The organism is Salmonella sp. 32020114201800008SM (assembly GCF_017572025.1).
Taxonomy (GTDB): Bacteria; Pseudomonadota; Gammaproteobacteria; order Enterobacterales; family Enterobacteriaceae; genus Salmonella; species Salmonella enterica.
Map to the genome: position 1 here is coordinate 172856 of NZ_JAGEQM010000003.1, position 115343 is coordinate 288198.

A 115343-nucleotide genomic window follows, 5' to 3' on the forward strand; every position below is an offset into this window, starting at 1 on the left:
ATGGATTGATACTGAGTTTTGAATCAGAAATATCAACATCAGAATGATCTCGCTTTATTCTAATTCTAACGTTATGATCGACAACTTGTTTTACACAAACTAAAGCTTTCATTGGTGACTCCTTCATATATTTACTAAATGCTATGAGCCAAAATCCTTTTTGCTTTCTCCAGTAACGGTTTATCCACCATTTGCCCTTCATGACTGAACGCTCCATGGGGATATTGAGCCAGTCGCATAATCTGGGGAACCCACTCGATTTCTTGTTTTAAATAGCTGAATGCTCTGTTTACATGTGAAATTTGTGGAGGGTGAATACATACCTTGCCACTGAACCCCATTTTACAGGAGTGAATAGCATTTTGTATTGTCAACTCGTTTTTCATAAATTCAGTTGTGATACCGTCAACAGAAGGATATGATCCAGCCAGGCGTGAAGTTATTACAATTTTTGCACGTACAGCAATCAGTACTTTTTCATCATTACTCATGAAATTCAGAGCATTTTCTCTGGCAATTATTTTTTTCTCAGATGACACCGCATTTTCTAAATCAAGGATTACGCTATCAGCACAACTGCTATTTGCTTTTTCAAATCGTTCAGGTTGGTCCCCCGTAACGAAAAGAAAAAACCGTTCTAACGTTTGCATTCTCGTCTCTCATTTGAATGGAGCATCTGATAATTCAATATATCTTAAAAAAATAATTTTCTGAATTAGCTTTTATCTAACCCCCCATTAAAATTGGTTCAGGTTCGCTGATAACAGAAAGAAACATGTAATTTATTGTTACAATAACAAAGATAAAAATAAAATTTAATTATTTGATATAAATAACGTTTCAGAATAGTAAACGGCCGACATTCCGTACCTGTTTCAGGAGTGAATTCGACTATACCGTTCCCTAAGAACATCAACGATTGTCTGGTGAACCGAATTTAGTCACCTTTGGCGGAAAACAGGCTGGCATATAGGAGAGCATGACAACCCGGGTCATTCCCTCCGTGATTTTTTAGTAACACGCTGAAAAAGTATCTGAAACTTCATTCTGCAAGTGAGACTTTCCCCGAAGTCGATCGATACGTTTTATCTTGTGCCTGACCGATGCTACTCCTGACAAATCACGCCCAATACTGAATAAGTGTAAGAGATGCACCGTTAATCACTACACTGGTAGCCTCAATCAGAGATTGACGGCGGTAAAGGTGCAAAGGCTCCAGTATATTTTTAAAGGATTTTTGGCATAATGAACGAGCAGGCATAGTGATGATTTCCTTGAAAGTGTTAGCGCAATCAATTAGATCACATAACACTATGCCTGTCCTGGTTTGCTGGGGATTCCTCAGGAGTCGCCTCCCCCTTATTCAGACCTGTGTAAGCGGTGAATGTGCTTTCAGACTCTGAATACTCAGCGTCAAAGTTGTCAGACAGTTTTCAAGTTTATCTGCGTTGACGGCAATAAAGGTCGGACAATCATGGTGTCCGCTCATTAAACAAACGGCGGCGGCTGCAAGCGCGCCTTCGGCACGGCGCAGCGCGTTCCACTCTTCCTGATCGAGATGCAGTCCCTGCCGTAAGGATTGATCGTGGAGCTCGCGATTCAGTTCAAAAAAATTGTCACGCAGAGAGTCACTTTCGCTGACTGACATATACCCCTTCGCTTTTCGCAATTGCAGATAAGCGGCAAGATCGATACGCGCGTTTATCAGCTTGTTGAGAAGATCGGTTCTCAGTCTGTCAACGACCATACCTTTTTTCCTCCTCTTTTCTACCAGGGTTCAACTTAATAGTATGGTCGTTTTTTAGACAAAGGGGTGTCAGAGATCAAGAATTTTCTTAGAATTGCCCTTTTTCACCTTTTGCTGATAACCACAACGGTTGATGCCGCCGCTCCCGATGAGATTGCGATACAATTTTTGTTCGGATATCTGTAGAATCCCTGCCCTGACCATTCCAATAAATGAACACTTTTTAAGCTATGAGTAATGTAACCCACCAGCCAAAGATCGGCTTCGTTTCCCTGGGCTGTCCGAAAAACCTCGTTGATTCGGAACGCATCCTGACTGAGCTGCGTACCGAAGGCTATGACGTTGTGCCACGCTATGACGATGCGGATATGGTTATCGTTAATACCTGTGGCTTTATTGACAGCGCGGTACAAGAGTCGCTGGAAGCCATTGGCGAAGCGCTGAACGAAAACGGTAAGGTAATCGTCACCGGCTGCCTGGGCGCAAAAGAAGATCAGATCCGCGAAGTGCATCCGAAAGTACTGGAAATCACCGGGCCGCATAGCTATGAGCAAGTTCTGCAGCACGTACATCATTACGTACCGAAGCCGAAGCACAATCCATTTTTAAGCCTCGTACCAGAACAGGGTGTAAAACTGACGCCGCGCCATTATGCGTATCTGAAAATTTCTGAAGGCTGTAATCACCGCTGCACGTTCTGCATCATCCCGTCGATGCGCGGGGATCTGGTCAGCCGTCCGATTGGCGACGTATTAAGCGAAGCGAAACGTCTGGTTGATGCCGGGGTCAAAGAGATTCTGGTGATTTCGCAAGATACCTCCGCCTACGGCGTAGATGTGAAGCACCGCACCGGATTCCATAATGGCGAACCGGTGAAAACCAGTATGGTGAGCCTGTGCGAGCAGTTATCAAAACTGGACGTCTGGACACGTCTGCACTACGTCTACCCCTACCCACACGTTGATGATGTGATTCCGCTAATGGCGGAAGGCAAAATCCTGCCCTATCTGGACATTCCGCTGCAACATGCCAGCCCGCGGATTCTTAAACTGATGAAACGTCCCGGTTCCGTTGACCGCCAGCTGGCGCGCATTAAGCAGTGGCGCGAAATCTGCCCGGAACTGACCCTACGCTCCACCTTTATTGTCGGCTTCCCCGGCGAAACGGAAGAAGACTTCCAGATGCTGCTCGACTTCCTGAAAGAGGCGCGCCTCGATCGTGTAGGCTGCTTCAAGTACAGCCCGGTGGAAGGCGCAGGCGCGAATGAGCTGCCGGATCAGGTGCCGGAAGAGGTGAAAGAAGAGCGCTGGAACCGCTTTATGCAACTGCAACAGCAAATCTCCGCTGAGCGCTTGCAGGAAAAAGTGGGCCGCGAAATTCTGGTGATCGTTGATGAGGTTGACGAAGAAGGCGCTATCGGGCGTAGCATGGCGGATGCGCCGGAAATTGACGGCGCGGTCTATTTGAACGGCGAAACCAACGTCAAGCCGGGCGATATCGTGCGCGTGAAAGTGGAAAACGCCGACGAATATGATTTGTGGGGCAGTCGGGTTTAACGCCACCTCCCCCGGCGCGGGTGCCGGATGTGTTATCCCGCCTGGCGAGACCGTTCCAGGCCCGCCAGGCGTCAACGCCACCGGGCTGGCTTACCCCTTAATCTTCGGGTCCAGCGCATCGCGCAACCCGTCGCCTAACAGGTTAAACGCCAGCACAGTCAGGAAAATCGCCACCGCCGGGAAGAGCGCTACGTGCGGCGCGATGACCATATCCGCCCGCGCTTCATTGAGCATCGCTCCCCACTCCGGCGTTGGCGGCTGCGCGCCTAATCCGAGAAATGACAGGCTTGCCGCGGAAATAATTGACGTACCGATACGCATCGTAAAGAAAACCACAATTGACGAGACCGTTCCCGGCAATATATGGCTAAACAAAATCGTCGTGTCGCTGGCGCCGATACTGCGGGCAGACTCAATAAACGTCTGCTGTTTTAAGACCAGGGTATTTCCGCGCACCAGACGAGCAAACGCCGGAATAGAGAAAATCGCCACCGCAACGATCACATTAGCAATACCGCTGCCTAACACCGCCACAACGGCAATCGCCAGCAAAATGCCGGGGAAGGCGAACAGCACATCGCAAATGCGCATAATAAAACGATCCCACCAGCCTTCATAATATCCCGCCAGCAATCCCAACACCGTACCAATTATCGCGCCGATAAATACCGCGAACACGCCCGCCGCCAGTGAGATCTGCGCCCCAACGAGAACCCGGCTAAAGATGTCTCTTCCCAGCGAGTCAACGCCAAACCAGTGCTGCAAAGAGGGGCCATTGTTCAGGCTATCGTAGTCAAAATAGTTTTCCGCATCGTAGGGCGTCAGCCAACGGGCAAAAATCGCCACCAGAATTAACGCCAGTACGAATCCCCCGGCGACCAACGCGACATGCTGGCGGCGAAAACGACGCCAGAACTCCCGCCACGGCGTGCGTATCTGGTCGGGTTTTACCACCGGCATAGCATGTAAAATCGCCTGACGGCGCCAGTTAAATAATCGCATCCTTACTTATACCTGATAGCCGGATTAATGGCGGCATAGAGGACATCCACCACTAAGTTGATAAGAATAAATTCCAGAGAAAACAGCAGCACTTCCGCCTGAATCACGGGGTAGTCGCGCATGTCGACGGAGTCGACCAGTAACCGCCCAAGCCCCGGCCAGTTAAACACTTTTTCGACGACGATCGATCCGCCAAGCAGAAAGCCAAATTGCAGTCCCATCATGGTGACGACCGGGATCATTGCATTGCGCAGGCCATGTTTTAACACCACCCACGTTTCACTGACGCCTTTCGCCCGCGCAGTCCTCATGTAATCCTCGCTCAGGACATCGACAAACGAGGAGCGCGTAAAACGCGCCATGACGGATGCCACCGCCGCGCCAAGCGTCAGGGAGGGTAAAATATAATGTTGCCAGCTATCCGCCCCCACGGTCGGTAGCCAGCCCAGATCCACGGAAAAAATCTGCATTAACAACATTCCCAGCGCAAAAGCCGGAAAAGAAATGCCGGTCACGGCAAGCGTCATTCCTAACCGGTCAGGCCAGCGATTACGCCACACGGCGGCGGCGATGCCGATCGCCATGCCAAACAGCACCGCCCATATCATACTGGTTATCGTCAGCCACAGCGTCGGCAAAAAGCGGCTGGCGATCTCCTCAGAAACCGGGCGGCGGGAAACCATTGACGTCCCGAAATCGCCTTGTAAAACATGGGTGATGTAACGCCAAAACTGGACATGAAGCGGCTGATCAAGTCCCAGCTGCTGACGAACCAGCGCGATCACCTGCGCGTCGGCTTCCGGTCCGGCTATCAGCCGCGCCGGGTCGCCGGGCAACAAATGAACAAATAAAAACACCAGCACTGCCACAATCAACAGCGTAGGAATTAATCCCAGCAGGCGCTTGAGAACATAGTTAAGCATCACACGAACCTTTTACCGGATGGCGGACAACGCGCGCGCCATCCAGCCCCATCGCATTACTTACTTCAAATCCGCATCGTCAAAGCTGAAACCGGTATCCGGCATAATCCAGAAACCGGTCAAATTTTTACTGTGCGCAGAAACCAATTTCTCCACCACCAACGGTATCCAGGGCGACTCTTTCCAGATAATATCCTGCGCCTCTTTGTACAATCGTGTTTTCTCCTGCGGATCGTTGGTCTTTAAGGCCGCCGCCAAATCGCTGTCGACCTGCTTGTTGCTGTAAAAAGCGGTATTAAACTGCGTCGGCGGCCAGTTTTGTGATGCGAAGAGCGGCGATAACGCCCAGTCAGCTTCGCCCGTCGACGCCGACCAGCCGGTATAGAACATTCGCACGCCGCTCTCTTTTTGCCCTTTGCCCTCGACTTCCGCGGCGCGCTGGCCGGCGTCCATCGCGGTTATCCGGGCTTTAATGCCAATCTGCGCCAGTTGCTGTTGGGTAAACTGCAACACTTTTTGCGCGGTGCTATGGTTGTGCGATGACCACAGCGTGGTACTGAAACCGTCTGGATACCCCGCCTCTTTCAACAGTTCGCGCGCTTTAGCCGGATCATAGGGCCATGGCTGATAGCTTTGCGCATAGGCTATCGACGGCGGCACCACGCCCGTCGCCGGCGTGGCGTATCCGGCAAACGCCACTTTAACCAGCGCCTGACGATTGATAGCGTAATTCAACGCCTCACGCACCTTAGGATTATCAAACGGCTTCTGCGTCACATTCATACTGATATAACGCTGCATAATGGACGGGCTGGCGACCAGTTCGAGGTTTTTATTTTTCGCCAATAACGCGGCCTGCTCATAAGGGATAGGAAAAGCAAATTGCGCTTCGCCGGTTTGCAGCATCGCCGCGCGGGTATTGTTGTCAGTAACCGGACGCCAGGTAATAGAATCCAGCTTGGGTAAGCCCTGCTGCCAGTAACCGGCGAACTTCTTCACTTTGACAAAGTCGGTCTGATTCCAGGTTTCAAGCTGGTATGGACCGGTACCGACCGGATGAAAACCAATATCCTTGCCATATTTTTCCAGCGCTTGCGGCGAGATCATCGCCGTCGCCGGGTGCGCCAGAATATTAATGAAAGCGGAGAACGGCTGTTTCAGGGTAATTTTTACCGTTGCCGGATCGACGACCTCCGTTTTTGCGATATTTTTATACAGGTTATAACGCTTGAGGTGGTTATCCGGATTGCTGGCGCGATCGAGATTCGCTTTCACCGCCGCCGCATCAAAATCCGCGCCGTCCTGAAATTTCACCCCCTGCCGTAGGGTAATGGTGTAGGTCAGACCGTCATCAGAAACGGTATAGCCTTTCGCCAGGACGTTTTTTACCTTCATGTCTTTATCCAGGCCAAACAGCCCCTGATAAAATGACTTCGCCACCGCCTGCGAGAGCGTATCGTTGGCGTCATACGGATCGAGCGTGGTGAAATTAGACCCTACCGCCACCACCACATCTTTGGCCGCCAGGGCCGGAAAAACCGCAATGGATGAGGCCAGTCCCAGCGCCGCCAGCCATTTATGCGTAATAAATTGCGTCATGTTGTTCTCCTGAAACCCTGCCTGTCTGAATGTTATAAGCGCGAGAGCGCATTATCCTGCAGCGGCCGCGCAACATAATGTCCCGGCCCGACCAACTGTAATGAAACGGCGGGCGTCTCTTCGCCACGTTTATGAATATTGCTGGGTATATCATCTGATAGCAGAACGCGCCGCGGCCGGTGTCTGGAGGGATCGGCAACCGGCACCGCCGCCATCAATTTACGCGTATAAGGATGCTGCGGATTTTCAAAAACGGCGCGCCGCGGCCCCATCTCAACAATTTGACCAAGATACATCACCGCCACGCGATGGCTAATTCGCTCCACGACCGCCATATCATGCGAAATAAACAGGTAGGCGATCCCCATTTCCCGTTGTAAATCGAGCAGTAAATTAATGATCTGCCCGCGAACGGAAACATCCAGCGCGGAGACCGCCTCATCGGCAATAATCACTTTAGGATTCAATGCCAGCGCGCGAGCTATGCAGATGCGCTGACGTTGACCGCCGGAAAACTCATGCGGATAACGCCAGGCATGTTCAGGACGTAATCCGACACGCTCAAGCAACCAGGCCACGCGCTTTGCCGCAGCGTCCCCCCGCCCCAGGCCATGAATCCGTAAAGGTTCCATAATGGAATACCCCACGGTCTGGCGCGGGTCGAGCGAGGCGTAAGGGTCCTGGAAAATACACTGAATATCGCGGCGCAACGGCTGGAGTTTACCCGCAGACAGCGTGTCAATGCGCTGTCCGTTAAAGATAATCTCCCCCTGCCGGGATTCAACCAACCGCAGCAGCGCGCGTCCGGTCGTCGATTTTCCGCTACCGGACTCGCCCACCAGCGATAGCGTTTCGCCGGGCCAGAGATCGAAACTGATATTCTCAACGGCATGAACTTCACACGTAACGCGGTTAAAGAGACCGCTACGCAGCGGGAATCGCGTCACCAGCCCCCGAACCTGGAGAATAGGCTCGCCTTCCACCACCGTGTCTTGCTCAATCTGCGATTCATAAAGGGCCGGTTCGTCAGCGGAAATCAACGGGAAACGGCGTGGCAGCGAGTGGCCGCGCATCGCGCCAAGCTGAGGGACGGCCGCCAGTAACGTTTGGGTATAAGGATGCGTCGGCGCATGGAAAATCTGCTCTACGCTGCCGGTTTCCACGGCCTCGCCCTGATACATCACCAGTACGCGATCGGCGATATCCGCCACGACGCCCATGTCGTGGGTGATAAAAATCACGCCCATCGACATCTCTTGCTGCAACACTTTGATAAGTTGCAGAATTTGCGCCTGGATAGTGACATCCAGCGCCGTGGTGGGTTCATCGGCAATCAATACCGCCGGACGGCAGGATAGCGCCATCGCGATCATGACTCGCTGGCGCATCCCGCCGGAAAGCTGATGCGGATAACGCGATAAAATCGCCTGCGACTCCGGGATCCGTACCTGATCGAGCATACGTTTCGCTTCCGCCAGCGCCTCTTCGTGGCTGGCGCCCTGATGCAAACGAATAGATTCGGCAATTTGCTCGCCAACGGTAAATACCGGGTTGAGCGAGGTCATTGGCTCCTGGAAAATCATGGCGATATCCGCGCCGCGCACACGCCGCATCTGCGCGTCACTCTGCTCAGACAGCTCAATCACCTGGCGATTACGCCGACGCAACAGCATTTCGCCGCAGCGCACGTTCGCGCCCGACTGCTCAATCAGCCGCATTAACGCCAGCGCCGTCACCGATTTTCCCGAGCCCGACTCGCCGACAATCGCCAGAGTCTCTCCACGCTTCAGGCGTAATGACACATTACGCACGGCGTCTACCTGTTGCCCTTCGTGGTGAAACGCGATATTCAGGCCACTGACGGACAGAACATCGCGGCTATCCAGTTCATCGCTGTGCGGCACCTGCGGCTCCTTATTCCCGGTAAATTCCTGTGGTCGGCGTATCCCCGGCATATCCCCAGGCGCGATACATCCCTTCGCTGTTAAACGGCAACGCGACATTACCTTCGTGATCAACGGCGATTAATCCACCGCTGCCGCCCAGCGCCGGTAATTTTTCCATCACCACGCGCTCACAGGCGTCGGCAAGGCTGAGTCCGCCATATTCCATCAATGCGGCGATATCGTAAGCCGCGAGCGTGCGAATAAAGACCTCTCCCGTTCCGGTACAGGAAACGGCGACGCTGGCGTTGTTGGCATAACACCCGGCGCCGACCAGCGGGCTGTCGCCGACGCGCCCGGGCAATTTATTGGTCATCCCGCCGGTAGACGTTGCCGCCGCCAGATTGCCGAATTTATCCCGCGCCACCGCGCCGACTGTACCCATTTTTTTCGTTTCGTCCAGCGGCGCGCCGCTGTGATCGAGCGCCATTTCACCCGCCGCACGCGCCGCCAGCAATTGCTCGTAACGCGCCGGGGTGGAAAAGATATCCGGCGAAACGCGCGCCATCCCCTGTGAAAAGGCAAAGTTTTCCGCCCCTTCCCCCACCATGAGTACATGCGGGCTGCGCTCCATCACCAGCCTGGCAGCGAGCACAGGATGGCGAACATGACTCACGCCCGCGACGGCTCCGGCTTTCAGGGTATTGCCGTCCATCACGCAGGCATCCAGTTCATGAGTCCCGTCTCGGGTATAGACCGCGCCGATACCCGCATTGAAGAGCGGACACGCTTCCAGCAGGCGCACCGCTTCCGTCACTACATCAAGCGCGCTGTCACCCGCTTCCAGCATCTTTTGCCCGCTTTCAACAATCTCTGACAACGCCTGGATATAGCGTAGCTCCTGCTCATGGCTCATTTGCGCGCGAGCAATCGCGCCTGCGCCGCCGTGAATCGCAATCACTGCTTTATTCATTTTTAGGGTCCATTACGGTGGCACACAACTTTTACTATAACTATCAGAATTGTTGTGAGTTATTCATTCGATTTTTGAATATAGAAAGATGCGTAAGGTATGTAAAGGCGCAAGGCCGTCTCTAAGACCGAGGTAGCATACTGCCCGCCACTGTTTTCTGACATAATAGCCGGATTCGATTTTGCCTCGCAGGAGTATGTTCATGGAATTTTCCGCCGGATTGATGCCGCTTGAAACGGCGCTGACCCAGATGCTTTCACGTATTACCCCTCTCACCGCCGTAGAAACGTTGCCGCTGGTGAACTGCTTTGGCCGCATCCTGGCGACCGATATCGTATCTCCCCTTGATGTCCCCGGCTTTGATAATTCAGCTATGGATGGTTATGCGGTACGTGTGGCGGATTTGTCCGCCGATAAGCCGCTGCCCGTCGCCGGCAAAGCATTTGCCGGTCAGCCCTACCAGGGAGAGTGGCCTGCGGGAACCTGCATTCGCATTATGACCGGCGCCCCGGTACCGGCAGGTTGCGAGGCGGTAGTCATGCAAGAGCAGACGGAACAAACCGATGACGGCGTGCGTTTTACCGCCGATGTTCGTTGCGGACAAAACATCCGCCGCCGCGGCGAGGATATTCGCCAGGATGCGGTGGTCTTTCCGGCCGGTACGCGCCTGACTACTGCCGAACTGCCAGTGCTGGCGTCGCTGGGAATTGCCGATGCGCAGGTTGTACGTAAAGTGCGCGTAGCGCTGTTCTCGACCGGCGACGAGCTCCAGCTTCCGGGCCAGCCGCTGGAGGCGGGACAAATTTATGACACTAACCGTCTAACTATACATTTGATGCTGCAACAGCTTGGCTGCGAAGTGATCAATTTAGGCATTATTCCTGACGATCCCGGTAAGCTTCGCGCCGCGTTTATCGACGCCGACAGCCAGGCCGATGTAGTGATAAGCTCCGGCGGCGTCTCGGTTGGTGAAGCGGACTATACCAAAACCATCCTTGAGGAGCTGGGCGAAATCGCCTTCTGGAAGCTGGCTATCAAGCCAGGCAAACCGTTTGCCTTCGGCAAGCTCAGTAATAGCTGGTTCTGTGGCCTGCCGGGGAATCCAGTCTCTGCGGCGCTCACGTTTTATCAACTGGTTCAGCCCTTACTGGCGAAGCTTGGCGGCAACACGGCAAGCGCAGTGCCGCCGCGCCAGCGTGTACGCACAGCATCTCGCCTGAAGAAAACGCCGGGGCGTCTCGATTTCCAGCGCGGCATTCTGCAACGTAGCGCCAACGGCGAACTGGAGGTCACGACCACCGGACACCAGGGTTCACATATTTTCAGCTCGTTTAGTCTGGGCAACTGCTTTATTGTGCTGGAGCGTGAACGCGGCAATGTTGAGCCGGGAGAATGGGTGGAAGTCGAGCCGTTTAATGCTCTGTTCGGAGGCCTGTAATGGCGGAACTTAGCGACCAGGAGATGCTGCGCTATAACCGACAAATTATTCTGCGCGGCTTCGATTTTGAAGGGCAGGAAGCGTTAAAAGATGCGCGGGTATTAGTGGTCGGGCTGGGCGGACTCGGCTGCGCGGCAACGCAGTATCTGGCCGGCGCTGGCGTCGGGCAACTGACGCTACTCGATTTTGATACCGTTTCCGTTTCCAATCTCCAGCGTCAAACCTTGCACAGCGACGCCACGGTCGGGCAGCCAAAGGTTGAGTCCGCCCGCGACGCGCTGGCGCGAATCAACCCGCATATTACCATTACGCCCGTTAACGCGCGGCTGGACGACGACGCTATGACCAGCCTGATTGCCGGGCATTCGCTGGTACTGGACTGTACTGATAACGTTAGCGTACGTAATCAACTTAACGCCGGGTGCTATACCGCGAAAGTGCCGCTAATCTCCGGCGCGGCAATTCGTATGGAAGGACAAGTTACCGTCTTTACGTATCGGGAAAACGAACCCTGTTACCGCTGCCTGAGCCGTCTGTTTGGCGAAAACGCTCTGACCTGCGTAGAGGCAGGGGTGATGGCGCCACTGATTGGCGTGATCGGTTCGCTACAGGCAATGGAGGCCATTAAGCTGCTGGCGCATTACGGTCAGCCTGCCAGCGGAAAAATCGTCATGTACGATGCGATGACCTGTCAGTTCCGCGAAATGAAGTTAATGCGCAACCCCGGCTGTGAAGTCTGCGGACAGTAGCCACTTTACGGATAAACATACCGAAGCACGGTTTATGGCCGTGCTGTATCAACAGATAATTACTGTCATCAGACGCAAAGCCAGCTTACCCAAGCTCCGACTGACGATCGGCTCAAGCAGCGCGGCATCATCTTAAACGCCATACCACAACCTCAAACCGTGATGTTGTACCTCATTTAACGCCTCTTTGTCAGAACCTCTCCATTCGTTGACGCACATCAAGATAACTTTCATTCGAAAGTAATTTAATCTTTATATGAAACAAGAGAGGCCGTTTATGATCTTCAATATTCAGCGCTATTCTACCCACGATGGCCCCGGTATCCGTACCGTAGTATTTCTCAAAGGCTGTTCGTTGGGCTGTCGCTGGTGCCAGAACCCGGAAAGCCGCGCCCGCGCTCAGGATCTGTTATACGACGCGCGACTGTGTCTCGAAGGATGCGACCTGTGCGCACAAGCCGCGCCGGACGTCATTGAGCGCGCGCTAAACGGCCTGCTCATCCATCGCGAGAAACTGACCGACGCCCATTTTTCCATCCTGGCGCATTGCTGCCCCACACAGGCGTTAACCGTGTGCGGCGAAATAAAAAGCGTGGATGAGATCATGGCGACGGTACTGCGCGATAAACCTTTTTACGATCGCAGCGGCGGCGGTCTTACGCTTTCCGGCGGCGAACCGTTTATGCAGCCGGAACTGACGGCAGAGCTGTTTAAAGCCAGCCATGACGCCGGTATTCATACAGCGGTTGAGACCTGTCTGCATGTTCCATGGAAATACATTGCGCCCTCACTGCCTTATATCGATCTGTTTCTGGCTGATTTGAAACATGTCGCCGACGGGCCGTTTAAGCAGTGGACCGATGGCAGCGCCTCGCGGGTGCTGGAAAATCTCAGGAAACTCGCCGCCGCGGGCAAAAAAATGGTGATTCGCGTCCCGCTGATTCAGGGATTTAATGCCGATGAGGAGACCATTAAAGCCATTACCGACTTTGCCGCCGACGAACTGCACGTCGGGGAAATTCATTTTCTGCCCTACCACACGCTGGGCATCAATAAATACCACTTACTCAGTCAGCCCTATCATGCCCCGGATAAACCACTGGATGCACCGGCGTTACTTGATTTTGCCCAGAAGTACGCCTGCCAAAAAGGTTTAACCGCGACCCTACGAGGATAATTATCATGACCCAACTGAAACTGGACACGCTCAGTGACCGCATTAAGGCGCACAAAACCGCGCTGGTACATATCGTGAAACCGCCGGTCTGTACCGAGCGCGCGCAGCATTATACCAAAATGTATCAGCAGCATCTGGATAAACCGATTCCGGTACGCCGCGCGCTGGCGCTGGCCCATCACCTGGCGGAACGCACTATCTGGATAAAACACGATGAACTGATCGTCGGCAACCAGGCAAGTGAAGTCCGCGCCGCGCCGATTTTCCCGGAATATACCGTCTCGTGGATTGAAAAAGAGATCGACGACCTGGCAGACCGGCCCGGCGCAGGTTTTTCCGTAAGTGAAGAAAACAAACGTATTCTGCACGACGTCTGTCCGTGGTGGCGCGGTCAAACCGTCCAGGATCGCTGCTACGGCATGTTTACCGATGAACAAAAAGGGCTTCTGGCGACTGGCATTATCAAAGCCGAAGGTAATATGACTTCCGGTGACGCGCACCTGGCGGTGAACTTCCCGCTGCTGCTGGAAAAAGGGCTTGATGGCCTGCGCGATAAAGTCGCCGAGCGCCGCTCACGCATCAACCTTACCGTGCTGGAAGATCTGCATGGCGAGCAGTTCCTGAAGGCGATTGATATTGTGCTGGATGCGGTAAGCCAGCACATCACGCGCTTTGCCGCGCTGGCGCGCCAGATGGCAGGCGAAGAGTCCCGTGAAAGCCGTCGTAAAGAGCTACTTACCATCGCCGAAAACTGCGAGGTGATCGCCCACCAACCGCCGCAGACCTTCTGGCAAGCACTGCAATTGTGCTACTTCATCCAGCTGATTCTACAAATTGAGTCTAACGGTCACTCGGTGTCATTTGGTCGTATGGACCAGTATCTTTACCCCTATTATCGTCGCGATGTCGAACTAAACCAGACGCTGGATCGTGAGCACGCCATTGAACTGCTGCACAGCTGCTGGCTGAAACTGCTGGAAGTAAACAAGATCCGCTCCGGTTCGCACTCTAAAGCCTCCGCGGGCAGCCCGCTGTATCAAAACGTCACCATTGGCGGTCAGAATCTCATCAACGGTCAGCCAATGGACGCAGTGAATCCACTGTCTTACGCCATTCTGGAGTCCTGCGGACGTCTGCGTTCTACCCAGCCCAACCTCAGTGTGCGTTATCACGCCGGAATGAGTAACGATTTCCTTGACGCCTGCGTCCAGGTCATCCGCTGCGGCTTTGGGATGCCGGCGTTTAACAATGATGAAATCGTCATCCCGGAATTTATCAAGTTGGGGATCGAACCACAGGACGCTTACGATTACGCGGCGATCGGCTGTATCGAAACCGCCGTCGGCGGGAAATGGGGTTATCGCTGCACCGGCATGAGCTTTATTAACTTCGCCCGCGTCATGCTGGCGGCGCTGGAAGGCGGTCGCGACGCCACCAGCGGCAAGGTATTTCTGCCGCAGGAAAAGGCGCTCTCCGCAGGCAACTTTAACAATTTTGACGAAGTGATGGCCGCCTGGGATACCCAAATTCGCTACTACACGCGCAAATCGATCGAAATTGAGTATGTGGTCGACACCATGTTGGAAGAGAACGTCCACGATATTCTGTGCTCAGCGCTGGTAGACGACTGTATTGAACGCGCGAAGAGTATCAAGCAAGGCGGCGCTAAATATGACTGGGTATCCGGTCTTCAGGTCGGTATCGCCAACCTGGGCAACAGCCTCGCCGCCGTGAAAAAACTGGTCTTCGAACAGGGCGTTATCGGTCAACAGCAGCTTGCCGCCGCGCTGGCCGATGACTTTGACGGGCTGACCCATGAGCAGCTGCGCCAGCGTCTGATTAACGGCGCGCCGAAGTACGGTAACGACGATGACAGTGTCGATACCCTGCTGGCGCGCGCTTATCAGACCTATATTGATGAGCTGAAGCAATACCATAACCCGCGCTATGGTCGTGGCCCTGTGGGCGGCAACTATTACGCCGGTACGTCCTCTATCTCAGCAAACGTGCCATTTGGCGCCGCGACTATGGCTACCCCGGATGGTCGCAAAGCGCATACGCCGCTGGCGGAAGGCGCAAGCCCTGCATCGGGTACGGATCATCTCGGCCCGACGGCGGTGATTGGTTCCGTAGGCAAATTACCTACCGGTTCCATTCTCGGCGGCGTGCTGCTCAACCAGAAACTGAACCCAACGACGCTGGAAAACGAATCCGACAAACAGAAACTGATGGTTCTGCTACGGACGTTCTTTGAGGTGCATAAAGGCTGGCATATTCAGTACAACATCGTGTCACGCGAAACGCTGCTGGATGCGAAAAAACATCCGGACCAGTACCGCGATCTGGTCGTGCGTGTGGCAGGCTACTCCGCCTTCTTCACCGCGCTGTCGCCGGATGCGCAGGACGATATCATCGCCCGTACCGAACATATGCTGTAATTTGCCCAGGCGCCATCGGCAATATGTCCGAACTGCCTGATGGCGCTACGTTTAACAGGCCTGCGCAGGCCTGTTAATCAGAAGGGATCGGTGCCGTCAAGCACGGCCTGAATGACGTTGAGCGCGCCTTGATGGTTATTATCATCAGTGTGATAACGTGAAAGCGCTTTGATATTGTCTGCGGCATTGCCCATGGCAAAAGAGTAATGCGCCATTTTCAACATTTCCGCATCATTACCGCTGTCGCCAATGGCGACGACATTCTGTGGCGACCTGTTCCAGCGCTTTAACAGACGACTGATGCCATTCGCTTTATGCAGTCCCGGGATAATCAGGTCGATAAAACCGAAGCCACTGGTGACGGGCTTCATGATGCCATCCAAAGATACGTGCAGTTTGTCGATAACCAGCGGAATTTGTTCATCGGGCAAATTCAGGGAGAACTTAAACAGGATATCGTCAATGTCGTGATAATCGTTTACCGGCTGCAGGCGGTGATAATGTTTGGCCATCAGCGCCACGAAAGTCTCGGGAGCGTTTTTGCTGACATAAGCGCTTTTCAGACCGCAGGCGACGAAGTTAAGCTGCTTATCCTTCAGCAGTTCGCCAATCACAATCCGCGATTCATGCCGGGTTAGCTCCCCGTGAAACAACTGCTTGCCATGTTCATACACCAGCGCGCCATTTTCTGCGACAAAGGAAATTTCGTCTTTCAGCTCGGGGAAGAAGGAGATCAACTGGTAGTACTGATTACCGCTGGCGACCACAAATTCGATATTACGTTTTTTCAGTTCCTGGTATTGCGCCATGAAGCGTACACGATCGTACTGCTTGGCATCGTCGAGAAAAGTGCCGTCCATATCTGTAACGACAACGTTAACGGTCATACTTAAGCTCCTGGCTGTAACTGCGACCAGAAACATTTTAATAACAATGTGAGCAGAACCACAAATTTATTTCGAATGAAAAGTGGCTGAACGAAAGGAATAGCCGCATAAGACATTAAGGCGTCCTGGCCACCTTACGTTTTCCTCTCGCTTCCCTCTTTGTGCGCTCCTGCAATATTTTAAACTTGCATTAACCTTATTTTAACTTAAAGTATCAGATGTAACTAATTTTACTTTCGAACGAAAGATGGTGAGGTTGATATGACAACTCCTTTTACCCACGAAACGCTACCCGCCGACCCAAAAGCGGCCATTCGTCAGATGAAGCAGGCGCTACGCGCGCAAATCGGCGACGTACAGGCGGTGTTCGACCGTTTGAGCGCCACCATAGCAGCCCGGGTGGCGGAAATTAACGATCTGAAGGCGCAGGGACAGCCGGTATGGCCAATTATCCCTTTTAGCGAACTGGCGATGGGCAACATTAGCGATGCCACCCGCGCCGAGGTTAAGCGCCGCGGGTGCGCGGTGATTAAAGGTCATTTTCCACGCGAACAGGCGCTGGCATGGGACCAGTCGATGCTCGACTATCTGGACAAGAACCATTTTGACGAGGTGTATAAAGGACCGGGGGATAATTTTTTCGGTACGCTGAGCGCCTCCCGACCTGAAATCTATCCTGTCTACTGGTCGCAGGCGCAAATGCAGGCCCGCCAAAGTGAAGAGATGGCGCTGGCGCAGTCGTTCCTCAACCGTCTATGGCAGGTAGAGCGCGACGGCAAGCGATGGTTTAATCCGGATATCAGCATCATTTACCCGGATCGCATCCGTCGCCGCCCGCCGGGCACCACATCCAAAGGACTGGGAGCGCATACCGACTCCGGCGCGCTGGAGCGCTGGCTGCTACCAGCCTATCAGCAGGTATTCGCCAGCGTGTTTAACGGCAACGTCGAGCAGTACGATCCGTGGAATGCGGCGCACCGTACCGAAGTTGAAGAGTATACGGTGGATAATACCACCAAATGCTCGGTATTTCGCACCTTCCAGGGCTGGACCGCGCTCTCCGATATGCTGCCCGGCCAGGGGTTGCTTCATGTCGTCCCTATCCCGGAGGCGATGGCGTATATTCTGCTGCGCCCGCTGCTGGATGATGTCCCGGAAGATGAATTATGCGGCGTCGCGCCGGGCAGGGTGCTGCCGGTTTCTGAACAGTGGCATCCTTTACTGATGGCGGCGTTAACCAGCATTCCGCCGCTGGAAGCCGGGGATTCCGTGTGGTGGCATTGCGATGTCATCCACTCCGTCGCCCCCGTCGAAAATCAGCAGGGCTGGGGCAATGTGATGTACATTCCTGCCGCGCCAATGTGTGAGAAGAATCTGGCCTATGCGCGTAAGGTGAAAGCGGCGCTGGAGACAGGCGCATCACCGGGCGATTTCCCGCGCGAGGACTATGAAACCACCTGGGAAGGGCGTTTCACGCTGCGCGATCTGAATATTCACGGCAAGCGGGCATTAGGTATGGACGTTTGACGGTCGTACCGCCCTTCCCGCTCACCTGCGGTGTGCCCTTTGCCTGGGCGCACCCGTCTTACCGAACCTACGCGCCAGGATACGTAGGCCCGGTAAGCACAGCGCCACCGGGCGTCAGTGTTTAGCTTTCAATCCCTTTACTACGCAAATAATCGTCGTAGTTGCCGCTGAAGTCCACCACGCGCTCCGGCGTAATTTCAGGAACTGAAAAAGCGCGGCATTGAGTTCGTTGTCGCCAGCGGTAATCAGTATTACCAGCTTATTTCGTTCTTTCCTGAGCTAAAGGATGAGATCTCTTTTGTCGCGGAAAACGGCGCACTGGTTTACGAACATGGCAAGCAACTGTTCCACGGCGAACTGACCCGGCATGAATCGCGTATTGTGATTGGCGAGTTGCTGAAAGATAAGCAACTTAATTTTGTCGCCTGCGGTCTGCAAAGTGCATATGTCAGCGAAAATGCGCCAGAAGCATTCGTTACCCTGATGGCAAAACACTACCATCGCCTGAAACCTGTAAAAGATTATCAGGAGATTGATGACGTACAGTTCAAGTTTTCGCTCAACCTACCGGATGAACAAATCCCGTTAGTGATCGACAAACTACACGTTACGCTCGATGGCATTATGAAGCCCGTCACAAGTGGTTTTGGCTTTATCGATCTGATTATTCCCGGCCTGCATAAAGCAAACGGTATTTCGCGGTTACTCAAACGCTGGGATCTGTCGCCACAAAATATGGTAGCGATTGGCGACAGCGGCAATGACGCAGAGATGCTAAAAATGGCGCATTATTCCTTTGCGATGGACAATGCCGCAGAAAACATTAAATAAATCGCCCGTTACGCTACCGATAATAATAATCATGAAGGCGCACTGAATGTGATTCGGGCTGTGCTGGAAAATAAAGTGCCGTTTACACTTTAACGAGAGTCGGGGCAATCGCCCCGATTTCTCAATGAGCATTACACTCATCTTCTTCAATCAGTTCAACCACTAATGTGGTTCCAGGCCCCTGTAAGTAATATTCATCGTCAAGGGGATCGCGCAGTTTCATAAATGTCGTTTTACCGACTTGCATGGTATGCCCGGCAGCCATTTCTGCTCCACTTTCAAGCAGGTAACGCAGAACATTATTGAAAATATCAGAATATTTTTGCCCTTCGTGATGACCTTGTGCGTGTGCTGCGAAATCTGGTAGCCCAAAGCAATCAGCACCATAGGTACGCATCCATACGCCTTCGATATCCTCAACTTCATATTTCACAAATCCACAAAATAGAGAGGTCAGCGGGAAACCTTCACGCAACATTTCCAGACTATGCTTACCCAACTCCTGAGACTTAAATACCCCCGCAGGTAATGAAGTGTGAGCCGATTCATTTAATACAGCGACAGCCCCCATGCTACTTAATGCACCTGCAACCACAGCCAACGCAACATATTGCTCTAAAGGTGAAGTATCATACCCCTTATAATATAAAATAATATTTGCACTGGTTGCCCGTACTTGCTCTTTTACTTCCTGGGGATAATGAGCTGGCGCGACGCATTGTTCGATTGATTCCTGAGGGTAAGGCGTTTTAAATCCAACCATCGATATTACATGCTTACCCCATCCTGCTAAACCAAAAAAATCCAGTTCAGGGACAAGTTCACACGTTGCCTGTTTCATACTGGAATGATAATTACGCAACAAGCGGGTGAGTTCTTTTGAATTATTTTCCGGGAGAGTATCAAATACAACAACTAAACTTAGTGGGTTATCAATTTCAGCATTCGCTACTAAAACACCTTGTATATTAGATGAGTTTTTTTCTTTACGGCCAAAAAAGCGTTCCAAAATGCTCATATTTATTCCTTTTGTTGAACAATAAAGGAATATAAAATAGCACTTGAATTCTTATAAAGAAAATAACATTACAATATGTTTACCACAAAATATATTCGCAATTTTTATGATAGATCCTCTTCTTTCATTTAATTTTAAAATAGAATATTAAGAGCCTATCCCACCAGGAGTTATTGGCGCAGCCAGTTTGGACACGGACAGCGCGCAAAAACCGGAGCGTACACGTAGTACGTGAGGTTTGACTCGCTACGCTCGCCCTTCGGGCCGCCGCTAGCGGCGTTCAAAACGCTAACGCGTTTTGGCGAGCACTGCCCAGGTCCAAAATGGCAAGTAAAATAGCCCTAATGGGATAGGCTCTAAGAGTATATATAATTTTCACATTGCATTCGGAAAAAATAAAAATTACCTTGTTAACATTCTGTAACCCCGACGCTATCGGGGTTACAGACAATAACTTACTCGATCCCTTTACTACGCAAATAATCGTCGTAGTTGCCGCTGAAGTCCACCACGCGCTCCGGCGTAATTTCAATGACGCGGGTTGCCAGCGAGCTGACGAACTCACGGTCGTGCGAAACAAAGATCAGCGTGCCCTGATACAGCTCCAGCGCCATATTCAGCGATTCGATCGACTCCATATCCAGGTGGTTAGTCGGTTCGTCCATGATCAGGATATTCGGCTTTTGCATCATCAGTTTGCCGAACAGCATACGGCCCTTCTCGCCACCGGAGAGGACTTTGGCAGGCTTTTTGATATCATCCTGGCTAAATAGCAGGCGGCCCAGAATACTGCGCACTGCCTGCTCGTCGTCGCCTTCCTGTTTCCACTGACTCATCCATTCAAACACCGTCAGGTCATTTTCGAATTCATATTCGTGGTCCTGCGCGTAGTAACCAATACGCGCGTTTTCCGACCATTTAACGGTGCCGTGATCGGCGTCCAGATCGCCAACCAGCGTCTTCAGCAGCGTAGATTTACCCACGCCATTGGTGCCGAGTACCGCCAGCTTCTCGCCGACTTCGAGCAGCAAATTGACATTTTTAAACAGCGGACCGTTATCAAAACCTTTCGTCAGCGCCTCCACTTCCAGAGCGTTACGGAACAGTTTTTTATCCTGCTCAAAACGGATGAACGGGTTCTGACGGCTGGAGGCTTTCACCTCTTCCAGCTTGATTTTATCAATCTGCCGCGCGCGCGACGTTGCCTGACGCGATTTAGAGGCATTGGCGCTAAAACGGCTAACAAAAGATTGCAGCTCGGCAATTTGCGCTTTTTTCTTCGCATTATCGGCCAACAGACGTTCACGCGCCTGGGTCGCCGCCGTCATATACTCATCATAGTTACCCGGATAGACGCGCAAGTCGCCGTAATCCAGATCCGCCATATGCGTACAAACCATGTTCAGGAAGTGACGGTCGTGCGAAATGATGATCATCGTGCTATCGCGCTCGTTCAGCACCTGCTCCAGCCAACGGATAGTATCAATATCCAGGTTGTTGGTCGGTTCGTCGAGCAACAGGATGTCCGGATTAGAGAATAACGCCTGCGCCAGCAGCACACGCAATTTCCAGCCTGGCGCGACTTCACTCATCAGACCGTAATGCTGCTCCAGCGGGATGCCCACCCCCAACAGCAGTTCGCCCGCGCGCGCCTCAGCGGAATAACCGTCCATCTCGCCGTATTTTACTTCCAGATCGGCGACTTTATAGCCGTCTTCTTCGCTCATTTCCGGCAAGGCGTAGATACGGTCGCGCTCCTGCTTGACTTCCCACAGTTCGCCATGCCCCATAATGACAGTATCAAGTACGGTGAATGTTTCAAAAGCGAACTGGTCCTGACGCAGCTTACCGATGCGCTCATTAGGATCGAGGGAAACATTGCCCAGCGTCGGCTCCAGGTCGCCGCCGAGGATTTTCATAAAAGTGGACTTTCCGCTACCGTTGGCGCCAATCAGGCCGTAACGGTTGCCGCCGCCAAATTTGACGGAAATGTTTTCGAACAGCGGCTTACTGCCGAACTGCATGGTAACGTTGCTGGAAACTAACACAGGCTTATCCTGAAAAAAGATGTGACAAACCGCTTATTATGCCACAAGTCTGAAATAAGATCGCGCCCTGTACAAAGGGCTACACTGAACCGTAAGGGAAAAAAACGTGATTTCGTACACATCTGAATTCCCTGTTTACTGGAATGCACCTATAATGCGCTCCCAACATGACAGAATTCTCAACCTACTAGCCTGCTTGGCACAGAATCTCGCATAACATGAATATGAAATTAACAACGCTTTTCGCGGCGGCTTTCGCTGTAGTTGGTTTTTGTAAAACAGCCTCAGCAGTCACTTACCCGCTGCCTACCGATGGTAGCCGTTTAATTGGGCAAAATCAGGTCATCACCGTTCCGGAGGGCAATACCCAGCCGCTGGAGTATTTTGCCGCGGAGTACCAGATGGGGCTCTCCAACATGCTGGAAGCCAACCCGGGCGTGGATACCTTCCTGCCGAAGGGCGGTACCGTGCTGAATATTCCGCAGCAGCTGATCCTGCCGGATACCGTACACGAAGGCATTATCATCAATAGCGCGGAAATGCGCCTCTATTACTACCCGAAAGGCACAAACACCGTTATCGTCCTGCCGATTGGGATCGGTCAGTTAGGTAAAGACACGCCTATCAACTGGACGACCAAAGTTGAACGTAAAAAAGCCGGTCCGACCTGGACGCCTACGGCAAAAATGCACGCTGAATATCGCGCCGCCGGCGAGCCGCTGCCTGCGGTCGTGCCTGCGGGCCCGGATAACCCGATGGGCCTGTACGCGCTGTACATCGGTCGCCTGTATGCTATTCACGGCACCAACGCCAACTTCGGCATCGGGCTTCGCGTGAGCCACGGCTGCGTACGTCTGCGCAACGACGATATCAAATTCCTGTTTGAAAATGTGCCGGTCGGTACCCGCGTGCAGTTTATCGATGAACCGGTAAAAGCCACCACCGAGCCGGACGGTAGCCGTTACATTGAGGTGCATAACCCGCTGTCAACGACGGAAGCGCAGTTTGAAGGTAAGGAAGCGGTGCCGATCACGCTTAATAAGAGTATCCTGGCCGTCACCAACGAGCCTGACGTTGATCAGACCGTCGTACAACAGGCAGTTCAGGATCGTTCCGGGATGCCGGTTCGTCTGAACTGACAGACTCTGCCTGCGAAGCCCGATAGATACTATCGGGCTTCTCTTACGGCACCAGTTGCAATAATCCATATCCCACCAGCGCCGCCCATGCCAGCATCGGCAACGAATAGAAATGAAATCGCCACCAGATTCGGCGATCGTTCGCCATCCGTAAAGCAATAAGATTTGCCAGCGACCCCGGCAGCAGACCAAACCCGCCGATATTCACCGCCCACGCCAGCAGCGTCGAGGCCGGTACATAGTTCAGCAGGAGAATGGTACTGGGCACATTACTGATAACCTGAGACAAGCCGATAGCGGTTAGCCAAAGTCCCAGGTGAGACAGTGCGCCAACCTGGTTGAAAACGCCCTGCAACGCCGGCAATTGCGTTAGCAGATGGACATCAATAAACATCGCCATAAATACCAGCAGCAGCGTCCAGTCCACGCTGACTATCACCCTGCGCGCCAGCACAATAAACCCAGCCGCCACCAACACCAGTCCCCATAACTCTTGCCTGAGCTCCAGCGCGGTAAGAAAAACGACATATAATGCCAGGCAACTCCACACCAGACGGGGCTGCCACTGCGGCGAACGCGTACCGGTATGATACTGTAACGCCCTACCCGGAAAACAAAACCAGCACAGGAGCAGTAACGTCAGCATCATCATGACGGCAAGCGGCGCCATTTGCCCGCTAAATTCAGCAAAGGTTAAGCCGGAGCGTCCCCACAACAGAATATTTTGCGGATTACCGACAGGCGTCAGCAGCGAACCAGCGTTCACCGCCAACGCTTCAAAAATAATCAATCGGTTGACCGGAATCGCGCACAGTTTTTTTAACGTTATCGTCAGCGGCACAACGATAAACAGCGCGACATCGTTTGTCAGAAAGGTCGACAGCGCCGCCGCAGCCAGCACCAGGAACATCGCCAGTTGCCGCTCGGTATGAAATCGGCGCGTCATCTTGCGTCCCAGCACATCAAAATAGCCGCTCAGCTCAACGCCTTTAGTGAGCAACATTAACCCACTGAGGGTAATAATGGTGTGCCAGTCAATCGCGCCAGGCCAGGCGCGGGGCGCAAAAGGAACAAACAGGCTTAACGCCATCCCCACAATGATCAACAACTGAAAAAAACGGTCACGCCGCAGCGCCCGTAAAAAGGCCAGACTCATTCTGCAGATGTTCCATGCTGTTGCGTGAAGGCCAAAAAGGCATCCAATGTCTCCTGGCTGACATGGTGTTCCATCCCTTCCGCATCACGACGCGCGATCTCCGGACTTACGCCTAATACCAGTAAAAAATTTTCGACAATTTGGTGCCGCTCGCGGCTTTCCTGCGCCAGCTTCTCCCCTTCCGGCGTCAGAAAAACGCCGCGCCAGGGGATCATTTGAATAAATCCTAACGATGCCAGGCGCTTAAGCATTTTGGCCACAGTCGGCTGGGAGACGCCGAGCCGCGCCGCCATATCCACCTGACGCGCTTCCCCTACCTCAATAATTAAATCGGAAATCAGCTCAACGTAGTCGTCTATCAACTCACGGCGATGCGCCTCTCTGACCTGACGAAATCCTTCAACGTGTTCTTCTACGTTCACCAATTGCGTCACTTTTTTTGTTGTTGGCGTACCTGCGCGACGACCCATTTTGCTTCCTCGTTTCTGTGACGCGTTAACGCGTCAGCTGACAGAGCGCTCATTGTAAACCAGAGTTGTCCGGGCACAAAAAATTAACGTTTTAGCAATAGCTATAAAACATAGCCTGTGCTATATCTGTATGTAATGCAGACATCCCTCACGGATCGATGGGATAGAAACATCAGGAGGTTTATATGAACGAATTTAAGAGGTGTATACGCGTGTTCAGTCACTCTCCCTTTAAAGTCCGGTTAATGCTGCTCTCTATGTTGTGCGATATGATCAACGGCAAACCGGAGCAGGATAACCCTTCCACGAAATAACGCGGCGGTGCGGTACGCCGCTTTATTTTGCATCCTCAACGGAAATGGCGCCCATTTCCCCTGTTTTTTTGTGGTTTTGCTATTCTCTTCGCAAAACATTTTCTTTCCGGCGGTTGACCTTCTTACCCGCACGCTCTATCTTCTGGCAGCCCTGAATATTTTGCGACTCGCCGTTGCGAACCCAATACCTTTTTTACGCATAATCAGGCAGGTAATGACCCTTCGCGCCAGGGTTAGCACATGGCGTTTTTGCAATAGTGGCATATGAATTCAACCCTTATCGATTCACTTCTGGCCCGTCGTCGGGCTGTAAGCCCGTGGGCGGGCCTCTACTTTTTACAGTCGCTGCTGATTAACCTCGCGCTCGGCTACCCCTTTAGCCTGCTTTATACCGCGGCGTTTACCTGCCTGTTGCTGTTGCTCTGGCGCTACCTGCCCCGCGGACAAAAAGCGCTGCTCGGCATCTGTTCGCTGGTAGCCGCTTGCTATTTTCCCTTTGGCCAGGCTTACGGCGCGCCGAACTTTAATACGCTGCTGGCGCTGCACTCCACCAATATGGAAGAGTCGAGCGAAATCCTGACCATCTTCCCGTGGTATAGCTACCTGACCGGACTTTTTATTTTTGCGCTGGGTATTATTGCGCTTCGCCGCCGAAAAGAAGAGGTCAGGCCGCGCTGGAATAGCCTCGACAGCCTGTGCCTGCTGATCAGCGTAGCGGCATTTTTCGTCGCGCCGGTACAAAATCTGGCCTGGGGCGGCGTTTTTAAGGTTATTGATACCGGCTATCCGGTTTTTCGCTTCGCCAAAGACGTTATCGTCAATAACAACGAAGTCATTGAAGAGCAGCACCGTATGGCGCAGCTATCCGGCATAAAAGATAGCTGGACGGTTACTGCGGTGAAACCCAGATATCACATCTATGTCGTGGTGATTGGTGAAAGCGCGCGACGGGATGCCATGGGCGCTTTCGGCGGCCACTGGGATAATACCCCCTTCGCCAGCCATGTGAATGGCGACTTCTTTATGGATTACATCGCCGCCAGCGGCTCAACGCAAAAATCGCTCGGTTTAACGCTCAATCGCGTGGTGGATAACAAACCGCAGTATCAGGATAATTTCGTCACGCTGGCTAACCGCGCCGGTTTTCAGACATGGTGGTTTTCCAATCAGGGGCAAATCGGCGAATACGACACGGCCATCGCCAGTATCGCCAAACGCGCCGATGAAGCGCATTTCCTGAAAAACGGCGATTTTGAAGCGGATAAAAATACTCGCGACGAAGCGCTGTTAACCATGACGGCGCAGGTATTGGCGACAGAACGCACGCAACCGCAGTTGATTGTGTTGCATTTAATGGGGTCGCATCCCCAGGCCTGCGACCGTACTCAGGGAAAATACGCGACGTTTGTCCAGTCGAAAGAGACGTCTTGTTATTTATACACCATGACGCAAACCGACAATTTGCTCCGTCAGCTCTATACTCAGCTTCGTCATAGCGGCGACAGTTTTTCGCTCGTCTATTTCTCCGATCACGGGCTGGCGTTTAAAGAGCGCGGCAAAGCGGTACAGTACCTGGCGCATGACGACAAATTCCAGCAAAACTTCCAGGTGCCGTTTATGGTGCTATCCAGCGACAGTAAAGCGCATCGGATCATTAAAGCTCGCCGTTCCGCGAACGATTTCCTGAGTTTTTTCTCGCAATGGACAGGAATTAGCGCTAAAGAGATCAAAAATCGCTATCGATTTATTTCGGAGCAGAAAGCCGGGCCCGTTTATATCACCAATTTCAAATTACAAAAAGTGGACTATAACCATCTGGGCAGCGATATTTTTTCACTAAAATAATGCACGTTTCAGGCAAAAAAAATCCGCCCCGAAAGGCGGATTTTTCATTTTCACCGACGTGATTAGAAGCGGTAACCTACGCCAGCAATCCAGGTGCCAACGTCAACGCTACGAATACGGCTCTGCTCGTAAGAGAAGTCCAGAGCAACATTTTCCATCGGGTTGAATTGCAGACCAGCGCCATAGGAGAAGCCATAATCGCTGGTGTCATGTTTATAGGTTGGGTAATCGGTCGTCTGGAATTTACCGTAACCCACACCGACTACACCGTAGATGCTCGCCCAATCGTTCAGACGGTAAGCCGGGCCGGCAGTGATGCCGTAGTACTGACCTTTGTTGTAATCGCCCGCACCGTTAGTACGATCTTTTTCGGTGTAGGTGAAGGAACCGATTACGCCCAGCGGGTTGTCGTCCTGCTCGTAACGATACTTCAGGTTGAAACCGCTCATTTTATTCGCTACGCCCTGCGCGTCGCTCTGAGCGTAACCACCGGTAACGGTAGAAGTAGCAGCTACTGCAGTACCTGCGGAAAAAGCCAGAACAGCGGCCAGTGCTGAAAGACATGCAATTTTTTTCATAACCACCTCAAATGTGCTTCAAGTAAGTCCTAAGTTTTAAATATATCAAAAATTAATGGGAAACTCTTTGCGATTCACGGTGTCTAAGGGCGCCTTTCATGTAACAGAACGTTTCCATATCGCGCTATCTTATTCAATTAACATCACTTTTCCGGCTGATTGCACCAATAATGCGCGTGCGACGCGATACATTCATCCAGATTATTCCTAAACTAACAGTCTATTTATCCATCAATTTAAGTTCATTTTATGGAATCCTGGAAATTTTTTTTCAACAAATCCTCAACCGCCGCGGGGAATTTCCATTACACTGCCACCTTTACTCGTACTGACATTTTTTGACAGGAGAAAGGATGCCGGGGTCAACACGTAAACTACCAGTCTGGTTGCCCATTTTGGTTTTGCTCATTGCCATGTCCTCTATTCAGAGTGGCGCTTCACTGGCAAAATCGTTATTTCCTCTTGTCGGCGCGCCGGGTGTAACGGCGCTTCGTCTGGCGTTGGGAACGCTTATCCTTATCGCCTTTTTCAAACCCTGGCGTTTGCGTTTTGCCAAAGAGCAGCGGCTGCCTTTACTGTTTTATGGTCTGTCGCTGGGCGGGATGAACTATCTATTTTATCTGTCGATTCAAACGGTGCCGTTGGGTATTGCGGTCGCGCTGGAATTTACCGGTCCTCTGGCGGTCGCGCTGTTTTCATCCCGGCGGCCGGTAGATTTTATTTGGGTCGTACTGGCTGTGCTTGGACTCTGGTTCCTGCTGCCATTAGGACAAGATATGTCTCACGTCGATCTTACCGGGGCCGCGTTAGCGCTCGGCGCTGGCGCCTGTTGGGCTGTCTATATTCTTACCGGCCAGCGAGCAGGCGCGGAACATGGTCCGGCCACGGTGGCGGTAGGCTCGCTGATTGCCGCCATCATTTTCGTGCCGATTGGCGCAGTTCAGGCTGGCGATGCGCTATGGCACTGGTCGATTCTTCCCTTAGGGTTAGCGGTCGCTGTGCTTTCTACGGCGCTGCCTTATTCACTGGAAATGATTGCGCTGACGCGCCTGCCAACCCGCACCTTCGGTACGCTGATGAGCATGGAACCCGCGCTGGCCGCCGTTTCCGGGATGATTTTTCTGGGCGAAACGCTTACGGGCATACAAATCATGGCCCTGTGCGCCATCATTGCCGCCTCAATGGGTTCTACCCTAACGATTCGACGCGAACCGCAAATTAAACAAGTTGACGTAAAATAGTTTCTTATTCTGCATGATGTGCATAATCATGCAGAATATCACCTCGTTATTCACCTTTTATTATTGCGCTATTACTTCGTCATTTTTTGTCATATTTTTTCTCATTTTTTACATTAAAATGAGAATTATTACCCACCAAACAGCAAACTCGTCTAACCAGTTGATTTTTAATCAAAATAAATATTAAATCTTGTCTGTACTATTAAAGTGATAGGTAAATTCAAAAAAGCAAAGTTAAAAACCGGTGCTATACTTATTTTCGTTAATTACCTGGGACACAAACATCAAGAGGATATGAGATTATGAGTACCGCTAAACTGGTAAAAACAAAAGCGTCTAATCTGCTTTATACCCGTAACGATGTATCAGAGAGCGATAAAAAAGCGACGGTTGAGTTGCTTAATCGTCAGGTGATCCAGTTCATTGACCTGTCGCTGATCACGAAACAGGCCCACTGGAACATGCGCGGTGCTAACTTTATTGCCGTTCATGAGATGCTGGATGGCTTCCGTACCGCACTGACCGATCATCTGGATACTATGGCCGAGCGCGCCGTACAGCTTGGCGGTGTGGCGTTAGGCACCACGCAAGTTATCAACAGCAAAACTCCACTGAAAAGCTATCCGCTCGACATCCATAACGTGCAGGATCACTTAAAAGAACTGGCCGATCGCTACGCTGTTGTCGCTAATGATGTTCGCAAAGCTATCGGTGAAGCCAAAGATGAAGACACTGCCGATATCTTTACCGCCGCATCACGCGACCTCGATAAATTCCTGTGGTTTATCGAATCCAACATCGAATAAATCTATCTCTACCCTGAATACTTCGAGTTGCAGGAAGGTACAAACGCAGCGAATCCGCAGAAGCCTGACTTCCGTCGGTAACTGAAGCGAACGCACCTGCAACTTGATGTACACAGGTATATAAGTCATCCCTATACCCCTGCCTGGCACAGGGGTTTTGCACTTAAATAGTGCACACGTCTTGTACTCCCCTCCGATAAAAGTGAATTATTTGTAATAATTACATCACACAATCGTTAATTAAAGATTGTTTTAACAACAATTTTTACGCTAAATAGACCCTGTATCTCTACTTTGTTATTCATGCACTAAATCAGTGCCCCAAAACAGTGCGGCATACTGGTTTTGCCCGACTTATTGTGCACAGGAATGATTGACGCTTCTGTTAAAACAATGAGTTACATAATTGGCATGATTTTTTCATTACGCTACATGTTCTCGCAGGGGATCGCCCCGTGGATAGAAAAGGAAATGCTATGAAGTCTCTATTAAAAGTTTCACTGGCTGCACTTACCCTGGCTTTTGCGGTGTCTTCGCACGCTGCGGATAAGAAACTCGTGGTGGCAACCGATACGGCGTTCGTTCCGTTTGAATTTAAACAGGGCGACAAATACGTCGGTTTTGATGTTGATCTGTGGGACGCTATCGCGAAAGAACTGAAGCTGGACTACACCCTGAAACCGATGGATTTCAGCGGCATTATTCCGGCATTACAAACCAAAAATATCGATCTGGCGCTGGCGGGTATTACGATTACGGACGAGCGTAAAAAAGCGATCGACTTTTCCGATGGCTATTACAAAAGCGGTCTGCTCGTGATGGTGAAAGCCAACAATAACGACATTAAAAGCGTTAAAGACCTCGATGGCAAAGTCGTTGCCGTGAAGAGCGGAACCGGGTCGGTGGATTACGCGAAAGCGAATATCAAAACCAAAGACCTGCGTCAGTTCCCGAACATTGATAACGCGTACATGGAATTAGGCACCAACCGCGCAGACGCCGTTCTGCATGATACGCCGAACATCCTGTACTTTATCAAAACCGCAGGCAACGGCCAGTTCAAGGCGGTAGGCGAATCGCTGGAAGCACAGCAATACGGAGTTGCCTTCCCGAAAGGCAGCGATGAACTGCGCGAGAAAGTCAACGGCGCGCTGAAAACGCTGCGTGAGAATGGCACCTATAACGAAATCTACAAAAAATGGTTCGGTACAGAACCTAAATAAAACGACCTGATGTTGGCTTGTGGCCCGGTAGTGAGGACGCTCACCGGGCCTACAGCTCTTTCCGTGACGGATAAGACACTTTCCGCCATTTCCGCGCCGGATAGAGCATTTGACTATTTACACCACGGTAACAGGAACGACATATGCAGTTTGACTGGAGCGCCATCTGGCCCGCCATTCCGCTTTTGCTTGAGGGCGCTAAAATGACCCTGTGGATCTCGGTCCTCGGTCTGGCTGGCGGCCTGGTTATTGGACTGGCGGCAGGTTTTGCCCGTACGTTTGGCGGCTGGTTCGCTAACCACATCGCCCTGGTTTTCATTGAAATTATTCGCGGCACGCCCATCGTTGTCCAGGTCATGTTTATCTACTTTGCCCTGCCGATGGCATTTAATGATTTGCGTATTGATCCGTTCAGCGCAGCGGTCGTGACAATTATGATTAACTCCGGCGCTTATATCGCGGAAATTACTCGCGGCGCAGTACTATCCATTCACAAAGGTTTTCGCGAAGCGGGTCTGGCGCTGGGCCTTTCTCGCCGGGAAACCATCCGCCATGTTATTTTACCGCTTGCTCTGCGCCGTATGCTGCCGCCGCTGGGCAATCAGTGGATCATTAGCATCAAAGACACCTCGTTGTTTATTGTTATCGGCGTAGCCGAGCTGACCCGTCAGGGCCAGGAAATTATTGCCGGTAACTTTCGCGCCCTGGAAATCTGGAGCGCCGTGGCCGTCTTCTATTTGATCATTACGCTGGTGCTGAGCTTTATTTTGCGTCGTCTTGAAAGAAGGATGAAAATCCTGTGATTGAATTTAAAAACGTCTCCAAGCACTTTGGCCCCACCCAGGTGCTACATAACATTGATTTAAACATCCGTCAGGGCGAAGTGGTTGTGATTATCGGCCCTTCCGGTTCGGGTAAATCCACGTTATTACGCTGTATCAATAAACTGGAAGAGATCACCTCCGGCGATCTGATTGTCGATGGTCTGAAAGTCAACGATCCTAAAGTAGACGAACGGCTGATTCGCCAGGAAGCCGGCATGGTGTTTCAACAGTTTTATCTGTTCCCGCATCTGACCGCGCTCGAAAACGTGATGTTCGGTCCTCTGCGCGTGCGCGGCGTAAAGAAAGAAGAAGCGGAAAAACAGGCGAAAGCTCTGTTAGCGAAAGTTGGACTGGCGGAACGGGCGCACCACTACCCCTCCGAGCTTTCCGGCGGTCAACAACAGCGCGTCGCCATTGCCCGAGCGCTGGCAGTGAAGCCGAAAATGATGCTCTTTGACGAGCCAACCTCCGCTCTGGACCCTGAACTACGCCATGAAGTGCTGAAAGTCATGCAGGATCTGGCGGAAGAAGGCATGACCATGGTCATTGTCACTCACGAAATCGGCTTTGCCGAAAAAGTCGCCTCACGGCTGATTTTTATCGATAAAGGCCGTATTGCCGAAGATGGCAGTCCGCAGGCGTTGATCGAAAACCCGCCAAGCCCACGTTTACAGGAATTTTTACAGCACGTCTCCTGAGATATCGCCCTTCCTGCCCTGCGGCAGGGAGGGCATCATAGAATAGTCCCATTTCATTTTCCCTCCCCTGCGCCATCTATACTTAGTGTTTTGCGTCTCTTTTCTCACTGGAGGAGTCATGCGGTGGACCCTGTTCATCCTTTTTTGTCTACTGGGCGCGCCTGCCCATGCGGTCGCCATACCCGGCGTGACCACGGGGACATCAACCAGCCAGCAAGCAGCGCCAGAGCCCAGTTCTGAACAAAAAAAAGCGGCCTATGCGGCCCTGGCTGACGTACTGGAGAACGAGGCTTCACGTAACGAATTGATAGCGCAACTCCGCGAAGCCTCAACCACGCCGCCGACCGAGCCGGCGCCAGCGCTTGTGCCGCCTGCGGCCAAAGATGAGAAAACGGTACTGGAGAACGTCACCACCGTTACCCGTCAGTACGGCGATGCTTTCGCTACCCGTTTCGCCCAGCTTTATCGCAACATCACCGATGCGCCGCACAAGCCATTTAACTCGCAAACCTTCACCAACGCGTTAACCCACTTTTTATTTCTGGCCGCCGCGGTATTTGGTTTTTATAGCGTGATACGGCTTTGCGCCCTGCCGTTATATCGAAAAATGGGCCTGTGGGCGCGCAAGAAAAACCGTGAACGCAGCAACTGGTTACAGCTCCCGGCGATGATCGCCGGCGCGTTTATTATCGACCTGCTGCTACTGGCGCTCACCTTATTTATCGGTCAGATGCTCAGTGATAATTTCCATGCCGGAAGTCGAACTATCGCTTTTCAGCAAAGCCTGTTCCTGAATGCCTTCGCGCTGATAGAGTTCTTTAAAGCGATTCTGCGGCTTATTTTTTGCCCTAATGTACCGGAATTACGCCCATTCGCGATTCAGGATGCGACAGCGCGTTACTGGAATCGCCGTATGAGTTCCCTTAGCAGTTTGATTGGCTACGGGCTAATTGTTGCCGTTCCGATTATTTCCAACCAGGTGAATGTTCAGGTTGGCGCGATGGCGAACGTGGCGATCATGCTCTGCATCACCATCTGGGCGCTGTACCTGATCTTTAAAAACAAAGCGGAGATTACGCAACATTTATTAAGCCTGGCGGAACGATCATTAGCCTTTTTTAGCCTGTTTATCCGCGCCTTTGCGCTGGTGTGGCACTGGCTGGCCAGCGCTTACTTTATCGTGCTGTTTTTCTTCTCGTTATTCGACCCAGGCAATAGCCTGAAGTTTATGATGGGCGCGACTGTGCGCAGTCTGGCGATTATTGGCATCGCGGCGTTTATCTCCGGTATGTTTACCCGCTGGATAGCGAAAACCATCACCCTGTCGCCCCATACGCAGCGCAATTACCCGGAATTACAAAAGCGGCTTAACGGCTGGCTCTCCTCGGCGCTAAAAGTCGCACGCTTTTTGACCGTCTGCGTCGCCGTTATGCTGTTGCTCAACGCCTGGGGATTATTCGATTTCTGGCACTGGCTACATTATGGCGCGGGGGAAAAGATGGTCGATATCCTCATCCGTATCGCGTTAATCTTATTCTTCTCCGCCGTGGGATGGACGATTCTCGCCAGTCTGATTGAGAATCGCCTGGCCTCCGATATTCATGGTCGCCCGCTACCCAGCGCCCGCACGCGCACGCTGCTGACGCTGTTCCGCAATGCGCTGGCAGTGATTATCAGTACCATAACCATCATGATCGTGTTATCGGAAATCGGCGTCAATATCGCGCCATTGCTGGCTGGCGCGGGGGCGTTAGGTCTGGCTATCTCTTTCGGTTCGCAAACCCTGGTGAAAGATATTATCACCGGCGTCTTTATTCAGTTTGAAAACGGGATGAATACCGGCGACTTAGTCACCATAGGCCCGCTGACGGGGACGGTCGAAAGAATGTCGATTCGTTCCGTCGGCGTGCGGCAGGATACCGGGGCATACCATATTATCCCGTGGTCCTCGATCACCACTTTCGCCAACTTTGTGCGCGGTATCGGCTCAGTTGTCGCCAACTATGACGTGGATCGCCATGAGGATGCGGATAAAGCGAATCAGGCGCTGAAAGACGCGGTAACGGCGCTGATGGAGACGGAGGATATTCGCGGGCTGATTATCGGCGAACCCACGTTCGCCGGTATTGTCGGTTTAACGAACACGGCGTTTACTTTACGCGTATCGTTCACCACCCTACCGCTCAAGCAGTGGACGGTGCGTTTTGCCCTTGATAGCCAGGTGAAAAAGCATTTTGATCTGGCCAATGTGCGCGCGCCGGTGCAAACGTACCAGGTTCTGCCCGCCCCCGCCGGCGGCCCGTCGCCTGATTCACTGCCGCCGCGCGAACCGACGATTTAGCGTTTACGGGTGATAAAACGGCGACGCTGGTCGTCACCCATAAAGGTCCAGGCAATAAAGCGGCTTTGCTTTTGCCCCTGGGCCATCTCTTTTTTCACCACTTTCACCGCGCCAGCCTCCGTCAACGCCCGGTAAAGCGGCGGTAAATTCTCGCCGCGCGACACCAACGTCGTAAACCACAACACCTGACGGCGGAAGGTTTGGCTTTCAGCAATCATTTTTTTAATAAAGGCGACTTCGCCGCCTTCACACCATAGCTCCTGCTGTTGACCGCCAAAGTTCAGCGCATCATCTTTATTCTGCCCCAAATTGCGGCGCTTACGCTCGCTGCCCGCGCGGGCTGCGGCGGCGGAGTCGTGAAAAGGCGGGTTACAAAGCGTTGCGTCATAAAATTCATTTTTATGAATAATACCGGTAAAAATGGCCGCCGGATCTTTTTGCCGACGCAGACGAATGGCGCGGCTTAACCCCGTATTAGCCTGAATGATAGCCTGCGCGCTGGACATCGCTGCGTCGCTGACTTCACTACCGGTAAATCGCCAGCCATATTCATGGACGCCGATAAGCGGATAAATACAATTGGCGCCCACGCCCACGTCCAGAATAGTTGCCTGCGCCGGAATACTCCCTGTCGTTTCGCCAAGCAGATCCGCCAGATGATGGATATAATCCGCACGACCAGGCACCGGCGGACATAAAAACCCTGGCGGAATGTCCCAGTGTGTGACGGCATAAAAATGCGCCAGCAATGCCTTATTGAGCGCTTTTACCGCTTGCGGATTAGCAAAATCAACGCTCTGTTCACCGGCGGGCGTGCGGATAAGAAAGGACGTCAATTCCGGCGTGGTCTGACACAGTGCGGCGAGATCATAACGGTGTTGATGGCGGTTGCGCGGGTGTAACCCCGGTTTCTGGGCGGACATGGCATTCTCCTTTTAGCAGCGGCGTAAGATACCCGTATAACGCCACGGGGTAAATATACCACCGCGAATTCCCTGCCTCGCTCGTTTGATCGGCTCTCTGAATGACATTGGCTCTGCTCATGGTCTGAAAAGGCCGCGCGATGCGATTTTTTCGCCTGACGGCGCTACACTTAACCTCAGGTACCCTAAAATCAGGAGAGCGTGATGGCATCCGGCTGGGCAAATGACGACGCAGTGAATGAACAAATCAACAATACCATTGAAGATGCCGTTGCCCGCGCTCGCGGCGAACTTCCCCACGGCGAAAGTCGCGATGAATGCGAATCTTGCGGCGATCCTATCCCTGAAGCGCGGCGTAAAGCCGTGCCGGGCGTTCGGTTATGCATAGCCTGCCAACAGGAGAAAGATTTACATAACGCAACATTTTCAGGATATAATCGTAGAGGTTCAAAAGACAGCCAGTTACGCTGACTTTTCTTTACCGAAACCGCCAGTATTATCCATTCCTTTACGCTCATGCTTTTTAGCGTTCTGCGTCGCAGAATGTGCCGTTAACCTCGACTCTGTAAAGCCAGATGACAAGAAAGGTAAATTCAACCGTTGAATTAATTAATAATCAATAGGTTATTTGTCATTCAAAAATTTTGAGCAAGGCAGTCAATTCTATTCGATTTTATCTTTCGCAAAAAACCGTGATACTCATCACATCGACGGAACATCGTCCCATAAACAGAATAACCTGCGAGAGATTAATCATGAAAACCATTAAATATGCTGTTGCAGCCATCGCGCTTTCCACCCTTTCTTTTGGCGCTTTTGCCGCAGAACCGGTTAGCGCGTCTCAGACGCAAAACCTGCATAAAATCGGCGTAGTATCTGCCGATGGCGCCACCACGCTGGATGGCCTGGAAGCTAAACTGGCTGAAAAAGCCGCCGCTGCTGGCGCAAGCGCTTATAACATCACCTCCGCCGTAGGTAATGACAAAATGAGCGGCACTGCGGTGATTTATAAATAATTTACCTGCCCGCCAGATTTCAGGCTGTAACATCGCTGTTGTTTGAATTCTGACGGGTATTACCCTCGTCTGTTTGCCAACAGACCCACTGCTCCAACCCTCATTAACCCTGTTTGTTACCCTTATTTGCCCGTCCGCCACTGGACGGGCTTTTTTTATTCGCTAAAAGCCTGTTCGACGCGCGCAAGCCCGTCTTCTAACGTCGCCGCCTCTCCCGTCGCAACCAGACAACAGGCCATTTGCGTTTTTAATGATTGCGGCACCGGCTCGTGGCCGGCAAGGCAGCGCTCAATCCAGCGCGCGGTGATTTCAGGATCTTTAGTCGCAGGCAGTGAAAGCGGCTCGTCGTACGTGTCGCTCTGGCGCTCATGCAGTACCTGCACGCCGCGGCTATCAATCAGGCTGATTTGCGGACAGCGTTGCGGGTTGGCATAGACTTCGCCTTCGGTACCATGCATCAGCAAAGCCCGCCCGCCAATGCGGCTAAAAAAGGTCGCCACACGCGGAACATATTCAGGATGAGAAACGCTTGATAAACGCAGCGCGGCATCCTCAGCAAATGGCGTCGCCAGCTTGGCCAGTGAATGCGCGCTGTTACGCACGCCCATCCGCCAGCGCATCGCCAGCTGTTTTTCCAGCGGCGGGCAGAGCGCGCTCACCGGGATAAACACCGGCTGGCGCCCGTCCAGTTTGGCCTGCGCTTGTCCACCGTGTAGGGTGGGGATAATCCCCATCAGCTCAAATATAGTTTCCGTCAGTACGCGGGTCGGATCTTCACTGACGCCGTGTACTACGACTGGGAAGCCCAATTTATGCAGCAGGATAGCCAGCAGCGGCGTTAAATTCGCCTGTTTACGCGCGCCGTTATAGCTGGGAATAACGACCGGCAACGGCCTATCTGCGGGCGGTGTCAGTTTGATGGTATGATTCTGCATGGCCTCATAAAAGCCCAGCATTTCGGCTTCGCCTTCGCCTTTAATACGCAGCGCCATCAATATACTGCCCATTTCCAGGTCGGGGATGTCGCCATTCAGCATTCGGGTATACAAACCGCGCGCGGTATCCAGATCCAGATCGCGGGCGTGATTTTTACCTCGCCCGATCTCTTTGATGATCTTGCGATAATCCATTGAAAGCTCCTTGAAGTGTGCTCACAGCATTAACGCCGTCGGCGGCGTGCAGGTTTTGCTTTTGGTTTTACTATAACGTCTGGCACGGCAGGCTGCTCTATCGGAAAAACAGGTAAGGCATTCAGTAAACGCTGTCCGTAGTTTTTGGTCAACAACCGCTTATCATAAATGACCACTTCTCCCCGACAGGCATGGCTACGGATCAATCGCCCTACCTGCTGAATTAAATTAAAAGACGCGCTTGGTAAGCTTTGTACCTCAAACGGATAACGATTCAGGCTTTTTAGCCATTCGCCTTCGGTGATCACGACCGGGCTGTCGATCGGCGGGAAGGCAATTTTATGGATATGGACCTGCGTCAGCAGCTCGCCTTTAAGATCCAGCCCTTCGGCAAAAGACTGAAGCCCAACCAGCACGCTGCGTTCGCCGCTCTCCACCCGTTTACGGTGCAGCTCTACCAGCCGGTAACGCGGCTGGTCGCCCTGGACCAGGAGGAGTAAGCGCACATCAGCGACATGCTCCAGAAAACGCTGCATCGCCCGCCCGCTGGCGAACAGTACCAGCATACCATGATGTTTTTTGCTCTCCAGTTGCTCACGAAAATAGGCTGCCATTTCGGCAATATGCTGCTCTTCGTTATCAATGGTGGGTTCGTAGCGCATTTGAGGAATCACCAGTTTCCCCTGTTCCACATGATTAAACGGCGAATCCAGCGCCACAAAGCGGTCGCCGGCTTTTTCTTTTAAGCCGCTCATTTCCTGCAGGCGCGAAAAGCTATTGAGCGAGCGCAGTGTCGCCGAGGTGACAATAATGTGCGGTACGCTGCGCCATAACAATCTTTCCAGCTGATCGCTGACGCGGATACCGACACAATGGAACCAGACGTGGAGTTGCCCTTCGCGTATTTCACGCGTCGCCCATTTGGACACCGGCGCGCCTGAAGACTGCGCCATCGAAGCCAGCCGCCATAATTTACTTTGCGCCTCGAACATTCCCAGCGCCCGGTTCATCTGTAAAATCACCCGATGCAAACGCACAATATCGTGCGACCCGGTTTTTTCGCTGAGATCGTTGAGAAAGGATTCCGCCAGCCCACGCAGCGTCTCGGTCAGCTTCGCCAGTCGCTGGCAGATTTCCATGACCTCATCAGGCAACTCACCCATTGCAAAACGGTGCTCCGCCTCCTGCGCTGCGGGCATATACAGATTAAGAATGGCATTGAGCGAGGCGATCAGTTCGTACACCTCCTCGCAATGGGCGTTAAGTCGCTCAGGGTTCGCTAACGGCGGCGTGGTTTTAGGGCGAAATTGCTCCATGCAGGTCGCCACCAGTTTGCTGAACAGATCCAGTTGCAAGCGATACCAGGAGGCGGTAATTTCCGCGCTCATCTCCAGCGCATCGCGAGCGACATCGGGCAGATGATGACCTTCATCCAGTACCAACAGCAGATGCTTTGGTTCCGGCAGTACGGCTTCACTTTCCATCGCCGCCATTACCAGCGCGTGATTCGCCACCACGACTTCCGCTTCCTGTATTTCACGTCGGGCGACAAAGAATGGACATTCGCGGTAATAGTGACAGTTGCGGTTCAGACAACTGGCTTTATCGGTACTTAATCGCCGCCACAGATCGTCGTCAATAGCAATGTCGGTATGATCCCGCAGACCATCCCATTTGTAACCGTCAAGATCCCCTTTCAGCCTGGCGCAGCGCTTTTGCTCTTCCTGGTTGTTAGGCGTCAGTTCATCATCAAGAAAGGCGAGCAGATCCTGCTGCGTAGGCTCGCTACTGGCGAGCGCCGCCAGGTTTCGCGGACACACGTAACGCCCGCGGCCAAAGGCGGCGGTAAAGCGCAGATCGGGGATGATTTTTCGTAGCAGCGGCAAATCCTTGCTAAAGATCTGATCCTGTAACGCCACGTTAGCGGTACTGACCACCAGTGTTTTTTGCTCTTCCCGAGCAATGGCGATACCGGGAATAAGATAGGAGAGGGTTTTCCCGACGCCGGTCGGCGCTTCAATAGCCAGATGTCTCCCTTCTTCCCCGGCCAGCGTTCTGGCGACGTCAGCAATCATCTGCCGCTGCGGCGCACGGGGAATAAAGTCGGGAATCTGGTCCTGAAGCGCCTTATACCAGGCGGCGATTTGCGCTTTCAGCGCAGCGGTCAATGCCATGAGAAAACCTGAAGTACTGTATAAACAGCCACTATTGTGTCACATTTCAGGGGCGGGAAGTACCTTTTTTACCGGTTCTGGAAGGCGGCTCGCAACGCGATGTGTATTTTGCCGGATGACGGTGCAAGCACCTTACCCGGCCTACGTATTTGCATAGTCCGTAGGCCCGGTAAGCGTCGCACTACCGGGCATGTTGCCGGATAAAATTTACTGGGCAGGCGTGATTCTGCGCGGGCGACGCGGCGGACGTGCTTTGTCGCCAGCGGGTTTCCCCTCGCCTGTGCGCGGTTTTGATTTCGCCTTCGCTGCCCCACTATCCTGACGTCGCGGCTGCTGACTGCGCCCCGCACCCCCCTGATTTTGTCCGCGTCCACGACCGCCGCCGCCGCCGCGCTGCTGACGGCCATTCTGAATCGGCTCCGCTTTAATCGACGGGTCCGGCTCATAGCCCGGCGTCGTAATGCGTGGGATCTCTTTTTTCAGCAATTTTTCGATATCACGCAACAGTTTATGCTCGTCAACACAGACCAGCGACAGCGCCTCGCCAGTTGCCGCCGCGCGACCGGTACGGCCAATACGGTGTACATAATCTTCCGGCACGTTCGGCAGTTCATAGTTGACCACGTGCGGCAGCTCTTCAATATCCAGACCACGCGCCGCAATATCCGTCGCCACCAGCACGCGAATATCGCCGGATTTAAAATCGGCCAGCGCGCGGGTACGTGCGCCCTGCGATTTATTACCGTGGATCGCCGCGCTGCGAATACCGTCTTTATTAAGCTGTTCCGCCAGATGGTTCGCGCCATGCTTGGTGCGGGTGAAGACCAACACCTGCTGCCAGTTGCCCTGGCCAATCATCTGCGACAACAGTTCACGTTTGCGTTTTTTATCGACAAAGTGCACGTGCTGCGTCACCTGCTCTGAGGCCGTGTTGCGGCGCGCCACTTCGATTTCCAGCGGGTTGCGCAACAGCTTTTCGGCGAGCGCTTTGATGTCGTCGGAGAACGTGGCGGAGAACAGCAGATTCTGACGCTTCGCCGGCAGTTTCGCCAACACGCGACGGATGTCGTGAATAAAGCCCATATCCAGCATACGGTCGGCTTCATCCAGTACCAGAATCTCAATCTGATCCAGCTTCACGGCATTTTGATGTTCCAGGTCGAGCAGACGTCCCGGCGTCGCCACCAGCACATCCACGCCGCCGCGCAGTTTCATCATCTGCGGATTGATGCTTACGCCGCCAAATACCACCAGCGAGCGAATATTGAGATATTTACTGTAATCTCTGACGTTTTCGCCAATTTGCGCCGCCAGCTCGCGGGTTGGCGTGAGGATCAACGCACGCACCGGGCGACGACCTTTAGCGTGCGGCTGATGGGTAATCAGATGCTGCAACAATGGCAGGGTAAAACCCGCCGTTTTACCGGTTCCGGTCTGGGCGCTGGCCATCAGATCGCGGCCTTCCAGCACGGCGGGAATCGCCTGTTGCTGAATAGGGGTAGGTTCACGGTAACCCTGCTCGGCAATGGCGCGCAGGATATCAGGGTTTAATCCCAGGGAATCAAAAGACATAACTACTCCGGACCGCCCCGACCGTTGCCGGTGTAGTTTTCAGGGAGATGCTCAAATTTGGAATGACAAAAACCACAATGTCATGAAGGGGCGGAGTGTAGCAGTTTTTGTGATGCGGCGCATAAATTATCCCGAAAGGTGGCAAAGACAAATTAATCGACCACACTGGACAAGTGCCATTATGAGTCATAATCTTAATCAATCGATTGATTAATAATTAGGGCGTGTGATGAATATCCCCACCACGACCACCAAGGGCGAGCAGGCGAAAAGTCAGCTCATTGCCGCCGCGCTGGCGCAGTTTGGCGAGTATGGCCTCCATGCCACCACGCGCGATATCGCCGCGCTGGCGGGGCAAAATATTGCCGCCATTACTTACTATTTCGGCTCAAAAGAGGATTTATACCTCGCCTGCGCCCAGTGGATTGCCGATTTTCTTGGCGAAAAATTTCGCCCCCATGCTGAAAAAGCGGAACGTCTGTTTAGCCAGCCTGCCCCTGACCGGGACGCCATACGCGAGCTCATTCTGCTCGCCTGCAAGAACATGATTATGCTGCTGACGCAGGAAGACACCGTTAACCTGAGCAAATTTATTTCACGCGAGCAGCTCTCTCCCACGTCGGCCTATCAATTGGTCCATGAACAGGTTATCGATCCGTTGCACACCCATCTGACAAGATTGGTTGCCGCTTATACCGGCTGCGACGCCAATGATACGCGCATGATTTTGCATACCCATGCCTTACTGGGAGAAGTACTGGCGTTTCGTCTCGGCAAAGAAACTATTCTGTTACGTACCGGCTGGCCGCAGTTTGATGAAGAAAAAGCGGAGCTGATTTACCAGACGGTAACCTGCCACATCGATCTTATTCTGCACGGTTTAACGCAAAGGAGTCTGGACTGATGAAAAAACCTGTCGTTATCGGACTGGCAATCGCAGCGATCGTCGCTGTGATTGCCGGTGGAACCTGGTGGTATCAAAGTCGGCAGGACGATGGGCTGACGCTATACGGTAATGTCGATATCCGTACCGTCAATATCAGCTTTCGCGTCGGCGGCAGGCTGGCGTCGCTGAATGTTGATGAAGGCGATGCCATCAAAGCCGGACAGGTGCTCGGCGAACTGGATCACGCGCCATACGAAAACGCGCTAATGCAGGCGAAAGCTGGCGTGTCGGTCGCGCAGGCGCAATATGATTTGATGCTGGCAGGCTATCGCGATGAAGAGATAGCCCAGGCCGCCGCCGCCGTCAGACAGGCGCAAGCCGCCTATGACTACGCGCAAAACTTTTATAACCGTCAGCAAGGATTGTGGAAAAGCCGCACCATTTCCGCTAACGATCTGGAAAACGCCCGCTCATCGCGCGATCAGGCGCAGGCGACGCTGAAGTCCGCGCAGGATAAACTGAGCCAGTACCGTACCGGTAATCGTGAACAGGATATCGCCCAGGCGAAAGCCAGCCTGGAACAGGCAAAGGCCCAACTGGCGCAGGCGCAGCTTGATTTGCAGGACACCACGCTTATCGCGCCTGCCAACGGAACCTTGCTCACCCGCGCGGTCGAGCCTGGCAGTATGCTGAACGCCGGCAGCACGGTATTAACGCTCTCGCTGACCCGCCCCGTCTGGGTGCGCGCCTATGTCGATGAACGCAACCTCAGTCAGACGCAACCGGGGCGCGACATTCTGTTGTATACCGACGGTCGTCCTGACAAACCTTACCACGGCAAGATTGGTTTCGTTTCGCCCACCGCGGAATTTACGCCGAAAACCGTCGAAACGCCGGATCTGCGTACCGATCTCGTCTATCGCCTGCGCATTATCGTCACCGATGCGGACGATGCGTTACGCCAGGGGATGCCAGTCACGGTGAAATTTAATGACGAGGCACGGCATGAGTGAGGCCGTTATTACGCTGCACGGTCTGACGAAGCGCTTTGCGGGAATGGATAAACCCGCCGTCGCGCCGCTCGACTGTACCATTCATTCCGGTTATGTCACCGGGCTGGTAGGGCCGGACGGCGCAGGAAAAACCACGCTGATGCGTATGCTGGCGGGCCTGCTCAAAGCCGATGGCGGCAACGCGTCAGTATTGGGCTTCGACCCGATACAAAACGACAGCGAGCTGCACGCGGTTCTGGGCTATATGCCGCAGAAATTCGGTCTGTATGAAGATCTTACCGTCATGGAGAACCTTAATCTCTATGCCGATTTACGCAGCGTTACCGGCGAGATACGGGAAAAGACCTTTGCCCGTTTGTTGGAGTTTACCGCCCTCGGCCCTTTCACTGGCCGTCTGGCAGGAAAATTGTCCGGCGGGATGAAGCAAAAACTGGGGCTGGCCTGTACGCTGGTCGGCGAACCGAAAGTGCTGCTGTTGGATGAACCGGGCGTTGGCGTTGACCCGATTTCACGGCGCGAGTTGTGGCAGATGGTCCACGAGCTGGCGGGCGACGGGATGCTAATCCTCTGGAGCACCTCCTACCTCGACGAAGCCGAACAGTGCCGCGATGTGCTGCTGATGAATGAAGGCGAGCTGCTCTATCAGGGCGAACCTAAAGCGCTGACGCAAACGATGGCCGGTCGTAGCTTTCTGATGAGCAGTCCACAGGAAAACAACCGTAAGTTGCTACAGAGAGCGCTCAGACTGCCGCAGGTGAGCGACGGCATGATTCAGGGACGTTCGGTACGCCTGATCCTGAAAAAAGAGGCGACCGCAGCAGATATTCGTCAGGCCGAAGGAATGCCGGAAATCACCCTCAATGAGACCGCGCCGCGCTTCGAAGATGCGTTTATCGATCTGCTTGGCGGAGCGGGAACCTCGGAGTCTCCGCTGGGTTCAATCCTGCATACGGTTGAAGGCACTGCCGGCGAAACGGTGATTGAAGCGCAGGAACTGACGAAAAAATTTGGCGATTTCGCGGCCACGGACCATGTTAATTTCGTCGTACAGCGCGGCGAGATTTTTGGCCTGCTCGGCCCGAACGGCGCGGGTAAATCAACCACCTTTAAAATGATGTGCGGCCTGCTGGTGCCGACGTCCGGCAAGGCGCTGGTGCTGGATATGGACCTGAAAGTCAGCTCCGGCAAAGCCCGTCAGCATCTGGGCTATATGGCGCAAAAATTTTCGCTTTACGGCAACCTGACGGTTGAGCAGAACCTGCGTTTTTTCTCCGGCGTCTACGGTTTGCGGGGCCGCGCGCAAAATGAAAAAATTCAGCGCATGAGTGAAGCGTTTGGTCTGAAAAGCATCGCGTCGCATCCCACCGATGCGCTACCGCTGGGCTTTAAACAGCGACTGGCGCTGGCCTGCTCGCTGATGCACGAACCGGATATTTTATTCCTTGATGAACCAACGTCCGGGGTTGATCCCCTCACCCGCCGTGAATTTTGGCTGCATATTAATAGCATGGTGGAAAAAGGGGTCACGGTAATGGTGACGACCCACTTTATGGATGAGGCGGAATATTGCGATCGCATCGGACTGGTTTATCGCGGGAAGCTTATCGCCAGCGGTACGCCGGACGATCTCAAAGCGCAGGCCGCCGATGAGCAACAGGCCGATCCAACGATGGAGCAGGCCTTTATCACTCTCATCAATGACTGGGATAAGGAGCATACGCATGAGTAAGTCTCTCTCCTGGCGCCGCGTGCGTGCGTTGTGCGTCAAAGAGACGCGCCAGATCGTGCGCGATCCCAGTAGCTGGCTGATTGCGGTGGTGATCCCGCTGCTGTTGCTGTTTATTTTTGGTTACGGTATTAACCTCGACTCCAGCAAGCTGCGGGTGGGGATTCTGCTTGAACAACAAAGCCAGGAGGCGCTGGATTTCACTCATGCGATGACCGGTTCACCCTATATCGACGCGACCATTAGCGATAACCGCCATGAATTAATTGAAAAAATGCAGGCCGGACGCATTCGCGGACTGGTGGTGATTCCGGTGGATTTCGCGCAGCAAATGGCGCGCGACGGTGACAGCGCGCCGATTCAGGTGATTACCGACGGCAGCGAGCCAAACACCGCCAACTTCGTTCAGGGTTATGTGGAAGGCATCTGGCAAATCTGGCAACAGCAGCGGGCGGAAGATCGCGGCGACACCTTTGAACCGCTCATCGACGTCCAGACGCGCTACTGGTTTAACCCGGCGGCGATCAGTCAGCATTTTATCATTCCCGGGGCGGTGACCATTATCATGACGGTAATTGGCGCAATCCTCACCTCGCTGGTCGTTGCCCGCGAATGGGAGCGCGGCACGATGGAGGCACTGCTCTCAACCGAAGTGACGCGTGTTGAACTGCTGCTGTGTAAGCTTATTCCCTATTACTTTCTCGGTATGCTGGCGATGCTGCTCTGTATGCTGGTATCGGTGTTTATTCTCGGCGTGCCGTATCGCGGTTCGCTGGTGATTCTGTTTATCATCACCAGTCTGTTTTTACTGAGTACGCTGGGGATGGGGCTGTTGATTTCCACCATCACTCGCAACCAGTTTAACGCCGCGCAGGTGGCGCTGAACGCCGCGTTTTTGCCTTCGATTATGCTGTCCGGATTTATCTTCCAGATAGACAGTATGCCTGCGGTGATCCGCGCGGTGACCTATATTATTCCGGCGCGCTATTTTGTTAGCACCCTGCAAAGTCTGTTTCTGGCCGGCAATATTCCGGTCGTGTTAGGCGTTAACGTACTGTTTTTAATCGCCTCGGCGGTGATGTTTATTGGCCTGACGTGGCTAAAAACCAAACGACGGCTGGATTAAATATGTGTATGGATAATTGTCGTCGTAGGCCGGATAAGGCGCTCACGCCGCCATCCGGCATTATGCCTGATGCGCTTTGCTTATCAGGCCTACAAACTGGACTGAGAGGACGGGCATGTTTCATCGTTTATGGACGTTAATTCGCAAAGAACTGCAATCGCTTTTACGCGAACCGCAAACGCGCGCGATCCTTATTCTGCCGGTGCTGATTCAGGTCATCCTGTTTCCGTTCGCCGCGACGCTTGAAGTCACTAACGCGACTATCGCCATCTATAACGAAGATAACGGCAAACATTCGGTAGAACTTACCCAGCGCTTTGCCCGCGCGAAAGCGTTTACCCATGTGCTATTGCTGAACAGTCCGCAGGAGATCCAGCCGACTATCGATACGCAAAAAGCGCTGCTGCTGGTACGCTTCCCGGCGGATTTCTCGCGGAATCTGGATACCTTCCAGCCTGCGCCGATGCAACTCATTCTTGATGGACGTAACTCCAACAGCGCGCAAATCGCCGCCAATTATCTGCAACAGATCGTCAAGGAGTATCAGCAGACATTGATGGACGGCAAGCCAAAGCCCAACAATAGCGAACTGGTGGTACGCAACTGGTATAACCCGAATCTGGACTACAAGTGGTTTGTAGTGCCCTCGCTGATCGCCATGATCACCACTATTGGCGTGATGATCGTCACTTCGCTGTCCGTCGCCCGCGAGCGTGAACAAGGCACTCTGGATCAGCTGCTGGTCTCTCCGCTCACCACCTGGCAGATTTTCGTTGGTAAAGCGGTGCCGGCGCTGATTGTCGCGACCTTCCAGGCCACGATCGTGCTGGCTATCGGCATTTGGGCATACCAAATTCCCTTCGCCGGTTCGTTAGCGCTGTTTTATTTCACGATGGTGATTTACGGGCTGTCGCTGGTAGGCTTTGGCTTGCTGATATCATCGCTTTGCGCCACGCAACAGCAGGCGTTTATCGGCGTCTTTGTCTTTATGATGCCGGCGATTTTGCTCTCGGGTTATGTCTCGCCGGTGGAAAATATGCCGGTCTGGCTGCAAAACCTGACGTGGATAAACCCTATCCGCCACTTTACTGATATTACTAAGCAAATTTATCTTAAGGATGCGAGTCTGGGAATTGTCTGGGGAAGTTTGTGGCCGCTACTGGTGATAGCGGCCACCACGGGGTCAGCGGCGTATGCGATGTTTAGACGCAAAGTGATGTAGCTTTTTATCTTTCGCCAGTAGCGAGACCACGGCGGGCCCGGCCAGGATAGCCAGCCCCGCCAGCGCCAGCAAGACATTGTTTTGCAATACGCGGGATAGCAGCCAGAGGACAATCAGCGCGGTGCCGAAGTACCAGGTGGTAGTCAGCTCTTCCAGCACATCCGCCACATCGCGCCAGCGTTGCTCATGATGGCGCTGCAACGCCAGCATCAGCAGTACCGTCACGCCATAAAGCACGCATAATCCCAGGCCGACGCGCACTAATGTGCCGCTCATCCAGCCTATTACCAGCATCGCCACTACCAGTAAATGCAACATAATCTGCCAACAACCGAGGCCGGTTGCGACACGAACGCGTTGTTGCCACTTCATGGCTTTTCTCCTGAAGCATTTTTCTCTCATTATTCAGAGTACCGAACTTTACGGAAAATTCCGTAAGACCGCATCTTTTTGTGACGACGACTACACTATTTCAATCAGGATAGTGACGCGGACAGGAAGAAAATGACTCAACACACGCGAAATTTTTCATTCAAAGTGCTCACAATTAATACGCACAAAGGTTTTACCGCCTTTAATAAACGCTTCATCCTGCCGGAGCTGCGCGACGCCGTCAGAACGGTCGGCGCCGATATCGTCTGTCTGCAAGAAGTGATGGGCGCGCACGAAGTGCATCCGCTGCATATCGAAAACTGGCCGGACACTACCCACTATGAATTTTTGGCCGACACCATGTGGAGCGATTTCGCCTATGGCCGCAATGCGGTCTATCCGGAAGGCCACCACGGTAACGCGGTTCTTTCTCGCTATCCCATTGAACATTATGAAAATCGCGACGTCTCGGTCGGCGGTAGCGAAAAACGCGGCGTGCTCTATTGCCGCATTACGCCGCCCATGCTCAACCGCCCTATCCACGTCATGTGCGTACATCTCGGCCTGCGGGAGAGTCACCGCCAGGCACAGCTAACCATGCTGGCGGGATGGGTGAATGCCTTGCCGGAATCAGAACCGGTGCTGGTGGCCGGAGACTTTAATGACTGGCGGCAAAAGGCCGGCCCGCCGTTAAACGCGGCCGGGCTGGAGGAGATATTCACCCGTGCCCATGGCCGACCGGCGCGCACATTCCCGGTGAGTATGCCGCTGCTGCGACTCGATCGTATTTACGTCAAGAATGCGAACGCCAGTTCTCCTACGGCGCTACCGCTGCGGAACTGGCGACATTTATCAGACCATGCCCCCCTTAGCGCGGAGATCCATCTATGAAATGCGGCTGGCGTGAAGGTAATCAAATTCAGCTACTGGAAAACGGCGACCAGTTCTATCCTGCCGTGTTTGAAGCCATCGCTCAGGCACAGCAAAAAATCATTCTGGAAACCTTTATCTTATTTGAAGATGAGGTGGGTAAAAAACTCCATGCCGCTCTGCTAAAAGCCGCACAGCGCGGCGTAAAAGCCGAAGTATTACTCGACGGCTACGGCTCTCCCGATCTCAGCGACGCGTTTGTCGGCGAATTGACCTCAGCGGGCGTGATTTTTCGCTATTACGACCCCCGCCCGCGTCTACTGGGGTTGCGAACCAATATCTTCCGCCGAATGCACCGCAAAATTGTGGTGATTGATGATCGTATTGCCTTTGTCGGCGGCATTAACTACTCCGCCGAACATATGTCGGATTACGGCCCGCAGGCGAAACAAGACTACGCGGTACGGGTCGAAGGGCCTGTAGTGGCCGATATCCTGCAATTCGAAGTCGAGAATCTGCCGGGGCAAAGCCCCGCGCGCCGCTGGTGGAAGCGCCATCATCAGGCCGAAGAAAACCGCCACCCCGGCGAAGCGCAGGCGCTGTTTGTCTGGCGAGATAACGAAGAGCACCGCGACGATATCGAACGTCATTATCTGAAAATGCTGACCCAGGCAAAGCGTGAGGTGATTATCGCTAACGCCTATTTTTTCCCCGGCTATCGCTTGCTCCACGCAATGCGTAAAGCCGCCCGCCGTGGCGTGAGCGTAAAACTGATTGTCCAGGGGGAACCAGACATGCCGATAGTCAAAGTCGGCGCGCGGTTGCTCTATAACTATCTGGTGAAGGGCGGCGTGCAGGTTTATGAATACCGACGACGTCCGCTGCATGGCAAAGTGGCGCTGATGGACGATCACTGGGCCACGGTAGGGTCGAGTAATCTCGATCCGCTCAGCCTGTCGCTTAACCTTGAAGCTAACCTGATCATTCACGATCGTACTTTTAACCAGACCCTGCGCGATAATTTACAAGGCATCATCGTGAATGATTGTAAGCAGGTCGATGAGTCTATGCTGCCGAAACGCACCTGGTGGAACCTGACCAAAAGCGTGCTGGCGTTCCACTTTTTACGTCATTTCCCGGCGCTGGTCGGCTGGCTACCGGCGCATACCCCGCATCTGGCGCAGGTTCCCCCGCCTGCCCAGCCAGAAATGGAAACCCAGGATCGCGTTGATCCAGAAAATACAGGAGTGAAGCCCTAATGGCTAAATCGCATCCGCGCTGGCGGCTGGCTAAAAAAGTGCTGACCTGGCTGTTTTTTATTGCGGTCGTCGTTCTGCTGGTGGTTTATGCTAAAAAGGTCGACTGGGGCGATGTCTGGACCGTCATCCGTGACTATAACCGCACGGCGCTTTTAAGCGCTGTAGGACTGGTGATCGTTAGCTATCTTCTGTACGGCTGCTACGACCTGCTTGGACGGCTTTATTGCGGCCATAAGCTGGCGAAGCGACAGGTGATGTTGGTATCGTTCGTCTGCTATGCCTTTAACCTGACGCTCAGCACCTGGGTCGGCGGGATCGGGATGCGTTACCGACTATACTCTCGCCTCGGGTTGCCCGGCAGTACTATCACGCGCATTTTCTCACTCAGCATTACCACTAACTGGCTGGGCTATATTCTGCTTGGCGGCATCATTTTTACCTTCGGCATTGTCCAGCTTCCCGACCACTGGTATATCGATGAAGGCACACTACGTATTCTCGGTATCGTTTTATTGTTGATTATCGCGGTCTATCTGTGGTTTTGCGCCTTTGCGAAGCGGCGGCATATGACGATTAAAGGACAGAAACTGGTGCTGCCGTCATGGAAATTCGCGCTGGCGCAGATGGCGATCTCCAGCGCGAACTGGATGGCGATGGGCGCCATCATCTGGCTGCTGATGGGTCAGGATGTGAACTATTTCTTTGTGCTGGGCGTACTGCTGGTGAGCAGTATCGCGGGCGTCATCGTGCATATTCCGGCAGGCATCGGCGTGCTGGAGGCCGTATTCCTCGCGTTGCTGGCGGGCGAACATACGTCGCAAGGCACGATTATCGCCGCCCTGCTCGCGTACCGTGTGCTTTACTATTTTATTCCCCTGTTGCTGGCGCTGGTGTGCTATCTGATCCTGGAGAGCCGGGCGAAGAAGTTGCGGGCGAAAAACGAGCGGGCGATGGCGAAATGAATTTAAGCAGACGCGTTTTCGCTTTCCAGCACAACGCGTTTTATCCGGTAAAAATAAACATATGCTGAGAAAAAAGACGTATTCATCTGTAAGCGGGAAAAAAGCAGCAATGACCAGCTAAACAGCAGCAGGAGCACTTCGTGAAACTCGCCCATGAATACTGATGACAGGGTACAGAACGTTGCCAACGTAACGGAAATAATGGCCAGCAATAGCGCATAGCGGTAAATAATGACCCCGCTCATTCTTCCTTTAAGCAGGAGCTGATTTGACGGGGTAAGAAAAGCGATATAGCCCACGGCCAGGAAGAAGACCAGCTCCAGATGCTTTTTATTGTGCAGCTCAAACTGCGCAATAACCATGTTTATACTGACGATCCATGTCATGGTCATCATAATCGCCGTAAGCCCAATAACGCCTCCGTGAGGAATACCTTGTTCATACCAGTTTTTTTTGTAGTGGCTGGCCGGATACACAGGTAACTTAATTTCTGGCGGGATCAACTGCCCTTTTTTCACCAGCTCCGCCAGTGTTTTTCCTGTTAGCCACGTCATCAGGTTCATGGGCTTATCATTTCCTTGTCTGTGAGGTGAGATATTTTTGTAATGCGACTCGCACTAATCGACGCCCCAGGCAGAAACGAATCATCATCGTAAACGTTTCGCCATTCATCACCCAGCGGCAAAGCACAACCATAATAATCGCGATAACCAGATCACTCTTTAGTTCGCTATTTTGATGGCACAACACGTCAAATAATCCAGTACCGCAGAGCATAATATTTAATAAAAACAGTAAAACGCAGAGGCGCAACCCCAGGATAAAACCTTTGGCAATAAGCCATACCTCAGCCATAACACATAGCATCATACCTATAGCACTGCCAAAATAAATAATTATATTTAGTGGCCAATACAGGATAAACTTATCAAAAACAAAATGCGCACTACACACACCTCCCACAAGAAGCATAAAACTAAACGCGCAAACAGGCGCAGGATTGGGTAATGAATGTTCCCATGACAATCCGGTAATGAAATGAGAAATCAGCGCTGGCGGGCATTTCTTATTAAAATCCTCGCCGCCATTTTTAATGGCGCGAGTGACGTCTTTAGCTTCACAAAACGCTAACCAAAATTGTTTGCCACATAATTTACTCATTATACCCATCATCACCAACCTGAATAAAAAACCTGCAACGCCTACGGCCTGAAAGATAATAGTATTTCCAGAATCATCAAAATGATATAACGACACAGCGTAACCACAGCATTAATAATGCCAAGGTAAAGCGTCAGCGCGCCAAATAAAGCGCAACGAGGCAGGGATGAAAACTCGCTGTGGTATAACATGCGGGCATAACCATGAAGTGTCGATTTTTCTAGTGCTGTAATCAATGTCCATACCAATACCGTCAGCACACTGACTATCCAGACCAGAGTGCTACTGGCCACCAGGCTATTGACAACTATCGCAGCGATGATCCCGCTTACCGCCATAAAAATTAACGGCCTGAATAGACCAGAACTGATATTCAGGTAGAAAATAAATAAGGCATTAAGACTAAACATGATTCCAACAATCACGAAAATGGTCGCGCCACCTGAGAAAAGGTAAGCTAATGACACGCCGGTAAGCGTAATGATGGCAATATATATCAACGTTACGGCAACAGTGCCAAAGCGGGAAAGATGGGTAACGGCCCCATACCCCAGGCCAAGCAAAAGTGCTGATACCCACAAAACAACAACAGGATGAACGTGGGTTATAAAAAAATGAGTATACAACGTTAGCCATATAATGCCGGCGGTACACCATAGTCCCAGCGCAGTATACCAATAGGTAAGGGATAACATTGTCGCGGGAATAAATGCTATTTGCCGTATACGTATTGCAGCCAGAGGTCCCACTTGTCATTTATCACTCTTCTCATGATCACGGTGATAAGAATGGCAAGCGCAGGAAAATATTTCTAAGATGTTTATGCTGTTTCGCCCTAAATAAAGTCCTAAAAAAAATCCTGGCGCAGGGCCAGGATTTTAAGAGATCGCTATAATTAGCGGCGATTACCAAAAATACGCAGTAACATCAGGAACAGGTTGATAAAGTCCAGGTACAGCGTTAACGCGCCGAGAATCGAATATTTACGCAGATTAGCGCTATCGCGGGTATCTATTTGCTCGCCGATATTTTTCAGTTTCTGCGTGTCATAGGCGGTCAGACCGACAAACACCACCACCCCGATATAGGTTACCGCCCACATCAGCGCTTCACTCTTCAGCCAGAAATTGACCAGCGACGCCAGAACGATACCAATAAGCGCCATAAACAGCATATTGCCGAAACCGCTAAGATCGCGTTTAGTGGTGTACCCGTACAGGCTCATGGCGCCAAACATTCCCCCCGTCACCACAAACGTGCTGGCGATAGAGGAGTAGGTGTAAACGATAAAAATACTGGATAACGTCAATCCGGTTAGCGCCGAATAGAGCATAAACAGCGTCGTCGCCATTCCGGCGCTAAGTTTATGCACCAGTCCCGACAGAACAAACACCAGCGCAAGCTGGGCAATAATTAAGCCAAAGAAGGTGATCTTACTGGAAAAGACAAACATCATGACGGCTGGCGTATTAGCCGCATACCACGCGATAAACGCGGTCAGTAACAGTCCGACCGTCATCCAGCCATACACTTGCGCCATATAGGTCTGCAGGCCGGACCGCGCCTGCACTATTGAATCAGATCGTGGAAATCTGTCCATGATGAACTCCTGTGTGGAAATGATACCCTAAAGCGTATCACATTCTGCTACCAACGTTTCGCCAACTGCTGGTCGCTGTCGCGCGCTTCGACCCAGCGATCGCCTTCCGGCGTGGCTTCACGCTTCCAGAACGGCGCACGGGTTTTCAGATAATCCATAATGAACTGACCGGCGTCGAACGCGCTACTGCGGTGCGCGCTGGTGACGCCGACAAACACAATCTCATCGCCCGGCCATAATTCGCCAACGCGATGAATCACCGTGACCCGCCCCAGCGGCCAGCGGGAACGCGCCTTCGCGACGATCTCCGCCAGAGCTTTCTCAGTCATGCCGGGATAATGCTCCAGCGTCAGCGCCTTAACGCTATCGCCCAGGTTATGATTGCGCACTTTTCCGGTAAAGGTGACGACCGCGCCGTCTTCGTCGCGCGCCGCCAGCCAGGAATATTCCTCCCCGACGCTAAACGGCGCAGGGCCGACTACAATTCGCGTTTCGCGCATGTTAGCCCCCCGTGACTGGCGGGAAAAACGCCACTTCATCGCCCGCCGTCAGCGGATGGTCAAAACTTACCAGCGTCTGGTTGACCGCCGCCAACAGCTTGCCGTCTTCCAACGCCAGCGCCCAACGATCGCTCTTTGTCGTCAGATGCTGTCGCAGCGACTCAACGGTGGAAAAATCTGCTGGAAGATCCAGCGCGTCAGTTCCTGTAAGCTCGCGAACCTGGGCGAAGAAAAGCACCTTAATCATGCGCATCCACCTTAAAATCCCCCGATTTGCCGCCGCTTTTCGCCAGCAGGCGCACCGGACCAATTACCATATCTTTTTGTACCGCTTTACACATGTCGTAGATGGTTAACGCCGCGACGGACGCCGCAGTTAACGCTTCCATTTCGACGCCGGTTTTACCGGTCAGACGGCACAGAGACTCAATACGTACGCGGTTATGCTCCGGCTCGGCCTGAAGCTGAATCTCCACTTTACTTAGCAGTAGCGGGTGGCACAGCGGGATCAGCTCCCAGGTGCGTTTGGCGGCCTGAATACCGGCAATTCGGGCGGTGGCGAAAACATCGCCCTTGTGGTGTTTGCCATCAACAATCATCGCCAGCGTTTCACTACGCATGGTAACGAATGCTTCCGCCCGCGCTTCACGAACGGTTTCCGCTTTCGCGGAAACGTCCACCATGTGCGCTTCGCCTGCGGCGTTTATATGGGTTAATTGCGACATCGTTATTTCTTTAAATGAGGGTGAAAATTACATGGGCGTGTACGGGCATCCAGCTGCGGCGCAATGATATTCTCCCATGCGGTTCTGCACGCTTTTGTTGAGCCCGGCATGGCGAAAATCAAGGTGTTATTCGCCACGCCAGCTACCGCGCGCGACTGCAGAGTTGCGGTGCCGATCTCTTCAAACGAGAGCATGCGAAACACTTCGCCAAATCCTTCCACTTCACGATCGAACAGCGGCAACAGCGCTTCCGGCGCCTGATCGCCTTCGGTCAAACCGGTCCCGCCAGTTATCAATACGACCTGCACCTCATCACTGGCGATCCAGGCGGAAACCTGGGCGCGAATCGCGTAACGGTTCTCTTTAACGATGGCTTTCGCCACCACTTCATGCCCGGCCTCCTGCGCCGAATCACGCAGATAATGACCGGAGGTATCGTCTTCTTCGCCGCGTCGGCTGGAAACAGTAAGAATAGCGATGCGGGTCGGGATAAATTCAGCGCTGACCTGACTCATCTGAAATCTCCTTATTAAGGATTAACCGCCAATGTAAGATAAATTTTGCGTAATACCAGTATTGCTCTGGTGAAGGAAATGGGTCTGCTTTTTCTCCCGCAACGCGTCGGAAATACGTTCCTCAAGCGCGTATTGCTGCGCATCATCCTGTAACAGGTCGCGTAAACTCACGCCGCCGTCGCCAAACAGACATAAATGCAGCTTCCCGACAGACGAAACACGCAGGCGGTTACAGGTGGCGCAGAAATCTTTTTCATACGGCATAATGAGGCCGATCTCACCGACGTAATCGGGATGACAAAAAACCTGCGCCGGACCATCGCTACGCTGGCGGAGCTGGTGGATCCAGCCGCGCTTAATCAGCTCGTCGCGTAATACCTGACCCGAAATATGATGTTTGCGGAAGAGATCGCTCCCCTCGCCCGTCTCCATAAGTTCAATGAAGCGTAACTGAATGGGGCGAGGCTGAATCCAGGCAAGGAAGGTATCCAACTGATGGTGATTCACGTCGCGCATCAGCACGGTGTTGACTTTCACCTTTTTGAAACCGGCGTCAAAGGCGGCATCGATGCCCGCCATCACCTGGCGGAATTTGTCCTGACCGGTAATCGCATGGAACTGACGCGCATCCAGGCTATCCACGCTAACATTGACGCCCGTCAGCCCCGCTTCGCGCCAGCTCGCGGCATCGCGCGCCAGTCGATAACCGTTAGTGGTCACCGCGATCTGGCGAATAGCATCATTTTCACCCACGGCGGCAATGATGTCGGTAAAATCGCGGCGTAATGAAGGCTCGCCGCCGGTAAGACGCACCTTCTCCGTGCCAAGACTGGCAAAAGCGCGCGTAACGCGACGAATTTCATCGACGGTAAGGAAACCGTTGTTAGTGACGCCGCCAGGTTTGTAGCCATCCGGCAGGCAGTAGGTGCAACGAAAGTTACACACATCGGTAATCGACAAACGCAAGTAGTAAAACTTACGCGCGAAAGCATCGGTAAGTTGTGAAGCCATGTACACCTTTCCAAATACGGGAGGCGGAGTCATTTCTTCCTGCGCCCTGGTGGCAAACGTTAAACGTTGTCACGGCCAAAGCACCGTATCAAAAATGACCCAGGTGCAGAGGCTAGAGTGTTTACTGTGGTTACGCCGATACTAGCGTGTAAATGACAATTTCGCCATCACGCTTTCGCTATATAAACATATACATAGCGATATGATCGTGCTATTTAGCGACAGAATACGTGAAAATCACACTTTTACATTGATATATATCATTTAGCCGTGGTAACGCCCTCGCTATAAAGGGGTAGTCGGGAATAATTAATTGTCTTTTAGCCGGTCGGCTAATTGCTGAAAACCCGCGACTTGCGCTACTGTAGCGCTGCTTATTTGACTTCAGGAATTTTTATGCGCAATCGTACGCTGGCTGACCTTGATCGTGTCGTTGCCCTCGGCGGAGGGCATGGATTAGGACGCGTCCTCTCCTCGCTTTCTTCATTAGGTTCGCGCCTGACCGGCATTGTGACTACCACAGATAACGGGGGGTCAACTGGCCGTATTCGCCGCTCGGAAGGCGGGATCGCCTGGGGCGATATGCGCAACTGTCTGAATCAGTTAATTACCGAACCCAGCGTCGCATCCGCTATGTTTGAGTACCGTTTTGGCGGTAATGGCGAACTTTCTGGTCATAACCTCGGAAATTTGATGTTAAAGGCGTTAGATCACCTGAGCGTGCGGCCTCTGGAAGCGATTAATTTAATTCGTAATCTGCTTAAAGTGGACGCGCAGCTGATCCCGATGTCGGAGCTACCGGTAGATCTGATGGCGATTGACGATCAGGGGCATGAGATTTATGGCGAGGTGAATATCGATCAGTTAGCGACGCCGCCGCAGGAGATCATGTTAACGCCAAACGTTCCGGCGACGCGGGAAGCGGTACAGGCCATTAATGACGCGGATCTGATTCTGATTGGCCCTGGCAGTTTTTATACCAGCCTGATGCCTTGCCTGCTACTGGATGAACTGGCGCAGGCGCTGCGGCGCACCCCAGCGCCAATGGTGTATATCGGCAATCTGGGTCGCGAACTGAGTCTGCCCGCCGCCAGTTTAACGCTGGTCGATAAGCTGGCGATGATGGAGCAATATATTGGCAAAAAAGTCATTGACGCAGTAGTGGTTGGGCCGCGAGTTGACGTCAGTGCGGTGAACGATCGGCTGGTGATTCAGGAAGTGCTGGAGGCCAGCGATATCCCCTATCGCCACGATCGTCAGTTATTACACAATGCGCTGGAAAAAGCGCTACAGGCGTTGGGTTAAGCCCGTTTACCGACGACGCTGCGCTTATCAGAAGCCTGTTTACACCGAAGGGTAAACAGGCTCTCTCCCTCTTCTGATAAACTGCGTTCAGCTATCACCAGTAGGCGCTCATGAGCGAGCTCACCTCTTTTTTCAGCAATATATTCTCCATGATCTCAGTAAAGAGGGTCTGATTGATCTCTTCCATTATCCGCATTCCAGCCATGCGCTCTGCGTCAGGATCACCTGCTATTCCTAACGCTTCCAGTTCAGCATTGACCCGGCTCTGATACTCATCCGTTTCAATACACTCAGCCCTTTTGGCCATCATTTCACGCCACTCTTCTGGCGCTATACGCTCCAGCACTTTATGCCACGGCCCCCACAGCGCAAACCATTTGTGAAAATCCCTATTTTCAGCAATTTTTATCCTTATTTCCGCCTCGTCCAGGTCAGACTCAGTGATACCAGAAACGTTATAAAATCGCATATCCTGGGTCATTGTTGTCAGCGACAGCGACTCTCGTAACTGATTCTGAAAACCCAGAAATACTTCGACTTCGTCAATAAAAAACAGCCGTTTTACCTTTTCTCTGGCGAGCGATTCTATTTGCTCCAGCCGAAAGATTTCACGCCCCGCCATAATCAGTTCCGCTAAGTGGCTATCAAAGGCGCCTCTTTCAGCATCATGAACCAACGTCGCTTCCTGCATTTGGTGGTATGCCAGTGTGACCCGATCTTCACAGCTTATCGTTGCACCCATCGCTATAATAAATGCGGTTTCTCTTAGTGCGCTATCTTCAGCCAGGCGCATTAGCCAGGCGGAGACTTGTTCCTTAAAATCCGGGTGTCGGGTGTTCTGCGTATCGCTAAGACGATCCAGAAACATGCTGAAGGCTGCCGCGTTTACTTCCGTCTCAAACGCCCGCCATTGGTTGACGTCTTCCTCCTCGAGATTGGTTAGCCACCCCTGGACAGCTTGATGCAGTGGTCGAGTTACCCGAACAATTGAAAAGTCGCCCATGGCAAACAATACCCGGGGTCCCTGATAATCTACAGATGACATTAGCCGCTGCATATTCTGTATTGTTCGTTCTGAAAAAGGATTATATTCTACGATTATTCTTGTAGGTTGAGGTCCTTCACCACGAAAATGGGGTAACGACTCCGGGAGACGGACCAGGTTATTGCGAGAGGCCTGCATTATTTGTAATGCCGCCGGGAGGTTTTCCGGTAGATTAGTCAATGCGTTACGGGAAACATCCAGCGTTGTTATCGTGGGAGGTAGTGTTTCAGGCAGAACCGTAATCTGATTTTTACTTACATCCAGGACCTGTAATTCTGGTGGTAACGATGCGGGCAGACTGGTTAAGGCATTTTCGCCGGCCTCCAGAGTCTTCAGGCCCGGCGGCAATGTTTCAGGCAAAGCGGTTAACGAATTACTCTGCACATTCAAATGGGTAATCCCTGACGGAAGATGTGCTGGCAGTGTCCTTATGCTGTTATCATAAACGCTCAGGTACCGAAGTTCCTCAGGTAGATTTTCAGGTAAACAACTAATTTTATTATGGAAAAGATCCAGCGATTGAAGCGCTGAAGGCAAACGTTCCGGCAATTCAGTAATACGGTTAATGCTCAGCTCCATTTCCTGTATGGTATCCGGTAACGTGGCAGGGATACTGGTTAGCTGATTACTGTTGGCATACAGGGTCTTTATATTTCCCTGTAAATTTTCCGGCAAACTTTTCAGTTCATTGTTATCGAGTATCAGAGTAGTTATCTGCTCAGGAATACAGGCAGGTATAGTGGTAAGTCCTAATATTTTCAGACGAAGTTCCGTCTTATTATTTTTCAGGCAGTCACGCATCCGTTGTACGGCTTCTTCACGATTTGCTGCCTCTTTCGCTGGCGCCTCTTTTACCCACTCAGACCAGATTAACTCATAATTCACAGCATCTTTGGAGCCGGAAGCGCTACTCGCCTGCTCGCTTTCTGTCACACGGGTATAGGTGACTGACTTTCCCCCTCCCTCAACGGTATAGCCCTCTGTATTAAAAACTATAGACAGAATTTCCTGACTATTTTCACTCAAAATACAGTATTGGTCTGCCCCTCCTCTACTATACTGAATATTATCCGCATACGCCGGGAAAGCTAACATCCTTAAACATTCAAACTTGCTTTTGATCTCTTCTGGCGAGGCGGTTTCAGGTGGATGACAAAGATAAGCGATGCAGTTTTGTGCTTCAACCTGATGTTCTGAAGAGAAAAAGGCACTTATTTTATTCCATATCTCTTCTTTTAAAGGCACCTCTGTTGAGGCCTCATTGCTAATACTTTGATGCCTTGCCGTAGATTGTATATTAGTAATATTAAACATATTTTCCCTACCTGATCTGAACGTAACCTAAAGTAACAGATAAGGATATTCTCAACTTTAAATAAGAGGTCACAGTCGTCATTATTTCGGACAAATCATTCAGTATTTGCAGCGCTTGACTTATAGATGCTCGCGCTTCCATCACCTCTTTTTTAAGTAGAATGATGTAATCTGTTGCCATGACACGCTTTCAACGAACTCATATAAGATTAAAATGACGATCATAAGGATAGCTATACCGATAATACGGGGCGTTTTTTTTCATAGCCGAGGAGAGAGGGAAAATTAGCGTTGGGTTCAGCCTCAACGCTAATTTTCTTCAGTTGTGATTAAACTAGCTACCCCATTGATGTTTTGAGTTTTTCGACAATCCCGTTAGTCAAAGCCTGTCACTGTTTTTCATTCCTGACTGACTTAGCCCTTACTATTGCACTGAAATTCTCAAAAGCGAGCCATGGTAACGATGACTCGCTGGCGATCGACACATTGTCAGGACGCCGCGATAAACAACTCGCGTAACTGGTGCAACTGGTCGCGAATTTGCGCGGCTTCTTCAAACTCCAGATTTTGCGCGTGCTGCATCATTTGCCCTTCCAGTTCATGAATTTTCTGCTGCAACGCTTTCGGCGTCATATCCAGTTCGACAATTCCGGCTTTTGCCGTAGAACGGCCCTTGCCTTTCCCCTTCGCTTTGGTTTTCGCAATGTTCTGCCCCAGCGCCAGGATGTCGACCACTTTTTTGTTCAGCCCCTGCGGAGTGATACCGTGCTCTTCGTTGTACTTCTGCTGCTTCTCGCGACGTCGCTCGGTTTCGCCAATCGCCTTCGCCATCGACGGCGTGATTTTATCGCCATACAGAATCGCTTTACCGTTAACGTTGCGCGCCGCGCGCCCTATGGTCTGAATCAGGGAGCGCTCGGAGCGCAGGAAGCCCTCTTTATCGGCGTCCAGAATCGCCACCAGCGAGACTTCCGGCATATCCAGCCCTTCGCGCAGCAGGTTAATCCCCACCAGAACGTCAAACTCGCCCAGACGCAAATCGCGGATGATTTCCATGCGCTCCACGGTATCAATATCTGAGTGCAGGTAACGCACGCGCTCGCCGTGTTCTTCCAGATATTCGGTCAAATCTTCCGCCATCCGTTTGGTAAGCGTAGTGACAAGGACACGCTCATTAATGGCCGCACGCTGACGAATTTCGGACAGCAGATCGTCCACCTGGGTCGCCACCGGACGCACTTCAATAATCGGGTCCAGCAGCCCGGTCGGTCGCACGACCTGATCCACCACCTCATCACCAGATTTTTCCAGCTCATAGTTGCCGGGCGTGGCGGAAACATAGATAGTTTGCGGCGCTAAGGCTTCAAACTCCTCAAACTTCAGCGGACGGTTATCCATCGCCGAAGGCAGACGGAAGCCATACTCGACCAGCGTCTCTTTGCGCGCCCGGTCGCCGCGGTACATGCCGCCTATCTGCGGGATGGTGACATGAGACTCATCCACCACCAGCAGTCCGTCGGCGGGCAGATAATCGAACAAGGTTGGCGGCGGTTCGCCCGGCCCGCGGCCCGACAGAAAGCGGGAATAGTTTTCAATGCCTGAGCAGTAGCCCAGCTCGTTCATCATCTCTAAATCGAACTGCGTGCGCTGGCTTAATCGCTGCTCTTCAAGCAGCTTATTATTTGCCAGCAAGACCTTACGCCTGTCCGCCAGCTCATCTTTTATCTCTTCCATCGCCTGCAGAATACGCTCGCGCGGCGTTACGTAGTGCGTTTTGGGATAGATAGTATAACGTGGCACCGTTGACTCTACCTGCCCGGTTAACGGGTCGAACAGCGACAGGCGTTCCACTTCTTCATCAAACAGCTCAACGCGTAGCGCGATGTCGTCAGATTCAGCCGGGAAGATGTCGATCACTTCGCCGCGCACGCGAAAGGTACCACGCTGAAAAGCTTGATCGTTACGGGTGTATTGCAATTCCGCCAGCCGACGCAAAATCGCGCGCTGGTCAATCAGCATTCCCACCGTCAGATGCAGCATCATTTTCAGGTAGAGATCCGGATCGCCCAGACCGTAAATCGCGGACACGGAAGCCACCACCACGACATCGCGTCGCTCAAGCAACGCTTTCGTTGCCGACAACCGCATTTGCTCAATATGTTCGTTTACCGAAGCGTCTTTTTCGATAAACGTATCCGAACTTGGCACATACGCTTCCGGCTGATAGTAGTCATAGTAGGAGACGAAATACTCCACCGCGTTTTCCGGGAAAAACTCTTTCATTTCGCCGTAGAGCTGCGCCGCCAGGGTTTTATTGGGCGCAAGCACCATCGTTGGCCGCTGCAAGTCCGCAATGACGTTGGCAATGGTGAATGTCTTCCCGGAGCCGGTCACGCCCAATAACGTCTGATGCGCCAGCCCGTCCTCCAGCCCCTCTTCCAGACGACGTATAGCGTCCGGCTGATCGCCAGAAGGTTTAAAAGCGGAATTCAGTTTGAACGGTTTACTCATGAGCGGCTACCTGAAGGAGTGAGCGGGCAGGGGTGTAATTTTACTCTCGACGGTGAATATTGCCAATAAAAAACACTGGATGAAAAAACAGTAACGCTCCAGTGTATAATGGCTATCGGCAGATACCCCACGCTATTTAGAGGTAAAACATAGACAGTCGCGGGGTAAAATTCCAGCAGTGTGCTGGTTATCCCCAGACCAGAGTCTTTTTTAACATTTGTCAAGTCGGATGATGAAAGTTTTATGTCAACGTATCCCCCTTCCTTTACAACCATTGATTTTATATAACTTGCTGTCTGAAAAGGGATATTTTCTCAAGCCGTCTTTCGCGCCAATTTAGTCGCAGGCCGCGTCGCCTCTCGCTTACGTTGTGTTTTCTAACTCTAATACACAAGGTTATCCACAGGAATAGTGGATAACTGCTTCCAGCCCGTATCCCCTGCCGCCTGGCAAAATCAGCCCCTGACGTTTTCGCCGGGCGATAAAAAAAAATTATCGCTATTTTTGGCAGATTATTGGCTAACGAGAAGGGAAAAATTGAGGCGTAGACGCTCACATTTTGCACATTTTTAGCCTGGCGACGTCAGGAGGGTCTGGCGAAAGAACAGCAGGATCGTCAGATCCTGCAAGAAGGCGGTTTTTAAGCGCGGTCAGGCGCGTTCCAGGGGGCTGAGGTCCAGATACTGTCCTGTCGCCGCCTGCGATGGAGAAATGCCCAGCCACGGGATTTCCCCTAACAGCGGGGCCGGTATGATGCGGCGAAGCGTCGCGAGATATTCACCATGACGCGCGCCCGGCGGCTGTATGTCGTTGGCTATCCATCCGACAAGTGGTAATCCGGCCTGTTCTACCGCCAGCGCCGTCAGCATGGCGTGATTAATACAGCCCAGCTTGACGCCAACAACCAGAATCACCGGCAGCTGCTCCGTCTGTACCCAGTCGGCAAACGTCAGCGTGGCAGAGAGCGGTGTAAACCAGCCGCCCGCCCCTTCTGTCAACACCCAGTCTGCCTGCGCCTCCAGCGTTCGCAATCCGCGTGATAACACCGCCGCGTCTATCGCCCGGCCTTCGTCGGCGCTAACGATGTGGGGAGAGGTAGGCTCGGCAAAAGTATAAGGATTGATAGCGGAATAAGGTTGCGGCAGGCTGCTGTTACGCTGCAAGGCCAGGGCATCGCTATTGCGTAGCCCGTCGGTTGTCATTTCGCTGCCGGAAGCGACGGGCTTATAGCCTACGGTTTGATAACCTAACTGCGTTGCGGCCTGCAATAAGGCGCAACTGGCAACCGTTTTACCGACTTCAGTATCAGTACCGGTCACAAAATAGCGTTTAGTCACGTTCAATCACTCCCATAAAAAGGTGGTACGTCAGCGGATATTTCCCCTGCCGCTGCGGCCATGCCAGTTGAATCTGTCTAAGCCGGGCGCGGGTTAATACATCCGTCTCCCGCCCTTCATGAAGATGGGTGGCGCCAATGCCTTTAAGCGAGCGCATTGCGCTCAGGGCATCCTCAAACCACAATGTCATCGCCTGAGTATGACGAAACGCCCGCCAGCCGCGCAGCGCGTGGTCAATGGCCTCTTCCGGCAAAAAGCTATTCGCGTGAGCGCGATTATCGACGGCCTGCCATGCCTGACGCAGCTCCGGCAACGACCCCTGGCACAAGGTGGTAAACGCCACCACGCCGCCGGGCCGTACAACCCGATACAACTCGCTCAACGCATCGCGTAAATCGCCGCACCACTGGACCGCCAGGTTGCTCCAGGCCAGGTCAAAAACTTCGGCGTCATGGGGAATCGCTTCGATATCCGCCAGCAAATAGTGATGCGCCGCCTGACGATCGCGAGCCTGTTGCAGCATCGGCAGCGAAAGATCCAGGGCGGTCACTTCGCTCCCCCGCTCTCGCCAGTAACGACTCATACGTCCGGGGCCGCAGCCTGCGTCCAACACACTGGCAAACTGGCGGCCTGTCAACAGCGTCAGCAGCGCATCCGCGCTGTGTTGCTGCAAAGAGGCGTGCTGTTCATATTGCGATGCGGCCCGGCCAAACGCCGCCGCAATAGCCTGCTTATTCACCTGCGCCATGCAGAACCTCCAGCAGACGGTCGATATCGCACGCTTCATGCGCCTGCGTTAACGTTAAGCGCAGGCGCGCCGTACCGACAGGCACCGTCGGCGGACGAATCGCCGTCGCCCAGCATCCTTGTTGACGCAGCGCCTCCGCCAGGCGCAATGCACGGCTGTTATCGCCCACGATTAACGGCTGGATGGCGCTATGGGCATTCAGTAGCGTAAATCGGGACGCGTTAACGCCTGCCCGAAAGCGCTGAACCAGAGCGGCGAGTTTTTCGCGCCGTTCACCACCTTCATCGCTACGGATCACCGCCAGCGAGGCGCTTAACGCCTGCGCCTGGGCGGGCGGCATACTGGTGCTGTAAACCAGATGACGGGCGAATTGCAGCAGATAATCTGCGACGCTTTCCGAGCAGAGCACCGCTGCGCCGCTGACGCCAAACCCCTTACCGAAAGTCACCACCAGCAACTCAGGCTTCACCCCCCGCTGCCAGCAGGTGCCCCGCCCCTCATCGCCAGTCACGCCGATGCCGTGCGCATCATCAACCAACAGCCAGGCATGATGCCTGCGGGCAATGTGCTGGATTTCCGCCAGCGGCGCGCTGTCGCCGTCCATGCTGTATACACCTTCTGTCACCACCAGTTGCTGACCCACGCAGGGCGATTGCAGTAAACGCGACAGATGCTGCGTATCGTTATGGATAAAGCGGCGAAGCTGCGCCGGACTCAGATTAGCGGCTTCCAGCAGGGAAGCATGACTCAACCTGTCGGCCACAATCCGGTCATTTTTTTTCATTAAGGCGGTAATGACCGCCTGATTCGCCGCAAAGCCAGAGATAAACAGCAGCGCGCGTGGATATCCTAACCATTGCGCCAGTTCCTCCTCTAACGCCTGGTGCGCCACGGAATAACCGCTGATATGACCCGACCCGCCGCTGCCGACGCCAAAACGCGTCGCTGCCTGTTGCCAGGCGCGAATAATCTGCGGATGTTGACTTAAGCCGAGGTAATCATTGCTGGAAAAGTTAAGATACTGTCGCCCGTTCGCTACCAGCCAGCGTCCGGCACCCTGCGATACCACATAGCGGCGGCGCAACGTATCCGTCACCCGACGCGCCGTCAGCGCATCGTCGACGCGTTGTTGCCAACTCATAAGGCTGCCGCGTTGTAATAATCATCGGTGTCAGGCGTCATCAGCGTCTGCTCCAGACGTTGCTGCTGCTCGTTATCGCCCGCCAGCACCCTGGTCTGCTGCGGATTCAGCCCCAGCTTACGGAATAACTGCAGATCCTTGTCCTCTGCCGGATTTGGCGTAGTTAACAATTTGCAGCCATAGAAAATCGAGTTCGCCCCGGCCATAAAGCACATCGCCTGGGTCTGCTCGTTCATCTGTTCACGCCCTGCGGAAAGACGCACGTATGAGGTCGGCATCATGATGCGCGCCACGGCGATAGTACGAATAAAATCAAACGCATCCACGTCATCGTTATCCGCAAGCGGCGTGCCTTTTACCTTCACCAGCATGTTGATTGGCACGCTTTCCGGCGGTGTCGGCAGGTTCGCCAACTGCAACAACAGTCCGGCGCGATCGGTAACCGTTTCGCCCAGACCCACAATGCCGCCGGAGCACACTTTAATCCCTGCTTCACGGACTTTTTCCAGCGTGTCGAGGCGCTCCTGATAGGTACGGGTAGTGATGATATTGCCGTAAAACTCCGGCGAGGTATCGAGGTTGTGGTTGTAGTAATCCAGCCCGGCGTTAGCCAGACGCTGCGCCTGGCTCTCGTTCAACATGCCGAGCGTCATACAGGTTTCCAGCCCCATCGCTTTGACGCCCTGTACAATCTGCTCCAGATAAGGCATATCGCGTTCATGCGGATTCTTCCAGGCCGCTCCCATACAGAAGCGGGTCGAACCGGCGTTTTTCGCTTTACGGGCGGAGTCCAGTACCTGCTCTACCTCCATTAAACGCTCGGCTTCCAGCCCTGTTTTATAGCGCGAGCTCTGCGGGCAGTATTTACAATCCTCCGGGCAGGCGCCGGTTTTGATCGACAGCAGCGTACTAACCTGTACCTGCTGCGGATCGAAATGCTGGCGATGAATTTGCTGCGCTTCAAACAGCAATTCCAGCAGTGGTTTTTCAAATAATTCGGTTACTTGCGACAGTGTCCAGCGTGGGTGGCGAGCCATTGGGCTTCTCCAAAATATGTTGTTTGTTTTTGATATGGTGTAGACTCGTAAACCTAAATCTTTTTAATTTGGTTTACAAGTCGATTATGACAACGGACGATCTGGCCTTCGATAAACGCCATATTTGGCATCCTTACACTTCCATGACCTCGCCGCTGCCGGTATATCCCGTTGAGCGGGCCGAAGGCTGCGAGCTGGTTCTCGCCTCGGGCGAATGCCTGATTGAGGGGATGTCCTCCTGGTGGGCGGCCATTCATGGTTATAACCACCCGCAATTGAATGCGGCGATGAAAGCGCAAATTGACGCCATGTCGCATGTCATGTTCGGCGGCATAACCCATCAACCTGCGGTGAATCTGTGCCGTAAGCTGGTCGCGATAACGCCTGAGCCGCTGGAGTGTGTCTTTCTGGCCGACTCCGGTTCGGTGTCGGTGGAAGTGGCCATGAAGATGGCGCTGCAATACTGGCAGGCGCGCGGCGAATCGCGTCAGCGTTTTCTGACGTTTCGCCACGGTTATCATGGCGACACGTTCGGCGCGATGTCGGTGTGCGATCCGGATAACTCCATGCACAGCTTGTGGAAAGGCTATCTGCCGGAAAATCTGTTCGCGCCGGCGCCGCAAAGCCGGATGGATGGCGAATGGGATGAAAGCGACATCGCGCCATTTGCCCGCCTGATGGCCGCGCATCGTCATGAAATAGCCGCCGTGATTCTGGAACCTATCGTTCAGGGCGCGGGCGGGATGCGCATATATCATCCACAATGGCTCAGGCGTATTCGTAACATGTGCGATCGCGAAGGCATTCTGCTGATTGCCGATGAAATAGCCACCGGGTTTGGCCGTACCGGCAAACTGTTCGCCTGCGAGCATGCCGGGATCGCACCGGATATTCTGTGTCTCGGCAAAGCGTTAACCGGCGGCACCATGACCCTCTCGGCAACGCTCACGACACGCCAGGTTGCAGAGACTATTAGCAACGGCGAGGCGGGGTGTTTTATGCATGGCCCGACGTTTATGGGGAATCCGCTGGCCTGCGCCGTCGCTTGCGCCAGCCTGACGCTGCTGGAAAGCGGCGAATGGCGTCAGCAGGTGGCGTCTATCGAGTCTCAGTTACGCGCTGAGTTAGCCCCCGCGCAAAGTTCGCCCTGGGTGGCGGATGTGCGGGTGTTGGGTGCGATTGGGGTGGTTGAAACCACGCATCCGGTCAATATGGCGGCGCTTCAACGCTTCTTCGTCGGGCAAGGCGTCTGGATCAGGCCGTTCGGCAAGCTAATCTACCTGATGCCGCCCTACATTATTCGTCCGGATCAACTGCGCCGTTTGACCCAGGCGGTCAATGACGCGGTACACAATGAAACATTTTTTAGCCATTAATCAGCGGTAAGCGATGCTGCTTCTGGCTACACTTCTGGTGAGTCAAAAGGAGAGCGCATGAAACTTATCAGCAACGATTTGCGCGATGGAGATAAACTTCCTCATCGCCACGTTTTTAACGGTATGGGCTATGATGGCGATAATATTTCGCCGCATCTGGCCTGGGACGACGTGCCGATGGGCACCAAAAGTTTTGTCGTGACCTGTTACGATCCCGACGCGCCGACCGGCTCCGGCTGGTGGCACTGGGTGGTGGTGAACCTCCCGGCGGATACGCGCGTACTGACCCAGGGGTTCGGCTCAGGCCTGGTGGCCGTACCAGACGGCGTCATTCAGACGCGTACCGATTTCGGTAAAGCGGGCTACGGCGGCGCGGCGCCGCCTAAAGGGGAAACGCACCGCTATATCTTTACGGTTCACGCGCTGGACGTCGAGCGTCTTGACGTTGATGAAGACGCCAGCGGCGCGATGGTCGGCTTTAACGTGCATTTCCATTCGCTCGCCAGCGCCTCGATCACGGCGATGTTCAGTTAAACGCTGTGCCGGATGGCGGCGTAAACGTCTTACCCTGCCAACGGGTTGGGTAAGCCGAATACGCGCCGCGCCATCCGGCAGCATTCACATAAAGTCCGGCACCAGACGCTGTAACGCGCCTTGCGCCAGCAGCGCCGTCGCACACTCAATATCGGGCGCGAAAAAACGATCCTGCGTATAGTGCGCCACCTGCTCGCGCAGTGTCTGCCGCGCCTGTTCCAGTAACGGGCTGGAGGTTAACCCTTCCCGTAAATCTATCCCCTGACAGGCCGCCAGCCACTCCACGGCAATGATGCCGCGGGTATTCGCCGCCATTTCCCAGAGTCGCCGTCCTGCCGCCGGGGCCATTGAGACATGATCTTCCTGATTCGCCGAGGTCGGCAGGCTATCCACGCTGTGCGGGTGCGCCAGCGCTTTATTCTCGCTGGCGAGCGCCGCGGCGGTGACCTGGGCAATCATAAAACCGGAATTAACGCCGCCATTTTTCACCAGGAACGGCGGTAACTGCGACATATGTTTATCCATCATCAGCGCGATGCGCCGCTCCGATAGCGCGCCGATTTCCGCTATCGCCAGCGCCAGATTATCCGCCGCCATGGCAACCGGTTCAGCATGGAAGTTACCGCCGGAGATCACCTCCCCCGCATCGGCAAAGACCAGCGGATTATCGGATACCGCGTTGGCCTCAGCCAGCAGTACCTCTTTCGTCTGACGTAACTGGGTCAGACAAGCGCCCATTACCTGCGGCTGGCAGCGAAGGGAATACGGGTCCTGAACTTTATGACAGTGGTGATGTGATTCAGCAATGGCGCTGGTATCGGTCAGCAGGTGCCGGAACAACCGCGCGACGTCAATTTGCCCCTGTTGTCCGCGCGCGGCATGAATGCGCGCATCAAAAGGACGGCGCGATCCCAGTACGGCTTCGGTAGTCAGCGCGCCGCAGACAACGGCGGAGGCAAATAACTCCTGTGCCTCAAACAAACCGCGCAGCGCGAAGGCCGTTGATGCCTGGGTGCCATTAAGCAGCGCCAGCCCCTCTTTGGCCGCCAGCGCGACAGGCTCCAGTCCGGCCTTTTTTAGCGCCGTCTGCGCCGGAAGCCATTCGCCCTGCCAGCGCGCTTTTCCTTCGCCAAGCAGCGTCAGCGACAGATGCGCCAGCGGCGCTAAGTCGCCCGACGCGCCAACCGAGCCTTTTGCCGGAATCAGCGGATACACGCCGGCATTCACCAGAGCGATGAGCGCCTCTATCACGCTCAACCGAATCCCGGAAAACCCGCGCGCCAGGCTATTGATTTTCAATACCATAATCAGACGCACCATCGCGTCATCCAGTGGGTCGCCTACGCCCGCGGCGTGAGACAACACCAACGATCGCTGTAGATTTTGCAAGTCTTCATCAGCGATGCGCGTCTGCGCCAGCAGGCCGAAACCGGTGTTGATGCCGTAGGCGGTACGCCCTTCGGCAACGATATCATTGACGCACGCGACACTGGCGTTAATGCCGTCAATGGCGCTGGCGTCCAGCCGAAGCTGTACCGGATGACGCCAGACATCGTACAGTTGAGAGAGGCTTAACTGCCCCGGAGTGAGTGTCATGGTGTTCATATCAGCCTTTCCCCTGCGTCGCCGCAACCATCGGTAAATTCAGACCTTGCTCAACAGCGCATTCCACCGCGAGATCATATCCGGCATCGGCATGGCGCATGACGCCCGTCGCCGGATCGTTGTGTAACACGCGGCGAATACGCGCGGCGGCCTCGTCAGTGCCATCACAGACAATCACCATACCGGCGTGTTGCGAAAACCCCATTCCCACCCCGCCGCCATGATGGAGCGATACCCATGTCGCCCCGCTGGCGGTATTCAGCAACGCATTTAACAGCGGCCAGTCGGAAACCGCGTCGGAACCGTCGCGCATCGCTTCGGTTTCACGGTTAGGGCTGGCGACAGAGCCGGAATCCAGGTGATCGCGGCCAATCACAATGGGCGCGGATACCTCGCCGCAACGCACCATTTCGTTGAACGCCAGCCCCAGTTTTTGCCGCCACTCCAGGCCTACCCAGCAGATACGCGCCGGTAACCCCTGAAAATGAATGCGCTCGCGCGCCATATCCAGCCAGTGATGCAGATGTTTATCCTCAGCCACTATCTCTTTGACTTTGGCATCGGTTTTATAGATATCCTGCGGATCGCCGGACAGCGCCACCCAGCGAAACGGCCCGATGCCACGGCAGAACAGCGGACGAATATAGGCTGGCACAAATCCCGGAAAATCAAAGGCGTTTTCCACCCCCATCTCTTTCGCCATCTGACGAATATTGTTGCCATAGTCAAAGGTCGGCACGCCCATTTGACTGAACGCCAGCATCGCCCGAACATGTGCCGCCATGGAACGTTTCGCTGCCTGCATCGTCCCGTGGGGATCGGATTGCGCGTTTTTCTGATACTCCTCCCAGCGCCAGCCGGAGGGTAAATAGCCATGTAGCGGATCGTGGGCGCTGGTCTGATCGGTCACCAGGTCCGGGCGCACGCCGCGATTAACCAGTTCCGGCAGGATATCCGCCGCATTCGCGCACAGGGCGACGGACACGGCTTTCCCCTCGCGGGTGTAGCGAGTAATGCGGGCCAGCGCGTCATCCAGCGTGGCGGCCTGCTCATCCACGTAGCGAGTACGCAGACGAAAATCGATACGGCTTTGCTGGCATTCAATCGTCAGCGAACACGCTCCGGCCAGCGTCGCGGCTAGCGGTTGCGCGCCGCCCATGCCGCCCAGCCCGGCAGTCAGCACCCAGCGTCCCGCCAGCGTGCCGTTATAGTGCTGACGCCCCGCCTCGACAAAGGTTTCGTATGTTCCCTGCACGATTCCCTGGCTGCCGATATAGATCCAGCTTCCGGCCGTCATTTGACCGTACATCGCCAGCCCTTTCGCATCCAGTTCGTTAAAGTGTTCCCATGTCGCCCAGTGGGGAACCAGGTTGGAGTTGGCGATTAATACCCGCGGCGCGTTGTCGTGCGTTTTAAATACGCCGACCGGTTTGCCAGACTGAATAAGCAACGTTTCGTCCGCCTCCAGCCGGGTGAGCGCATCAACAATAGCGTCATAGCATTCCCAGTTGCGCGCGGCGCGACCAATCCCGCCGTAGACCACCAGCTCATGCGGATTTTCCGCCACGTCAGGATCGAGATTATTCATTAACATCCGCAGCGGGGCTTCTGTCAGCCAGCTTTTCGCCGTTAATACCGTGCCTCGGGGCGCGCGGATAGTCTGCTGACGATACTTGCTTTCAGGCATAGCAATGACTCCTCATTATTATCGGTCTGCTATCGCCAAATAACGCTAAAACGCCACTATCAGGCACCGCCGCAGACCCACAGATAAGAATCAGACATATACTTGTCTATACAAGTAAGCACAAGAATAGAATTAACAAAAATGATACAATTTTGTTATATTGTGTCAGCAATCACGTTTTCCGGCAGCGGCCCGCTCAGGAGATAAATCGTCCCTGTAGCCGGTAGCGCGACCCGGGGAAAAGTAAACGGGCGTGAGAAACAATCCGCGACGCGGACCAGGTTGTACGACGAATGAGCAGACAAGGCTCATGCTCTTTGATAGTTAACCACGCGCACTCTTGCGCCGTGGCGCGCACCGCCTCCACAATATGTTCCCCTTCCGTTAGCGGCGCGATCCGCGACAAATAAGCGTGCGGCGTGGTCTGACGGTAATCCTGCGTCAGGTAATCCACGGCAATATCCGCATTCACGCAGCGATCTTCAATTTGTACCGGCAGATCGTTTTCATAATGCACCATGATGGAATGGAAAATGACATCGCTCTCATTGACGTTGAGAGCGCTGGCCTGGATGGCGTTTGCCCGCACACGCTCCAGCGTGAGCACCTCACAACGATGCTGATGACGGCGGGCGGCTATCTCCTCGGCGATACTGCGGACTTCAAACAGCGCGGACTGGCCTTTCGGTTCGGCGACAAACGTCCCCACGCCCTGTAAACGTACCAGCCACCCTTCATCCGTCAGCTCACGCAGCGCCCGGTTGATGGTCATTCGGCTAAAGCCATACTGAGCGACCAGTTCAGCTTCCGACGGAATGCGATCGTGCGGCTGCCAGACGCCGCCGGCTATTTTTTTACAGATGTCCTGTTTCACCGTTTCGTAAAAAGGCGCAGGCGCAGAACGGGAGCGGGATGAATACATGCGTGAAGCCTTCCTTATGCGGATAATGTTTTCCGGATGACAGATTAACGCCACCAGTGCGCGATTTGCCAGCCAAGCCGCGCCGCCACGCGCGCCGCTGCGCCATCTTCATCAAAGCGTGGATTAAACTCAACCAGATCCGCCGCCTGTAATTTTCCGCTGCGGCAAACCGGCTCAATTAAACGCAGAACCTGTATCAGCGGCACGCCCAGCGCTGCGGGAGCGGAGACGGCCGGCATTTCCCAGACAGGCAATACGTCGAGATCGATAGTCAGATAAATTTTATCCACCTTGTCGATAAACTGCGCCATCTGCGCCAGCGCGTCATGGCAGTCCAGATCCTCCACCACGGTAACATTCCGCCACTGCGCTTCCCGCCACAACGCCTGCGTATTCGCCGCACGGCTCACGCCGAAACAGGCATAATGAAACGCGCGGCTCTGCGCGTCGCATAGCTGCGCCAGTTGACGAAACGGCGTCCCGGATGTTGCCCGGTCGGTCTGACGGAGATCCAGATGCGCATCAAGATTAATGATCCCTACGCTTTCCTGCGCAAACGCGTCCAGCACCCCCGCGCCGTGTCCAAACGCGGTTTCATGCCCGCCGCCCAGTACCAGCGTGCGCATCCCGGCCCGCAGACAGCGGCTTACCGCATCGCGCAAGGCCTGCTGCGCGCCTTCCAGATCGGGCGTCGGCGCAACCCAATTGCCTAAATCCACCAGCCGTTCATGTCCCTGGTGGCTGGCCATATTCGCCAGCGCTTTACGCAACGCGTCCGGGGCGCCTGCCGCGCCGGGACGCCCTGCATTGCGTTTTACCCCCTCGTCGCAGGCAAATCCCATTAACGCGATCTTTTGCTGCCAGTTTTCGGGGGAAAAGGTCTCGCTGCGCGTGACGGTCTGAAACAGACGCCGCGCATCCGGCGCTTCTATACTGTCATCGCGCCCCTGCCAGAGCGCCGGAGAAGCCGGATACCATTGCGTCATGAGATTTGTCCTCTGTATACCCGCTGATATAAAGGGTTACGCCCCGGCTCATACACTATCTCTACCGGCTGTTCAGCATCCCACACCACAAAATCCGCCCGGTAGCCGGCCCTGATCTGCCCATGCGTCGCCTGTCTTCCCAGCGCGCGAGCGGCATGGCGCGTAACGCCCGCCCATGCCTCTTCCGGCGTCAGACCAAACTGTACGCAGGCCATATTCATCGCCAGATGCAAACTGCAAAACGGGCTGGTGCCGGGATTGAAATCGCTGGCGACGGCGACAGGCACCTGATAGCGGCGCAGCAGTTCTACCGGCGGGCGCTGCGTCTCGCGCAGAAAATAAAACGCGCCGGGCAATAATACGCCGACAGTACCGCCGTCACGCATCGCCGCGACGCCCACTTCATCAAGATATTCGATATGATCCGCCGATAAGCCCTGATAACGGCTCACCAACTGCGCGCCGCCCAACAGCGAAAGCTGCTCAACATGGCCTTTAACGGGAATACCTAACGCCTTCGCCGTCTGCAATACGCGCTCACTCTGCGCCACATTAAAGCCGACGCTCTCGCAAAAGAGGTCTACCGCATCAAATAACCCTTTTTGCCAGAGCTGCGGAATCATCGTCTCGCAGACCAGAGTGATGTAGCCGTCCGGGTCGTCACGATACTCCGCTGGCGTAGCATGAGCGGCCAATAGCGTGGGGCTAATGTCGATAGCGTTTTCGGCGGCAAGTTTTGCAGCGACGCGCAACAGCTTTTCTTCTGTCGCCAGCTCCAGACCATAGCCGGATTTAATCTCCAGCAGCGTAACGCCTTCGCTGGCAAGGCGCATCATGCGTTCGCGCGCCAGCAGGTAGAGCGTCTCCTCCGCACAGGCGCGGGTTGCTGATACCGTCGCGTTAATGCCGCCGCCCTGAGCGCTAATATGCTGGTATGACGCGCCGTTAAGCCGCTGTTCCCACTCTGCGGCGCGGTTACCGGCAAACACCAGATGCGTGTGGCAATCGATAAGTCCCGGGGTTACCAGTCGTCCCTGCATATCATGGATATTGTCCCCGCTGACAGGAAGCTGCGTCTCTGGCACGATATCGCAAATATGCCCTTCGCGCACAATCAGCGCCTGATTATCCACCAGCCCGTACAGGGCTTGCTGCTGCGGGTCCATTGTCGCCAGCCTGATGTTTCGCCAGACAGTATCGCCCGGTAAAAGTTGCCGCATTCCTGTCGCTCTCTTGCCTGTCATGGGTTGTATAGACATTTATTTTCTTTCTGCTCCGGATTGTCAACTCAAAGCGCGAAAGTTGTTGCTTAATTGTGATAAAACTATCTGATGCTACAGGTGTTTCCAGCCTGAAAAGGAACTTTTTACCTTTTCGCCTTCCCGTTTCGTTCAACTTAGTATAAAAAAGCAGGCTTCAATGGATGTCATTTAACTTTTTCAAGCCCGGAGCAACCTGTGAATACATTATCGGTTTCCCGTCTGGCGCTGGCACTGGCTTTTGGCGTGACGCTGAGCGCCTGTAGCTCTACGCCACCCGATCAGATCCCTTCCGATCAAACCGCGCCTGGCACCGCCTCGCGCCCAATTCTGTCGGCAAATGAAGCGAAAAACTTCGTTGCGGCGCGCTATTTTGCCTCCCTGACGCCAAATACCGCCCCGTGGTCGCCGTCGCCGATTACCCTGCCCGCACAGCCTGACTTTGTGGTGGGGCCGGCAGGTACGCCAGGCGTTACGCACACCTCGATTCAGGCCGCGGTCGATGCGGCAATGGTTAAACGCACGAACAAACGCCAGTACATTGCTATTATGCCGGGCGACTATCAGGGGACCGTGTATGTTCCCGCCGCGCCGGGAAGTCTGACCCTGTACGGGACCGGTGAAAAACCGATCGATGTGAAAATTGGGATGGCGATTGATGGTGAAATGAGCGTCGCTGACTGGCGCCGCGCGGTGAATCCCGGCGGGAAATATATGCCTGGTAAACCCGCCTGGTATATGTTCGATAACTGCCAAAGCAAACACGCCGCGACGATCGGTGTGATGTGTTCTGCCGCGTTCTGGTCGCAGAATAACGGTCTGCAGCTACAAAATCTGACCATCGAGAACACGCTAGGCGACAGCGTCGATGCCGGAAACCATCCGGCGGTGGCGTTGCGTACCGATGGCGACAAAGTCCAGATTAACAAGGTCAATATCCTTGGCCGCCAGAACACCTTCTTTGTGACCAACAGCGGCGTGCAGAACCGTCTGCAAACCGATCGCCAGCCGCGTACGCTGGTGACGAACAGCTATATTGAAGGCGATGTGGATATGGTTTCCGGACGCGGCGCCGTGGTGTTCGATAACACCAACTTCCAGGTCGTCAACTCCCGCACACAGCAGGAAGCCTACGTCTTCGCCCCGGCGACGCTGTCCAATATTTACTATGGCTTTTTGGCGATCAACAGCCGCTTTAACGCCTCCGGCGATGGCGTTGCGCAGCTTGGCCGCTCGCTGGATGTCGACGCCAACACCAACGGTCAGGTCGTGATCCGCGACAGCGTGATTAACGAGGGCTTCAACGTTGCCAAACCGTGGGCCGACGCGGTCATCTCGAAACGTCCGTTTGCTGGAAATACGGGAACCGTGGATGACAAAGACGAGGTGCAGCGTAATCTGAACGACACTAACTACAACCGCATGTGGGAATACAACAACCGCGGTGTAGGCAGTAAAGTAGTGGCGGAACCTAAGCAGTAATCACCGTTCCGGTTCAGGCTTATAAACGGGCCGCCGCAGCAGATGTGGCGGCCCGTGGTTTTACTGCAAGCAATGTTTATTGAAATTAATCAGGCATCCCGCCTTGATGAGTTCCAGCCCGCCTCCATCCGGCACACAGCGCTTTAGTACGCGTTCACCACAACCCACATTGGCCCCTGGCCGACGGCATAACGGCCTTTTTCCGTCAGCAACCCCTGAGTGCCCGTAATTTCATAGACCGCGATATGATGTGATTTTTGACCCGCAGCAATCAGGTATTTTCCGCTATTGTCGATATTAAAGCCGCGCGGTTGGGCTTCCGTCGGCTGGAAGCCTTCAACGCTCAGTACGCTGCCATCTTCGGAGACACTAAAGACGGTAATCAGACTGGCGGTGCGGTCACAGGCATACAGATACCGTCCATCCGGCGTAATATGAATATCCGCCGCCCAACGGGTATCGGAAAAATCGGCGGGCATCATATCCAGGGTTTGTACGCACTCTATCTCGCCATGCGGATTTTTAAGCTGCCAGACATCCACCGAACTGTTCAGTTCATTGACGCAATACGCATATTGTCGATTCGGGTGGAAGACCATATGACGCGGGCCTGCCCCTTCAACTGTATTTACTTCCGCCGGCTCCTGGGCCACCAGATGGCCGTCATCGCTTAGCGTAAACAGACAAATGCGATCCTGTTTTAGCGCAGGCACCCACAGGGTACGGTTATCCGGCGTAATATTTGCCGAGTGGCAGCCGTCCAGCCCCTCCACCACATCCACCAGCTCAACCGGCAGGCCATCCTGTAAGCGCGTCACGCTGACATTACCGGCGTTATACGATCCGACAAAGACAAAACGACCATGATGATCGGTAGAAATATGGGTCGGGCTACCCGGCAGGGCGGATTCGGCGGCAAACGTCAGCGCGCCATCATCCGGCGCAATACGATACGCCAGGACACGAAACTCCGGGCGCACGCCGACATAGAGGTAGCGTTTATCCGGACTGACCACCATCGGCTGAACCTGACCGGGCACATCCACGACCTGCACCAGCGTCAGCGTCCCTTCGTGGTTCAGGCTCCAGACGTGAATTTGCTGACTCTCAGGGCTGGCGGTATAGACTGTTTGTTTCATGAATACTCCTTTGCATATGGCATGTAGCTGCAATAACAGGACACAGCTTAACGTAGTCGCTTTTGACGGCGAATGCTGAATTCAGACGCAGAATTTTGTCTGCTTACCGTCCCGGTGTACCATGCCGACAGACGGAATTATTACTCTTAATCTGGAAAAAATTATGACTGCACGCGTGATTGCCCTCGATTTAGACGGAACGTTATTAACCCCGCATAAAACCTTACTCCCCTCCTCGCTTGACGCGCTATCACGCGCCAAAGAGGCGGGCTTTCAACTTATCATTGTCACTGGTCGCCATCACGTTGCTATTCATCCTTTTTATCAGGCGCTGGCGCTGGAAACACCTGCTATTTGCTGCAACGGCACCTATTTGTATGATTATCAAGCTAAAACTGTCCTGGATGCCGATCCTATGCCCGTGGATAAGGCGTTGCAGTTGATTGATTTACTGGATGAGCATCAGATTCACGGCCTGATGTATGTTGATGACGCTATGCTTTACGAACACCCAACCGGCCACGTCGTGCGTACCTCCCGGTGGGCGCAGACCTTGCCGCCGGAACAACGTCCGACCTTTACACAGGTCTCTTCGTTAGCGCAGGCGGCGCGCGACGTGAATGCCGTGTGGAAGTTTGCGCTTACCGATGAAGATATTCCCAGACTACAGCGGTTCGGTCAGCATGTTGAACAGGCGCTTGGCCTGGAGTGCGAATGGTCATGGCACGATCAGGTGGATATCGCGCGCAAAGGCAACAGTAAAGGCAAGCGCCTTACCCAGTGGATAGAAGCGCAGGGAGGGTCAATGAAAAATGTGATCGCTTTCGGCGATAACTACAACGACATCAGTATGCTGGAGGCGGCAGGCACCGGCGTTGCGATGGGCAACGCCGATGAGGCGGTGAAAGCGCGCGCTGACGTTGTGATCGGCGATAACACTACCGATAGCATCGCCAAATTTATTTACACCCACCTGCTATAGTCAGGCGGTGATAGAAACGCTTTTCACCTGCGCGTAAAGCCACAGGCCAGGCTTGATATTCAGCTCATCCCTGGCCCACGGGCTTATTCGCGCCCACAGCGTTCTGCCGCCTATCTCAAGCTGGACTTCCACCTGCCCGTTATCGTCATAACAATTCGCCACTTTTGCCCGCAATACGTTGCGGATACTGGTCTGCTGCGGCGGCTGTAGTACCAGCGAGACATCCGACGCCTGTATACGAATACGCAGTGTGGATTGCAGCGGCTGATTGAGTTTATTTACCCACAGGTGCTGGTCGCCAAGCGCCAGGGCGGTCATGGCATAATGCGGGTGATGCTCCAGCACGCTGACTTTCAGAATACTGCTCTGTTGCTCTTTCGGCAGCCAAGGGTGCATAACGCTGCTTCCCCAGACTTCTTCCAGCGGGCCAAACGCTTTAACCTGTCCATCCTCCAGCACCATGACTTTATCCGCCAGGTGGAGAATTTCATCGAGAGAATGGCTGACATACAGCATGGGAATATTGATTTCCCGCGCCAGCCGTTGCAGGTACGGCAGTAATTCGCGTTTACGCGGGATATCCAGCGAGGCCAACGGTTCGTCCAACAGCAGCAACTCCGGGGCGGTGAGCAATGCCCGGCCTATCGCTACGCGCTGTTTTTCTCCGCCGGACAGGCTCCCCGGCAGGCGATCAAGCAACGCTTCAATTCCCAGCAGCGACACCAGCTTATCAAACTGGCCGGTCATGCTTTTCGCCATGCCGTAGCGCAAATTGCCGCGTACTTTGTAATGGGGGAACAGGCGCGCATCCTGGAAAACATAACCGATGCGGCGCTTTTCCGGCGTTAAACAGATACCGTTCTCCGCGTCATGCAACACCCGGCCATTCAGCGCGATGCGTCCTTTTTGCGGGCGAGTCAAACCGCTGATGGCATTAATCAGCGAGGTTTTTCCCGCGCCGGAGACGCCAAAGATAGCCGTGATCCCACTGGCTGGCAGCGTTTCGTTGAGGGTTAAACAGTGCGTTCCCAGCGTCTGGGAAAAATTAAGCTCCAGCATGGTTAGCGCCCCGTCCGTTCACGGCTAATCCGCGCCAGCCATTCAGAAATCAACAGCGAAATCAGCGCTAATACAATCGAAATCACGCACAGCCTCGCCGCCGCGCTCTCCCCGCCCGGCGTCTGGATCAAGGTATACATGGCGGAAGGTATGGTGCGGGTTTCGCCCGGAATATTAGAAACAAAGGTAATGGTCGCGCCAAATTCGCCAAGCGAACGGGCAAACGCCAGCACCGTACCGACAATAATGCCCGGCAGGGTAAGCGGTAAGGTGATAGTCAGAAAAACGCGCCAGCGCCCGGCGCCCAGCGTTCTGGCGGCCTGTTCAAGCTTGATATCCACCCCCTCCAGCGCCAGCCGAATGGCCCGCACCATCAGCGGGAAGGACATCACCGCCGCCGCCAGCACGGCGCCGCGCCAGCTAAAGGCAAACGTGAGACCGAACCAGTCATACAGCCACTGGCCAATAAACCCGCGTCGCCCCATCGACACCAGCAGCAGATAGCCGACCACCACCGGCGGCAGCACCAGCGGCAGATGCAGGACGCTATCAAGTAAGGCTTTGCCCGGAAACCGGCATCGTACCAGTAACCAGGCAAAAAAGATCCCAAACGGCAGGCTAAACAGCACGGCCAGGGAAGACACTTTCAGGCTAAGAAGGACAGCCTGCCATTCTGGATCGGTCAGTATCATTACTTCGTCGTAAATCCATAACGTTTAAAGATTGCCGAGGCCTGCGGTCCTTTCAGGTAATCATAGAACGCGCTGACGGCCGCATTTTTATGCCCCTCCACGATAGCGATGGGGTATTCCACTTTTTTATGTGAATCTTCCGGGAACGTCGCCACCACGTTGACCCCCTTGCTGGCGACCGCATCAGAACCGTATACAATGCCCAAAGGCGCTTCGTTACGTTCGACCAGCGCCAACGCGCCGCGCACATCCTCGCCCGGCGCCAGTTTCGGTTCAAGCGTTTGCCATGCGCCCAACTTTTGCAGCGCTTCTTTGGCATAAATTCCCGCCGGTACGTGTTGCGGATCGCCCACTGCCAGACGTCCGCCGTTCAGCAGACGAATCCAGTCCGTTTTGTTGTCGATGGTAAACGGTTTCTGCTCGCTGGCTTTCGGCGCTACCACCACCAGGCTATTGCCAAGCAATGTTTCGCGCGTCGTGGTATCCACCGCTTTTTTATCGGCTGCGTAATCCATCCATTTCTGATCAGCAGAGATGAAGAGATCCGCCGGCGCGCCCGCTTCTATCTGGCGCGCCAGCGTTGAAGAGGAGGCGAATGAGGAGACCACATCCACATTTTTCTCTTTTCTATATTCTGCCGCAATGTCTTGCATCGCGTTCGTTAGCGACGCGGCGGCAAATACGGTGATCTTGCCTTCATCCGCCAGCGCATGACCGGCGATGACGAAAGATAATGTTGCCCCTGCGACCAGGCGTAACCAGGAATGCGCCATCTGTAACTCCTTGTGCGTTTCGTTATGTAAACGACAATATAACGATAATCTCAGGGGTTTCCCAGCGGTTATTCATACCCATTAACGATTAAACACAGAAAATATCGGCAGGAAAAGCAGGATCTTGAGTAACAAAAACGCCCGACTGAGCGGGCGTTTGGGGAAATCAGCGGTTCTGTCTGGACTGGTCTTTCTGACCGATACCGGAAAAAATGTTGAACACCTCACCCAGACCGTAAATCAGACCGAGGATGATGGCCATCACTACCGGTACCATGATGACGGCGAATACCAGACTTTTTAATAACTCTAACATGGGCAACTCCAGATATAGTCCTTTTTGTATTTTAACCGCATCACACAGAAAAGCACTCCCCTTTTGTGCGGTCGGCTTTGCGCTGACGCGCTTTTCAGTCACAATAGTCTTTTTACCAGGAGCTGGTTATGCAGGCCGAAATCCTTCTTACCCTGAAACTTCAGCAAAAGCTTTTTGCCGATCCCCGACGTATCTCTCTGCTGAAACACATTGCGCTTTCCGGCTCTATTAGTCAGGGCGCGAAAGACGCGGGAATCAGCTATAAGAGCGCCTGGGATGCGATAAACGACATGAACCAGCTTAGCGAACATATGCTGGTTGAACGCGCAACGGGCGGCAAAGGCGGCGGCGGCGCGGTATTAACCCGCTATGGTCAGCGTCTGATCCAGCTTTACGATTTGCTGGGCCAAATTCAGCAAAAAGCGTTCGATGTGTTAAGCGACGATGACGCCCTGCCGCTTGACAGTCTGCTGGCCGCTATCTCCCGCTTTTCACTGCAAACCAGCGCCCGAAATCAGTGGTTCGGCACCATTACCGCCCGCGATCGCGATCAGGTGCAACAGCATGTCGACGTGCTGCTGGCCGACGGCAAAACGCGGCTCAAAGTCGCGCTGACGGCGCAAAGCGGCGAGCGTCTCGACCTGGAGGAGGGAAAAGAAGTGCTGATCCTGCTAAAAGCGCCGTGGGTTGGCATTACCCGGGATGCAGCCGTTGCGCGCGCCGCTGACAATCAGTTGTCGGGAACGATCAGCCATATCGAGCGCGGCGCGGAACAGTGTGAAGTGTTGATGGCGCTGCCGGACGGCCAGACGCTGTGCGCCACGATACCGACTTCAGATGCCGCCACGTTAAAGGAAGGCGATGACGTGATTGCCTGGTTTAATGCGGACAGAGTGATTATTGCAACGTTGTGCTAAGCACATTGACATCCGTTGCCGAAAGACGTATCCCTGTCATTCATCGCTGCAAAAAATGGGATGCAAAATGTCATCGTTGCAAATTTCGCAAGGCACGTTTCGTCTGAGCGATACAAAAACACTTCATCTGGATTCGCTGACGCTCAATGCGGGCGATAGCTGGGCATTCGTTGGGGCTAACGGGAGCGGAAAGTCGGCGCTCGCCCGCGCGCTGGCGGGTGAACTGCCGTTATTAACAGGCGAGCGCCAGTGTCGGTTTACCCGCATTACTCGTCTGTCCTTTGAACAATTGCAAAAGCTGGTCAGCGATGAGTGGCAACGTAATAACACCGATATGCTCAGTCCTGGCGAAGACGATACCGGGCGCACTACCGCGGAAATTATTCAGGATGAAGTTCACCATCCTGCCCGCTGTGCGATGCTGGCGCAGCAGTTCGGCATTTCCGCTTTACTCGACAGGCGTTTTAAATACCTTTCTACCGGCGAGACGCGAAAAGCGCTGTTGTGTCAGGCGCTGATGTCTGAGCCGGGGTTATTAATCCTTGATGAACCGTTCGACGGGCTTGACGTGACCGCCCGTCAACAACTGGCGCAACGCCTGACGGCGTTGAACCAGGCGGGTATGACCCTGGCGCTGGTACTCAACCGTTTTGATGAAATCCCGGACTTCGTGCAGTTTGCCGGCGTGCTTGCCGACTGTACGCTGGCGGAGACCGGAACGACGACAGAGTTGCTGCAACGGGCGTTGGTCGCTCAACTCGCGCACAGCGAGCGTCTGACCGACGTACAATTACCCGAACCGGACGAACCTTCCGCCCGCCATGCGTTACCCGATGGCGAACCACGGATCGTACTTAACGATGGCGTAGTCTCGTATAACGATCGCCCTATCCTCCACCACCTAAGCTGGCGAGTCAATCCAGGCGAACACTGGCAGATCGTCGGTCCTAACGGGGCGGGTAAGTCTACGCTGCTTAGCCTTATTACTGGCGATCATCCGCAAGGCTACAGCAACGATCTCACGCTGTTCGGGCGGCGGCGAGGAAGCGGCGAAACAATCTGGGATATCAAAAAACATATCGGCTACGTCAGCAGCAGTTTACATCTGGATTACCGCGTCAGTACCACGGTGCGCAATGTCATTCTCTCCGGCTATTTCGATTCTATCGGCATTTACCAGGCCGTTTCAGACAGGCAACGAAAACTGGCGCAACAGTGGCTGGATATTCTGGGAATCGATAAGCGTACGGCGGATGCCCCCTTCCACAGTCTCTCCTGGGGACAGCAGCGGCTGGCGCTGATCGTGCGCGCGCTGGTTAAACATCCGACAGTGTTGATTCTGGATGAGCCGCTGCAAGGGTTGGACCCGCTGAACCGCCAACTGGTACGCCGTTTTGTAGATGTATTAATTCGCCAGGGAGAGACCCAACTGCTGTTCGTTTCCCATCATGCAGAGGATGCGCCTGCCTGTATTACCCACCGGCTGGAATTTGTACCAGATGGCGAACGTTATAAGTACGTTTCCGGACGATGCAATAATTAAATGTATTATCAGAATGGCGCCGCGCGCCATTCTGGAACCACTCTCCTTTTATTAAGAATAATAATAACGGTCGATAAGCTTACTATCTCTTGAATCGCTGACCGCCTCATTGTCATAATAATCCTGAAATTTTCGACAATGATGTCGTATGTGAATATAAGGGATTCATTATGGCTTTTCGTTTTCCACAAATAATACTATTTTTACTGGCAGCTATTTTATTTTGCCCCAGCAGTTATGCTGAGCAAAAGCCGACCGCTGCGCAGGAAGCGCGTAAAACCGCCGTTGAGGTCGCTGTTGAAGGCATGAGTCGCGCCGCCGTTGCGGGTCCGACAAAGATTAGTTTAGGTGATAAAGCCACGCTTAATCTGCCGGAAGGATTTACCTGGATACCCGCAAAAGAAGCGGCGGTATTTATGCGTGAAATTGGTAACTATGTTGACGATGAATATTTTTACGGTCTCGTATTTAAAAAGGAAATGAATGGATTTATTTCTATCGAATATGATGATTCTGGTTATGTAAAAGATGACGATGCAAAAAACTGGGATGCCGATGAATTAATGGATAACCTGCGCAAAGGCACAAAAGAAGCGAATAAAGATCGTATTGCAAAAGGCATTGAGCCGATAGAAATTATTGGCTGGATCGAGAAGCCTACCTACGATGCAACCAATCATCGTCTGATCTGGTCCGCCGCCATCCATGATATCGGCACCAACGAACCACTGAATGAACAAGGCGTGAACTACAACACCTATCTGCTGGGACGTGAAGGCTATTTTTCTTTAAATCTGGTGACTGACAGAGGTTCTGTTGACCATGAAATCCCTCTGGCGAAAAGAATTCTCAGTTCCGTCAAGTTCAACGCTGGACAACGCTACGCTGACTTCAACGAATCAACGGACAAAATAGCGGAGTATGGGCTCGCCGCGCTGATTGGCGGTATCGCGGCCAAGAAAGTAGGGCTGCTTGCTATGCTCGGTATCGCGTTACTTAAATTCTGGAAAGTGACCGCCATCGGCGTCGTCGCTGTCGGGGCGCTCGCCAGGAAGCTACTCTCGCGTAAAAAAGACTGACAGCTCCTGCCCCGTCCGTTTCATTCCCAGGCGCGTAACGCGCCTTTTTTTCGGATAAAAAGCAGAAGCATTCTCAAGCCAGATGATTTGTAATCATTTAATTGATATAAATGCGTAAAATCACCAGCGTGTAAACGATTCCACTAATTTATTACATGTCACACTTTTCGCATCTTTGTTATGCTATGGTTATTCCATACCATAGGCTTAACGGAGCGAATTATGAGAGTATTGGTTACAGGTGGTAGCGGTTACATTGGAAGTCATACCTGCGTACAATTGCTGCAAAATGGTCATGACGTCGTCATCCTCGATAACCTCTGCAACAGCAAGCGCAGCGTGCTGCCCGTGATTGAACGTTTGGGCGGTAAGCACCCGACCTTTGTCGAAGGCGATATTCGCAACGAAGCGCTTATAACCGAAATTCTGCACGATCACGCGATTGATACCGTGATTCACTTTGCCGGCCTGAAAGCCGTCGGCGAATCGGTCGCCAGGCCGCTAGAGTACTATGACAACAACGTCAACGGTACGCTGCGGTTGGTCAGCGCCATGCGTGCGGCCAACGTTAAAAACCTTATTTTTAGCTCCTCTGCCACCGTTTATGGCGATCAGCCCAAGATCCCTTACGTCGAAAGTTTTCCTACCGGCACGCCGCAAAGCCCCTACGGCAAAAGTAAATTGATGGTAGAACAGATCCTCACCGATCTGCAAAAAGCCCAACCGGAGTGGAGTATTGCGCTGCTGCGTTATTTCAACCCGGTCGGCGCGCACCCGTCGGGCGACATGGGAGAAGATCCGCAAGGTATTCCGAATAACCTGATGCCCTATATCGCCCAGGTCGCCGTGGGTCGTCGCGAATCGCTCGCCGTTTTCGGCAACGATTACCCGACCGAGGATGGCACCGGCGTACGCGATTACATTCACGTTATGGACTTAGCCGACGGGCACGTCGTGGCGATGGAAAAACTGGCGGACAAATCCGGCGTACATATTTATAACCTCGGCGCGGGTGTCGGCAGTAGCGTCCTGGATGTGGTCAACGCCTTTAGTAAAGCCTGCGGTAAACCCATTAATTACCACTTCGCGCCGCGCCGCGACGGCGATCTCCCGGCGTATTGGGCGGATGCCAGCAAAGCCGATCGCGAGCTGAACTGGCGCGTCACCCGCACGCTTGACGAAATGGCGCAGGACACCTGGCACTGGCAGTCACGCCATCCGCAGGGATACCCAGATTAAGGACGTTGTTATGACCCCATTTAATCCCATCGATCATCCGCATCGCCGTTATAACCCGCTTACCGGCCAGTGGGTTCTGGTTTCGCCGCATCGCGCAAAACGCCCCTGGCAGGGGGCGCAGGAAACGCCGTCTCAGCAAATGCTGCCGGCCCACGATCCGGACTGCTTCTTGTGTGCGGGCAATACGCGTGTCACCGGCGATAAAAATCCCGATTACAAAGGGACTTACGTCTTTACTAACGATTTCGCGGCGCTGATGGCCGACACGCCGGATGCGCCGGACAGCCACGATCCGCTGATGCGCTGTCAGAGCGCGCGCGGCACCAGCCGCGTGATCTGCTTTTCTCCCGATCACAGTAAAACGCTGCCGGAGTTGAGCCTGCCCGCGCTGACGGAAATCGTCAGAACCTGGCAAACGCAGACCGCCGAGTTAGGCAAAACCTATCCGTGGGTGCAGGTCTTTGAAAATAAAGGCGCGGCGATGGGCTGTTCGAACCCGCATCCGCATGGGCAGGTCTGGGCCAACAGCTTCCTGCCGAATGAGGCCGAACGCGAAGATCGTTTACAAAAAGCCTATTTCGCCGAACAGCGTTCGCCAATGCTGGTGGATTATGTCCAGCGAGAACTGGCGGACGGCAGCCGCACCGTGGTCGAAACCGAACACTGGCTGGCGGTGGTGCCTTACTGGGCGGCGTGGCCGTTCGAAACGCTACTGTTACCCAAAACGCATGTCCTGCGCATTACCGATTTAAGCGACGAGCAGCGCGACTCTCTGGCGCTGGCGTTGAAAAAGCTGACCAGTCGTTATGACAACCTGTTTCAGTGTTCCTTCCCCTACTCAATGGGCTGGCACGGCGCGCCGTTTAACGGTGAAGAAAACGCACACTGGCAGTTGCACGCACACTTTTACCCGCCGCTGCTGCGCTCTGCGACCGTCCGTAAATTTATGGTCGGCTATGAAATGCTGGCGGAAACCCAGCGTGATTTAACCGCAGAACAAGCGGCTGAACGCCTGCGCGCGGTCAGCGACATCCATTTTCGCGAATCCGGAGTATAAAAATGAATCTGAAAGAGAAAACGCGCGCGCTGTTTGCTGAAATTTTCGGCTACCCTGCCACCCACACGATTCAGGCGCCAGGCCGCGTCAATCTGATCGGCGAGCACACTGATTACAATGATGGTTTTGTTCTGCCCTGCGCTATCGATTACCAGACCGTAATTAGCTGTGCGCCGCGCGACGATCGTACCGTACGGGTGATTGCCGCCGATTACGACAATCAGGTGGACGAATTTTCACTGGATGCGCCGATCGTGACCCACGATAGCCAGCAGTGGTCTAACTATGTGCGCGGCGTAGTGAAACACCTGCAACAGCGTAACAACGCGTTTGGCGGCGTGGATATGGTCATCAGCGGCAATGTGCCGCAGGGCGCCGGGTTAAGCTCCTCCGCCTCGCTGGAAGTGGCGGTGGGCACCGTCTTCCAGCAGCTTTATCACCTGCCGCTGGACGGCGCGCAAATTGCGCTCAACGGACAAGAGGCCGAGAACCAGTTTGTCGGCTGTAACTGCGGCATTATGGATCAGCTCATCTCTGCGCTCGGCAAAAAAGATCATGCGTTGCTGATTGATTGCCGTACGCTCGGCGCCAAAGCGGTTTCCATGCCGAAAGGTGTCGCCGTGGTGATCATCAACAGTAACTTTAAGCGCACGCTGGTAGGCAGCGAGTATAATACCCGTCGTGAACAGTGCGAAACCGGCGCCCGTTTCTTCCAGCAGCCGGCCCTGCGCGATGTCAGCCTTGAGGCGTTCAATGCCGTTGCCAGCGAACTGGACCCGGTAGTCGCAAAACGCGTTCGCCATGTATTGAGCGAAAATGCGCGCACCGTTGAAGCGGCAAGCGCGCTGGAGAAAGGTGATTTGCAACGTATGGGCCAACTGATGGCGGAGTCCCATGCCTCAATGCGCGATGATTTCGAAATTACCGTCCCGCAGATAGACACGCTGGTAGACATCGTCAAAGCGACCATCGGCGATCAAGGCGGCGTGCGCATGACCGGCGGCGGCTTTGGCGGGTGTGTTGTCGCGCTGATCCCGGAAGATCTGGTTCCCGCTGTTCGGCAGGCCGTTGCGCAACAGTACGAAGCGAAAACCGGAATCAAAGAAACCTTTTATGTATGCAAACCGTCACAAGGAGCAGGACAGTGCTAAATGAAACGCCCGCACTGGCCCCCGATGGTCAACCGTACCGCCTGCTAACCCTGCGCAACAGCGCAGGGATGGTGGTAACGCTGATGGACTGGGGAGCCACTCTTCTTTCCGCCCGTATTCCGCTGTCTGACGGCAGCGTTCGGGAAGCATTGCTGGGCTGCGCCAGCCCGGAACACTACCCTGAACAGACGTCATTCCTCGGCGCCTCTATTGGCCGTTACGCGAACCGTATCGCCAATAGCCGTTATACGTTTGCCGGCGAAACCGTACAGTTAAGCCCAAGCCAGGGCGAGAACCAGCTACACGGCGGACCGGAAGGCTTTGACAAGCGCCGCTGGCAAATTGTGAACCAGAACGATCGCCAGGTATTATTCGCGCTCACCTCTGATGACGGCGACCAGGGCTTTCCTGGCCATCTTTGCGCCACGGCGCAATATCGTCTGACCGATGACAATAGAATCTCCATCACCTACCGGGCGACGGTCGATAAGCCCTGTCCGGTGAATTTGACCAACCACGTCTATTTTAATCTGGACGGCGATCGGACCGACGTGCGCCAACATAAGCTGCAAATTCTGGCGGATGAGTATCTGCCGGTAGATGAATCCGGTATTCCACGCCAGGGGCTAAAATCGGTAGCCAATACCTCGTTTGACTTCCGGATGCCAAAAGTCATTGCCAGCGAGTTTCTCGCCGATGACGATCAGCGCAAGGTTAAAGGCTACGATCATGCTTTCCTGCTACAGACGCAGGGTGATGGCAAAAAGCCGGCGGCCCGTCTGTGGTCACAGGATGGAAAGCTACAAATGATGGTTTACACCACCGCCCCGGCGTTACAGTTTTATTCCGGCAATTATCTGGCGGGTACACCTTCCCGCGGGCCGGAACCTTATGCCGACTGGCAAGGGCTGGCGCTGGAAAGCGAACTGCTGCCGGACAGCCCGAATCATCCTGAATGGCCGCAGCCTGACTGTATCCTTCGCCCTGGCGAGGAGTACGCCAGCCTGACCGAGTATCAGTTTATTCCGTTCTAACGATATGCCGCTACATGCCCGATGACGCAAGCTTATCGGGCCTACGCGCCATTGCCCTGCTCAAACCTCCACCACTTAAAGACAAAATCGCAACTCTGAGTTCACAAGAACCTTACACTGCGCCACTATTTTCGCTATGGTTATGCGTAAGCATTGCCGCCAACACCTCGCGGCAATATAATGAGAATTATTATCATTACATATGATTTATAGGAGTGAGAGTATGGCTGTAACTAAGCTGGTTCTGGTACGTCACGGTGAAAGTCAATGGAACAAAGAGAACCGTTTCACCGGCTGGTATGATGTTGACCTGTCTGAAAAAGGCGTAAGCGAAGCAAAAGCAGCGGGTAAACTGCTAAAAGAAGAAGGTTTCAGCTTTGATTTTGCCTACACTTCCGTACTGAAACGCGCTATCCATACGCTGTGGAACGTACTGGATGAACTGGATCAGGCGTGGCTGCCGGTGGAAAAATCCTGGAAACTCAATGAACGTCACTATGGCGCGTTGCAGGGGCTGAATAAAGCGGAAACGGCAGAAAAATATGGTGACGAGCAGGTTAAACAGTGGCGCCGCGGTTTTGCCGTGACGCCGCCGGAACTGACCAAAGATGATGAGCGTTATCCGGGTCACGATCCACGTTATGCCAAACTGAGCGAGAAAGAGCTGCCGTTGACCGAAAGTCTGGCGCTGACCATCGACCGCGTTATTCCTTACTGGAACGACACCATCCTGCCGCGTATGAAGAGCGGTGAGCGCGTGATCATCGCCGCTCACGGTAACTCATTGCGTGCGCTGGTGAAATACCTGGATAACATGAGTGAAGATGAGATCCTTGAGTTAAACATCCCGACCGGCGTGCCGCTGGTGTATGAGTTCGACGAAAACTTCAAGCCGCTCAAACATTACTATCTGGGCAACGCTGACGAAATCGCTGCGAAAGCGGCTGCCGTGGCGAATCAGGGTAAAGCGAAGTAATCACCTTTGCCGGATGGCGGTATAACTGCCTTATCCGGCCTACGAGCAATGGGTAGGCCGGATAAGCGCAGCGCCATCAGGCAATACGTCTTAAACAGCGATCACGCCGTCCAGCACCACCTGCAATTTCCCCTGCGAACAGCGCTCCACGCGTCCTCGTACCCGGTACACTTCAGCCAGACGCTCCGCAGTAATCACCGTCTCCGGCGCGCCGCTGGCGACCAGCCTGCCGTCTTTTAGCATCAGGACATGGTCACCATGACGCAGTGCAATATTAATGTCATGCGCCACGACTATCGTCACCCTATTTTGCGCCTGGGTATCCCGACGCACGAGATCCATTACGTGAAACTGATAGTTTAAATCCAGCGCGCTGAGCGGCTCATCCAGCAACAGAAGTTCAGGGCGACGAATCAGCGATTGCGCCAGACCCACTAACTGCCGCTGACCGCCGGAAAGCTGGTCGAGATACTGCAACGCCAGATGCGTTATGCCCAATTGCTCAAGGATAGCCAGTATCTGCGCTCTGCCCTGCGCATTGTCTCTGCCGCCTGATGCCCGCAGTACCACGATAATCGACTCCAGTACATGCAGATGTACGCCCTGCGGTAATGACTGCGGCAAAAACACAACTTTCTGCGCCCGCTCGGCAAACGATAACGACATGAGATCCTCGCCATCAAGCAGCGCCTCGCCGTCGGCGTTATTCAGCCCGGCCAGCGAACGTAGTAACGTCGATTTACCACAGCCGTTCGGCCCCAGCAAAATGGTAATTTTCCCGCGCGGCAGTAAGGGAACGTTGAGATCTGCAATAACCGGCTGAGTGGAATAGCCGGCGCTAAATGAGCGGAGCATTAACCCGCGCATCAGAGACTCCCCCGATGTCGCAATACAATGCTTAAAAAGAACGGAACCCCGACCAGCGAGGTGACAATCCCCACCGGCACCATGACGCCCGGAATACTATTTTTCGCCGCAATAGAGGCCAGCGATAACACCAGCCCGCCTATCAGCACGCTGCCCGGAAGGTAGAAACGGTGATCTTCCCCCAAAAGTATTCGTGCAATGTGCGGTGCAACGAGACCAATAAAACCAATCGGCCCGACGAAAGCTACCGCCAGCGCTGATAACAAGCTGATACGCAACAATGACAGCAGGCGTAAACGGCGGACATGAATCCCAAAGCTCATCGCCCTCTCTTCGCCCAGACGTAATGCCGTGAGTTGCCAGGCGCTTCGTAACGCGCAAAAAAGCACAGCAATAAACACCACGGCCAGTACGCCCAATTTTTCCCACGACGCGCGGACCAGGCTCCCCATCGTCCAGAATACCAGCCCCTGCAGCGTATCTTCATCAGCCACAAACTGCATAATGGCGACCAACGCGTTAAAGGTGAATACCAGCGCAATACCGAACAACACCACTCCGGATGCGGCGACGCCTGTCCAACGGGTAATACCGTCCAGGAGTAACGCGGATAACAGCGCAAAGATGAACGCATTGGCCGGGATAAACCAGGCGGCAGGAATACCGGGAATACCGATCCCCAACACAATCGCCAGCGCAGCGCCAAAAGCCGCCGCGGACGATACGCCGAGGGTAAACGGCGTCGCCAGCGGATTATTTAAAATGGTTTGCATTTCGGCGCCCGCTAACCCTAACGCCATGCCCACCAGTAGGGCCATCAGGGCATAGGGTAAACGAATATCCCAGACAATAACGTGTATGCCCGCATTCACCTTTTCCGGCTGGAAAAGCGCCTGCCACAGCGCACTGAGCGGTAAACCAGAAGACCCACAGGTTACATCCACCATCAGTGAAGCCATCATCGCCAGCGCAATAGCTAACATGAGCACGGCCCGTTTGCGTATGATCTGGCGATAGCGCGGAATGACGGGCGTGGAAGCGAGACCGGGGGCTAAAAGTGATTTGTCCTGACAGGTCATGGTTCGGGCTACGTTATTAATCAGAGGAGAATTATAGCGCCGAATTATTTCGTTATATATTTATTTATATTTCGATTGATGACACGGTGGGCTATCTCATCGGTTTCCAATAAATATCCTCCGGCATAGCCCTGTCTCTTGATCAGACCTCCTGATCAAGAGACAGGGCCTGGCTGGGGGTTTTCCATAGACAAAAAAAGCGTGGAGCCATCCACGCTTGAGGCTGCTGACAAAATGTAACCAGGTGGCAATGTTCCAACCACGGACCTACAAAAAGTACGTAATCTGTTGATATTCTCATTTCGTAAGTCAGGCAAAGCGCTAGCTGCCTCTCGCAGAAATGCCAACACAACAGATAATTGTCAGCAGTCCTCATTTTTCAGTCAGCAAATATCGGCCCGGCAGGGAATTTCGCCAGAAACCCGGTGACGGCCAGCAGCGACCACAGCCCGGGCCACTCAATCTGGCGCTCCCGCAGTTCATCATCCAGCGTCATAAGCGCAAACTCACCTTTATCGCCCAGCACGCCGCCCTGCCAGAGCAGCCGCTGCGCCTGCTGCCGCGCCCAGGGAGAATCGCTCTTCCAGGCCAGCAGGTGCAGCAGAGCCTGCTGCAGGCAGACACCGTGAGAATGTTGATCCCGCAACAGCCGCCGGTAAACCGGCAGCGATATGCTGCGCACGGTATAAAAACCGCTGCGGGTTTCGCTGTCAACATCTGCCATGCCAGCACAGAACTGACTGGCCAGGTCACATAAACGATTGTGCGTCAGCGGCTGGCGCAGGGCATCCAGACGACCTGCTGCGGCACACAGCAGCCCGCTCCTTTGCCGTTCTTGTGGCAGCGAATCAGGCAAAACCGCTACCGTTTCAGCCGCCCCGGCCTGCGCATGCTGTACGCCCGCGTCATAACAACGGACAAAGAAATCATGGCTGCCACGGACGATTGACGGGTGCGCCAGCAGATTCAGCGCCGGGTGCAGTTGTTCAAGCTCGTCCAGTGACGCCAGCGTATAATTGACAACCACATCTTTTGTCGACGCCCGGCCTTCCGGACGAAATGCTATGGTTTCATTCATCAAAGTCTCCTTATAGGACATTCCCGGAGGCGATGCTGCGCATCTGTCCGGGCTACAGATCCATGCAATCCGGTAGCCCGGACAGGCGCAACGCGCCGCCTCCGGGAAAGGAACAGATTTACATCGCCAGCACGTACTTGAGCATCACGCCCGCCGCAATGGCCGAGCCAATCACCCCGGCCACGTTCGGCCCCATCGCGTGCATCAGCAGGAAGTTCTGCGCGTCTGATTCCAGGCCCACCTTGTTCGATACGCGGGCCGCCATCGGCACCGCCGACACCCCCGCCGAACCGATAAGCGGGTTGATTTTGTTCTTACTGCACAGGTTCAGCAGCTTCGCCATCAGTACCCCGGCCGCCGTCCCGATACCAAAGGCAACCACCCCCAGCAGCAGAATGCCCAGCGTCTGCGGCTGCAGGAACTTGTCCGCCACCAGCTTCGCGCCCACCGACAGCCCGAGGAAGATGGTCACGATATTAATCAGCCCGTTCTGTACCGTGTCGCTCAGGCGCTCCACCACGCCGCTTTCGCGCATCAGATTGCCAAAGCAGAACATCCCCAGCAACGGCGCGGCGTCCGGCAGCAGCAGCGCCACCAGTAGTAACAGCACCACCGGAAAGAGGATTTTTTCCCGCTTACTCACCGTGCGCAGCTGCACCATGCGGATTTTCCGCTCCGTCTCCGTGGTCAGCGCCTTCATAATCGGCGGCTGGATTAACGGCACCAGCGCCATATACGAGTACGCCGCCACCGCGATGGCCCCCAGCAGCTCCGGCGCCAGCTTGCCCGACAGATAAATCGCCGTCGGGCCGTCCGCGCCGCCGATAATACCGATGGCCGCCGCCTGCGGCAGGGTGAAGGCAATCAGGCCGAAGTAGTTCAGCGTCAGCGCCCCCAGCACGGTGGCGAAGATGCCGAACTGCGCCGCCGCGCCGAGCAGCAGGGTGCGCGGGTTGGCCAGCAGCGGGCCGAAGTCGGTCATCGCCCCCACGCCCATAAAGATGACCAGCGGCGCGACGCCGGAGCCAATCGCCACTTTATAGAACAGCGCCAGCACCCCCGGCGTGTAGCCCATGTCCACCGCCAGGTTCTCCATCTGGCTCTGCACCGACGGCAGCGCCAGCGCTAATGCCTCTTTAATGGCGTGCACGTCCGGCGCGCAGTTGAGCTTCGCGGCAATCACCGCCAGTTGCCCGGCGTCGTGGTGCGCCAGCAGGCTCTCCAGCGCGGTCAGCGCCATGCCCGCTTCCGGGATATTGGAGAGCAGGCCGCCGAAGCCAATCGGCAGCAGCAGCAGCAGCGGCTCGAACTTCTTCGCTATCGCCAGCCACAGCAGCAGCAGGCTCACCAGCAGCATGATGGCCTGGCCTGCGCCAAGGTGCATCAGCCCCATGCCCTGAAGCAGGGCGTTCAGACTTTCCATTTCCGCTCCTCGTCCTTACGCCAGCGTCATCAGGGTGTCGCCGACGGAAACCGCATCCCCGGACTTCACCGCGATACCGCGTACCGTCCCGGCCTGCGCGGCGCGGATTTCGGTTTCCATTTTCATGGCTTCCAGAATCAGCAGCACATCGCCTTCGGCCACCGTCTGGCCTTCAGCGGCAATCACCTTCCAGATATTGCCCGCCAGCGGCGCGGTGACCGGTGTGCCTGGGCCTGCCGGGGCGGTGGCAGGAGCAGAAGAGGCAGCAGGTGCAGCCGCAGTGAGCTGGCTGATATCGCCGCCGTCGCTGACCTTCACCACAAAGGCTTTGCCTTCCACTTCCACGGTGTAGATACCGGAAGCGGCAGGCTTCTCTGCTTTTGCCACCGGCTGCGCGGCTTCCGCCTGCGGCAGTGGCTCAAACGCCGCCGGGTTGTGGCGGTTCTCAAGGAATTTGAGGCCGATTTGCGGGAACAGCGCCACGGTGAGCACGTCGTCGATGGCGTTTCCCGCCAGAGTGATGCCCTTCTCCTGCGCCTGGCGCCTGACGTCCGCTTCCAGTTCAGCCAGTTCCGGTTTGAGTAAATCCGCCGGACGGCAGGTCACCGGAGCGCCCCCTTCCAGCACGCGGGCCTGTAACGCGGCGTTCACCGGCACCGGGGTGTGGCCGTATTCGCCTTTCAGAATGCCGGCCGTTTCTTTGGCAATGGTCTTGTAGCGTTCGCCCGTCAGCACGTTGAGCACCGCCTGGGTGCCGACAATCTGCGAGGTCGGGGTCACCAGCGGGATAAAGCCGAGGTCCTCGCGCACGCGGGGGATTTCCGCCAGCACCTGGTCCAGCTTGTCCGCCGCGTTCTGCTGCTTCAGCTGGCTTTCCAGGTTGGTCAGCATCCCGCCCGGTACCTGCGCCACCAGAATGCGGCTGTCGTAGCCCTTCAGCTGGCCTTCAAAGGCGTGGTATTTTTTGCGCACCTCGCGGAAGTAGGCGGCGATGTTTTCCAGCTTCAGGATATCCAGCCCGGTGTCATATTTTGTGCCGGCGAGCGTGGCAACCAGCGCTTCGGTGGCCGGGTGGCCGTAGGTGGCGCTCATGGAGGAAATCGCCGTGTCGACGCCGTCGACGCCCGCTTCAATGGCCTTCAGCAGGGCCATCTCCGCCATCCCGGTGGTGGCATGACAGTGCAGATGCAGGCGCACCTCAAAACGTTTTTTGATTTCGCTCACCAGCTCAAAAGCGGCCATCGGGGTGAGAATGCCGGACATATCCTTGATGGCAATCGAGTCGACGCCGGTTTCCAGCAGCTGTTCGGTCAGGTCCAGCCAGGTCTGCAGGGTGTGCGCCGGGCTGGTGGTGTACGAGAGCGTGCCCTGGGCGTGCGCGCCGTGGCTGCGTACCGCCTGTAATGCGGCTTTCATATTGCGCGGGTCGTTCATGGCGTCGAAGACGCGGAAGACGTCCATGCCGTTTTTCACCGCGCGTTCGACAAAACGCTCCACCACGTCATCGGCGTAGTGGCGATAGCCGAGCAGGTTCTGGCCGCGCAGCAGCATCTGCAGGGGAGTCTTCGGCATGGCTTTTTTGAGTTCGCGCAGGCGCAGCCACGGGTCTTCGCCGAGGAAACGGATACAGGCGTCAAAGGTGGCGCCGCCCCAGCACTCCAGCGACCCGTAGCCCACATCATCGAGCTGAGCGGCAATCGGCAGCATATCATCAAGGCGCAGGCGGGTGGCGAACAGAGACTGGTGAGCGTCGCGCAGGACGACATCGGTAATGGCAACGGTCATGGATTCCTCCGTGAATTAAGGGTTAAGGCGGCGATGGTGGTGGATAGCGGCGGCAATCACCGGCTTTAAGCGGGCGAAGTCGTCCGCGGGCGCGGCGGCGGGTGCCGCCTTCGGTACCGGGACCGGTTCAGGGAAGAAGCGGTTGACGGCGGCGGACATGCCGCGGATGGCGAAAATCAGCAGGAACAGAAACGCCAGCACGAACCCCATGCCGAGGAACATCAGGGTGAAGCCTTCACCTAATAGCACCGAACTATTCATAATAAAGTCTCAAATTTAATAATCTAAAATAGAAAAGTAATATCAGGCATTAATAGAAGGGATAAAATATCGGTAGTAAAATCATACTAACGATAAAACAAACCAAACTAATCGCCAATCCGGGTTTTAAAAAATCTTTAAATTTAACATTCCCCGGGCCAATAATCATTGAGTTTGCTGGAATAGCCATTGGGGTACAAACAGCAACACTACTCGCAATAAAAACAGCAATAACAACTGCACGAGGGTCTGCGCCAATAGACTGTGCGATAGTCCATCCTACCGGGCATAACAACGTACATGCTGCAGTGTTACTCATAACTTGAGTCAAAGCCCATGTAAGTATCCACAATGACGCCATAATAATCATAACGCCAGAATCTCCGGTTACTGAAATAACGGCATTAGCAATCATTTCTCCAGCACCAGTAGAATTAAGCGCGGCTCCTAAAGGCATCATAAACGCAAGCATGAAAACAGTTAGTGTTTCAAAAGAATTAAAAGTTTCCTTTTGTGTTAAAACGCCAGCGAATACAAGAACAATAGCCGAACAACATGCAATAATATGCATTGGAGGCAGAAACTTAATATAATCAGTTGCCACCATTCCAGCGATAGACAGAATAAAAACGGCTAAAGTTAAATTTCTATGCCAGGCCGGAATTTGGCTATAATCCATTTGAGAATCAGATTGTGTATTTCCATCACGATCTGCGATGAGTTTTGAACCGAAGAAATAGAGAAATATAGAGCATGCAATCAGCAAAGGAATACCAATTTTAGCGTATTCGAAAAATGGCACCGACAGACTTCCCTTACTAAAAGTTTCAATAGTATTTTTAGCAATCAGATTTCCTGGCGAACCGATAATAGAAATGTCAGCACCGATTGTTGCCCCAAAAACCAGAGGCATAAGAAGTTTAATAGGCTTAATCTGACTACTGGCGGCAATACCTAAAACAATAGGAATTAGCACAGCAACTGTTCCGCTATTAGAAACAAAGGCAGACATAACTCCACCAATAAGAAAAATCAATACACTAAGGCTTCTTTCTGTTTTAGCATATTTTAGTAAAATTTTACTTGATTGCCATGCCAAACCTGTTTTAAAAAATGCCGCACCGAGTACACACATGGCGACGATAAGAATAACATTCGCATTTACGATTGAAGCAAAAATATCCTTAGCATCGATAACACCGGTAAAATAAAGTGCCATTGGGACCATAAATGCAACTAATCCCATAGGAAGACGATCGCTAACAAAGATAATTATTGCAACCACTAAAACCAACAAAGTAATAATCGCTGGTGACATGTATACGTCCTTATATTATTAGGGTACAAAAACAACTCATTACAGTCATGAATACAACTGCAACAAGCATAAATCACATGTTATACTAAAATTACATCTAATTAATTTCTATTGAGAAAGAATACACTCACATAAATAACAACACTTACCCGACAAAGGCATAACATATTCTTACTGCTTTTGTTTCTATTTAATCAAATAATTTCCTCTTAAAATCTGTCTGTGTATAATGCTACTTATATAAATGAAACTCATCCAATGCTAATAAGGTTGCAGCTTATGCAATATCGGCATCACCTCGAACTAACATGGCTCGAAGACTGTCTGGCTCTAAAAGAAACGTTGAATTTCTCAAAAGCGTCTGCCTCAAGATATGTGACTCAACCCGCATTTAGTCGTCGGATACAATCTCTCGAAGAATGGGTGGGTACGCCCCTTTTTGAAAGAAGTAAACGGGGAGTCACCCTTACCAAGGCCGGAGAAGTATTTACAGACCAGCTTCCCGAACTGATCCACTCCTTGTACACATTGAAAAGTGATACCCTTGAGGCCGCAGGTAATAAACAACCTAGTCTTGTTTTTTCAGCAACGCATGCTTTGTCTTTCTCTTTTGTACCGCACTTGTTAAAGCAAAGTGATAAAATTGCAAAATTTGGTTCATTTCGTCTTTTATCTGACTCATTGAATGCGTGTGAAAAAATGATGCGGCAGGGAGATTCACAATTTTTGCTGTGTCACCATCACCCACATATGCATCTAAATTTAAATAAAAATAACTTTATGAGCATTCGTCTTGGGTTTGATACATTAATTCCATTCAGTAAACCAGACTCAGAAACGTTAAAACCGTTGTGGAATATAAATAATAAGATTCAATTCCCTTACCTTTCTTTTTCATCACAATCAGGTCTGGGAAGAATAATAGCAAATACAGCGTCTATTAACAGAATTACCCATAATATAAATGTTGCCTTTGTGGCCGATCTGGCAGCAACACTATTGGCAATGGTCAGATCTGGCGATGGTGTTGCCTGGATACCTCAAAGCCTTGCCAGGCAAGATATAGAGGCTAAAACTATTGTTACTGCAGCGGAAAAAGAAAGCAATTTATGGGTACCCATAGAAATAAGACTTTATAGACCAGCCAAGAGAATGCCTCCAGATGCCGAAGAGCTATGGGAAATTTTTGTTGAAGAACAAATATAATTATTTAATTGTAAAATGTTCTTTAATATAATCCTCAATGAATTTAATTAACGCTCTGGTTGCATATGATAAATATTTATCTTTCTTCCAGGCCAAACCAATCGTAACATAAGTCGGCTCAGTCATGGCCTTGGTTATTACTTTTTCGGCTTTAAGATCGACAGCGTCCAAAATGAAAGAAATTCCTTCATTTTTAGCAACCAGATCTATGTTGGTTTGAACCCTGTTTGATGATAGAAAAATATGTGTATGAATTCCTCGCTTTGTACATTCTTCAATAATCGTTTTTCTATGCCAGGAATCTTTTTTCATTAGTATCAATGGCTCATATTGTAGATCTTCCCAATCGATACTATCCTTTTTTGCCAGGGGATGTTTATCTGACATACATACCACGTGCTGCTGAGTCATTAATGGTACCGTAACTAATTCTTTTGGACAGTCATTAATAATAACAATAGCAAGATCCAGCTCTCCAGCAGAAAGTTTATCATGTAAACCAAAAGTCCCCTCTTCAACAAGAGAGAGTTCCATCTCTGGATAAATCTCTCGGAAATGCTTGAAGAGCGGTGAAAAAAGAAACAAACTTATCATCGGTGGGATCCCCAAAGTTACTATACCACCATTTTCATTACGATAATCTTTCATTTCCGCTACGCTATTTTTTAACGCAATAAGGATAGGTTCAATTTTTTGTAAGAAAAACATGCCCTCCTCAGTAAGGACAAGTTTATTTTTCTTTCTATCAAATAATGTCACCCCTAATTCAGTCTCTAACTTCTTAATAGCAATGGTGATATTAGGTTGAGAAACAAAATGCCGCTCAGCAACTCTGGTTAAGTTACCTAACAAAGAAGCGCTTACAAAATATTCTAATTGTCTAATTTCCATCTATTTTCCACTACTATAAATAAAATTTATCATTTAATAAAAATAACATATTTCCTTCCTACAATGAATACGAATATCATGAAAATGTGATCAATGGATAAAACAATGCAACATAGCACTGGAGGGAGTATGAGTCGTATATTAAATACAGAAATTATCATTCCGGTTATCGAAAAACTTGTAAAAAAAGCTTGTTATGAACTGGATGATAATCTCATGTGTTCTTTTCGTAAAGCATATGATAAAGAAGAGTCAAAGATCGGCAAGGAAACCATTAAGATATTAATTGATAATGGAGAGTATGCAAAAAAAGAACAACTTGCATGCTGCCATGATACCGGCACTTGTATCGTTATAATGGAAATTGGACAACATGTATGCTGGGAAGGTAAGCCGCTTAAAGATCAGGTGAACCAGGGTGTTCGCCAGGGCTATGAAAATGGATACTTAAGAAAATCCATGGTTGCAGATCCATTAGAACGTATTAATACTAATGATAATACTCCTGCAATTTTACATACTGAAATTGTTGATGGTGACCGAGTGACAATTACCGTTATGCCAAAGGGCGGCGGTAGCGAAAATATGGGAACTTTTAAAACATTGCTTCCCGGCGATGGTATTGATGGTATAAAAGATTTTGTTCTGGAAACTGTCCGTCGTGTAGGAGGCAATCCATGCCCTCCTTATATTATTGGTATCGGCGTTGGCGGTACAATGGATCACTGTTCGTGGATGGCGAAGAAAGCATTATTACGCCCTCTTGGTGAGTTCAATGCTAAACCACTTTATGCCCAGCTCGAAGCTGAATTATTAGAGGCCGTGAATAATACAGGGATCGGCCCTTTAGGTATGGGCGGGCGTATTACGGCGTTAGGCGTGCATGTCGATTACTATCCTTGCCATATCACTGCACTGCCAGTCGCAATCAATTTCCAATGTAATGCAAGCCGCCACGCTAGTGAAATCATTTAATACCTGGAGAAGCTATGATGGAATTAACATTACCATTGACTAAAGAGAAAGCGAAAACTCTTAAGGTCGGCGATATATTATTTCTCACTGGATTTGCTTACACCTGCCGTGACGCCGCGCATAAAAAAATCGAAGTAGCGCTTAGTAACGGAGAAAAATCACCAGTCGATTTTCAAAACCAAACGATTTACTATGCTGGCCCCTGCCCTGCCAGACCTGGTTTACCTATTGGCTCCAACGGTCCTACAACGGCCGCGCGTATGGACCCATTTGTAGAAATGATGTTTCAACAAGGGGCAACTGCGTTTCTTGGCAAAGGCGATCGTGCTGATTATGTCGCTGAGCTTTGTAAAAAATACGGTGGGGTTTCGCTACTCGGGATTGGAGGAGCGTCTGCAATTAATACAAAACATGTTAAATCAGTAGAAATTGTTGCCTACGAAGAATTAGGAACAGAATCCATTAAGAAGTTATATTTTGACCGCTATAGAGTCATTGTAGGAATTGATTCGGAAGGAAATACTCTCCAGAAGCAGGAAGTACCCAAGTACGCCAAATAATAATACATTAATATTGGCAATATCGGTCCGGTAGGCTGTTACCGGACCGATATGTTTTCTATCCTGCACTTCACCACAGGAAAGAAAATAAACTTAGCCGCGACGGGCTTTTACCGCTGCCGACAACTGACGAAGCAGCGCATCGGTATCTTCCCAGCCAATACAGGCGTCAGTAATGCTTTTACCGTAGGTCAGCGGCTGACCGCTTTCCAGACTCTGGTTTCCTTCTACCAGATGACTCTCTACCATCACGCCAATAATCGCTTTTTCACCGCCCGCTATCTGCTGACAGACATCGGCGCAAACCTCCATCTGCTTTTGAAATTGCTTACAGGAGTTGGCATGGCTGAAATCGATCATGACCTGCGGCGTCAGTCCCGCTTTGATGAGGCCTTCTTTCACCTCAGCAACATGTTGCGCGCTATAGTTTGGCGCTTTACCGCCGCGCAGAATGATATGGCAGTCGCCGTTGCCGCTGGTATTCACAATCGCCGAATGACCCCATTTAGTGACGGAGAGGAAGCAATGCGGCGCGCCGGCGGCGTTGATGGCGTCAATGGCGACTTTAATCGTGCCATCAGTACCATTTTTAAAACCGACCGGACAAGAGAGGCCAGACGCCAGTTCGCGATGAACCTGGGATTCAGTAGTCCGCGCGCCAATGGCGCCCCAGCTCATCAGATCGGCCAGATATTGCGGCGTGATCATATCGAGGAATTCGCCGGCGGCAGGCAGGCCGCTGTCGTTAATATCCAGCAGCAGTTTGCGCGCAATACGCAGACCGTCGTTAATCTGGAAGCTGTTATCCATGTGCGGATCGTTAATCAGCCCTTTCCAGCCGACGGTGGTACGCGGTTTCTCAAAATAGACGCGCATGACAATTTCAAGCTCGCCTTGAAGCTCATCGCGTAGCGCCAGCAAACGGGCGGCATACTCTTTCGCCGCTGCCGGATCATGAATTGAACAAGGACCGATCACCACCAGCAGACGATCGTCATTGCCTTTGAGAATTTTATGGATGGCTTTGCGCGCGTGAGCAACGGTATTTGCTGCATTTTCCGTGGCGGGAAACTTTTCCAGCAGCGCGACCGGAGGTAATAACTCGTTGATTTCTTTAATGCGTAAATCGTCGTTCTGATAATTCATGTTTATTCCAGTGTTGCCGTACTTATCCCAATGAATGCAATCCCTCCAATCTATCTCTTCAATTAAATAGTGTAAACGGGCTTTTACACTTTGAACGGAATAATCCTGGAATTCAGGAAAAAAACGCACAAATGTAGCGAAAAATGGGATCTAACCTACACTTTTTAACTGTAACCACTCTGTTTATGAATTATTGCAAGATTCTCTGCTGCGTTAACCCGCGGCGGCGAACGTTTTTTATCCCTTATTTGAGGATTTGACTGACACGTGCACTGTTGGAAGAGGTTATCCGACATATCCACCATAACAGGAGCATCTTATGAAAATGACAAAACTGACTACGCTTTTACTCACCGCTACCCTCGGCCTTGCCAGCGGCGCAGCGTTAGCTGCTGAATCTAACGCGCAATCCAGTAATGGCCAGGCGAACTCGGCGGCAAATGCCGGTCAGGTTGCCCCGGACGCCCGCCAGAATGTTGCGCCGAATGATGTGAATAACAACGACATCAATACCAACGGCAACGCTAACAGCACGATGCAGCATCCAGACGGTTCAACCATGAATCATGACGGAATGACCAAGGATGAAGAGCATAAAAATACCATGTGTAAAGACGGTCGCTGCCCGGATATTAATAAAAAAGTGGAAACCGGTAATGGCGTCAATAATGACGTGAATACCAAAACCGACGGTACCACACAGTAATGCAGAAAAAAGTCTGATAACGGGAGAGCTTTCGCTCTCCTTTTTATTTTGTCAGCGAAAAATCAGTATGATGTCTACAGTATTGATGAGAATAACAAAGGAATGACGTTATGGCGCACTCACACTCTCATGCCGATTCACACCTGCCGAAAGATAATAATGCTCGTCGCCTGCTTTTCGCCTTTATCGTCACTGCCGGATTTATGCTCCTTGAGGTGGTGGGCGGGATACTCTCCGGCTCTCTGGCGTTGTTGGCGGATGCGGGACATATGCTCACCGACGCGGCGGCTCTTCTCTTTGCGCTGCTGGCGGTTCAATTTTCCCGTCGCCCCCCGACTGTTCGCCACACTTTTGGCTGGCTAAGACTCACCACATTGGCGGCCTTTGTGAATGCCATTGCGTTGGTGGTCATTACCCTTCTCATTGTCTGGGAAGCGATAGAGCGCTTTTACACGCCACGTCCGGTGGCGGGCAATCTGATGATGGTGATTGCGGTCGCGGGTCTGCTGGCGAACCTGTTTGCGTTCTGGATACTCCATCGGGGAAGCGATGAAAAAAACCTGAACGTGCGCGCTGCCGCGCTACATGTGATGGGCGATTTGCTGGGTTCCGTCGGCGCAATAGTCGCCGCGTTGATCATTATATGGACGGGCTGGACGCCAGCGGACCCGATTCTCTCTATTCTGGTTTCGGTACTGGTGTTACGCAGCGCCTGGCGTTTGTTAAAAGATAGCGTCAACGAATTGCTGGAAGGCGCGCCGGTTTCGCTGGATATTAATGCCTTACAGCGCCATTTAAGCCGGGAAATCCCCGAAGTCCGCAACGTACACCATGTGCATGTCTGGATGGTCGGCGAAAAACCAGTCATGACATTGCACGCTCAGGTCATTCCGCCACACGACCATGATGCGCTGCTGGAACGTATCCAGGATTTCCTGATGCACGAATACCATATTGCGCACGCTACGATTCAGATGGAGTATCAAGTGTGTCACGGCCCGGACTGTCATCTGAATCAGACATCGTCCGGGCATGTTCATCACCATTAACGGGAAAGCGCGCGCGATCCTCGCTCCCGCGCGCTGTTTATCCACAGGCGGCTACCGTTCACGGCGATAAATGTCAGGATCAGATATTCCAGCGACATCGCATAGACGCCCTGCAAAGCAAAAATCACCACACTGATCACGTTGATTATCACCCACAGGAGCCAGTTTTCGACATATTTGCGTGTCATCAGAATCATCGCCACGATAGACAGCACCATCATGCAAGAGTCCCAGAACGGGAAAGCGTCCGGTTGCAGTACGGGCATTGTCACCTGTAACCCCAGCATCTGCATAATGGCGACGGCCACGCGCGTCAGGACGGCGAATACGGGATCGATATATCGCGTCATCAAACCGATAGCTATCACACATATCGCCAGCCATGCCATTGCTTTTGGCAACGGCAGCCAGCGGATTTTAAGCTCGGCTTGATTATCCTTTGTTTGCCGCGACCACGCATACCAGCCATAAATATTGGCGGCAAAGAAAAAGAGTTGCAGCAACAGGCTGGCATAAAGCTGGATCTGAAAGAAAATAATCGCAAACAGGGTAACGTTAACCAGTCCAAAAAAGTAGTTGCTGATCTTCTCCAGACTGGCAAGCCAAATACAGAGCAGGCCGGCGATGGTTCCTACCGCTTCGATCCACGAGAGATCGTACCCGCCAGCGCCAATCGGAATATGAATCAGTATGTTGTGCGTACTAAAAAAATCCATTCTCTCCCCCAAAGATTTCCGTCTTTACGCCCGAAGTGTAGCCGCAAAATCCAGCATCCGGTTGAGCGGCAGTAATGCGCCCTCGCGTAGCGCCGCATCAACCTGTATTTCATGCGCCGCGCCTCCCTGCTCCAGCCCTTCAGCAATGGCTTTCAGGCCATTCATCGCCATCCACGGACAGTGCGCGCAGCTACGGCAGGTCGCCCCCTCGCCAGCCGTGGGCGCTTCAAGCAGTTCTTTTTCAGGCACCGCCTGCTGCATTTTGTAGAAGATGCCGCGATCGGTCGCCACGATAAGCTGTCTGTGCGGCAGCGTTTTTGCCGCCTTAATAAGCTGACTGGTGGAGCCCACCGCATCGGCCATCTCGACAATGGACTGCGGCGATTCAGGGTGAACCAGAAGAGCGGCATCGGGATAGATTTTTTTTAAACGGGTCAACGCCTGGGTTTTAAACTCGTCATGCACGATACACGCTCCTTGCCAGCACAGTACATCGGCCCCGGTCTGTTTTTGCACGTAATTCCCCAGGTGTCTGTCCGGCGCCCAGATAATTTTTTCCCCCAAACTATCCAGATGCTCAATCAGTTCTACGGCGATACTGGAGGTCACAACCCAGTCCGCACGCGCTTTAACAGCAGCCGAGGTGTTAGCATAGACCACTACGGTTCTGTCAGGATGCGCATCACAAAAAGCGCTAAATTCGTCTATTGGGCAGCCTAAATCCAGCGAACATTCCGCCGCCAGGGTAGGCATAAGAATGGTTTTTTCCGGGCTGAGGATTTTGGCGGTTTCCCCCATAAACCGTACGCCCGCTACCAGCAGCGTGGATGCGGCGTGCTTCGCGCCGAAACGGGCCATTTCCAGCGAGTCGGAAATACAGCCGCCGGTTTCTTCTGCCAACTGTTGAATTTCCGGATCGGTGTAATAGTGCGCCACCATGACGGCATTGCGCTCTTTGAGCAAGCGCTTGATTTTCTCACGATAAAATTGCTTTTCATCGTCGTTCAACGGCGTTGGTTTCGGCGGGAACGGGTAGATTGCGGCTTGTGGGTCAAACATTACGCTCATCGTGGCTTCTCGTTTTACTGACTTAACGAAACAACCGAATGAAAGCGTAATAAACGCCACAATCGGTTAATTTGTTTTATATGCTAAACAAGATAGCTGATTCAATAAGGAAAGTCACAATAATTACGTAGCCCCGTATCTGATGGCGGCGTAACGTCTTATCTGGCCTACGTGAGCGGTGCCGTCTGTAGGCCTGATAAGCGCAGCGCATCAGGCAAGACCCGAACCTGCGACAGGTTCGAATCTTCCATATTGCAGATAGCAAAAAGGCGCCGCCAGCGCCCTCTTTTACATTGGTGGGTCGTGCAGGATGACTCGCTTCGCTCGCCCTTCGGGCCGTCGCCGTAAACGGCTCCGTTGTCTCACTGCATGAGACCCGAACCTGCGGCAGGTTCGAATCTTATAAATCGCAGATAGCAAAAAAGCGCCTTTAGGGCGCTTTTTTACATTGGTGGGTCGTGCAGGATGACTCGCTTCGCTCGCCCTTCGGGCCGTCGCCGTAAACGGCTCCGTTGTCTCACTGCGTTCGACCCGAACCTACGGCAGGTTCGAATCTTCCATATCGCAGATAGCAAAAAAGCGCCTTTAGGGCGCTTTTTTACATTGGTGGGTCGTGCAGGATTCGAACCTGCGACCAATTGATTAAAAGTCAACTGCTCTACCAACTGAGCTAACGACCCCTTGGATAAGGGTTACTGCTTCAATCATTCAGGATGGTGGGTCGTGCAGGATGACTCGGCTTCGCCTCGCCCTTCGGGCCGTTGCTAAAGCAACGTTATCCTTCACGTTCTCTACCAGTTACCACCTTGTATATTGGTGGGTCGTGCAGGATTCGAACCTGCGACCAATTGATTAAAAGTCAACTGCTCTACCAACTGAGCTAACGACCCATACGGGTGCTGCCTGAAAGATTTTACTCGGACCATCTAAAGATGGTGGGTCGTGCAGGATGACTCGGCTTCGCCTCGCCCTACAGGTTGCTGACGCAACGTTATCCTTCACGTTCAACATCTGAGTTTGATGTTAAATTGGTGGGTCGTGCAGGATTCGAACCTGCGACCAATTGATTAAAAGTCAACTGCTCTACCAACTGAGCTAACGACCCGAGTGGTGGGTGATGACGGGATCGAACCGCCGACCCCCTCCTTGTAAGGGAGGTGCTCTCCCAGCTGAGCTAATCACCCGATACTACGCTGGATATTACTGACTAACCGAAGTTAGTGGTGGGTCGTGCAGGATGACTCGGCTTTGCCTCGCCCTACGGGTCGTTGCTGACGCAACGTTATCCTTCACGTTTTATTCTCGTTTCCACCGAACGATTGGTGGGTCGTGCAGGATTCGAACCTGCGACCAATTGATTAAAAGTCAACTGCTCTACCAACTGAGCTAACGACCCACTTTTGCGTCGCTTTCGAGTTGTTTAATATCCCGTGGCAACGGCGGCATATATTACTGATTTCAGATTTGAGCGCAACAAAAATTTCGACGCAGAGGGCTCAACTGCTTAGGAATCGCACGACGCGACCAGAAAAAAGGCGTTTTCTGGTCGCATGGTACGCATTACATCGCGTTAAGACGCTTCTGCGCCTGTTTCGCGCCATCAGTGCCAGGATATTTGTTAATCACCTGCTGATAAACTGCTTTCGCTTTTGCCGTATCACCTTTGTCCTGCATGATAACGCCAACTTTGTACATCGCGTCCGCAGCCTTCGGCGACTTAGGATAGTTTTTTACTACCGAGGCGAAATAATAGGCGGCGTCATCTTTTTTACCCTTGTTGTAATTCAACTGGCCCAGCCAATAATTGGCGTTCGGCTGATAAGTAGAATCAGGGTATTTCTTGATGAAGTTCTGAAACGCCACAATCGCATCATCCTGGCGAGACTTATCCTGCACCAGCGCAATTGCCGCATTGTAATCGGTATTCGCATCGCCACTTTGTACCGGCGCCCCTGAGGTTGCCGTACCGGCATCCGGGGCGGGGGTCGCAGTGGTTGCCGCCCCGCTCTGGTCACCAGCTGCTGGCTGCGCTGCGCCGCCATTATTTAAGCTCCCCAGCTGCAGCATAATTTGCTTCTGGCGCTCCATCACCTGATTCAGTTGATACTGATTTTCCTGGATTTGGCCGCGCAAAGAATCGATATCGGACTGATTATCGGAGAGCTGCTGCTGAAGTTGGGTTAAAAGCTGGCTGTGAGCGTTAGAGATACGCTCAAGTTGAGTGACGCGGTCTTCGACCGAGCCTGAGCCGACACTACTGATTGGCGCCTGAGCAAAAGCGGCCCAGGGGGCCGCTATGCCAACCAGTAACGACAGACTCAACAGGTGATGTCTGAAGTTACTGCTCATGCAATTCTCTTAGTAAACCAGTACAGCGCGACGGTTCTTAGCGTAAGCCGCTTCGTCGTGGCCCAGTACGGCAGGTTTTTCTTTACCGTAAGAAACGATGGAGATCTGGTCAGCGGAAACGCCTTTACCCTGCAGGTACATTTTAACGGCGTTAGCACGACGCTCACCCAGGGAGATGTTGTACTCCGGAGTACCGCGTTCGTCCGCGTGACCTTCTACGGTGACTTTGTAAGACGGGTTGCTACGCAGGAAGTTAGCGTGCGCATCCAGCATTGCCGCGAAGTCAGAACGGATATCGTACTTGTCGAGATCGAAGTAAACGATGTTGTTCTGCTGCAGCTGCTGCATCTGCAGACGCGCTTGCTCTTCAGATGACATGTTGCCGTTGCCGTTAGCGTCCATACCAGTGCCGGCGCCGTTCAGCATACCGCCTTCGCTACCGTCATTGCTGGCGTTCTTGTTGGAAGAACATGCCGCGATTGCCATAACAGGCAGGGCAATCATCAGGCCCTTCAGCACTTTGTTCAGTTGCATTTCTTTAATTCCTTTAGTAATCAATTAATTATTATCACAGATACGGCGACCAGGCAGGCGATTTCACCTGACCATCAGTTGCCGGAAGACGCGCTTTGAAACGCCCATCTGTAGAAACCAAATTCAGCACAGATCCCATCCCCTGAGAAGAGCTGTAGATTACCATCGTGCCGTTAGGTGCCAGACTTGGCGTTTCATCCAGGAACGTTGACGACAGAACCTGTACGCCACCCGTCACCAGATCTTGTTTGGCAATGTGCTGCTGCCCGTTATTTGAGCTTACCATTACCATAAATTTACCGTCGCTGCTGACATCCGCATCCTGGTTTTGCGAACCTTCCCAGGTAATACGCTGCGCCGCACCGCCGTTAATGTTCATTTTATACACTTGCGGACGTCCAGCCTGGTCAGAGGTAAAGGCCAGAGTCTGGCTGTCCGGGAACCAGGTCGGCTCCGTATTGTTGCTACGGCCGTCCGTTATCTGACGAATCTGACCGGAGGCGAGATCCATAACGTACAGGTTCAGACTTCCGGTTTTCGATAACGCGAACGCCAGTTTCGTCCCATCCGGCGAGAAGGCCGGCGCGCCGTTGTGACGCGGGAAGGACGCAACCTGACGCACTGCGCCGTTTGCCAGCGTCTGGATAACCAGCGCGGAGCGACCGCTTTCAAATGTCACGTAAGCCAGTTTTGAGCCGTCCGGAGACCACGCCGGAGACATCAACGGCTGCGGAGAACGGTGCACTACGAACTGATTGTAGCCATCGTAATCCGACACACGCAGTTCATACGGGAACTGACCGCCGTTAGTCTGTACCACATAGGCGATACGAGTACGGAACGCGCCCTTAATGCCCGTCAGTTTTTCAAAGACTTCGTCACTGGCGGTGTGGCCTGCATAACGCAGCCACTGCTTGTTCACTTTATAAGAGTTTTGCGCCAGTACAGTCCCCGGCGCGCCGCCAGTGTCAACCAGCTGATAAGCAACATTGTAGGAACCGTCCGGATTCGGCGTTACCTGCCCAACGACGACGGCATCAATACCCAGCGCAGACCATGCGGTAGGCTGAACTTCCTGAGCGGTGGCTGGCTGCTGCGGCAGTCGGGACCGGTCTAACGGATTAAATTTACCGCTATTGCGTAAATCTGCCGCCACGATGCCGCCGATATCTTCAGGCGCAGCGCCCGGCCCGGCCCATTTAAAAGGCACAACGCCAATCGGTCGCGCCGAGTCCACCCCCTGGGTGATCTCGATACGGACTTCTGCGTGCAGCACCGCCGCCCACAGCATCAGAAAACCAAATGCTACTCGTAATGCCTGCTTCATCATATCTCCCATACCTGGGCCTGCGACCCACGATAATTTAGCAGAATGTTAACAAACTCAAATACACAAAACCACCAGGACCAGTAACAACTCAACTGCTCCAACTTCCATAAAGAAAAGTATCTACAGTTTAAAGTCTAGTTTGGCATCCTTTATTTTCTCATAAACAGCCTGGCTTGGCGGTTTAGGAATTTTCGCGGTTTTTGCCGCCATTAACGCCGCCTGACAAAGCGCCGGATCGCCGCCCTCAGACGTAATGCTTTTTAATGAGCCATCCGGCGCCAGGCTAATATGCAAGACACATTGTTTGCCCTGATACAGGCTCGCATCATACAGACGGCTCTGAATGGCGACCTGAATCTGTTTCGCGTAGGCGCTGATATCAGCGCCTGTCGCCCCACCGTTAGCGCCCGATGTACCGCTATCTTTCGATGGCTGACCATTCCCTTTCGCGCCGCCGCCGGTTTTCGGCGCATTCTTACCCGAGCTGAGATCGCCAAGCAGATCGTCGACGCCTTCTGCGGCGGCCGCTTTTTCGGCAGCCGCTTTCTTCTTAGCGTCCGCCGCTGCTTTCGCCGCCGCGGCATCCGCTTTCTTCTTCGCCTCCGCCGCCGCTTTCGCCGCCTCGGCATCCGCTTTCTTCTTCGCCTCCGCCGCCGCTTTCGCCGCTTCGGCTTCCGCTTTCTTCTTCGCCTCCGCCGCCGCTTTCGCCGCTTCGGCTTCCGCTTTCTTCTTCGCGTCCGCTGCCGCTTTTACCGCCTCGGCTTCCGCTTTCTTCTTAGCGTCCGCCGCCGCTTTCGCCGCCTCGGCCTCCGCTTTCTTCTTCGCGTCCGCCGCCGCTTTCGCCGCTTCGGCCTCCGCTTTTTTCTTCGCGTCCGCCGCCGCTTTCGCCGCTTCTTCGGCCTGTTGCTGCTGCTGTTGCGCCAGTTTTGCCGCTTCTTCAGCCTGCTTTTGCTGCTCCTGAGCCGCTAAACGTTCTTTCTCAAGTTGTTTCAACCGCTCCTGTTCGGCAGCCTGCTTCTGCTGCAGCTCCTCTGCTTGCTGCTGTTGCAGCTTTTTACGCTCTTCTTCCGCGCGTCTGGCGCTGGCCTGTTGATCCTGCTGACGGTTGTACTGCTGCACAACGGCGCCAGGATCGACCATCACCGCGTCGATAGCGGAACCACCGCCGCCGCCGGCAGAAGCCTCTATATGCTCATCAAACGAACTCCAGATCAGCACTGCAAATAAGATGATATGCAGCACGGCTGAAATAATTATCGCCCGTTTGAGCTTGTCGTTTTGTTCGGTTGCCTTTGACACTCTCGGTTCCCAAAAAACTGTTCGCCTGTTACTCGCCGTCTTTCAAGCCAATGGGACGCAGACTTCAGATTGGCTGCGTCATTAAGCCAACCGATTTTACGCCCGCGCTGTGTAACAAGTTCAGCGCTTTAATTATTTCATCGTACGGCACCTCTTTCGCGCCGCCGATTAAAAAGACTGTTTTCGGATTAGCCTGCAGATGACGCTTTACTTCTGCGATCACCTGTTCAGACGGCAGTTGATCCATTCGATCTTTATCAACCACTACGCTGTATTGCCCTACTCCGGAAACCTCAATAATGACCGGTGGATCGTCGTTACTACTGACCGCCTGCGACTGATTCGCCTCCGGTAAGTCGACTTCCACGCTCTGGGTAATGATCGGCGCGGTTGCCATAAAGATCAGCAGCAGCACCAACAGTACGTCGAGTAGCGGTACGATATTGATTTCGGACTTAAGTTCGCGACGACCTCGTCCACGCGTTCTGGCCATGGCTTACCCCTTGTTGCTTTCGCTTACGGTAAACGCCTGGCGGTGCAGAATCGCGGTGAACTCTTCCATAAAGTTGTCGTAATTCAGTTCCAGCTTGTTCACGCGCTGATTCAGTCGGTTGTAAGCCATAACCGCAGGGATAGCGGCAAACAGACCAATCGCCGTGGCAATCAATGCTTCGGCAATACCCGGCGCAACCATTTGCAGAGTCGCCTGTTTCACCGCGCCCAGGGCGATAAACGCATGCATAATCCCCCATACGGTGCCAAACAGACCGATATAAGGACTGATAGAGCCTACCGTGCCAAGAAACGGGATATGCGTTTCCAGCGTTTCCAGCTCTCGGTTCATGGAGATGCGCATCGCACGCGACGCCCCCTCTACCACTGCCTCCGGCGCATGGCTGTTGGCGCGATGGAGCCGGACAAACTCTTTGAACCCGCTATAAAAGATTTGTTCCGAGCCCGACAGACTATCGCGTCTCCCCTGGCTTTCCTGGTACAGACGCGATAGTTCGATTCCGGACCAGAATTTATCTTCAAACGCTTCCGCCTCACGCGCAGCGGCGTTCAGGATACGCGTTCGCTGGATAATGATGGCCCAGGATGCTATTGAAAAACCAATCAAAATCAACATGATAAGTTTAACCAGAAGGCTTGCCTTCAGGAACAAATCAAGGATATTCATGTCAGTCACTGCTTAAACTCCGCGACAATAGACTTAGGAAGCGCACGAGGCTTCATTTTGAGTGGATCAACGCAAACAATCAGAACCTCTGCTTCATTTAGCAGCGTGTTCTCTGCGTTGACAATGCGTTGCGTGAAAACCAAAGCGGTGCCACGCATTGACGTAATTTCTGTTTGAACTTCAAGCATATCGTCGAGCCGCGCAGGCGCATAGTATTCCAGCGTCATCTTGCGCACCACAAAGGCGACCCGCTCCGCCAGCAGCACCTGTTGGCTGAAGTGATGGTGACGCAGCATCTCCGTGCGCGCTCTTTCATAAAAAGCGACATAGCTGGCGTGATAAACCACACCGCCGGCGTCCGTGTCTTCGTAATAAACTCGAATTGGCCATCGAAACATATACTTATTCATCCCTGCAGCCTCTTTGTTGGCGTCATCCGCTTGCCGCCGTAATGCCTCAAGAATGCCGTTGTATATCGCCTTGTATTCACTTTACATCCCGGTAATGCAACAAAAGTAGAGCTTTTAAACGTTGCTACTATACGCGTGGGAATGAGGCTTGGGAATGGGGGGAAGTTAAGGGAGAGTAAAAATATATGGGCTTATGCAAGCCCCTATATTTTTAAGGAGGTTTCTTATTCACAAGAAGAAGAAAATCAGGCCGACGATAAGGACGATATCCGCAAGGAGCGGACAAAAAATCCCTTGCCAGTGTACGGATTCAGGGCGAAAACCCACGCCGTGGATTATGCCTGCGCAAACCGCCCACATCAGCAATAATCCGTGCCAGATTTCAAGCGTGCTGGTCCTGGCGGCAAACCGTGACGGGTCCCAGAACATACATCCTGCCAGCACTATCGCCATCACGAAGGAAAGCGCCCTTAACGGGCGCTTGTCCATTACCGCATAAATATACTTCATCCTCTAAGCTGCCTCTTTGTTGGCTGCGGCTGCACACCCCAGTCACTTACTGATGTAAGCTCCTGGGGATTCGCAGCCTTGCCGCCGCGATGCAACTTAAATGATTTTGTATATTGCATAGCGACAATATGAATCATTAGCTTTCTTCTTGACCGGTTTTACCCGCTTCAACGTGCTCAAGCGCCAGGGCGGTAATGATCCCGAATGCACAGGCAAGAAGCGTTCCCAGAATCCATGCGAAATACCACATTTTAAGCTCCTTACTTAGTACAGAGAGTGGGTGTTGCTTTCAATATGTTCTTTAGTGATACGACCGAACATTTTCCAGTAACACCAGCTGGTGTAGATCAGAATGATCGGTACGAACACCGCCGCAACCCAGGTCATCAGGTTCAGCGTCATCTGGCTGGATGTCGCATCCCACATGGTCAGGCTGGCATTCATCATCGTGCTGGACGGCATCACAAATGGGAACATAGCGATACCCGCCGTCAGAATAATGCAGGCCAGGGTCAGCGAAGAGAACAGGAATGCCCACGCGCCTTTCTCCATACGGGAAGTCAGGATAGTCAGCAGCGGCAGAACCACGCCCAGAGCCGGAACCAACCACAGGATCGGAGCATTATTAAAGTTCACCAGCCAGGCGCCAGCTTCACGCGCCACTTCTTTAGTCAGCGGGTTAGAGGCGGCATGATGGTCAATCGCGGATGTCACGACATAACCATCAATACCATACATTACCCAAACGCCCGCCAGCGCAAAGCACACTAATGTCACCAGCGCCGCAATCTGCGAGGTGGCGCGCGCGCGCAGGTGCAGTTCGCCAACGGTGCGCATTTGCAGGTAAGTCGCCCCCTGCGTGATGATCATCCCTACGCTTACGATACCCGCCAGCAGACCAAACGGGTTCAGCAACTGGAAGAAGTTACCGGTGTAGTACAGACGCAGATACTCATCTACATGGAACGGTACGCCCTGCAACAGGTTGCCAAAGGCCACGCCAATCACCAGCGGCGGCACAAAGCTACCGATGAACACGCCCCAGTCCCACATGTTGCGCCAGCGCGGGTCTTCAATCTTGGAACGGTAATCAAAACCGACCGGACGGAAGAACAAAGACGCCAGCACCAGGATCATCGCTACATAGAAACCGGAGAACGCCG

The 115343-nt window shown here is 53.1% G+C and carries 109 protein-coding genes, 5 tRNA genes, 2 other RNA genes, 2 pseudogenes and 1 riboswitch (2 of these 119 running past the window's edge); of the genes and pseudogenes, 44 read left to right on the forward strand and 74 right to left on the reverse strand.

From position 1 onward, the window contains the following. The 4 genes and pseudogenes from J4613_RS10155 to bssR form a co-directional block, all read right to left on the reverse strand. Positions 1-112, reverse strand: the 5' portion of a protein-coding gene (locus J4613_RS10155) for an electron transfer flavoprotein subunit beta/FixA family protein (RefSeq protein ID WP_001521753.1). The gene continues 638 nt to the left of window position 1, outside the view; only the first 112 of its 750 coding nucleotides appear in the window; the start codon lies at positions 110-112; its stop codon lies beyond the left edge, outside the window. A gap of 22 nt (positions 113-134) precedes the next feature. After that, positions 135-650, reverse strand: coding sequence for a CoA ester lyase (locus tag J4613_RS10160; protein WP_001521476.1), 516 nt, complete (start codon positions 648-650; stop codon positions 135-137). Between the two features lie 364 nt (positions 651-1014). Beyond that, positions 1015-1261: pseudogene (locus tag J4613_RS22695) on the reverse strand (IS4 family transposase); the annotation flags it as partial. Positions 1262-1363: 102 nt separating this feature from the next. Further along, positions 1364-1747: a biofilm formation regulator BssR gene (bssR, locus tag J4613_RS10165; RefSeq protein WP_000259648.1), complete on the reverse strand. Its 384-nt coding sequence runs from the start codon at positions 1745-1747 to the stop codon at positions 1364-1366. A 230-nt stretch (positions 1748-1977) separates the two neighbouring features. Between bssR and rimO the strand changes: the two genes are divergently transcribed. Beyond that, positions 1978-3303: a 30S ribosomal protein S12 methylthiotransferase RimO gene (gene rimO / locus J4613_RS10170; protein WP_080192243.1), complete on the forward strand. Its 1326-nt coding sequence runs from the start codon at positions 1978-1980 to the stop codon at positions 3301-3303. A 90-nt stretch (positions 3304-3393) separates the two neighbouring features. On the opposite strand, the gene gsiD is transcribed toward rimO, so the two are convergent. From gsiD to iaaA, 5 genes are read right to left on the reverse strand one after another with little or no spacing between them, the layout of a single operon-like run. Further along, positions 3394-4305, reverse strand: a complete 912-nt coding sequence (gsiD, locus tag J4613_RS10175) for a glutathione ABC transporter permease GsiD (RefSeq protein WP_001236024.1) — start codon at positions 4303-4305, stop codon at positions 3394-3396. Positions 4306-4307: 2 nt separating this feature from the next. Beyond that, entirely contained in the window at positions 4308-5228 is a 921-nt protein-coding gene (gene gsiC / locus J4613_RS10180; protein ID WP_000936067.1) for a glutathione ABC transporter permease GsiC, read from the reverse strand. A gap of 60 nt (positions 5229-5288) precedes the next feature. After that, complete coding sequence (gsiB, locus tag J4613_RS10185) at positions 5289-6827, reverse strand: glutathione ABC transporter substrate-binding protein GsiB (protein ID WP_111742398.1); 1539 nt, start codon at positions 6825-6827, stop codon at positions 5289-5291. Between the two features lie 32 nt (positions 6828-6859). Then, complete coding sequence (gene gsiA, locus J4613_RS10190; RefSeq protein ID WP_111742399.1) at positions 6860-8731, reverse strand: glutathione ABC transporter ATP-binding protein GsiA; 1872 nt, start codon at positions 8729-8731, stop codon at positions 6860-6862. Positions 8732-8741: 10 nt separating this feature from the next. Continuing rightward, complete coding sequence (gene iaaA / locus J4613_RS10195) at positions 8742-9683, reverse strand: beta-aspartyl-peptidase (RefSeq protein WP_001030503.1); 942 nt, start codon at positions 9681-9683, stop codon at positions 8742-8744. Between the two features lie 202 nt (positions 9684-9885). On the opposite strand from iaaA, the gene moeA reads away from it, so the two are divergent. The 4 genes from moeA to J4613_RS10215 all read left to right on the forward strand — a co-directional run bounded on the left by moeA (position 9886) and on the right by J4613_RS10215 (position 15485). Beyond that, entirely contained in the window at positions 9886-11121 is a 1236-nt protein-coding gene (gene moeA / locus J4613_RS10200; RefSeq protein WP_000395790.1) for a molybdopterin molybdotransferase MoeA, read from the forward strand. Beyond that, complete coding sequence (gene moeB, locus J4613_RS10205; protein WP_000829280.1) at positions 11121-11870, forward strand: molybdopterin-synthase adenylyltransferase MoeB; 750 nt, start codon at positions 11121-11123, stop codon at positions 11868-11870. The genes moeA and moeB overlap by 1 nt, the downstream gene beginning before the upstream one ends. 277 nt (positions 11871-12147) lie before the next feature. Further along, positions 12148-13047 carry a glycyl-radical enzyme activating protein gene (locus J4613_RS10210; protein WP_111742400.1) on the forward strand — a complete coding sequence of 300 codons (900 nt, stop codon included), beginning with the start codon at positions 12148-12150 and terminating at the stop codon, positions 13045-13047. A gap of 5 nt (positions 13048-13052) precedes the next feature. After that, complete coding sequence (locus tag J4613_RS10215) at positions 13053-15485, forward strand: glycyl radical protein (RefSeq protein WP_061377716.1); 2433 nt, start codon at positions 13053-13055, stop codon at positions 15483-15485. 77 nt (positions 15486-15562) lie between these two features. Here the strand turns inward: J4613_RS10215 and J4613_RS10220 are convergent, their stop codons facing one another. Continuing rightward, positions 15563-16372: a Cof-type HAD-IIB family hydrolase gene (locus J4613_RS10220; protein ID WP_000217910.1), complete on the reverse strand. Its 810-nt coding sequence runs from the start codon at positions 16370-16372 to the stop codon at positions 15563-15565. A 261-nt stretch (positions 16373-16633) separates the two neighbouring features. On the opposite strand from J4613_RS10220, the gene J4613_RS10225 reads away from it, so the two are divergent. Together J4613_RS10225 and J4613_RS10230 are read left to right on the forward strand one after the other, a co-directional pair. After that, complete coding sequence (locus J4613_RS10225; RefSeq protein ID WP_000210961.1) at positions 16634-17899, forward strand: DUF1479 domain-containing protein; 1266 nt, start codon at positions 16634-16636, stop codon at positions 17897-17899. 195 nt (positions 17900-18094) lie between these two features. Next, a pseudogene (locus J4613_RS10230) lies at positions 18095-18823 on the forward strand (Cof-type HAD-IIB family hydrolase); the annotation flags it as partial. A gap of 28 nt (positions 18824-18851) precedes the next feature. On the opposite strand, the gene J4613_RS10235 reads toward J4613_RS10230, so the two are convergent. After that, positions 18852-19595, reverse strand: a complete 744-nt coding sequence (locus J4613_RS10235) for a DUF4261 domain-containing protein (protein ID WP_077905610.1) — start codon at positions 19593-19595, stop codon at positions 18852-18854. Between the two features lie 608 nt (positions 19596-20203). After that, positions 20204-21796, reverse strand: a complete 1593-nt coding sequence (locus J4613_RS10240; RefSeq protein ID WP_000961479.1) for an ABC-F family ATPase — start codon at positions 21794-21796, stop codon at positions 20204-20206. Positions 21797-22014: 218 nt separating this feature from the next. On the opposite strand from J4613_RS10240, the gene ldtB reads away from it, so the two are divergent. Further along, on the forward strand, positions 22015-22935 hold the full coding sequence (gene ldtB, locus J4613_RS10245) for a L,D-transpeptidase (protein ID WP_001056404.1): 921 nt from the start codon (positions 22015-22017) through the stop codon (positions 22933-22935). A 43-nt stretch (positions 22936-22978) separates the two neighbouring features. Here ldtB and J4613_RS10250 read toward each other — a convergent pair whose 3' ends face one another. Continuing rightward, on the reverse strand, positions 22979-24091 hold the full coding sequence (locus tag J4613_RS10250; protein ID WP_080181022.1) for an anion transporter: 1113 nt from the start codon (positions 24089-24091) through the stop codon (positions 22979-22981). Beyond that, a complete protein-coding gene (mntR, locus tag J4613_RS10255) occupies positions 24088-24561 on the reverse strand; it encodes a manganese-binding transcriptional regulator MntR (protein WP_000533542.1) in 474 nt (157 codons plus the stop codon). The genes J4613_RS10250 and mntR overlap by 4 nt, the downstream gene beginning before the upstream one ends. 185 nt (positions 24562-24746) lie before the next feature. Here mntR and mntS point away from each other — a divergent pair, with 185 nt between their 5' ends. Both mntS and J4613_RS10265 read left to right on the forward strand, forming a co-directional pair. Then, positions 24747-24875, forward strand: a complete 129-nt coding sequence (gene mntS / locus J4613_RS10260; RefSeq protein ID WP_001001755.1) for a manganase accumulation protein MntS — start codon at positions 24747-24749, stop codon at positions 24873-24875. 264 nt (positions 24876-25139) lie between these two features. Further along, positions 25140-26720 (forward strand): phosphoethanolamine transferase, encoded by a 1581-nt coding sequence (locus J4613_RS10265; RefSeq protein WP_111742401.1) that lies wholly within the window; start codon positions 25140-25142, stop codon positions 26718-26720. Positions 26721-26782: 62 nt separating this feature from the next. On the opposite strand, the gene ompX is transcribed toward J4613_RS10265, so the two are convergent. Next, complete coding sequence (ompX, locus tag J4613_RS10270) at positions 26783-27298, reverse strand: outer membrane protein OmpX (RefSeq protein WP_000716763.1); 516 nt, start codon at positions 27296-27298, stop codon at positions 26783-26785. 353 nt (positions 27299-27651) lie between these two features. Between ompX and rhtA the strand changes: the two genes are divergently transcribed. The 6 genes from rhtA to ybiO all read left to right on the forward strand — a co-directional run bounded on the left by rhtA (position 27652) and on the right by ybiO (position 34431). After that, positions 27652-28539: a threonine/homoserine exporter RhtA gene (gene rhtA / locus J4613_RS10275; protein WP_001119555.1), complete on the forward strand. Its 888-nt coding sequence runs from the start codon at positions 27652-27654 to the stop codon at positions 28537-28539. A gap of 302 nt (positions 28540-28841) precedes the next feature. Next, positions 28842-29345, forward strand: a complete 504-nt coding sequence (gene dps / locus J4613_RS10280; RefSeq protein ID WP_000100805.1) for a DNA starvation/stationary phase protection protein Dps — start codon at positions 28842-28844, stop codon at positions 29343-29345. 476 nt (positions 29346-29821) lie between these two features. Beyond that, positions 29822-30568 (forward strand): glutamine ABC transporter substrate-binding protein GlnH, encoded by a 747-nt coding sequence (glnH, locus tag J4613_RS10285; RefSeq protein WP_000838671.1) that lies wholly within the window; start codon positions 29822-29824, stop codon positions 30566-30568. Between the two features lie 143 nt (positions 30569-30711). Beyond that, positions 30712-31371: a glutamine ABC transporter permease GlnP gene (gene glnP, locus J4613_RS10290; protein WP_001159076.1), complete on the forward strand. Its 660-nt coding sequence runs from the start codon at positions 30712-30714 to the stop codon at positions 31369-31371. Then, complete coding sequence (gene glnQ, locus J4613_RS10295; RefSeq protein WP_000569093.1) at positions 31368-32090, forward strand: glutamine ABC transporter ATP-binding protein GlnQ; 723 nt, start codon at positions 31368-31370, stop codon at positions 32088-32090. The genes glnP and glnQ overlap by 4 nt, the downstream gene beginning before the upstream one ends. Positions 32091-32208: 118 nt before the next feature. Then, complete coding sequence (gene ybiO, locus J4613_RS10300; protein WP_001267722.1) at positions 32209-34431, forward strand: mechanosensitive channel protein; 2223 nt, start codon at positions 32209-32211, stop codon at positions 34429-34431. Here ybiO and rlmF read toward each other — a convergent pair. Further along, positions 34428-35354 (reverse strand): 23S rRNA (adenine(1618)-N(6))-methyltransferase RlmF, encoded by a 927-nt coding sequence (gene rlmF / locus J4613_RS10305; protein WP_001275965.1) that lies wholly within the window; start codon positions 35352-35354, stop codon positions 34428-34430. The genes ybiO and rlmF overlap by 4 nt on opposite strands. 204 nt (positions 35355-35558) lie before the next feature. On the opposite strand from rlmF, the gene J4613_RS10310 reads away from it, so the two are divergent. Together J4613_RS10310 and ybiJ are read left to right on the forward strand one after the other, a co-directional pair. After that, positions 35559-35825, forward strand: coding sequence for a DksA/TraR family C4-type zinc finger protein (locus J4613_RS10310; RefSeq protein WP_000146330.1), 267 nt, complete (start codon positions 35559-35561; stop codon positions 35823-35825). Between the two features lie 284 nt (positions 35826-36109). Next, a complete protein-coding gene (ybiJ, locus tag J4613_RS10315) occupies positions 36110-36370 on the forward strand; it encodes a DUF1471 family protein YbiJ (RefSeq protein ID WP_000849089.1) in 261 nt (86 codons plus the stop codon). A gap of 155 nt (positions 36371-36525) precedes the next feature. On the opposite strand, the gene ybiB is transcribed toward ybiJ, so the two are convergent. The 3 genes from ybiB to rhlE form a co-directional block, all read right to left on the reverse strand. Further along, entirely contained in the window at positions 36526-37500 is a 975-nt protein-coding gene (gene ybiB, locus J4613_RS10320; protein ID WP_000386477.1) for a DNA-binding protein YbiB, read from the reverse strand. A 29-nt stretch (positions 37501-37529) separates the two neighbouring features. Further along, positions 37530-39674, reverse strand: a complete 2145-nt coding sequence (gene dinG / locus J4613_RS10325) for an ATP-dependent DNA helicase DinG (protein WP_001218630.1) — start codon at positions 39672-39674, stop codon at positions 37530-37532. A gap of 207 nt (positions 39675-39881) precedes the next feature. After that, positions 39882-41246, reverse strand: a complete 1365-nt coding sequence (gene rhlE / locus J4613_RS10330; RefSeq protein ID WP_080192231.1) for an ATP-dependent RNA helicase RhlE — start codon at positions 41244-41246, stop codon at positions 39882-39884. Positions 41247-41475: 229 nt separating this feature from the next. Here rhlE and cecR point away from each other — a divergent pair, with 229 nt between their 5' ends. The 5 genes from cecR to J4613_RS10355 all read left to right on the forward strand — a co-directional run bounded on the left by cecR (position 41476) and on the right by J4613_RS10355 (position 47219). Beyond that, on the forward strand, positions 41476-42150 hold the full coding sequence (cecR, locus tag J4613_RS10335) for a transcriptional regulator CecR (RefSeq protein ID WP_001025254.1): 675 nt from the start codon (positions 41476-41478) through the stop codon (positions 42148-42150). After that, positions 42150-43145: a secretion protein HlyD gene (hlyD, locus tag J4613_RS10340; RefSeq protein WP_000743431.1), complete on the forward strand. Its 996-nt coding sequence runs from the start codon at positions 42150-42152 to the stop codon at positions 43143-43145. The genes cecR and hlyD overlap by 1 nt, the downstream gene beginning before the upstream one ends. Continuing rightward, entirely contained in the window at positions 43138-44874 is a 1737-nt protein-coding gene (locus J4613_RS10345) for an ATP-binding cassette domain-containing protein (protein WP_001287612.1), read from the forward strand. Before hlyD ends, J4613_RS10345 begins: the two co-directional genes overlap by 8 nt. Next, positions 44867-45997 (forward strand): ABC transporter permease, encoded by a 1131-nt coding sequence (locus J4613_RS10350; RefSeq protein ID WP_000045765.1) that lies wholly within the window; start codon positions 44867-44869, stop codon positions 45995-45997. Before J4613_RS10345 ends, J4613_RS10350 begins: the two co-directional genes overlap by 8 nt. Positions 45998-46112: 115 nt before the next feature. After that, positions 46113-47219, forward strand: coding sequence for an ABC transporter permease (locus J4613_RS10355; protein WP_000469050.1), 1107 nt, complete (start codon positions 46113-46115; stop codon positions 47217-47219). On the opposite strand, the gene J4613_RS10360 is transcribed toward J4613_RS10355, so the two are convergent. After that, positions 47181-47591, reverse strand: a complete 411-nt coding sequence (locus J4613_RS10360; RefSeq protein ID WP_000871970.1) for a YbhQ family protein — start codon at positions 47589-47591, stop codon at positions 47181-47183. The genes J4613_RS10355 and J4613_RS10360 overlap by 39 nt on opposite strands. 132 nt (positions 47592-47723) lie before the next feature. On the opposite strand from J4613_RS10360, the gene J4613_RS10365 reads away from it, so the two are divergent. Genes J4613_RS10365 through J4613_RS10375 form a run of 3 tightly spaced genes read left to right on the forward strand, consistent with a single transcriptional unit; the run spans position 47724 to position 50682 of the window. Further along, a complete protein-coding gene (locus J4613_RS10365; protein ID WP_000192039.1) occupies positions 47724-48482 on the forward strand; it encodes an endonuclease/exonuclease/phosphatase family protein in 759 nt (252 codons plus the stop codon). Continuing rightward, positions 48479-49720 (forward strand): cardiolipin synthase ClsB, encoded by a 1242-nt coding sequence (clsB, locus tag J4613_RS10370; RefSeq protein WP_000649639.1) that lies wholly within the window; start codon positions 48479-48481, stop codon positions 49718-49720. The genes J4613_RS10365 and clsB overlap by 4 nt, the downstream gene beginning before the upstream one ends. Then, entirely contained in the window at positions 49720-50682 is a 963-nt protein-coding gene (locus J4613_RS10375) for a YbhN family protein (RefSeq protein ID WP_001129817.1), read from the forward strand. The genes clsB and J4613_RS10375 overlap by 1 nt, the downstream gene beginning before the upstream one ends. 2 nt (positions 50683-50684) lie before the next feature. On the opposite strand, the gene J4613_RS10380 is transcribed toward J4613_RS10375, so the two are convergent. From J4613_RS10380 to moaA, 9 genes are all read right to left on the reverse strand, one after another. Next, entirely contained in the window at positions 50685-51245 is a 561-nt protein-coding gene (locus J4613_RS10380) for a hypothetical protein (protein WP_001052196.1), read from the reverse strand. Between the two features lie 7 nt (positions 51246-51252). Next, positions 51253-51861 carry a hypothetical protein gene (locus J4613_RS10385; protein ID WP_077248404.1) on the reverse strand — a complete coding sequence of 203 codons (609 nt, stop codon included), beginning with the start codon at positions 51859-51861 and terminating at the stop codon, positions 51253-51255. 23 nt (positions 51862-51884) lie between these two features. After that, positions 51885-52592, reverse strand: coding sequence for a Bax inhibitor-1 family protein (locus J4613_RS10390; protein ID WP_000529049.1), 708 nt, complete (start codon positions 52590-52592; stop codon positions 51885-51887). Positions 52593-52738: 146 nt separating this feature from the next. After that, the gene (locus J4613_RS10395) at positions 52739-53443 is read right to left on the reverse strand and encodes a Bax inhibitor-1/YccA family protein (protein ID WP_000373611.1); all 705 of its coding nucleotides are present in this window, start codon (positions 53441-53443) and stop codon (positions 52739-52741) included. Between the two features lie 47 nt (positions 53444-53490). Beyond that, positions 53491-53943, reverse strand: a complete 453-nt coding sequence (gene moaE / locus J4613_RS10400; protein WP_001209384.1) for a molybdopterin synthase catalytic subunit MoaE — start codon at positions 53941-53943, stop codon at positions 53491-53493. 1 nt (position 53944) lies between these two features. Then, the gene (gene moaD, locus J4613_RS10405) at positions 53945-54190 is read right to left on the reverse strand and encodes a molybdopterin synthase sulfur carrier subunit (RefSeq protein ID WP_000598597.1); all 246 of its coding nucleotides are present in this window, start codon (positions 54188-54190) and stop codon (positions 53945-53947) included. Continuing rightward, positions 54183-54668 carry a cyclic pyranopterin monophosphate synthase MoaC gene (moaC, locus tag J4613_RS10410; RefSeq protein ID WP_000080894.1) on the reverse strand — a complete coding sequence of 162 codons (486 nt, stop codon included), beginning with the start codon at positions 54666-54668 and terminating at the stop codon, positions 54183-54185. Before moaC ends, moaD begins: the two co-directional genes overlap by 8 nt. A gap of 2 nt (positions 54669-54670) precedes the next feature. Then, complete coding sequence (gene moaB, locus J4613_RS10415) at positions 54671-55183, reverse strand: molybdenum cofactor biosynthesis protein B (protein WP_000084604.1); 513 nt, start codon at positions 55181-55183, stop codon at positions 54671-54673. A gap of 21 nt (positions 55184-55204) precedes the next feature. After that, positions 55205-56194 (reverse strand): GTP 3',8-cyclase MoaA, encoded by a 990-nt coding sequence (gene moaA / locus J4613_RS10420; RefSeq protein ID WP_000168187.1) that lies wholly within the window; start codon positions 56192-56194, stop codon positions 55205-55207. Beyond that, a riboswitch (molybdenum cofactor riboswitch) is annotated at positions 56182-56326 on the reverse strand. (Overlaps the previous gene by 13 nt.) 264 nt (positions 56327-56590) lie before the next feature. Here moaA and yvcK point away from each other — a divergent pair. Beyond that, a complete protein-coding gene (yvcK, locus tag J4613_RS10425; protein WP_001246033.1) occupies positions 56591-57499 on the forward strand; it encodes a uridine diphosphate-N-acetylglucosamine-binding protein YvcK in 909 nt (302 codons plus the stop codon). 94 nt (positions 57500-57593) lie between these two features. Here the strand turns inward: yvcK and slrP are convergent, their stop codons facing one another. From slrP to bioB, 7 genes are all read right to left on the reverse strand, one after another. Next, a complete protein-coding gene (gene slrP / locus J4613_RS10430) occupies positions 57594-59858 on the reverse strand; it encodes an SPI-1 type III secretion system effector E3 ubiquitin transferase SlrP (RefSeq protein ID WP_000481996.1) in 2265 nt (754 codons plus the stop codon). Between the two features lie 7 nt (positions 59859-59865). After that, on the reverse strand, positions 59866-60039 hold the full coding sequence (locus J4613_RS10435; RefSeq protein WP_001616936.1) for a hypothetical protein: 174 nt from the start codon (positions 60037-60039) through the stop codon (positions 59866-59868). Between the two features lie 308 nt (positions 60040-60347). Then, on the reverse strand, positions 60348-62369 hold the full coding sequence (gene uvrB, locus J4613_RS10440; protein ID WP_000042506.1) for an excinuclease ABC subunit UvrB: 2022 nt from the start codon (positions 62367-62369) through the stop codon (positions 60348-60350). A gap of 650 nt (positions 62370-63019) precedes the next feature. After that, positions 63020-63706, reverse strand: a complete 687-nt coding sequence (gene bioD / locus J4613_RS10445) for a dethiobiotin synthase (protein ID WP_000167221.1) — start codon at positions 63704-63706, stop codon at positions 63020-63022. Continuing rightward, positions 63699-64454, reverse strand: coding sequence for a malonyl-ACP O-methyltransferase BioC (bioC, locus tag J4613_RS10450; RefSeq protein WP_000079910.1), 756 nt, complete (start codon positions 64452-64454; stop codon positions 63699-63701). Before bioC ends, bioD begins: the two co-directional genes overlap by 8 nt. Next, positions 64438-65595 (reverse strand): 8-amino-7-oxononanoate synthase, encoded by a 1158-nt coding sequence (gene bioF / locus J4613_RS10455; RefSeq protein ID WP_000118955.1) that lies wholly within the window; start codon positions 65593-65595, stop codon positions 64438-64440. The genes bioC and bioF overlap by 17 nt, the downstream gene beginning before the upstream one ends. Next, on the reverse strand, positions 65592-66632 hold the full coding sequence (bioB, locus tag J4613_RS10460; RefSeq protein ID WP_000090727.1) for a biotin synthase BioB: 1041 nt from the start codon (positions 66630-66632) through the stop codon (positions 65592-65594). The genes bioF and bioB overlap by 4 nt, the downstream gene beginning before the upstream one ends. An 86-nt stretch (positions 66633-66718) precedes the next feature. On the opposite strand from bioB, the gene bioA reads away from it, so the two are divergent. Together bioA and J4613_RS10470 are read left to right on the forward strand one after the other, a co-directional pair. Beyond that, complete coding sequence (gene bioA / locus J4613_RS10465) at positions 66719-68008, forward strand: adenosylmethionine--8-amino-7-oxononanoate transaminase (protein WP_000205499.1); 1290 nt, start codon at positions 66719-66721, stop codon at positions 68006-68008. Positions 68009-68065: 57 nt separating this feature from the next. Further along, positions 68066-68542, forward strand: a complete 477-nt coding sequence (locus tag J4613_RS10470; protein WP_000767403.1) for a kinase inhibitor — start codon at positions 68066-68068, stop codon at positions 68540-68542. 84 nt (positions 68543-68626) lie between these two features. Here the strand turns inward: J4613_RS10470 and hutH are convergent, their stop codons facing one another. From hutH to hutI, 5 genes are all read right to left on the reverse strand, one after another. Beyond that, positions 68627-70147, reverse strand: a complete 1521-nt coding sequence (gene hutH / locus J4613_RS10475; RefSeq protein ID WP_001095241.1) for a histidine ammonia-lyase — start codon at positions 70145-70147, stop codon at positions 68627-68629. Between the two features lies 1 nt (position 70148). After that, positions 70149-71834 (reverse strand): urocanate hydratase, encoded by a 1686-nt coding sequence (gene hutU / locus J4613_RS10480; RefSeq protein ID WP_001115217.1) that lies wholly within the window; start codon positions 71832-71834, stop codon positions 70149-70151. A 196-nt stretch (positions 71835-72030) separates the two neighbouring features. Beyond that, positions 72031-72756: a histidine utilization repressor gene (locus tag J4613_RS10485; RefSeq protein WP_000287413.1), complete on the reverse strand. Its 726-nt coding sequence runs from the start codon at positions 72754-72756 to the stop codon at positions 72031-72033. 44 nt (positions 72757-72800) lie between these two features. Continuing rightward, entirely contained in the window at positions 72801-73742 is a 942-nt protein-coding gene (gene hutG / locus J4613_RS10490) for a formimidoylglutamase (RefSeq protein ID WP_000195682.1), read from the reverse strand. Next, positions 73739-74962 (reverse strand): imidazolonepropionase, encoded by a 1224-nt coding sequence (gene hutI / locus J4613_RS10495; protein WP_001249473.1) that lies wholly within the window; start codon positions 74960-74962, stop codon positions 73739-73741. Before hutI ends, hutG begins: the two co-directional genes overlap by 4 nt. A gap of 237 nt (positions 74963-75199) precedes the next feature. Between hutI and J4613_RS10500 the strand changes: the two genes are divergently transcribed. Next, positions 75200-76483, forward strand: coding sequence for a putative acyl-CoA thioester hydrolase (locus J4613_RS10500; protein ID WP_001094776.1), 1284 nt, complete (start codon positions 75200-75202; stop codon positions 76481-76483). A 143-nt stretch (positions 76484-76626) separates the two neighbouring features. Here the strand turns inward: J4613_RS10500 and pgl are convergent, their stop codons facing one another. Continuing rightward, a complete protein-coding gene (pgl, locus tag J4613_RS10505) occupies positions 76627-77622 on the reverse strand; it encodes a 6-phosphogluconolactonase (RefSeq protein WP_020839469.1) in 996 nt (331 codons plus the stop codon). A gap of 163 nt (positions 77623-77785) precedes the next feature. Between pgl and J4613_RS10510 the strand changes: the two genes are divergently transcribed. Then, entirely contained in the window at positions 77786-78604 is an 819-nt protein-coding gene (locus tag J4613_RS10510; protein WP_001748281.1) for a pyridoxal phosphatase, read from the forward strand. Here the strand turns inward: J4613_RS10510 and modC are convergent, their stop codons facing one another. From modC to J4613_RS10530, 4 genes are all read right to left on the reverse strand, one after another. Then, positions 78605-79663, reverse strand: coding sequence for a molybdenum ABC transporter ATP-binding protein ModC (gene modC, locus J4613_RS10515; RefSeq protein ID WP_000891710.1), 1059 nt, complete (start codon positions 79661-79663; stop codon positions 78605-78607). It abuts the gene before it with no gap. Between the two features lie 2 nt (positions 79664-79665). Next, positions 79666-80355: a molybdate ABC transporter permease subunit gene (gene modB, locus J4613_RS10520; RefSeq protein ID WP_000604026.1), complete on the reverse strand. Its 690-nt coding sequence runs from the start codon at positions 80353-80355 to the stop codon at positions 79666-79668. Then, a complete protein-coding gene (gene modA / locus J4613_RS10525; protein ID WP_000951420.1) occupies positions 80355-81128 on the reverse strand; it encodes a molybdate ABC transporter substrate-binding protein in 774 nt (257 codons plus the stop codon). Before modA ends, modB begins: the two co-directional genes overlap by 1 nt. Before the next feature lie 166 nt (positions 81129-81294). Then, positions 81295-81444: an AcrZ family multidrug efflux pump-associated protein gene (locus J4613_RS10530; protein WP_000891513.1), complete on the reverse strand. Its 150-nt coding sequence runs from the start codon at positions 81442-81444 to the stop codon at positions 81295-81297. 128 nt (positions 81445-81572) lie between these two features. On the opposite strand from J4613_RS10530, the gene modE reads away from it, so the two are divergent. The 8 genes from modE (at position 81573) to gpmA (ending at position 90440) form a co-directional block, all read left to right on the forward strand. Beyond that, a complete protein-coding gene (gene modE, locus J4613_RS10535; protein WP_111742402.1) occupies positions 81573-82361 on the forward strand; it encodes a molybdenum-dependent transcriptional regulator in 789 nt (262 codons plus the stop codon). Positions 82362-82428: 67 nt separating this feature from the next. Further along, the gene (modF, locus tag J4613_RS10540) at positions 82429-83904 is read left to right on the forward strand and encodes a molybdate ABC transporter ATP-binding protein ModF (RefSeq protein WP_079943157.1); all 1476 of its coding nucleotides are present in this window, start codon (positions 82429-82431) and stop codon (positions 83902-83904) included. Positions 83905-84074: 170 nt separating this feature from the next. Then, a complete protein-coding gene (locus J4613_RS10545) occupies positions 84075-84983 on the forward strand; it encodes a DUF2167 domain-containing protein (protein ID WP_000885512.1) in 909 nt (302 codons plus the stop codon). A 222-nt stretch (positions 84984-85205) separates the two neighbouring features. After that, positions 85206-86222, forward strand: coding sequence for a UDP-glucose 4-epimerase GalE (gene galE, locus J4613_RS10550; RefSeq protein WP_001265465.1), 1017 nt, complete (start codon positions 85206-85208; stop codon positions 86220-86222). Positions 86223-86232: 10 nt separating this feature from the next. Beyond that, positions 86233-87279 (forward strand): galactose-1-phosphate uridylyltransferase, encoded by a 1047-nt coding sequence (gene galT / locus J4613_RS10555; protein ID WP_000187473.1) that lies wholly within the window; start codon positions 86233-86235, stop codon positions 87277-87279. A gap of 2 nt (positions 87280-87281) precedes the next feature. Next, the gene (galK, locus tag J4613_RS10560; RefSeq protein ID WP_001049365.1) at positions 87282-88430 is read left to right on the forward strand and encodes a galactokinase; all 1149 of its coding nucleotides are present in this window, start codon (positions 87282-87284) and stop codon (positions 88428-88430) included. Continuing rightward, entirely contained in the window at positions 88424-89464 is a 1041-nt protein-coding gene (gene galM / locus J4613_RS10565; protein WP_000931428.1) for a galactose-1-epimerase, read from the forward strand. The genes galK and galM overlap by 7 nt, the downstream gene beginning before the upstream one ends. A gap of 223 nt (positions 89465-89687) precedes the next feature. Beyond that, on the forward strand, positions 89688-90440 hold the full coding sequence (gene gpmA / locus J4613_RS10570) for a 2,3-diphosphoglycerate-dependent phosphoglycerate mutase (RefSeq protein WP_000301556.1): 753 nt from the start codon (positions 89688-89690) through the stop codon (positions 90438-90440). 90 nt (positions 90441-90530) lie between these two features. Here the strand turns inward: gpmA and J4613_RS10575 are convergent, their stop codons facing one another. The 7 genes from J4613_RS10575 to J4613_RS10605 all read right to left on the reverse strand — a co-directional run bounded on the left by J4613_RS10575 (position 90531) and on the right by J4613_RS10605 (position 98251). Next, complete coding sequence (locus J4613_RS10575) at positions 90531-91307, reverse strand: ABC transporter ATP-binding protein (protein ID WP_001214710.1); 777 nt, start codon at positions 91305-91307, stop codon at positions 90531-90533. Beyond that, positions 91307-92386 (reverse strand): iron ABC transporter permease, encoded by a 1080-nt coding sequence (locus tag J4613_RS10580; RefSeq protein ID WP_000128339.1) that lies wholly within the window; start codon positions 92384-92386, stop codon positions 91307-91309. The genes J4613_RS10575 and J4613_RS10580 overlap by 1 nt, the downstream gene beginning before the upstream one ends. Before the next feature lie 379 nt (positions 92387-92765). Further along, the gene (locus J4613_RS10585) at positions 92766-93464 is read right to left on the reverse strand and encodes a triphosphoribosyl-dephospho-CoA synthase (RefSeq protein WP_001005993.1); all 699 of its coding nucleotides are present in this window, start codon (positions 93462-93464) and stop codon (positions 92766-92768) included. Positions 93465-93582: 118 nt separating this feature from the next. Then, complete coding sequence (locus J4613_RS10590) at positions 93583-94887, reverse strand: oxalacetate decarboxylase subunit beta (protein WP_208293654.1); 1305 nt, start codon at positions 94885-94887, stop codon at positions 93583-93585. A gap of 15 nt (positions 94888-94902) precedes the next feature. Further along, positions 94903-96672 carry a sodium-extruding oxaloacetate decarboxylase subunit alpha gene (gene oadA, locus J4613_RS10595; protein WP_094158851.1) on the reverse strand — a complete coding sequence of 590 codons (1770 nt, stop codon included), beginning with the start codon at positions 96670-96672 and terminating at the stop codon, positions 94903-94905. Between the two features lie 15 nt (positions 96673-96687). Beyond that, positions 96688-96933 (reverse strand): oxaloacetate decarboxylase subunit gamma, encoded by a 246-nt coding sequence (locus J4613_RS10600; RefSeq protein WP_001089088.1) that lies wholly within the window; start codon positions 96931-96933, stop codon positions 96688-96690. A 49-nt stretch (positions 96934-96982) separates the two neighbouring features. Then, positions 96983-98251 carry an SLC13 family permease gene (locus J4613_RS10605; protein ID WP_023193244.1) on the reverse strand — a complete coding sequence of 423 codons (1269 nt, stop codon included), beginning with the start codon at positions 98249-98251 and terminating at the stop codon, positions 96983-96985. A 222-nt stretch (positions 98252-98473) separates the two neighbouring features. Here J4613_RS10605 and J4613_RS10610 point away from each other — a divergent pair, with 222 nt between their 5' ends. Further along, complete coding sequence (locus tag J4613_RS10610) at positions 98474-99457, forward strand: LysR family transcriptional regulator (RefSeq protein WP_000282119.1); 984 nt, start codon at positions 98474-98476, stop codon at positions 99455-99457. Here the strand turns inward: J4613_RS10610 and J4613_RS10615 are convergent, their stop codons facing one another. Then, positions 99458-100348 carry a LysR family transcriptional regulator gene (locus J4613_RS10615; RefSeq protein WP_000405927.1) on the reverse strand — a complete coding sequence of 297 codons (891 nt, stop codon included), beginning with the start codon at positions 100346-100348 and terminating at the stop codon, positions 99458-99460. A 129-nt stretch (positions 100349-100477) separates the two neighbouring features. Between J4613_RS10615 and J4613_RS10620 the strand changes: the two genes are divergently transcribed. Both J4613_RS10620 and J4613_RS10625 read left to right on the forward strand, forming a co-directional pair. After that, a complete protein-coding gene (locus J4613_RS10620; RefSeq protein WP_000086831.1) occupies positions 100478-101323 on the forward strand; it encodes a fumarate hydratase in 846 nt (281 codons plus the stop codon). Positions 101324-101337: 14 nt separating this feature from the next. Then, positions 101338-101883, forward strand: coding sequence for a FumA C-terminus/TtdB family hydratase beta subunit (locus J4613_RS10625; protein WP_000970374.1), 546 nt, complete (start codon positions 101338-101340; stop codon positions 101881-101883). A 93-nt stretch (positions 101884-101976) separates the two neighbouring features. Here the strand turns inward: J4613_RS10625 and aroG are convergent, their stop codons facing one another. Continuing rightward, positions 101977-103029, reverse strand: coding sequence for a 3-deoxy-7-phosphoheptulonate synthase AroG (gene aroG, locus J4613_RS10630; protein WP_001109233.1), 1053 nt, complete (start codon positions 103027-103029; stop codon positions 101977-101979). Positions 103030-103348: 319 nt separating this feature from the next. Here aroG and J4613_RS10635 point away from each other — a divergent pair, with 319 nt between their 5' ends. Next, the gene (locus tag J4613_RS10635; RefSeq protein ID WP_000784379.1) at positions 103349-103735 is read left to right on the forward strand and encodes a YbgS-like family protein; all 387 of its coding nucleotides are present in this window, start codon (positions 103349-103351) and stop codon (positions 103733-103735) included. A gap of 110 nt (positions 103736-103845) precedes the next feature. Further along, the gene (zitB, locus tag J4613_RS10640) at positions 103846-104784 is read left to right on the forward strand and encodes a CDF family zinc transporter ZitB (RefSeq protein ID WP_000951251.1); all 939 of its coding nucleotides are present in this window, start codon (positions 103846-103848) and stop codon (positions 104782-104784) included. Here the strand turns inward: zitB and pnuC are convergent. The 19 genes from pnuC to cydB form a co-directional block, all read right to left on the reverse strand. Next, complete coding sequence (gene pnuC, locus J4613_RS10645) at positions 104781-105500, reverse strand: nicotinamide riboside transporter PnuC (RefSeq protein ID WP_000345368.1); 720 nt, start codon at positions 105498-105500, stop codon at positions 104781-104783. The two genes, zitB and pnuC, sit on opposite strands and share 4 nt — an antisense overlap. A gap of 24 nt (positions 105501-105524) precedes the next feature. Beyond that, positions 105525-106568 carry a quinolinate synthase NadA gene (gene nadA, locus J4613_RS10650; RefSeq protein ID WP_000115343.1) on the reverse strand — a complete coding sequence of 348 codons (1044 nt, stop codon included), beginning with the start codon at positions 106566-106568 and terminating at the stop codon, positions 105525-105527. Between the two features lie 294 nt (positions 106569-106862). Next, a non-coding RNA gene (locus J4613_RS10655) (RtT sRNA) lies at positions 106863-106988 on the reverse strand. Positions 106989-107017: 29 nt separating this feature from the next. After that, positions 107018-107143: non-coding RNA, RtT sRNA (locus J4613_RS10660), on the reverse strand. Positions 107144-107172: 29 nt separating this feature from the next. Then, positions 107173-107248, reverse strand: a tRNA-Lys gene (locus tag J4613_RS10665). A gap of 134 nt (positions 107249-107382) precedes the next feature. Beyond that, positions 107383-107458: transfer RNA gene (locus J4613_RS10670), tRNA-Lys, on the reverse strand. A 139-nt stretch (positions 107459-107597) separates the two neighbouring features. Further along, positions 107598-107673 (reverse strand) — tRNA-Lys (locus tag J4613_RS10675). Between the two features lie 3 nt (positions 107674-107676). Then, positions 107677-107752: transfer RNA gene (locus J4613_RS10680), tRNA-Val, on the reverse strand. Between the two features lie 136 nt (positions 107753-107888). Beyond that, positions 107889-107964, reverse strand: a tRNA-Lys gene (locus J4613_RS10685). A gap of 164 nt (positions 107965-108128) precedes the next feature. Continuing rightward, positions 108129-108917, reverse strand: coding sequence for a cell division protein CpoB (cpoB, locus tag J4613_RS10690; RefSeq protein WP_000097552.1), 789 nt, complete (start codon positions 108915-108917; stop codon positions 108129-108131). Positions 108918-108926: 9 nt separating this feature from the next. After that, positions 108927-109451 carry a peptidoglycan-associated lipoprotein Pal gene (pal, locus tag J4613_RS10695; protein ID WP_001176621.1) on the reverse strand — a complete coding sequence of 175 codons (525 nt, stop codon included), beginning with the start codon at positions 109449-109451 and terminating at the stop codon, positions 108927-108929. Positions 109452-109485: 34 nt separating this feature from the next. Then, positions 109486-110778 carry a Tol-Pal system beta propeller repeat protein TolB gene (gene tolB / locus J4613_RS10700; RefSeq protein ID WP_001562341.1) on the reverse strand — a complete coding sequence of 431 codons (1293 nt, stop codon included), beginning with the start codon at positions 110776-110778 and terminating at the stop codon, positions 109486-109488. 123 nt (positions 110779-110901) lie between these two features. After that, positions 110902-112080 (reverse strand): cell envelope integrity protein TolA, encoded by a 1179-nt coding sequence (gene tolA / locus J4613_RS10705; RefSeq protein WP_000030577.1) that lies wholly within the window; start codon positions 112078-112080, stop codon positions 110902-110904. 64 nt (positions 112081-112144) lie between these two features. After that, a complete protein-coding gene (gene tolR / locus J4613_RS10710; protein ID WP_000124676.1) occupies positions 112145-112573 on the reverse strand; it encodes a colicin uptake protein TolR in 429 nt (142 codons plus the stop codon). A gap of 3 nt (positions 112574-112576) precedes the next feature. Continuing rightward, positions 112577-113269 carry a Tol-Pal system protein TolQ gene (gene tolQ / locus J4613_RS10715; protein WP_000131318.1) on the reverse strand — a complete coding sequence of 231 codons (693 nt, stop codon included), beginning with the start codon at positions 113267-113269 and terminating at the stop codon, positions 112577-112579. Continuing rightward, positions 113266-113670: a tol-pal system-associated acyl-CoA thioesterase gene (gene ybgC / locus J4613_RS10720; RefSeq protein WP_001046240.1), complete on the reverse strand. Its 405-nt coding sequence runs from the start codon at positions 113668-113670 to the stop codon at positions 113266-113268. Before ybgC ends, tolQ begins: the two co-directional genes overlap by 4 nt. A gap of 228 nt (positions 113671-113898) precedes the next feature. Continuing rightward, the gene (ybgE, locus tag J4613_RS10725) at positions 113899-114180 is read right to left on the reverse strand and encodes a cyd operon protein YbgE (RefSeq protein WP_000875305.1); all 282 of its coding nucleotides are present in this window, start codon (positions 114178-114180) and stop codon (positions 113899-113901) included. Between the two features lie 136 nt (positions 114181-114316). Then, the gene (cydX, locus tag J4613_RS10730) at positions 114317-114430 is read right to left on the reverse strand and encodes a cytochrome bd-I oxidase subunit CydX (protein ID WP_000270278.1); all 114 of its coding nucleotides are present in this window, start codon (positions 114428-114430) and stop codon (positions 114317-114319) included. Between the two features lie 14 nt (positions 114431-114444). Then, on the reverse strand, positions 114445-115343 hold the 3' portion of the coding sequence (cydB, locus tag J4613_RS10735) for a cytochrome d ubiquinol oxidase subunit II (RefSeq protein WP_000568258.1). The gene runs 241 nt beyond the window's last position; 899 of the gene's 1140 nt are visible here — the last part of the coding sequence; its start codon lies off the right edge, out of view; the stop codon is at positions 114445-114447.

Bases quoted from the DNA above. Each gene is read 5' to 3' on its own strand.
- J4613_RS10160 (WP_001521476.1), bottom strand. From the start codon at position 650: ATGCAAACGTTAGAACGGTTTTTTCTTTTCGTTACGGGGGACCAACCT.
- bssR (WP_000259648.1), bottom strand. From the start codon at position 1,747: ATGGTCGTTGACAGACTGAGAACCGATCTTCTCAACAAGCTGATAAAC.
- rimO (WP_080192243.1), top strand. From the start codon at position 1,978: ATGAGTAATGTAACCCACCAGCCAAAGATCGGCTTCGTTTCCCTGGGC.
- gsiD (WP_001236024.1), bottom strand. From the start codon at position 4,305: ATGCGATTATTTAACTGGCGCCGTCAGGCGATTTTACATGCTATGCCG.
- gsiC (WP_000936067.1), bottom strand. From the start codon at position 5,228: ATGCTTAACTATGTTCTCAAGCGCCTGCTGGGATTAATTCCTACGCTG.
- gsiB (WP_111742398.1), bottom strand. From the start codon at position 6,827: ATGACGCAATTTATTACGCATAAATGGCTGGCGGCGCTGGGACTGGCC.
- iaaA (WP_001030503.1), bottom strand. From the start codon at position 9,683: ATGAATAAAGCAGTGATTGCGATTCACGGCGGCGCAGGCGCGATTGCT.
- moeA (WP_000395790.1), top strand. From the start codon at position 9,886: ATGGAATTTTCCGCCGGATTGATGCCGCTTGAAACGGCGCTGACCCAG.
- moeB (WP_000829280.1), top strand. From the start codon at position 11,121: ATGGCGGAACTTAGCGACCAGGAGATGCTGCGCTATAACCGACAAATT.
- J4613_RS10210 (WP_111742400.1), top strand. From the start codon at position 12,148: ATGATCTTCAATATTCAGCGCTATTCTACCCACGATGGCCCCGGTATC.
- J4613_RS10215 (WP_061377716.1), top strand. From the start codon at position 13,053: ATGACCCAACTGAAACTGGACACGCTCAGTGACCGCATTAAGGCGCAC.
- J4613_RS10220 (WP_000217910.1), bottom strand. From the start codon at position 16,372: ATGACCGTTAACGTTGTCGTTACAGATATGGACGGCACTTTTCTCGAC.
- J4613_RS10225 (WP_000210961.1), top strand. From the start codon at position 16,634: ATGACAACTCCTTTTACCCACGAAACGCTACCCGCCGACCCAAAAGCG.
- ldtB (WP_001056404.1), top strand. From the start codon at position 22,015: ATGAATATGAAATTAACAACGCTTTTCGCGGCGGCTTTCGCTGTAGTT.
- J4613_RS10250 (WP_080181022.1), bottom strand. From the start codon at position 24,091: ATGAGTCTGGCCTTTTTACGGGCGCTGCGGCGTGACCGTTTTTTTCAG.
- mntR (WP_000533542.1), bottom strand. From the start codon at position 24,561: ATGGGTCGTCGCGCAGGTACGCCAACAACAAAAAAAGTGACGCAATTG.
- mntS (WP_001001755.1), top strand. From the start codon at position 24,747: ATGAACGAATTTAAGAGGTGTATACGCGTGTTCAGTCACTCTCCCTTT.
- J4613_RS10265 (WP_111742401.1), top strand. From the start codon at position 25,140: ATGAATTCAACCCTTATCGATTCACTTCTGGCCCGTCGTCGGGCTGTA.
- ompX (WP_000716763.1), bottom strand. From the start codon at position 27,298: ATGAAAAAAATTGCATGTCTTTCAGCACTGGCCGCTGTTCTGGCTTTT.
- rhtA (WP_001119555.1), top strand. From the start codon at position 27,652: ATGCCGGGGTCAACACGTAAACTACCAGTCTGGTTGCCCATTTTGGTT.
- dps (WP_000100805.1), top strand. From the start codon at position 28,842: ATGAGTACCGCTAAACTGGTAAAAACAAAAGCGTCTAATCTGCTTTAT.
- glnH (WP_000838671.1), top strand. From the start codon at position 29,822: ATGAAGTCTCTATTAAAAGTTTCACTGGCTGCACTTACCCTGGCTTTT.
- glnP (WP_001159076.1), top strand. From the start codon at position 30,712: ATGCAGTTTGACTGGAGCGCCATCTGGCCCGCCATTCCGCTTTTGCTT.
- ybiO (WP_001267722.1), top strand. From the start codon at position 32,209: ATGCGGTGGACCCTGTTCATCCTTTTTTGTCTACTGGGCGCGCCTGCC.
- rlmF (WP_001275965.1), bottom strand. From the start codon at position 35,354: ATGTCCGCCCAGAAACCGGGGTTACACCCGCGCAACCGCCATCAACAC.
- J4613_RS10310 (WP_000146330.1), top strand. From the start codon at position 35,559: ATGGCATCCGGCTGGGCAAATGACGACGCAGTGAATGAACAAATCAAC.
- ybiJ (WP_000849089.1), top strand. From the start codon at position 36,110: ATGAAAACCATTAAATATGCTGTTGCAGCCATCGCGCTTTCCACCCTT.
- ybiB (WP_000386477.1), bottom strand. From the start codon at position 37,500: ATGGATTATCGCAAGATCATCAAAGAGATCGGGCGAGGTAAAAATCAC.
- dinG (WP_001218630.1), bottom strand. From the start codon at position 39,674: ATGGCATTGACCGCTGCGCTGAAAGCGCAAATCGCCGCCTGGTATAAG.
- rhlE (WP_080192231.1), bottom strand. From the start codon at position 41,246: ATGTCTTTTGATTCCCTGGGATTAAACCCTGATATCCTGCGCGCCATT.
- cecR (WP_001025254.1), top strand. From the start codon at position 41,476: ATGAATATCCCCACCACGACCACCAAGGGCGAGCAGGCGAAAAGTCAG.
- hlyD (WP_000743431.1), top strand. From the start codon at position 42,150: ATGAAAAAACCTGTCGTTATCGGACTGGCAATCGCAGCGATCGTCGCT.
- J4613_RS10345 (WP_001287612.1), top strand. From the start codon at position 43,138: ATGAGTGAGGCCGTTATTACGCTGCACGGTCTGACGAAGCGCTTTGCG.
- J4613_RS10350 (WP_000045765.1), top strand. From the start codon at position 44,867: ATGAGTAAGTCTCTCTCCTGGCGCCGCGTGCGTGCGTTGTGCGTCAAA.
- J4613_RS10355 (WP_000469050.1), top strand. From the start codon at position 46,113: ATGTTTCATCGTTTATGGACGTTAATTCGCAAAGAACTGCAATCGCTT.
- J4613_RS10360 (WP_000871970.1), bottom strand. From the start codon at position 47,591: ATGAAGTGGCAACAACGCGTTCGTGTCGCAACCGGCCTCGGTTGTTGG.
- J4613_RS10365 (WP_000192039.1), top strand. From the start codon at position 47,724: ATGACTCAACACACGCGAAATTTTTCATTCAAAGTGCTCACAATTAAT.
- clsB (WP_000649639.1), top strand. From the start codon at position 48,479: ATGAAATGCGGCTGGCGTGAAGGTAATCAAATTCAGCTACTGGAAAAC.
- J4613_RS10375 (WP_001129817.1), top strand. From the start codon at position 49,720: ATGGCTAAATCGCATCCGCGCTGGCGGCTGGCTAAAAAAGTGCTGACC.
- J4613_RS10380 (WP_001052196.1), bottom strand. From the start codon at position 51,245: ATGAACCTGATGACGTGGCTAACAGGAAAAACACTGGCGGAGCTGGTG.
- J4613_RS10395 (WP_000373611.1), bottom strand. From the start codon at position 53,443: ATGGACAGATTTCCACGATCTGATTCAATAGTGCAGGCGCGGTCCGGC.
- moaE (WP_001209384.1), bottom strand. From the start codon at position 53,943: ATGCGCGAAACGCGAATTGTAGTCGGCCCTGCGCCGTTTAGCGTCGGG.
- moaD (WP_000598597.1), bottom strand. From the start codon at position 54,190: ATGATTAAGGTGCTTTTCTTCGCCCAGGTTCGCGAGCTTACAGGAACT.
- moaC (WP_000080894.1), bottom strand. From the start codon at position 54,668: ATGTCGCAATTAACCCATATAAACGCCGCAGGCGAAGCGCACATGGTG.
- moaB (WP_000084604.1), bottom strand. From the start codon at position 55,183: ATGAGTCAGGTCAGCGCTGAATTTATCCCGACCCGCATCGCTATTCTT.
- moaA (WP_000168187.1), bottom strand. From the start codon at position 56,194: ATGGCTTCACAACTTACCGATGCTTTCGCGCGTAAGTTTTACTACTTG.
- yvcK (WP_001246033.1), top strand. From the start codon at position 56,591: ATGCGCAATCGTACGCTGGCTGACCTTGATCGTGTCGTTGCCCTCGGC.
- slrP (WP_000481996.1), bottom strand. From the start codon at position 59,858: ATGTTTAATATTACTAATATACAATCTACGGCAAGGCATCAAAGTATT.
- J4613_RS10435 (WP_001616936.1), bottom strand. From the start codon at position 60,039: ATGGCAACAGATTACATCATTCTACTTAAAAAAGAGGTGATGGAAGCG.
- uvrB (WP_000042506.1), bottom strand. From the start codon at position 62,369: ATGAGTAAACCGTTCAAACTGAATTCCGCTTTTAAACCTTCTGGCGAT.
- bioC (WP_000079910.1), bottom strand. From the start codon at position 64,454: ATGGCGCAGGTGAATAAGCAGGCTATTGCGGCGGCGTTTGGCCGGGCC.
- bioF (WP_000118955.1), bottom strand. From the start codon at position 65,595: ATGAGTTGGCAACAACGCGTCGACGATGCGCTGACGGCGCGTCGGGTG.
- bioB (WP_000090727.1), bottom strand. From the start codon at position 66,632: ATGGCTCGCCACCCACGCTGGACACTGTCGCAAGTAACCGAATTATTT.
- bioA (WP_000205499.1), top strand. From the start codon at position 66,719: ATGACAACGGACGATCTGGCCTTCGATAAACGCCATATTTGGCATCCT.
- J4613_RS10470 (WP_000767403.1), top strand. From the start codon at position 68,066: ATGAAACTTATCAGCAACGATTTGCGCGATGGAGATAAACTTCCTCAT.
- hutH (WP_001095241.1), bottom strand. From the start codon at position 70,147: ATGAACACCATGACACTCACTCCGGGGCAGTTAAGCCTCTCTCAACTG.
- hutU (WP_001115217.1), bottom strand. From the start codon at position 71,834: ATGCCTGAAAGCAAGTATCGTCAGCAGACTATCCGCGCGCCCCGAGGC.
- J4613_RS10485 (WP_000287413.1), bottom strand. From the start codon at position 72,756: ATGTATTCATCCCGCTCCCGTTCTGCGCCTGCGCCTTTTTACGAAACG.
- hutG (WP_000195682.1), bottom strand. From the start codon at position 73,742: ATGACGCAATGGTATCCGGCTTCTCCGGCGCTCTGGCAGGGGCGCGAT.
- hutI (WP_001249473.1), bottom strand. From the start codon at position 74,962: ATGCGGCAACTTTTACCGGGCGATACTGTCTGGCGAAACATCAGGCTG.
- pgl (WP_020839469.1), bottom strand. From the start codon at position 77,622: ATGAAACAAACAGTCTATACCGCCAGCCCTGAGAGTCAGCAAATTCAC.
- J4613_RS10510 (WP_001748281.1), top strand. From the start codon at position 77,786: ATGACTGCACGCGTGATTGCCCTCGATTTAGACGGAACGTTATTAACC.
- modC (WP_000891710.1), bottom strand. From the start codon at position 79,663: ATGCTGGAGCTTAATTTTTCCCAGACGCTGGGAACGCACTGTTTAACC.
- modB (WP_000604026.1), bottom strand. From the start codon at position 80,355: ATGATACTGACCGATCCAGAATGGCAGGCTGTCCTTCTTAGCCTGAAA.
- modA (WP_000951420.1), bottom strand. From the start codon at position 81,128: ATGGCGCATTCCTGGTTACGCCTGGTCGCAGGGGCAACATTATCTTTC.
- J4613_RS10530 (WP_000891513.1), bottom strand. From the start codon at position 81,444: ATGTTAGAGTTATTAAAAAGTCTGGTATTCGCCGTCATCATGGTACCG.
- modE (WP_111742402.1), top strand. From the start codon at position 81,573: ATGCAGGCCGAAATCCTTCTTACCCTGAAACTTCAGCAAAAGCTTTTT.
- modF (WP_079943157.1), top strand. From the start codon at position 82,429: ATGTCATCGTTGCAAATTTCGCAAGGCACGTTTCGTCTGAGCGATACA.
- J4613_RS10545 (WP_000885512.1), top strand. From the start codon at position 84,075: ATGGCTTTTCGTTTTCCACAAATAATACTATTTTTACTGGCAGCTATT.
- galE (WP_001265465.1), top strand. From the start codon at position 85,206: ATGAGAGTATTGGTTACAGGTGGTAGCGGTTACATTGGAAGTCATACC.
- galT (WP_000187473.1), top strand. From the start codon at position 86,233: ATGACCCCATTTAATCCCATCGATCATCCGCATCGCCGTTATAACCCG.
- galK (WP_001049365.1), top strand. From the start codon at position 87,282: ATGAATCTGAAAGAGAAAACGCGCGCGCTGTTTGCTGAAATTTTCGGC.
- gpmA (WP_000301556.1), top strand. From the start codon at position 89,688: ATGGCTGTAACTAAGCTGGTTCTGGTACGTCACGGTGAAAGTCAATGG.
- J4613_RS10575 (WP_001214710.1), bottom strand. From the start codon at position 91,307: ATGCGCGGGTTAATGCTCCGCTCATTTAGCGCCGGCTATTCCACTCAG.
- J4613_RS10580 (WP_000128339.1), bottom strand. From the start codon at position 92,386: ATGACCTGTCAGGACAAATCACTTTTAGCCCCCGGTCTCGCTTCCACG.
- J4613_RS10585 (WP_001005993.1), bottom strand. From the start codon at position 93,464: ATGAATGAAACCATAGCATTTCGTCCGGAAGGCCGGGCGTCGACAAAA.
- J4613_RS10590 (WP_208293654.1), bottom strand. From the start codon at position 94,887: ATGGAAAGTCTGAACGCCCTGCTTCAGGGCATGGGGCTGATGCACCTT.
- oadA (WP_094158851.1), bottom strand. From the start codon at position 96,672: ATGACCGTTGCCATTACCGATGTCGTCCTGCGCGACGCTCACCAGTCT.
- J4613_RS10600 (WP_001089088.1), bottom strand. From the start codon at position 96,933: ATGAATAGTTCGGTGCTATTAGGTGAAGGCTTCACCCTGATGTTCCTC.
- J4613_RS10605 (WP_023193244.1), bottom strand. From the start codon at position 98,251: ATGTCACCAGCGATTATTACTTTGTTGGTTTTAGTGGTTGCAATAATT.
- J4613_RS10615 (WP_000405927.1), bottom strand. From the start codon at position 100,348: ATGGAAATTAGACAATTAGAATATTTTGTAAGCGCTTCTTTGTTAGGT.
- J4613_RS10620 (WP_000086831.1), top strand. From the start codon at position 100,478: ATGAGTCGTATATTAAATACAGAAATTATCATTCCGGTTATCGAAAAA.
- J4613_RS10625 (WP_000970374.1), top strand. From the start codon at position 101,338: ATGATGGAATTAACATTACCATTGACTAAAGAGAAAGCGAAAACTCTT.
- aroG (WP_001109233.1), bottom strand. From the start codon at position 103,029: ATGAATTATCAGAACGACGATTTACGCATTAAAGAAATCAACGAGTTA.
- J4613_RS10635 (WP_000784379.1), top strand. From the start codon at position 103,349: ATGAAAATGACAAAACTGACTACGCTTTTACTCACCGCTACCCTCGGC.
- zitB (WP_000951251.1), top strand. From the start codon at position 103,846: ATGGCGCACTCACACTCTCATGCCGATTCACACCTGCCGAAAGATAAT.
- pnuC (WP_000345368.1), bottom strand. From the start codon at position 105,500: ATGGATTTTTTTAGTACGCACAACATACTGATTCATATTCCGATTGGC.
- nadA (WP_000115343.1), bottom strand. From the start codon at position 106,568: ATGAGCGTAATGTTTGACCCACAAGCCGCAATCTACCCGTTCCCGCCG.
- cpoB (WP_000097552.1), bottom strand. From the start codon at position 108,917: ATGAGCAGTAACTTCAGACATCACCTGTTGAGTCTGTCGTTACTGGTT.
- pal (WP_001176621.1), bottom strand. From the start codon at position 109,451: ATGCAACTGAACAAAGTGCTGAAGGGCCTGATGATTGCCCTGCCTGTT.
- tolB (WP_001562341.1), bottom strand. From the start codon at position 110,778: ATGAAGCAGGCATTACGAGTAGCATTTGGTTTTCTGATGCTGTGGGCG.
- tolR (WP_000124676.1), bottom strand. From the start codon at position 112,573: ATGGCCAGAACGCGTGGACGAGGTCGTCGCGAACTTAAGTCCGAAATC.
- ybgC (WP_001046240.1), bottom strand. From the start codon at position 113,670: ATGAATAAGTATATGTTTCGATGGCCAATTCGAGTTTATTACGAAGAC.
- ybgE (WP_000875305.1), bottom strand. From the start codon at position 114,180: ATGAAGTATATTTATGCGGTAATGGACAAGCGCCCGTTAAGGGCGCTT.
- cydX (WP_000270278.1), bottom strand. From the start codon at position 114,430: ATGTGGTATTTCGCATGGATTCTGGGAACGCTTCTTGCCTGTGCATTC.